Origin of the sequence: Flammeovirga agarivorans (genome assembly GCF_012641475.1) — a bacterium.
In the GTDB taxonomy this organism is placed as follows: domain Bacteria; phylum Bacteroidota; class Bacteroidia; order Cytophagales; family Flammeovirgaceae; genus Flammeovirga; species Flammeovirga agarivorans.
In genome coordinates this window covers 634,385-749,727 of the sequence record NZ_JABAIL010000004.1, presented here as the reverse complement: position 1 = coordinate 749,727, position 115,343 = coordinate 634,385, and the positions used below count along the sequence as shown (strand labels likewise).

The 115,343-nt window shown below is 33.4% G+C and carries 101 protein-coding genes (2 of these 101 running past the window's edge); 53 read left to right on the top strand and 48 right to left on the bottom strand.

Translation table 11 applies throughout. The annotated features are described in order from the left end of the window. From HGP29_RS15985 to HGP29_RS15970, 4 genes are all read left to right on the top strand, one after another. A protein-coding gene (locus HGP29_RS15985) for a glycogen/starch synthase (RefSeq protein ID WP_168883425.1) crosses the window boundary here: on the top strand, window positions 1-141 show its 3' portion. It extends 675 nt beyond the left edge of the window; 141 of the gene's 816 nt are visible here — the last part of the coding sequence; the start codon falls outside the window, past its left edge; its stop codon occupies window positions 139-141. Window positions 142-335: 194 nt separating this feature from the next. Further along, complete coding sequence (locus HGP29_RS15980) at window positions 336-1,772, top strand: DUF4270 domain-containing protein (protein ID WP_168883424.1); 1,437 nt, start codon at window positions 336-338, stop codon at window positions 1,770-1,772. A gap of 33 nt (window positions 1,773-1,805) precedes the next feature. Beyond that, window positions 1,806-3,644, top strand: a complete 1,839-nt coding sequence (glmS, locus tag HGP29_RS15975; protein ID WP_168883423.1) for a glutamine--fructose-6-phosphate transaminase (isomerizing) — start codon at window positions 1,806-1,808, stop codon at window positions 3,642-3,644. 63 nt (window positions 3,645-3,707) lie between these two features. Then, the gene (locus tag HGP29_RS15970; protein ID WP_168883422.1) at window positions 3,708-4,364 is read left to right on the top strand and encodes a DUF4290 domain-containing protein; all 657 of its coding nucleotides are present in this window, start codon (window positions 3,708-3,710) and stop codon (window positions 4,362-4,364) included. On the opposite strand, the gene HGP29_RS15965 is transcribed toward HGP29_RS15970, so the two are convergent. From HGP29_RS15965 to HGP29_RS15930, 8 genes are all read right to left on the bottom strand, one after another. Further along, complete coding sequence (locus HGP29_RS15965; protein WP_168883421.1) at window positions 4,365-5,342, bottom strand: sodium:calcium antiporter; 978 nt, start codon at window positions 5,340-5,342, stop codon at window positions 4,365-4,367. A 7-nt stretch (window positions 5,343-5,349) separates the two neighbouring features. After that, window positions 5,350-6,141, bottom strand: a complete 792-nt coding sequence (locus HGP29_RS15960; RefSeq protein WP_168883420.1) for an amidohydrolase — start codon at window positions 6,139-6,141, stop codon at window positions 5,350-5,352. Window positions 6,142-6,153: 12 nt separating this feature from the next. Further along, window positions 6,154-6,639: a hypothetical protein gene (locus HGP29_RS15955; protein ID WP_168883419.1), complete on the bottom strand. Its 486-nt coding sequence runs from the start codon at window positions 6,637-6,639 to the stop codon at window positions 6,154-6,156. Between the two features lie 94 nt (window positions 6,640-6,733). Then, complete coding sequence (gene def, locus HGP29_RS15950) at window positions 6,734-7,294, bottom strand: peptide deformylase (RefSeq protein WP_168883418.1); 561 nt, start codon at window positions 7,292-7,294, stop codon at window positions 6,734-6,736. Window positions 7,295-7,315: 21 nt separating this feature from the next. Continuing rightward, complete coding sequence (ruvX, locus tag HGP29_RS15945; protein WP_168883417.1) at window positions 7,316-7,732, bottom strand: Holliday junction resolvase RuvX; 417 nt, start codon at window positions 7,730-7,732, stop codon at window positions 7,316-7,318. A gap of 6 nt (window positions 7,733-7,738) precedes the next feature. Beyond that, the gene (locus HGP29_RS15940) at window positions 7,739-8,089 is read right to left on the bottom strand and encodes an arsenate reductase family protein (protein WP_168883416.1); all 351 of its coding nucleotides are present in this window, start codon (window positions 8,087-8,089) and stop codon (window positions 7,739-7,741) included. Then, entirely contained in the window at window positions 8,090-8,953 is an 864-nt protein-coding gene (locus HGP29_RS15935; RefSeq protein WP_168883415.1) for a bestrophin family protein, read from the bottom strand. 64 nt (window positions 8,954-9,017) lie between these two features. Continuing rightward, a complete protein-coding gene (locus HGP29_RS15930) occupies window positions 9,018-9,422 on the bottom strand; it encodes a MaoC family dehydratase (RefSeq protein WP_168883414.1) in 405 nt (134 codons plus the stop codon). A 388-nt stretch (window positions 9,423-9,810) separates the two neighbouring features. Here HGP29_RS15930 and sufC point away from each other — a divergent pair, with 388 nt between their 5' ends. Next, window positions 9,811-10,569 carry a Fe-S cluster assembly ATPase SufC gene (gene sufC, locus HGP29_RS15925; RefSeq protein WP_168883413.1) on the top strand — a complete coding sequence of 253 codons (759 nt, stop codon included), beginning with the start codon at window positions 9,811-9,813 and terminating at the stop codon, window positions 10,567-10,569. A 24-nt stretch (window positions 10,570-10,593) separates the two neighbouring features. Then, window positions 10,594-11,892 carry a Fe-S cluster assembly protein SufD gene (gene sufD / locus HGP29_RS15920; protein ID WP_168883412.1) on the top strand — a complete coding sequence of 433 codons (1,299 nt, stop codon included), beginning with the start codon at window positions 10,594-10,596 and terminating at the stop codon, window positions 11,890-11,892. A gap of 62 nt (window positions 11,893-11,954) precedes the next feature. Here sufD and HGP29_RS15915 read toward each other — a convergent pair whose 3' ends face one another. The 3 genes from HGP29_RS15915 to HGP29_RS15905 all read right to left on the bottom strand — a co-directional run bounded on the left by HGP29_RS15915 (window position 11,955) and on the right by HGP29_RS15905 (window position 16,384). Further along, complete coding sequence (locus tag HGP29_RS15915) at window positions 11,955-12,677, bottom strand: response regulator transcription factor (RefSeq protein WP_168883411.1); 723 nt, start codon at window positions 12,675-12,677, stop codon at window positions 11,955-11,957. A 69-nt stretch (window positions 12,678-12,746) separates the two neighbouring features. Next, the gene (locus tag HGP29_RS15910; protein WP_168883410.1) at window positions 12,747-15,431 is read right to left on the bottom strand and encodes a CHAT domain-containing protein; all 2,685 of its coding nucleotides are present in this window, start codon (window positions 15,429-15,431) and stop codon (window positions 12,747-12,749) included. Window positions 15,432-15,442: 11 nt separating this feature from the next. Further along, a complete protein-coding gene (locus HGP29_RS15905; protein ID WP_168883409.1) occupies window positions 15,443-16,384 on the bottom strand; it encodes a hypothetical protein in 942 nt (313 codons plus the stop codon). 91 nt (window positions 16,385-16,475) lie between these two features. Between HGP29_RS15905 and HGP29_RS15900 the strand changes: the two genes are divergently transcribed. The 7 genes from HGP29_RS15900 (at window position 16,476) to HGP29_RS15870 (ending at window position 25,397) form a co-directional block, all read left to right on the top strand. Further along, window positions 16,476-18,239, top strand: coding sequence for a glycoside hydrolase family 3 protein (locus HGP29_RS15900; protein ID WP_168883408.1), 1,764 nt, complete (start codon window positions 16,476-16,478; stop codon window positions 18,237-18,239). Window positions 18,240-18,241: 2 nt separating this feature from the next. Further along, entirely contained in the window at window positions 18,242-19,435 is a 1,194-nt protein-coding gene (locus tag HGP29_RS15895; protein ID WP_168883407.1) for an exo-beta-N-acetylmuramidase NamZ family protein, read from the top strand. Between the two features lie 102 nt (window positions 19,436-19,537). After that, window positions 19,538-20,758 (top strand): oxygenase MpaB family protein, encoded by a 1,221-nt coding sequence (locus tag HGP29_RS15890; RefSeq protein ID WP_168883406.1) that lies wholly within the window; start codon window positions 19,538-19,540, stop codon window positions 20,756-20,758. Between the two features lie 2 nt (window positions 20,759-20,760). Next, window positions 20,761-21,477, top strand: a complete 717-nt coding sequence (locus HGP29_RS15885; protein WP_168883405.1) for a transmembrane-type terpene cyclase — start codon at window positions 20,761-20,763, stop codon at window positions 21,475-21,477. Window positions 21,478-21,531: 54 nt separating this feature from the next. Beyond that, window positions 21,532-23,547 carry a 7TM diverse intracellular signaling domain-containing protein gene (locus HGP29_RS15880; RefSeq protein ID WP_168883404.1) on the top strand — a complete coding sequence of 672 codons (2,016 nt, stop codon included), beginning with the start codon at window positions 21,532-21,534 and terminating at the stop codon, window positions 23,545-23,547. A gap of 99 nt (window positions 23,548-23,646) precedes the next feature. Next, window positions 23,647-24,345 carry an iron-sulfur cluster assembly scaffold protein gene (locus HGP29_RS15875; RefSeq protein WP_168883403.1) on the top strand — a complete coding sequence of 233 codons (699 nt, stop codon included), beginning with the start codon at window positions 23,647-23,649 and terminating at the stop codon, window positions 24,343-24,345. A gap of 41 nt (window positions 24,346-24,386) precedes the next feature. After that, entirely contained in the window at window positions 24,387-25,397 is a 1,011-nt protein-coding gene (locus tag HGP29_RS15870) for a GGGtGRT protein (protein WP_168883402.1), read from the top strand. Between the two features lie 60 nt (window positions 25,398-25,457). On the opposite strand, the gene HGP29_RS15865 is transcribed toward HGP29_RS15870, so the two are convergent. Continuing rightward, on the bottom strand, window positions 25,458-26,159 hold the full coding sequence (locus HGP29_RS15865) for a glucose-1-phosphate adenylyltransferase (protein ID WP_168883401.1): 702 nt from the start codon (window positions 26,157-26,159) through the stop codon (window positions 25,458-25,460). 126 nt (window positions 26,160-26,285) lie between these two features. On the opposite strand from HGP29_RS15865, the gene HGP29_RS15860 reads away from it, so the two are divergent. Together HGP29_RS15860 and HGP29_RS15855 are read left to right on the top strand one after the other, a co-directional pair. After that, complete coding sequence (locus HGP29_RS15860) at window positions 26,286-27,725, top strand: sodium:solute symporter (protein ID WP_168883400.1); 1,440 nt, start codon at window positions 26,286-26,288, stop codon at window positions 27,723-27,725. A gap of 150 nt (window positions 27,726-27,875) precedes the next feature. Beyond that, window positions 27,876-28,979, top strand: a complete 1,104-nt coding sequence (locus HGP29_RS15855) for an acyltransferase family protein (protein ID WP_168883399.1) — start codon at window positions 27,876-27,878, stop codon at window positions 28,977-28,979. Between the two features lie 68 nt (window positions 28,980-29,047). Here HGP29_RS15855 and HGP29_RS15850 read toward each other — a convergent pair whose 3' ends face one another. Then, on the bottom strand, window positions 29,048-30,244 hold the full coding sequence (locus HGP29_RS15850; RefSeq protein WP_168883398.1) for an acetate/propionate family kinase: 1,197 nt from the start codon (window positions 30,242-30,244) through the stop codon (window positions 29,048-29,050). A 153-nt stretch (window positions 30,245-30,397) separates the two neighbouring features. Continuing rightward, complete coding sequence (locus tag HGP29_RS15845) at window positions 30,398-32,665, bottom strand: 7TM-DISM domain-containing protein (protein WP_168883397.1); 2,268 nt, start codon at window positions 32,663-32,665, stop codon at window positions 30,398-30,400. A gap of 217 nt (window positions 32,666-32,882) precedes the next feature. Between HGP29_RS15845 and HGP29_RS15840 the strand changes: the two genes are divergently transcribed. Both HGP29_RS15840 and HGP29_RS15835 read left to right on the top strand, forming a co-directional pair. Then, window positions 32,883-34,076: a hypothetical protein gene (locus tag HGP29_RS15840; protein WP_168883396.1), complete on the top strand. Its 1,194-nt coding sequence runs from the start codon at window positions 32,883-32,885 to the stop codon at window positions 34,074-34,076. Then, window positions 34,077-34,379, top strand: a complete 303-nt coding sequence (locus tag HGP29_RS15835; RefSeq protein ID WP_168883395.1) for a hypothetical protein — start codon at window positions 34,077-34,079, stop codon at window positions 34,377-34,379. On the opposite strand, the gene HGP29_RS15830 is transcribed toward HGP29_RS15835, so the two are convergent. The 5 genes from HGP29_RS15830 to infC all read right to left on the bottom strand — a co-directional run bounded on the left by HGP29_RS15830 (window position 34,376) and on the right by infC (window position 38,691). Further along, entirely contained in the window at window positions 34,376-35,302 is a 927-nt protein-coding gene (locus tag HGP29_RS15830; protein WP_168883394.1) for an alpha/beta fold hydrolase, read from the bottom strand. The genes HGP29_RS15835 and HGP29_RS15830 overlap by 4 nt on opposite strands. A 7-nt stretch (window positions 35,303-35,309) precedes the next feature. Next, on the bottom strand, window positions 35,310-37,259 hold the full coding sequence (gene abc-f / locus HGP29_RS15825) for a ribosomal protection-like ABC-F family protein (RefSeq protein WP_168883393.1): 1,950 nt from the start codon (window positions 37,257-37,259) through the stop codon (window positions 35,310-35,312). Window positions 37,260-37,359: 100 nt separating this feature from the next. Continuing rightward, window positions 37,360-37,707 carry a 50S ribosomal protein L20 gene (rplT, locus tag HGP29_RS15820; protein ID WP_168883392.1) on the bottom strand — a complete coding sequence of 116 codons (348 nt, stop codon included), beginning with the start codon at window positions 37,705-37,707 and terminating at the stop codon, window positions 37,360-37,362. A gap of 66 nt (window positions 37,708-37,773) precedes the next feature. Then, a complete protein-coding gene (gene rpmI / locus HGP29_RS15815) occupies window positions 37,774-37,968 on the bottom strand; it encodes a 50S ribosomal protein L35 (protein WP_044200946.1) in 195 nt (64 codons plus the stop codon). Window positions 37,969-38,172: 204 nt separating this feature from the next. Continuing rightward, window positions 38,173-38,691 (bottom strand): translation initiation factor IF-3, encoded by a 519-nt coding sequence (gene infC / locus HGP29_RS15810; protein WP_168883391.1) that lies wholly within the window; start codon window positions 38,689-38,691, stop codon window positions 38,173-38,175. A gap of 212 nt (window positions 38,692-38,903) precedes the next feature. Here infC and HGP29_RS15805 point away from each other — a divergent pair, with 212 nt between their 5' ends. After that, entirely contained in the window at window positions 38,904-40,271 is a 1,368-nt protein-coding gene (locus HGP29_RS15805) for a S41 family peptidase (RefSeq protein ID WP_168883390.1), read from the top strand. Window positions 40,272-40,311: 40 nt separating this feature from the next. On the opposite strand, the gene HGP29_RS15800 is transcribed toward HGP29_RS15805, so the two are convergent. Together HGP29_RS15800 and HGP29_RS15795 are read right to left on the bottom strand one after the other, a co-directional pair. Next, window positions 40,312-40,653 (bottom strand): MGMT family protein, encoded by a 342-nt coding sequence (locus HGP29_RS15800; protein ID WP_168883389.1) that lies wholly within the window; start codon window positions 40,651-40,653, stop codon window positions 40,312-40,314. 1 nt (window position 40,654) lies between these two features. Next, window positions 40,655-41,245, bottom strand: coding sequence for a hypothetical protein (locus HGP29_RS15795; protein WP_168883388.1), 591 nt, complete (start codon window positions 41,243-41,245; stop codon window positions 40,655-40,657). A 431-nt stretch (window positions 41,246-41,676) separates the two neighbouring features. Here HGP29_RS15795 and HGP29_RS15785 point away from each other — a divergent pair, with 431 nt between their 5' ends. Next, window positions 41,677-42,396, top strand: coding sequence for an outer membrane beta-barrel protein (locus HGP29_RS15785; protein WP_168883386.1), 720 nt, complete (start codon window positions 41,677-41,679; stop codon window positions 42,394-42,396). Here the strand turns inward: HGP29_RS15785 and HGP29_RS15780 are convergent, their stop codons facing one another. Beyond that, entirely contained in the window at window positions 42,397-42,792 is a 396-nt protein-coding gene (locus HGP29_RS15780) for a phosphoribosyl-AMP cyclohydrolase (protein ID WP_168883385.1), read from the bottom strand. Window positions 42,793-42,794: 2 nt separating this feature from the next. Next, the gene (locus HGP29_RS15775) at window positions 42,795-43,568 is read right to left on the bottom strand and encodes an O-methyltransferase (RefSeq protein ID WP_168883384.1); all 774 of its coding nucleotides are present in this window, start codon (window positions 43,566-43,568) and stop codon (window positions 42,795-42,797) included. A 120-nt stretch (window positions 43,569-43,688) separates the two neighbouring features. On the opposite strand from HGP29_RS15775, the gene ychF reads away from it, so the two are divergent. The 4 genes from ychF to hemH all read left to right on the top strand — a co-directional run bounded on the left by ychF (window position 43,689) and on the right by hemH (window position 48,091). Then, entirely contained in the window at window positions 43,689-44,789 is a 1,101-nt protein-coding gene (gene ychF / locus HGP29_RS15770; RefSeq protein ID WP_168883383.1) for a redox-regulated ATPase YchF, read from the top strand. Between the two features lie 64 nt (window positions 44,790-44,853). After that, the gene (locus HGP29_RS15765; RefSeq protein WP_168883382.1) at window positions 44,854-45,615 is read left to right on the top strand and encodes a glycoside hydrolase family 25 protein; all 762 of its coding nucleotides are present in this window, start codon (window positions 44,854-44,856) and stop codon (window positions 45,613-45,615) included. Between the two features lie 87 nt (window positions 45,616-45,702). After that, complete coding sequence (locus tag HGP29_RS15760; protein WP_168883381.1) at window positions 45,703-46,911, top strand: hybrid sensor histidine kinase/response regulator; 1,209 nt, start codon at window positions 45,703-45,705, stop codon at window positions 46,909-46,911. Window positions 46,912-47,041: 130 nt separating this feature from the next. After that, window positions 47,042-48,091, top strand: coding sequence for a ferrochelatase (gene hemH, locus HGP29_RS15755; RefSeq protein ID WP_168883380.1), 1,050 nt, complete (start codon window positions 47,042-47,044; stop codon window positions 48,089-48,091). Here the strand turns inward: hemH and HGP29_RS15750 are convergent. Then, window positions 48,077-48,292 carry a hypothetical protein gene (locus HGP29_RS15750; RefSeq protein ID WP_168883379.1) on the bottom strand — a complete coding sequence of 72 codons (216 nt, stop codon included), beginning with the start codon at window positions 48,290-48,292 and terminating at the stop codon, window positions 48,077-48,079. The genes hemH and HGP29_RS15750 overlap by 15 nt on opposite strands. Window positions 48,293-48,425: 133 nt before the next feature. Here HGP29_RS15750 and HGP29_RS15745 point away from each other — a divergent pair, with 133 nt between their 5' ends. Then, window positions 48,426-50,234 carry a TrkH family potassium uptake protein gene (locus tag HGP29_RS15745; protein WP_168883378.1) on the top strand — a complete coding sequence of 603 codons (1,809 nt, stop codon included), beginning with the start codon at window positions 48,426-48,428 and terminating at the stop codon, window positions 50,232-50,234. Window position 50,235: 1 nt separating this feature from the next. Continuing rightward, on the top strand, window positions 50,236-50,961 hold the full coding sequence (locus HGP29_RS15740; RefSeq protein ID WP_168883377.1) for a potassium channel family protein: 726 nt from the start codon (window positions 50,236-50,238) through the stop codon (window positions 50,959-50,961). On the opposite strand, the gene HGP29_RS15735 is transcribed toward HGP29_RS15740, so the two are convergent. Both HGP29_RS15735 and HGP29_RS15730 read right to left on the bottom strand, forming a co-directional pair. After that, entirely contained in the window at window positions 50,958-52,220 is a 1,263-nt protein-coding gene (locus tag HGP29_RS15735; RefSeq protein ID WP_168883376.1) for a glycosyltransferase family 4 protein, read from the bottom strand. The two genes, HGP29_RS15740 and HGP29_RS15735, sit on opposite strands and share 4 nt — an antisense overlap. Before the next feature lie 28 nt (window positions 52,221-52,248). Further along, window positions 52,249-53,469, bottom strand: coding sequence for an NADH-quinone oxidoreductase subunit D (locus HGP29_RS15730; RefSeq protein WP_168883375.1), 1,221 nt, complete (start codon window positions 53,467-53,469; stop codon window positions 52,249-52,251). 268 nt (window positions 53,470-53,737) lie between these two features. On the opposite strand from HGP29_RS15730, the gene HGP29_RS15725 reads away from it, so the two are divergent. Then, window positions 53,738-55,594 (top strand): DUF349 domain-containing protein, encoded by a 1,857-nt coding sequence (locus HGP29_RS15725; protein ID WP_168883374.1) that lies wholly within the window; start codon window positions 53,738-53,740, stop codon window positions 55,592-55,594. Window positions 55,595-55,627: 33 nt separating this feature from the next. On the opposite strand, the gene HGP29_RS15720 is transcribed toward HGP29_RS15725, so the two are convergent. The 5 genes from HGP29_RS15720 to HGP29_RS15700 form a co-directional block, all read right to left on the bottom strand. Next, window positions 55,628-56,020 carry a (deoxy)nucleoside triphosphate pyrophosphohydrolase gene (locus HGP29_RS15720; RefSeq protein WP_168883373.1) on the bottom strand — a complete coding sequence of 131 codons (393 nt, stop codon included), beginning with the start codon at window positions 56,018-56,020 and terminating at the stop codon, window positions 55,628-55,630. A 161-nt stretch (window positions 56,021-56,181) separates the two neighbouring features. Beyond that, window positions 56,182-57,375 (bottom strand): thioredoxin family protein, encoded by a 1,194-nt coding sequence (locus HGP29_RS15715; protein ID WP_168883372.1) that lies wholly within the window; start codon window positions 57,373-57,375, stop codon window positions 56,182-56,184. An 81-nt stretch (window positions 57,376-57,456) separates the two neighbouring features. Beyond that, complete coding sequence (locus HGP29_RS15710) at window positions 57,457-58,494, bottom strand: type I restriction enzyme HsdR N-terminal domain-containing protein (RefSeq protein ID WP_168883371.1); 1,038 nt, start codon at window positions 58,492-58,494, stop codon at window positions 57,457-57,459. 215 nt (window positions 58,495-58,709) lie between these two features. Further along, the gene (gene hemE / locus HGP29_RS15705) at window positions 58,710-59,738 is read right to left on the bottom strand and encodes a uroporphyrinogen decarboxylase (RefSeq protein WP_168883370.1); all 1,029 of its coding nucleotides are present in this window, start codon (window positions 59,736-59,738) and stop codon (window positions 58,710-58,712) included. 15 nt (window positions 59,739-59,753) lie between these two features. After that, window positions 59,754-61,181: a CCA tRNA nucleotidyltransferase gene (locus tag HGP29_RS15700; RefSeq protein ID WP_168883369.1), complete on the bottom strand. Its 1,428-nt coding sequence runs from the start codon at window positions 61,179-61,181 to the stop codon at window positions 59,754-59,756. Window positions 61,182-61,366: 185 nt separating this feature from the next. Between HGP29_RS15700 and HGP29_RS15695 the strand changes: the two genes are divergently transcribed. After that, the gene (locus HGP29_RS15695) at window positions 61,367-63,904 is read left to right on the top strand and encodes an FG-GAP repeat protein (protein WP_168883368.1); all 2,538 of its coding nucleotides are present in this window, start codon (window positions 61,367-61,369) and stop codon (window positions 63,902-63,904) included. A gap of 174 nt (window positions 63,905-64,078) precedes the next feature. Next, window positions 64,079-65,746, top strand: coding sequence for a gliding motility-associated ABC transporter substrate-binding protein GldG (gene gldG, locus HGP29_RS15690; protein ID WP_168883367.1), 1,668 nt, complete (start codon window positions 64,079-64,081; stop codon window positions 65,744-65,746). Here gldG and HGP29_RS15685 read toward each other — a convergent pair. Genes HGP29_RS15685 through HGP29_RS15670 form a run of 4 tightly spaced genes read right to left on the bottom strand, consistent with a single transcriptional unit; the run spans window position 65,743 to window position 69,305 of the window. Continuing rightward, a complete protein-coding gene (locus HGP29_RS15685) occupies window positions 65,743-66,774 on the bottom strand; it encodes an iron-containing alcohol dehydrogenase (RefSeq protein ID WP_168883366.1) in 1,032 nt (343 codons plus the stop codon). The genes gldG and HGP29_RS15685 overlap by 4 nt on opposite strands. Then, the gene (locus HGP29_RS15680) at window positions 66,774-67,196 is read right to left on the bottom strand and encodes an adenylyltransferase/cytidyltransferase family protein (RefSeq protein WP_168883365.1); all 423 of its coding nucleotides are present in this window, start codon (window positions 67,194-67,196) and stop codon (window positions 66,774-66,776) included. The genes HGP29_RS15685 and HGP29_RS15680 overlap by 1 nt, the downstream gene beginning before the upstream one ends. Window positions 67,197-67,208: 12 nt before the next feature. Next, window positions 67,209-68,015 carry a LicD family protein gene (locus HGP29_RS15675; protein WP_168883364.1) on the bottom strand — a complete coding sequence of 269 codons (807 nt, stop codon included), beginning with the start codon at window positions 68,013-68,015 and terminating at the stop codon, window positions 67,209-67,211. A gap of 3 nt (window positions 68,016-68,018) precedes the next feature. Continuing rightward, entirely contained in the window at window positions 68,019-69,305 is a 1,287-nt protein-coding gene (locus HGP29_RS15670) for an oligosaccharide flippase family protein (protein WP_168883363.1), read from the bottom strand. 172 nt (window positions 69,306-69,477) lie between these two features. On the opposite strand from HGP29_RS15670, the gene HGP29_RS15665 reads away from it, so the two are divergent. The 4 genes from HGP29_RS15665 to HGP29_RS15650 all read left to right on the top strand — a co-directional run bounded on the left by HGP29_RS15665 (window position 69,478) and on the right by HGP29_RS15650 (window position 77,262). Further along, a complete protein-coding gene (locus tag HGP29_RS15665) occupies window positions 69,478-70,662 on the top strand; it encodes a glycosyltransferase (RefSeq protein ID WP_168883362.1) in 1,185 nt (394 codons plus the stop codon). Between the two features lie 13 nt (window positions 70,663-70,675). Next, the gene (locus tag HGP29_RS15660; protein WP_168883361.1) at window positions 70,676-73,207 is read left to right on the top strand and encodes a YfhO family protein; all 2,532 of its coding nucleotides are present in this window, start codon (window positions 70,676-70,678) and stop codon (window positions 73,205-73,207) included. A gap of 72 nt (window positions 73,208-73,279) precedes the next feature. Further along, window positions 73,280-74,488: a BaiN/RdsA family NAD(P)/FAD-dependent oxidoreductase gene (locus tag HGP29_RS15655; RefSeq protein ID WP_168883360.1), complete on the top strand. Its 1,209-nt coding sequence runs from the start codon at window positions 73,280-73,282 to the stop codon at window positions 74,486-74,488. A gap of 248 nt (window positions 74,489-74,736) precedes the next feature. Then, window positions 74,737-77,262 (top strand): TonB-dependent receptor, encoded by a 2,526-nt coding sequence (locus HGP29_RS15650; RefSeq protein WP_168883359.1) that lies wholly within the window; start codon window positions 74,737-74,739, stop codon window positions 77,260-77,262. Window positions 77,263-77,321: 59 nt separating this feature from the next. On the opposite strand, the gene HGP29_RS15645 is transcribed toward HGP29_RS15650, so the two are convergent. After that, window positions 77,322-78,209, bottom strand: a complete 888-nt coding sequence (locus HGP29_RS15645; RefSeq protein WP_168883358.1) for a hypothetical protein — start codon at window positions 78,207-78,209, stop codon at window positions 77,322-77,324. 138 nt (window positions 78,210-78,347) lie between these two features. Between HGP29_RS15645 and HGP29_RS15640 the strand changes: the two genes are divergently transcribed. Both HGP29_RS15640 and HGP29_RS15635 read left to right on the top strand, forming a co-directional pair. Then, entirely contained in the window at window positions 78,348-78,938 is a 591-nt protein-coding gene (locus HGP29_RS15640) for a hypothetical protein (protein ID WP_168883357.1), read from the top strand. 402 nt (window positions 78,939-79,340) lie between these two features. Continuing rightward, on the top strand, window positions 79,341-80,429 hold the full coding sequence (locus HGP29_RS15635) for a helix-turn-helix transcriptional regulator (RefSeq protein ID WP_168883356.1): 1,089 nt from the start codon (window positions 79,341-79,343) through the stop codon (window positions 80,427-80,429). Window positions 80,430-80,481: 52 nt separating this feature from the next. Here the strand turns inward: HGP29_RS15635 and HGP29_RS15630 are convergent, their stop codons facing one another. Then, window positions 80,482-81,408, bottom strand: coding sequence for a DMT family transporter (locus tag HGP29_RS15630; protein ID WP_168883355.1), 927 nt, complete (start codon window positions 81,406-81,408; stop codon window positions 80,482-80,484). Between the two features lie 102 nt (window positions 81,409-81,510). On the opposite strand from HGP29_RS15630, the gene HGP29_RS15625 reads away from it, so the two are divergent. Further along, window positions 81,511-83,016, top strand: a complete 1,506-nt coding sequence (locus tag HGP29_RS15625) for a caspase family protein (protein WP_168883354.1) — start codon at window positions 81,511-81,513, stop codon at window positions 83,014-83,016. Window positions 83,017-83,100: 84 nt separating this feature from the next. After that, a complete protein-coding gene (locus HGP29_RS15620) occupies window positions 83,101-84,576 on the top strand; it encodes a LysM peptidoglycan-binding domain-containing protein (RefSeq protein WP_168883353.1) in 1,476 nt (491 codons plus the stop codon). Between the two features lie 79 nt (window positions 84,577-84,655). Here the strand turns inward: HGP29_RS15620 and dapA are convergent, their stop codons facing one another. Beyond that, on the bottom strand, window positions 84,656-85,579 hold the full coding sequence (dapA, locus tag HGP29_RS15615; protein ID WP_168883352.1) for a 4-hydroxy-tetrahydrodipicolinate synthase: 924 nt from the start codon (window positions 85,577-85,579) through the stop codon (window positions 84,656-84,658). A 161-nt stretch (window positions 85,580-85,740) separates the two neighbouring features. On the opposite strand from dapA, the gene HGP29_RS15610 reads away from it, so the two are divergent. Together HGP29_RS15610 and HGP29_RS15605 are read left to right on the top strand one after the other, a co-directional pair. Beyond that, window positions 85,741-86,403 (top strand): aspartate kinase, encoded by a 663-nt coding sequence (locus HGP29_RS15610; protein ID WP_168883351.1) that lies wholly within the window; start codon window positions 85,741-85,743, stop codon window positions 86,401-86,403. Between the two features lie 11 nt (window positions 86,404-86,414). Further along, on the top strand, window positions 86,415-87,257 hold the full coding sequence (locus HGP29_RS15605) for a bifunctional methionine sulfoxide reductase B/A protein (RefSeq protein WP_168883350.1): 843 nt from the start codon (window positions 86,415-86,417) through the stop codon (window positions 87,255-87,257). Between the two features lie 50 nt (window positions 87,258-87,307). On the opposite strand, the gene HGP29_RS15600 is transcribed toward HGP29_RS15605, so the two are convergent. Beyond that, window positions 87,308-88,723 (bottom strand): voltage-gated chloride channel family protein, encoded by a 1,416-nt coding sequence (locus tag HGP29_RS15600; protein ID WP_168883349.1) that lies wholly within the window; start codon window positions 88,721-88,723, stop codon window positions 87,308-87,310. A 111-nt stretch (window positions 88,724-88,834) separates the two neighbouring features. On the opposite strand from HGP29_RS15600, the gene HGP29_RS15595 reads away from it, so the two are divergent. Next, entirely contained in the window at window positions 88,835-91,357 is a 2,523-nt protein-coding gene (locus HGP29_RS15595) for an ABC transporter permease (protein WP_168883348.1), read from the top strand. On the opposite strand, the gene HGP29_RS15590 is transcribed toward HGP29_RS15595, so the two are convergent. Both HGP29_RS15590 and HGP29_RS15585 read right to left on the bottom strand, forming a co-directional pair. After that, window positions 91,354-91,506, bottom strand: a complete 153-nt coding sequence (locus HGP29_RS15590; RefSeq protein ID WP_168883347.1) for a hypothetical protein — start codon at window positions 91,504-91,506, stop codon at window positions 91,354-91,356. The two genes, HGP29_RS15595 and HGP29_RS15590, sit on opposite strands and share 4 nt — an antisense overlap. A gap of 169 nt (window positions 91,507-91,675) precedes the next feature. Continuing rightward, window positions 91,676-92,857, bottom strand: coding sequence for a proline dehydrogenase family protein (locus HGP29_RS15585; protein ID WP_168883346.1), 1,182 nt, complete (start codon window positions 92,855-92,857; stop codon window positions 91,676-91,678). Window positions 92,858-93,035: 178 nt separating this feature from the next. On the opposite strand from HGP29_RS15585, the gene HGP29_RS15580 reads away from it, so the two are divergent. Together HGP29_RS15580 and trxA are read left to right on the top strand one after the other, a co-directional pair. Then, the gene (locus tag HGP29_RS15580; RefSeq protein ID WP_168883345.1) at window positions 93,036-93,614 is read left to right on the top strand and encodes a nitroreductase family protein; all 579 of its coding nucleotides are present in this window, start codon (window positions 93,036-93,038) and stop codon (window positions 93,612-93,614) included. Between the two features lie 101 nt (window positions 93,615-93,715). Beyond that, window positions 93,716-94,036: a thioredoxin gene (gene trxA, locus HGP29_RS15575; RefSeq protein WP_168883344.1), complete on the top strand. Its 321-nt coding sequence runs from the start codon at window positions 93,716-93,718 to the stop codon at window positions 94,034-94,036. A 134-nt stretch (window positions 94,037-94,170) separates the two neighbouring features. Here trxA and HGP29_RS15570 read toward each other — a convergent pair whose 3' ends face one another. The 3 genes from HGP29_RS15570 to HGP29_RS15560 form a co-directional block, all read right to left on the bottom strand. Then, window positions 94,171-94,896: a YebC/PmpR family DNA-binding transcriptional regulator gene (locus HGP29_RS15570; RefSeq protein WP_168883343.1), complete on the bottom strand. Its 726-nt coding sequence runs from the start codon at window positions 94,894-94,896 to the stop codon at window positions 94,171-94,173. Between the two features lie 78 nt (window positions 94,897-94,974). Continuing rightward, window positions 94,975-95,532: a phosphoribosylglycinamide formyltransferase gene (gene purN, locus HGP29_RS15565; protein ID WP_168883342.1), complete on the bottom strand. Its 558-nt coding sequence runs from the start codon at window positions 95,530-95,532 to the stop codon at window positions 94,975-94,977. A gap of 116 nt (window positions 95,533-95,648) precedes the next feature. Beyond that, window positions 95,649-96,563: an ROK family protein gene (locus HGP29_RS15560; protein ID WP_168883341.1), complete on the bottom strand. Its 915-nt coding sequence runs from the start codon at window positions 96,561-96,563 to the stop codon at window positions 95,649-95,651. Window positions 96,564-96,693: 130 nt separating this feature from the next. Here HGP29_RS15560 and HGP29_RS15555 point away from each other — a divergent pair, with 130 nt between their 5' ends. After that, window positions 96,694-98,874, top strand: coding sequence for a SpoIIE family protein phosphatase (locus tag HGP29_RS15555; protein WP_211093309.1), 2,181 nt, complete (start codon window positions 96,694-96,696; stop codon window positions 98,872-98,874). A gap of 35 nt (window positions 98,875-98,909) precedes the next feature. Here the strand turns inward: HGP29_RS15555 and arsC are convergent, their stop codons facing one another. The 3 genes from arsC to HGP29_RS15540 all read right to left on the bottom strand — a co-directional run bounded on the left by arsC (window position 98,910) and on the right by HGP29_RS15540 (window position 101,084). After that, window positions 98,910-99,248, bottom strand: a complete 339-nt coding sequence (gene arsC, locus HGP29_RS15550) for an arsenate reductase (glutaredoxin) (RefSeq protein WP_168883339.1) — start codon at window positions 99,246-99,248, stop codon at window positions 98,910-98,912. Between the two features lie 94 nt (window positions 99,249-99,342). Beyond that, entirely contained in the window at window positions 99,343-99,759 is a 417-nt protein-coding gene (locus HGP29_RS15545) for an acyl-CoA thioesterase (RefSeq protein WP_168883338.1), read from the bottom strand. A gap of 155 nt (window positions 99,760-99,914) precedes the next feature. Further along, the gene (locus tag HGP29_RS15540; protein WP_168883337.1) at window positions 99,915-101,084 is read right to left on the bottom strand and encodes a LamG domain-containing protein; all 1,170 of its coding nucleotides are present in this window, start codon (window positions 101,082-101,084) and stop codon (window positions 99,915-99,917) included. A 216-nt stretch (window positions 101,085-101,300) separates the two neighbouring features. Between HGP29_RS15540 and HGP29_RS15535 the strand changes: the two genes are divergently transcribed. The 3 genes from HGP29_RS15535 (at window position 101,301) to HGP29_RS15525 (ending at window position 104,853) form a co-directional block, all read left to right on the top strand. Continuing rightward, window positions 101,301-101,882, top strand: a complete 582-nt coding sequence (locus HGP29_RS15535; RefSeq protein ID WP_168883336.1) for a hypothetical protein — start codon at window positions 101,301-101,303, stop codon at window positions 101,880-101,882. 120 nt (window positions 101,883-102,002) lie between these two features. Then, window positions 102,003-104,195, top strand: a complete 2,193-nt coding sequence (locus tag HGP29_RS15530) for a PAS domain-containing protein (RefSeq protein ID WP_168883335.1) — start codon at window positions 102,003-102,005, stop codon at window positions 104,193-104,195. Window positions 104,196-104,199: 4 nt separating this feature from the next. Beyond that, a complete protein-coding gene (locus HGP29_RS15525) occupies window positions 104,200-104,853 on the top strand; it encodes a response regulator transcription factor (RefSeq protein ID WP_168883334.1) in 654 nt (217 codons plus the stop codon). A gap of 340 nt (window positions 104,854-105,193) precedes the next feature. On the opposite strand, the gene meaB is transcribed toward HGP29_RS15525, so the two are convergent. Then, window positions 105,194-106,213, bottom strand: coding sequence for a methylmalonyl Co-A mutase-associated GTPase MeaB (gene meaB / locus HGP29_RS15520; protein WP_168883333.1), 1,020 nt, complete (start codon window positions 106,211-106,213; stop codon window positions 105,194-105,196). A gap of 384 nt (window positions 106,214-106,597) precedes the next feature. Here meaB and mce point away from each other — a divergent pair, with 384 nt between their 5' ends. From mce to scpA, 8 genes are all read left to right on the top strand, one after another. Next, entirely contained in the window at window positions 106,598-107,002 is a 405-nt protein-coding gene (gene mce, locus HGP29_RS15515) for a methylmalonyl-CoA epimerase (protein ID WP_168883332.1), read from the top strand. 335 nt (window positions 107,003-107,337) lie between these two features. Continuing rightward, window positions 107,338-108,900: an acyl-CoA carboxylase subunit beta gene (locus tag HGP29_RS15510; protein WP_168883331.1), complete on the top strand. Its 1,563-nt coding sequence runs from the start codon at window positions 107,338-107,340 to the stop codon at window positions 108,898-108,900. Between the two features lie 13 nt (window positions 108,901-108,913). Further along, window positions 108,914-109,282: an OadG family protein gene (locus HGP29_RS15505; protein ID WP_168883330.1), complete on the top strand. Its 369-nt coding sequence runs from the start codon at window positions 108,914-108,916 to the stop codon at window positions 109,280-109,282. Window positions 109,283-109,296: 14 nt separating this feature from the next. Next, the gene (locus HGP29_RS15500; RefSeq protein ID WP_168883329.1) at window positions 109,297-109,716 is read left to right on the top strand and encodes a biotin/lipoyl-containing protein; all 420 of its coding nucleotides are present in this window, start codon (window positions 109,297-109,299) and stop codon (window positions 109,714-109,716) included. A 35-nt stretch (window positions 109,717-109,751) separates the two neighbouring features. Then, the gene (locus tag HGP29_RS15495) at window positions 109,752-111,047 is read left to right on the top strand and encodes a sodium ion-translocating decarboxylase subunit beta (protein ID WP_168883328.1); all 1,296 of its coding nucleotides are present in this window, start codon (window positions 109,752-109,754) and stop codon (window positions 111,045-111,047) included. A 146-nt stretch (window positions 111,048-111,193) separates the two neighbouring features. Further along, complete coding sequence (locus tag HGP29_RS15490; protein ID WP_168883327.1) at window positions 111,194-112,507, top strand: acetyl-CoA hydrolase/transferase family protein; 1,314 nt, start codon at window positions 111,194-111,196, stop codon at window positions 112,505-112,507. Between the two features lie 160 nt (window positions 112,508-112,667). Continuing rightward, window positions 112,668-114,506, top strand: coding sequence for a methylmalonyl-CoA mutase family protein (locus tag HGP29_RS15485; protein ID WP_168883326.1), 1,839 nt, complete (start codon window positions 112,668-112,670; stop codon window positions 114,504-114,506). Window positions 114,507-114,538: 32 nt separating this feature from the next. After that, window positions 114,539-115,343: the 5' end (the start) of a methylmalonyl-CoA mutase gene (scpA, locus tag HGP29_RS15480; RefSeq protein WP_168883325.1), read on the top strand. Its footprint extends 1,343 nt past the window's final position; only the first 805 of its 2,148 coding nucleotides appear in the window; the start codon lies at window positions 114,539-114,541; its stop codon lies off the right edge, out of view.

The following is a 115,343-nucleotide window of genomic DNA, read 5'->3' as shown; positions in this document are numbered from 1 at the left end:
GTAACTAAAGGTTCTCCTTCAATTAAAGAGGATGTAGTAGAAGTACTTTCAACTTATGGTGAGAAAGTAACGGAAACAGAGCCTGAAGGTGATGAATACGCGGACTCATACTATGATATTTATACTGGATTGGCTCAATAGAACGAGCATTTTGGTATTTTTACAAAAAAAAGGTTATTGAAGTACTTCAATAGCCTTTTTTTATTTGTGTACGTCTAGATAATTTACAATTTTTGTCTCACCGTATTTATACTTTACTTTCAACCATTTTTACAATTCCATTGTCATTCAAGTAAGGAGGGTAGGGTGCCTTTTTTATTTTTGAAAAATTACAAATGAATAATAAATTTTTAATCAGAGCATTAGCTTCATTTTCAGCAATTCTTTCATTCGCTTGTACAAAGACGGATCTACAAACCATTGTTATCGGAGGCGACCTGATCGATGATCAAACAAAAATGTGTTATATCGATACTTTAGAGATCGATATAGAAACACACTACAAAGACTCTTTGTATACAAAGAATAGTGCTTATTTTATGGCAGGTTATGTAGATGAAGGTACTCAAATTGGGCAAACTGAAACATCATCATATACACAATTAAGTATAGGTTCTGAAGAAGCTTTAGATTTTAATGATAGGGTCTTGGATTCTATTTCTTTATCATTAGGTCTTGATTTAACCTCTTTGTACGGAGATACTACAAAGTCGCTAACATTGGAGATTTATGAATTAACAGACGACATCATAGGCGATTCAACAGAGTATTATTCTACTGATACAGTTTCGTATGCCACAGAGCTTTTAGGATCAAGAACTTTTAAACCTCAAGATCTATCAACTGATACAGTAAAAATCAAATTAGATAATGCTTTCGGTAAGAAGATTATTGACAATGCAGAGTATGCAGATCAGGATGATTTTGCTAATAAAATCAAAGGTCTTGCAATAAAAGTGAAGAAAGGACAAGAAAGTGCATGGGCAGGAAAGTTCTCTTTAGAGAACTATGGAACAGTTGTAGAAATGAATATGCACTACTTTGGTGAGTCTAGTGAAGATACTGTAAGAACTACTTACTATTTTGGCTTTAATCAACGTTTTAATAACATTACATATACACCAGGTACTTTAACATCTGGTATTCAAATTGGAGATGTAGTAAAAACTGAAGACTCTAATAATTTAGGATTTGTATTTGAAGGCACTGGAATGGTCTCACGTATCAAATTTCCTAACTTAATGGATCTTTTTGTAAAAGAACCAGGTACTTATACAGGGGATGATAGCTTACGAGAAGTACATTTAAATAGAGCAGATTTAGTAGTCTCTGCTGTAGGTGTAGATGATCCTGAGTACAAGATTTTCCCATCATCTAATATGCCACCTCCTTCAGGGCTGTTTTTTGGTTTTATGAATGAAGATGGTTCAATCCAGACAATATCAGAAACATCACAGCAATATAGATTTTTACAAGCACAATATCCGTCATCTGGTGATCAAACAGTGACATACGGATCAAATACCCAAACATATAGTTACGGTAAACTGGCAACCTATTTACAGGATCGTGCGTATAGAGAATTCTATAACCTTCCACTCGATGATGATGGATTGGTGTTATTACCAAACCAACAATCATCAAATATTAGAAAGCTGGTTTTCGCTGACGACGAAAGTCCAATATTACACCCGCTTAATGGTCAGACAATGAGATTGCGTCTGATTGTATATTATGCGGTATTTAACGACCCAAGACACGAGTGTAAGTAATTTTTTATTCATCTAAATTTAAATTTTTTAATTATGTGCGGAATTGTCGGTTATGTGGGTGAAAGAAATGCCCTTGACATTCTAATTAAAGGCCTTGAAAGATTAGAATATCGTGGCTATGATAGTGCTGGAGTATCCCTTATAGAAAAATCTGATGTTAAAGTTTTTAAGTGTAAAGGCAAAGTTGCTGATCTTAAAAAACAATTAGAAGGAAAAGATACAAAAGGATCAACAGGTATTGGTCATACACGTTGGGCAACGCACGGTGCACCTAATGATGTTAATGCTCATCCTCATTATTCTTCAGATCAAAAATTAGCAATGGTTCACAATGGAATAATTGAAAACTATGAAGTATTAAAAAGTCAGTTAATTGAAAAAGGACATGTTTTTCAAAGTGAGACTGATACTGAGGTTTTTATTCATTTTATTGAGCAAGTACAAAAAGATAACAATTGTGATTTAGATGAAGCTGTCCGTATTGCTTTAAATGAAGTAGTAGGTGCATATGCTATTGTAATTACAAGTAAAGATAATCCAGGTCAATTAGTTGCGGCAAGAAAAGGTAGTCCATTAGTGATTGGTGTAGGAGAAGGTGAATTCTTCTTAGCTTCTGATGCGACACCAATTGTTGAGTATACTAAAGACGTTGTATATATAAAAGATGAGGAAGTAGTTCTACTGAAGGATGGTGAAATGACTATCACTGATGTGAAAAACCAAGAACAAACTCCTTATATCCAAACATTAGAGCTTGAATTAGAAGCAATTGAAAAGAGTGGATATGATCATTTCATGATGAAAGAAATTATGGAACAACCTCGCTCTGTTGCTGATTGTTTAAGAGGAAGGGTGATTGCAAAAGAAAACCACGTAAAATTAGGTGGTATCTTCAATCATTTTGAAGATTTAGTTAATGCTAACCGTATTATTATTGTAGCTTGTGGTACATCATGGCATGCAGGTTTGGTAGCAGAATACATCTTTGAAGAATTAGCAAGAATCCCAGTAGAAGTTGAATATGCTTCTGAATTCAGATATAGAAACCCAATCATTGGTAAAGGTGATGTTATGATTGCAATTTCTCAATCGGGAGAAACAGCAGATACATTAGCAGCAATGAGTTTGGCAGAATCTAAGGGTGCAACAGTATTAGGCGTTTGTAATGTAGTAGGTTCATCTATTGCTAGAAACTCTCATGAAGGTGCATATACTCACGCAGGGCCAGAAATTGGTGTAGCAAGTACAAAAGCATTTACAGCTCAATTGACTGTACTTACCACGATGGCTTTAATGTTAGCGAAAGAAAAAGGCTCGTTAACTGAGAACCAGTTACATTCATTGTTGAAGGAGTTTGAAAATATCCCTTCAAAAATAGAGGAGGTTCTTAAGACAGATGATTCTATTAAAGAAATGTCTCATTTGTACAAAGATGCTTCTAATTTCTTGTACTTAGGTCGTGGATATAATTTCCCAGTGGCATTAGAAGGTGCATTAAAATTGAAAGAAATTTCTTATATTCATGCAGAGGGTTATCCTGCTGCAGAAATGAAGCACGGTCCAATTGCCCTTATTGATGAAGACATGCCAGTTGTAGTCATTGCAACTAGAGATAGCTCTTACGATAAAGTAGTATCTAACCTTCAAGAAGTAAAAGCAAGAGGCGGTAAAGTAATCGCAGTTGTTACTGAAGGAGATGCATTGATTCCAGGTATGGTTGATCACGTTATTGAAGTTCCGGATACTCATGAGGTATTAATGCCGATGATTTCTTGTATTCCTCTTCAATTACTATCTTATCACATTGCAGTGTTAAGAGGTTGTGACGTCGATCAGCCAAGAAATTTGGCGAAATCAGTTACCGTAGAGTAATAAAATATTTAAAGCTGTCGGTAATTAAACTTATCGACAGCTTTTTTGAAATTAATGAATTATATGAGCGAAGAATTTAGCTACAATACCGGAAGATCAGATATCATTCTTAAAGAATATGGTAGAAATATTGAGAAATTAGTAAAGTATATTTCTTCATTAGAAGATAAATCACTTAGAACTCAATACTCATACACTTTGATTGCTTTAATGAAGCAATTACATCCTATCCAAAAACAATTAAGTGATAGTCAACAAAGAATATGGGATCATATTCAGGTAATGTCTGAATTTAATCTGGATATCGACGCTCCTTATCCTCTTCCTACAGAGAACATGATGCATAAGAAGCCTCGTCAGGTTCCTTATAATCAATCTCATATTAGATTTAAGCACTTTGGTAAAAACCTAGAAATAATGGTTGAAAGTGCTTTAAAGCAAGAAACTGTAGAGGGAAAAGAAAAAGCTTTTGTCAAAATCATTAAATTGATGAAGTCTTTTTATTCAATGCAGGTTAATGATCAGATTGAAGACGAAGTAGTGATAAATACATTAAACTCTTTAACCAAAGGAAGATTTAATGTGCGACCACTTAAAGAGAAGTTTCCAGATGCTTTTAAAAATGTGAAACTACCTTCAGCTTCTGTGTCAACGCAATCTAATAATAACTCAAAATCATCTTCAAACTCAAAGAAGAGAAGAAGAAAAAAGAGAAAATAGTTATCCTCTTAAGTACGTAGTGAAGTAATAAAGCACTCCAAGTGTAAGTAAAAGAATTGAAGCTACTTTATTTAAACGTAAATATCTACTGGATAAACTTAAGAAAGCACATAACATACATATTAAGACCGAGAAAGAAAGGTCATAGTTAAGGGTGTAATCGTAAGCGATTGGACCCTTAATTGTTAATATAGAAGGAGCAACTAAAAAGTTTATAATGTAAGAGCCCATAATATTGCCAAAAGCAATATCCTGTCGTTTTCTTCTCATGACAGCTATAGTAGTTGTAATCTCTGGCAATGACGTACATATAGCCATGATACTGACTCCAATAAATCTTGGACTTAAAACGGTATACTCACTTAATAATAATGCTTCTATAACAGATATATAGGCTCCTGCAGCAATAATTAGAAGCCCAACGATGATGTCTCTACTTATGTAGTGATGTCTTATTAATCCTTTTGGGATTTTTTTTATTAAGTAGATCTCCTTTTTATTCTTAGAACTCGCAAAAATAATTAGATAGTAAGTAATAAGATACCCAATTAAAATAATCGTATCATAAGGTGTCAGATAGTTGGTCTCCGAATGAAAAAATAACTTCTTATTTAGAAGTAAAAAGAGAAGACAGCCACTTCCTAAAGCAAATACGGTATCCCGCCAAATATTCTTAGATAATACTCTAATATTGATGATCAGTGAAGAAATACCGAGTCCAAAAACGATATTAAAGGTATTACTCCCTATGATTGTACCAAAAGCAAGCTCTTCAGACTCTTTATAAACTGAAATAAATGACACGCAAACTTCAGGTATAGAAGTGCCTAAGGCTACAACTGTTAATCCAATATGTATTCCTGAAAAGTTGGAAGAAGCTGATAATGCTGTAGCACCTTTAGTAAGCATCAAAGCTCCATATCTCATTAATAAAATACCAATGAGACCAATAAAAATATGTATGAAAATACTATCCAATAACTAATTATAATTGAAGAGTGAAGTGATCAGCATCTAGGTGAGTAGGGAAAGACTCTCTGATTTGTTGAACTTCCTTATATGATAAAGTGATAATTTGGATTTCATCTTCTTCAGAAAGCTCATTAACGAGTTGTCCCTTTGGGTTATAAACGGCAGATTGTCCATTATATTCAACTCCATGTGGATCGTTACCAACACGATTAACGCCTACTGTATAGGATAAGTTCTCAATGGCTCTAGCTTTAAGCAAAGCATCCCAAGCTTCAATTCGAGGCTTAGGCCAATTGGCTAAGCATAAAAGAATATCATAATCGTTGTTAGTGTTTCTACACCATAGTGGGAACCTTAGGTCATAACAAATGATTGGGTTAATTCTCCAACCTTTCCATTCTTCTACCACTTGAAATTTCCCATGAGTGAAAGCCATATGTTCAGACGCCATTCTGAATAAATGCCTTTTGTCATAATGGGATATATGACCATTTGGCCTTGCAAATAATGAGCGGTTATATATTAAACGGTCTTGACGTATAGGAAAACTTCCAATAATTGCTGCATTCATTCTTTTAGATTGTTGCATTAACCATTTTGAAGTAGTCAGACCTATTGGTTCAGCTTTTTCTGCAGCCGTAGTATGAAATCCTGTCGTAAATAGTTCTGGTAAAACCACTAAATCGACCTGTTCATCAATTGTCCAAAGTTTTTCTTCGAGGAGAGCTAAGTTTGCCGTAGGATTCATCCATTGAGGATCAAATTGTACTAAAGCAATTTTGAAATTTTCTTGATGTTGTGACATGGAATACGTTAATTAATTATCTAATCGGCCGACGAAAGTTACATAAAAATAATCACCTGTATTGGAATTTTGAAATACGGCACCGCCAAAAGTATTAGAATTGCGATTATCAAGCGTGTTTGAACATGCTTGAGCCATAATTTTCACAACATCTGGAGTAGGATTAAGATTGGAAAAAGAAGCAAAGCCCGTACACCCTCTTATGTCACTTGCGTCGGTAATTACTTGTATTCTTTGTTTATAGTAGCCGTTCTCTTCTTCTTCTTTTGAGAGTTGTTCCCTCATTCCTGGATTATCCGCCAACTTAGCAGCAAATCTCTTTGACTCTTCAAAGAAAGTGACATTAAAAGTAAGAGGTTGTAACTGTTGATCTTCTCTATGCTTGTTGATTTCATCCATAAAGTATTGGTCAAGGCTGGTAGGAGTGCTCCAATTGATTTCATCATTTCCACATCCGAATAATAGAAAAGAAACCAAAAACAGAGTAAGTAATCTCATCGTAATATTTAAAAAGTAATCGTATAAAGTGAGTACAAGTACTCGCCAAAATATTTAAAAAAAAGCTACTCAATTTTGAGTAGCTTAAAATTAATTATTTTTTCGGAAATCTCATTCTGTAAGCATGAGGAGCTTTTCCTTTTGTGATGTTATTTAATTTACTTTTAATTAACCTCTTTTTAATTGGAGATAAATAATCAGTAAATAAAACACCTTCAATGTGATCATATTCATGTTGGATAACTCTTGCAGTTACACCAGTGAATTTCTCTTCTCTTTCTTTTAAGCTTTCATCAAGGTATTTGATAATTACACCTTCAGGTCTCACCACTTCACCGTTGATGCCAGGAATACTTAAACAACCTTCGTCAAAACCAACATCTTCACCAAACTCTTCAATAATTTCAGCGTTGATAAAAGCACCTTTGTAACCTGTTTCTTCAGATCCCTCTTCTAACATTAAGTTAGAATCAATAACAAAGATACGTTTAGCTTTTCCAATCTGTGGACCTGCAAGTCCAACTCCCTGAGCACCTGACATAGTTTCGAACATGTCGTCTATTAAAGTGCTAACTTCGTTTAATTCATCTTTTGTAAAGTCAATGGCAACTTTTCTTAATACGGGGTCGCCATAAGCTACTACAGGATATATCATTTGACTGTTATTTGTTTGAGATTAAAAACTTTGCTGATCCATGTAGGATTGAAGAATAATAGTGGCACTGATTTTATCTACATTACCTTTTACTCTTCTGTCTTTCTTTTTCATGCCACTTGCCAACATTGATTGTTCAGCCATTTTAGATGTAAATCGCTCATCAATATAGGCTAGTGGAATATTAGGGAAATTTTGTTGCAATTTCTTTGCAAAAGATTTAGTTGGTTTAGTATTGTCGGTTTCTAATCCATCTAGTCCGACAGGTAAGCCAATGACAAACTGATCTACTTCCTCTTTTACTAGGTAGTCTTTAATAAACTGCATTGCCACATTGGTTTGAACTGTTTCTAATGATGATGCGATAATCTTCATCGGATCAGTAACGGCAAAGCCAGTTCTTTTAGTACCGTAATCTATTGCTAATATTCTTCCCATAATTTTTTAAGAAAGGGCAGCTTTCGCTTTTTCCACTTCTTTTTTACTATTTCCTACAAATATCTGATTATTTGCAATAATAACAGGTCTTTTTAAAAAAGAATATTCTTGAAGTATTAACGATTTATAATCTTCCTCAGATAAGTCCTTTTCATGTAGTCCCATTGGTCTAAATTGTCTAGATCTTCTACTGAATAAAGAATCATATGATCCTGAAAGAGCCTTCATCTCTTCAATTTGTTCCGAAGTGATTTTTTCAGTTTTGATATCCTGAAATACATCAAACTTATCTTTTCCTATTTCCTCAATGATTCTCTTGCATGTTGAACAAGTAGAGAGGTAATAAATTTTGGACATTTATTTGGTAATAATTTCTTGAACGTTGTTGTAAATATTTTGAGCGATCCTATCAACTGGTAAATCGTTTGGATCTTTACCAAATGGATCTTCAATTTCCTCTGAAATAGTAACAATACTCATTGCTATGTAATAGATCATCATAACTGCAGGAATAGTCCACCAGCTAAGATTATCAATTAAACCGAAAGGCATAATGATAGCATATACATAGATGTATGTTTTCAGAAGATAAGAGTGTGATGATGGCATAGGAGTATTGTGAATTCTTTCACATTTACCCATAATGTCAATTAATTCATCTGAGTTTTCAATCAACTTTAAAAACTGAAAATCTGTGATTTCTTTATTATCGTAAGCAATCCTTAACCTTCTTTGAATTAATTGATTGACAGCATTCGGTACATGCTTCCACTCTTTTAATTCTTTGATTAGTTTTTCACCTAAAAAATCAAGTTCTGCATAGACCACTCCATCTCTTAAGTGTTCCTTTAAAACGAATGGAAAAGCTCCAATCAATTTAATGATCTCATTTTTATGTTCACTTTCTGGTAGAAGATTCTCTACTTGTAAAGCATAGTTTCTTGAGGTGTTCACTAATCCACCAAGAACTTTTCTAGCTTCCCACCAACGATCATAGGCGGTATTATTTCTAAATACCAATAGTAAACCTAGAATTGCACCAAGGAGCCCCGGTACTGTAAAGTTCATTTTGATATCAACATGATTAAACTCATGAACAGCGCATAGAATAGTAGTGGGGATAACAATCCAAATTAAATCTATGGATAATCGTCTAACTAAATATCCTTTGTACGAAAAGATCATGTACAAAGAAGATTGAGTGAAGTTTCTTTTAGGCATAGAACAAAAAAAGTAATAGTAAAAAATTATCTCACAAATTAACGTAAAAAGTTAATATTAAGTTTTATTCAATAAGTGTTTTGTGCATTATTTTCGCTTCTCCTTTAACAGTTACTTTTTTTTGAGAAGAGGTGATAACTGTTTTTATTATAGCTGTTTTTCTTCTAGAATCAATTTCTGTCACTTCGAAAGTGGCTACATATTCTTCATCAACAAACATTGGTCTTAAGAAATCCATGGATTGAGACAAATAAACAGATCCATTTCCTGGGAATTCAGTTCCTAAAACTCTTGAAAAAATACTTGCAGATAAAAAACCATGCATAATAGGTTTCTTAAAAGGAGTACCTGCAGCAAACTCAGGATCAATATGAATTGGGTTAGTGTCACCCGTTAGTTTAGCAAATGCATCTACTTGATCTTGAGTAAATGAAAAAGTTGTCTCGTAAGTATTTCCTATTAAAATCATTGTTTTTAAAAATAATGCTTATATAAAAATATAAAATTTTCATAAAAAGGTGATGAAAGTCTCCAAATTAAATCAATTCTGCTTAACTTTGAGGAGGCAAAGCTCAAAGCTTGTATAAAAAAAACAATTATTCAAGCCGAGCTAGCAATTTAATTTAGAGTTATCTTTTTTCATTTTCATATTTACTGGACTAAAGGTATTGTCATTGGCAGTGCCTTTTTTCATGAATAATTGAAATAAAAGATGGGATTATTTATAAAATAGTTCCTATTTAAAAAAAATCTAAATAAATTTGCGAGCCGATTGGAATGTGTGTTTACAACTTTTTTATAAGATGTGATATCCAATCTTTAAAGACGAATTTCTAACAACAAAATCATAGATAAAAATGCTGAAGATCAACGATCTAAAAGCTTCGATAGAAGACAAAGAGATTCTTAAAGGAATCAACTTGGAGATTAAAGAGGGTGAAGTGCACGCGATTATGGGACCAAACGGTTCTGGTAAAAGTACTTTAGCTTCAGTTCTTGCTGGTAGAGAAGATTATGAAGTAGAAGGTGGCGATGTTGACTTCGATGGTGAGGATTTGTTAGAGATGTCACCAGAGGAAAGAGCACAAAAAGGTTTATTCCTTGCTTTCCAATATCCAGTTGAAATCCCAGGTGTTAGTAACACTAACTTCTTAAGAACAGCTGTTAATGAGGTACGTAAAGCAAGAGGTGAGGAGCCTTATAATGCTGCGAACTTTATGAAAGAGATGAAAGAAAAGATGAAAATCGTTTCTATTGATAAATCTCTAATGAACCGTTCTTTAAACGAAGGATTCTCAGGTGGTGAAAAGAAAAGAAATGAGATCTTCCATATGGCTATGTTAGATCCAAAATTAGCGATTCTTGATGAGACAGATTCAGGTCTTGATATCGATGCATTAAGAATTGTAGCTAATGGTGTTAATACTTTAAGAGACGGTAAGCGTTCTTTTGTTGTAGTAACTCACTACCAAAGATTATTAGATTATATCGTTCCTGACTTTGTTCACGTACTTTACAAAGGTAAGATCGTAAAATCTGGTACTAAAGAATTGGCACTTGAATTAGAAGAAAAAGGATACGATTGGATTATCCAAGAAGTAGAAGGTCAAAACTAAACCTAACCCTAATTTTTTCTAATTATGAGTAAAGTAATTGAAAATGCTGCATTAAAAAATAATGCATTAGCATATATAGAAGATACAATTGATGCTGTTCCTGCTTTAACTTCTCTAAAAACTGAAGCAGCGGAACAATTTGCATCAACAGATTTTCCTTCAATCAGAGATGAAGAGTGGAAATATACTAATGTGAAGAAATTAGTTTCTTCAGAGTTTAATTTCACAACTTCATCAAAAGCAGTTACTAAAGAAGATATTGCTGATCATTTGATCGAAGGTGTTGAAGTAATGGTATTTGTTGATGGTCAGTTCAATGCTGAATTATCAAACTATACTTCAACAGACAAGGTGACTTTCTCACCACTTTCAGAAGCTATTCAAAAAGACGAAGCATTAGTTTTATCTCATTTAGGTAAATATGCTGATGCAGGGTTACCTTTCGTAGGTATTAACACAGCTTCTATCCAAGAAGGTGTATTTGTTTACGCTAAAAGAAATGCTTTAAAAGAAGAAGCAGTTCTTATTCTAAATGTTGTTACTGCTAATCATTTAGTTGTTCAACCTAGAGTTTTAGCGATTGCTGAAGAAGGTGCTCAGTTTACTTTTGCTGAAAGAAATGTAGTATTGGGAGACAATGAAGTGCTTATCAATGCAGTTTCTGAAACAGTAGTAGCAGAAAGAGCTGTTGTAAATCATATTAAATTACAAGATGAGAACGAAAATACTCATTTAGTAACGTTATCTGAGGCACAACAAGCAGATAACTCTGTATACCATAATGTGACTATCACTACTGGTGGTAAATTGGTTAGAAATAACTTAAATATCTCACTTGGTGAGCATTGTGAAGGTCTAATGACAGGTTTATACTTATTAGATGATAAATCTTTCGTAGATAACCATACAATGGTAGATCACAAAATGCCTAACTCATATTCTAATGAGTTATACAAAGGTATTTTAAGTGGTAAATCTAAAGCAGTTTTCAATGGTAAAATCTTTGTTCGTCAGGATGCACAAAAAACAAATGCATTCCAGTCAAACAAAAACATCTTACTTTCTCCAGATGCAGTTGTGAATACAAAACCACAATTAGAGATTTGGGCAGATGATGTAAGTTGTTCACATGGTTGTACAATTGGTGCTTTAGATGAAGATCCAATGTTCTATCTAAGAGCAAGAGGTATCACTGAAGATAAAGCAAGAGCTTTATTGACATATGCTTTTGCAGGTGATGTAATCGAAAAGATCTCTAATGAGCCAATTCGTTCACTTGTAGAAAGAACTGTAGCTGAAAAAATGGGTTATCCTTTGGATTAATCTTAAGAGTATATTTTAAAAAAGGATTACTTTCTCACTTAGAAAGTAATCCTTTTTTATTTCTAGGCTGTTTTTACATTTCTATGGGTAGAAATAGCAAATGTTATTTCTCTTGTGATTTTATCTAAATCTTCTGCACTACTTTTTAAGTGGTTGACAATTTCTTTAGAAAGCATTTCATCAGAAGAATTAAAAAGCTCAATTAACCCCATTATTCTACATAGGGGACCTCTTACCTTGTGAGAATTGAGATAACAATATTTCTCAATAGCTTTATTCTGAGATTGGAGTAAAGCCTTAAGAGTATCTAATTCTCTTTTTGTCTCAGGTATTTCATTATAGTCAATGTTACTATTGCTAAGGTTGTGATGAATACTTTTCATAAACATCATAATCTCGGTTTTGAGGACTTCTATTCTATCAATTCTAGCCCTAATACTCTGGAGTAACTCCTGTTGAGTAAACGGTTTTGTGATATAATCATCCGCCATCAAATTCATTCCTTTTCGTATATCATGACGATCACTTTTCGCCGATAGAAAGATAAAAGGTACTCCAACTGCTAAAGGATTTTTTCTAAGTTCTTTAAGAAAAAGGTATCCATTCATTGCAGGCATCATAACATCACATAAAATGATGTCGGGTATTTGTTGCTTTATGATCTCTAGTGCGTCTGGCCCGCTTTCGGCCGAGAGAACTTTAAAATCATTAATTTCGAGTAAGTCAACTATGCTTTCTAGTAGGTTTTTTTCGTCGTCAATAACCAGCACTACCGTCTCGTTCATGAGAGTCAAATTTTTGGGTAAATGTTTTTCAACACTCTATTAACAGTAGTTAACCTTCGAAAAGTTTCCCTAATGCCCAATATGTGAGAAAGCAGCCCAATAATATGGGGAGGAGTAAAGACTTCCTTTGATAAGTTTAATTTTTGCCTTCTTTAAAGCTTTGGAAATATTTTCACCTTTTACTATTTCTTCGTAGAAATATTGCATTAATAGGGCAGTTGAGATGTCATCTACAGTCCAAAGTGATACGATGGAATTTTCTACTCCAGCATATTTTAAAGATCGGGAAAGTCCAATTAGTCCTTCTCCTTTACTTATTTTTCCTAAACCTGTTTCACAGGCAGATAAAGTGACTAGTTTACTGTTCAATTCAAGGTTGTAAATTTCAGAAGCATGAAGAAGATTTGGTTCTTCCTCTTCGCCATTTAAAAATATAAAAGATTGATTTGGGCTTTCTTCATCGACAAAACCATGAGTAGCAAAATGCAAATATTTATATCCTTGTTTAGAAGCACTTAATAAATTAGATTTTGTCGCCTTCTTATACATATATGTGGAGGTTGACCATCCTTGTGTATTGGCAATACTTTCAATTTCTCTTACTTCAGATAATGTACCTGGAAGAGAGGAGTAAATTTCTGAGCCTGTAGAGTCAGTAAAGTTTACTGGGGCGAAAAAAGCAATATTATTTCCTGATTCAGATTGTTCATTTCCTGAATCTTCAGAATAGGCTAAAGTTGCCGAAAAATTATATGCGATAGAATATTTAGTTACCATGAAAGGTAATTGATGTGCATTCATCTGGTCAATTTCGCCTACTGATTCATAGAAAAGGACCTCCATTGGAATACTATTAATCTTTCCATCGAGTAGAAAAGTCACTTTTTCAATAGCATCATTTAAGTAAAATGGAAGTAGTCTCGACGATAGATATTTGGAAGACATAAGAATGATTTCATCAAAATTGAACTTCAATCCCGATTCTAGACTTATAATTTCATCCTTAAAATCATCATCAAAATTTTCTGTATAAATATTTAAACCTTTGTCTGTTACTAAAAATATATACAATAACTCTTCAACATCAGAAATAAAGTAACTAATCAACGCCTCATTCTTAGAGATTTTATTTGAAATGTCTTTCAATGAAATTACTGAAGCGTTGTATTTTAAATTATAATATTTAGGGTAGTCCTGCTCTAAATCACTTATTAATTCTTCAAGTGATTGTTCAGTATTAAAGAGTATGTTTTCTAAAGAATCTCTTTCTGTAATAGATGAACTTTTAATTATGCCTTGTTCAATAGCACTAATCTCGTCATGTAAGCTATTTTCTTTTTCGATAAGCTCTTTAGGAATTCCCGCAAAGGTTTTTGCATTTGTGTCTTGAATAGCTTCCAAAAGAGTAGCAGATTTACTCCATTCCATAAATTGAAATGCTTTTTCATTCCATTTATTAGCATTTACCGAAGCTATTCCTAATTCTATACTAAGTCGAATACCATCTGAATATACTGCGTTGGTAATTTCACTTAGCTTGATTTTATCTTCTTCATTTCTTAAAGTTCCTCTTACTTTATTAATTACATGGTGTGCAGCTTCTAAAGATTCAATACCAGAAGATAAGTCGTTTCTTTTTAGTGTTTTTGTAAAATGAATCTTTTCAAAAGCCTCTGCTTTTTTCTGCAAAGCTACAATATTGATAAATGGATTTAAGTAATCACTTGCCTCAGGGTTGGCTTTGGGATCCTCATTCTTGAATTGAAAACTATTTGAACAAATGGCCTTCTGATAATAATTCAGAGCAGTTTTGTATTCTTCCTGATCGTAACTAATATCACCTAAGTGAATGTAGATATTAGCTATTTCAGGGTGTTTATCACCAAAAGTAACTTGATATAACTGTAAAGAAAGATCATAAAATTCAAGTGCCAGATCAACTTGATTGCTTTTTAAGTATGCTTCGGCAATATATGTATAAGCAAAGGCAACATTAGGATGGTCATTAGAATATAATTTTGACCAAATACTTGCTGCTTTTTCAAAGGCTTCAATAGCTTTTGGTAGAAAATAGTTTTGTTGAAAGATTACTCCTAAGTTAATATAGATAGAGGCTACACTAGGATGGTCCTCATTTGGAAAGGCTTTTTGATACTCCTTCAATGCCTTTTCGTAATAGACCTGAGCCTTAAATGGTTCGTCACTAGAATTCACTAAGCCTAAGTTGATATTGCAATTAGCCTCTAAAATGCTATCATTTAATTTTTTTGATAAAACTAAGGCTTGTTTTAAATATTCATTGGCTTCTTTTTGAGCTCCTGTCTGCCAATAAGCTATCCCTAACAAAGAATAACTTTCAATAAATAGTTTTGTGTACTCATTGTTGTTCTTGTATTTATCAAATTTTCGAATTCCTTGTAAAATGACTTGAATGGCATCATAAGAAAAACCTTGATGTTCCAATAAATATCCTTTCGCATTAATAATCGCTAAATATGAAGGTTTTGACGAGACTAATAATGAATCATCACATAGACTTAATGCTTTTGTGTAGTAACTTTTTTGTCCATAGATCTTAGCTTTTAAAGCGTCAACATAATTTACATTCTGTTTATTTACGTTGACCTTATTTAGTATGTTGATTGCAGAGTCCAATTCTCCATATTCATAGAAATTCTGAGCACTTTGTAGTGAAGATTGTGCTAGAGTGATCAATGGGAATAAGTAGATATATATTAAAAAATGATATTTCATCTTAGGTATTACTAGAATTGTTGTTTAATAAAAAAGTTAACGACATAATCTCGTTGTAATCCATCAGGGTTTAAAGGTCTTTGCTGTATGGCATACGCACCTACTGCAGATAGTGTGAGTGAAGTATTTATATTGTATGAAGCTTCTAAAAGACCATTAATAGTTAAACCTTCTGAGCCAATGACTTCATAATTTCCATCTTCAATTGATTCAACATACCCAGGTTGTGGTTTATAAATACCTAGTACACTTGGAGCAATAGACCATTTTGAAGTTTTGATAGCATATTTTAAGCGCATACTAATGTCAGTTTTTCGATCAAGATGTCTTGATGAAGGAAACCAATTTAGTAAGTGTTGGTAGTATTCAGTGTTTCTCCAATAATAAGGATCATATTCATGTTCAGTTAATGTGGTCAATGGTTGTTGGATACCTAGTGAGATATGCCAAGCTTTTGATGTTAAAGCGAGACCAAATAATGCATCATAAGTACCCAAGGAAGTATTGTAGATCATGGGGAGAGGTAACCCTTCATATGTCATATTTGCTTTTCCTGTAGGAACCTTACCACCAATAACTCCTGTAAGATTCCATTTTCCGCCAGAAATTATTTGGTAAGAATAGGATAGAGTGACATCACTCATTCCTTGAGTGTCTGTAATTGGACCTGATTTGAATGAATAAGCTGTTTTAGCTTGAACACTACTTTTAGAGGAGATTTTATAATCTACTGTTAAACCTGCTCCTTGATCATAAAATTGACTTTTATACATCTGCCAATATCCATTATAGGTGATAGCAAACTTATGGTCAATAATATTACTTTTGTCTTTATCATTAGATGGATTAAGTGCTCCAGTTGAGCAAATGCCTGCATCACTACATCCTTGAGCATGTATTTGATAAAGAGATATGATTGATAAAAGAGTGACTAGAATAAAAATTCTTTTCATAGCTAAAAAGATAACTGAATTAGGGTGTATTTGAAGAGGTAGTTAGTATTTTAGTAGTTAACCTAACAAAAATTGAACGAAAATCAGTAATATGTCCAATTATTTATTTCGATTTTTTATTATAAATCTGTTATTCAGTAGTTTAACTGTTTTTTCTCAAGAACATAAATCACCTAAGTTTTTTGATGCTTCTATTGAAGATTTACAGTGGGTAGATTCAGTATGGCAGTCATTATCTAATGAAGAAAAAATTGCACAATTATTTATTGTTCCTCATTATACAAGTAGAAGTTATAAGGAAGTAGAGTTTCTAGTTCGTGAATATAATGTTGGCGGAGTTATCTTTTTTAAGGGGAAAGCGATAGATCAGGTCAATGCTGTCAATAGGTTGAATAATGTAGCAAAAACACCATTGGTATATACTTTAGATGCTGAATGGGGATTAGGGATGAGACTACCTTATGATGGTATTTCTTATCCTTATGCGATGACATTGGGTGCGTTACAAGATGATCAATTGATTTATGAGATGTCTTCACAAATTGCAAATCAATTGAAAAGAGTAGGTGTGACAGTAAGTTATGGACCTGTTGCAGATTTAAATAATAATCCATTAAACCCTGTGATAAGTTACCGTTCGTTTGGAGAGAATAGGGAAAAAGTTACTTCAAAAGCATTAGCATACATGAAGGGTTTGGAGGATCATCAAGTTTTGGCAGTCGCTAAACATTTTCCAGGTCATGGTGATACGAATGTTGATTCTCATAAATCATTACCAGTGATTCCACATTCTAGAAAAAGACTAGATTCTTTAGAATTATACCCATTCGAGCAATTGATAAAGGAAGGAATTGGAGGTGTAATGACTGCTCATTTAGAAGTTCCTGCTTTAGATGATCAAGCCTCTTCATTGTCAACTAAAGTAATTACTGATTTATTAAGAGATTCTCTAAAGTTTGATGGAGTGATATTTACAGACGGGATCTTGATGGATGCTATCACAAAGCAGTTTCATGATTATGGAAAAGCAGATGCTCAGGCTTTGGTAGCGGGTAATGATGTAGTAGAATTTACAAATCATATTGATAAAGCCATTAAAGAAGTGTTGTTGGCGATCAATCAGAAGAAAATATCTTGGGAACAGATCAATGAAAAGGGATGGAGAGTATTATTGATGAAAAGATGGTTGGAGGTAGATAAACAAAAGAGGTTGTCTACAGCTTCATTAAAAGCAGATCTACAACCCCAGGAAGCGAAGAAGTTGATTCAAGAAATATCTGATAAAGCGATAACCGTATTAAAGAATAGCAACCAATGTATCTCTCTTGATATAACAAAAAAAGTGGCTATTGTAAATATCGGGAAGTCATCAACTTTACTTAAAAAGAGATTTTCAGAGAAACAGTTTGACGTAGAATCATTTTACTTATCTAAAAACGCTAGTTCAGAGCAATTAAAACAATTGATAAGTAAATTATCTAGATTTGATGTGGTGGTTACACAAGTCGGGGCATTATATATGAGTCCAGGTGTTAAGGATATTGCTGTAGAATTAGCAAAAGAAGATGAACCTATTAAAAAATCGAAATATCCTTATGGAGTAACCTATACAATGTTGAACTATTTTCATTTGATGAAAGATAAAGACCCTAAACATATTGGTGTATTTTTTGGCAATGCGTATGCAATACGATCTTTTGTGGGTATTGAAAATATAGATGGATTAATAATTGGTTATCAAGATTTACCTGAATTGAGAAAGTCAGTAGGAAAGTTACTTTTAGGAGAGATAAATAGCCAAGGAAAATTACCAGTAACCATTGATCAAAGGTTTAAAGAAGGATTAGGATTATAGATATGAAAAAATCGATCTACTTAATATTTATGATGATTTCACTTTTTTCTTGTGAGGTATCTTCATCAGATAAGAAAGAAATAAAGGAGAAGCCACTAGAAATTATTACAGGGGCTCAGCAGTTGTCAGAATATATCGATCTGTTAAAAGGAAAAAAAGTTGGGCTGCTAGTCAATCAGACCTCTCAAATTGATGGGATTCATTTAGTGGACTCTTTACAAAATTTAGGTGTCCATTTAGAAATGATCTTTGCTCCTGAACATGGTTTTAGAGGTAATGCTGATGCTGGAGCACATGTTAAAGATGGTATTGACCAGAAATCAGGTGTGAAGATATTTTCTATTTATGGAAAGAATAAACGTCCAGCTCCTGAATTATTACAACAAGTTGATATTGTGCTATTTGATATTCAAGATGTAGGGTGCCGTTTCTATACCTACATTAGCTCAATGCATTATATGATGGAGGCTTGTGCTGAAGCAAATGTTCCATTTCTTGTTTTAGACAGGCCAAATCCAAATGGAATGTATATAGATGGACCTGTATTAAATGAGAAATTTAAATCATTTGTGGGCATGCATAAAATTCCAATCTTACATGGTTTAACTGTAGGTGAATTAGCTAAAATGATCAATGGAGAAAAGTGGTTAAGAGGTGAAAGAACATGTGATCTAACAGTTATCAAAGTGAAAAATTATGATCACTCAATGGCTTATAGTTTGCCAGTCAAACCTTCACCAAATTTGCCAAATGATCAATCGATATTATTGTACCCGTCGTTATGTTTCTTCGAAGCTACTCCTGTAAGTATTGGCAGAGGGACAGATTTTCCTTTTCAGGTCATTGGTTATACAAATGAAAAATTGGGGGAATTCACTTTTACCCCAAGATCTATAAAAGGAGCGGCTACGAATCCTGTATTAAAAGGGGAGGAATGTTTTGGACAAGATCTTAGAACGATCAAGAAAGGAGGATTAGATCTATCTTATATTGTTGATTGGAATAAGAAGTTCTTATCGATGGAGCAAAAGTCAGTGATCTCGAAAGAAAAATGGATGGATTTACTTTGTGGAACAGATCAAGTAAGGGTCATGATTAATGAAGGGAAGTCTATTGAAGAAATAAAGTTGTCATGGATTGAAGAGTTGGATATATATAAAACGTTAAGAGAAAAGTATATTTTATATCATGATTAATACTTCCTTTGTATGACAAAATTTGATATTTGACCGATTTCATTTAACTTACTTCTTAATCAGCTTTTTCAGTTTATAAAATTACTAACTCTTTGCTTCACTATGAGCAACACTCTTGTAAACTTAAGAGGGATGACAGACCCTCTTGCAGACAATCTGATCCAAACATACATCCAAAACAATGGCATCAATAAGATTAACGAACTTTTTGAAACCATAACCACTAATAATGAAATTAGTGAAATTAAAGATGATGCTTTAAGAGACTTTTTTGAGAAAAGTTCAGTTGAAATCCTATCTGATAATGTCGATCATGATTTAATTGATCAAGGGCAAAAGTTTTTCGAAAAACATGGGCCTATTCTTTCTTTAATGCTGCTTTGTAAATCGCTACCTGCAACTTATTCATGTGGAAATGGTGCTGAAGTCGTTTACCGTACTGGTCGCTTTATGGAGAGTAAAAGAAAGGGACTAGAACCATTTATCAACCGATTAATGGAAACTGCTCAGTTTGTTATCAATGTAATGTCTCAGGATGGAATGGACCCAGAGGGTAGTGGATTGGTAACTGCTAAAAAAGTAAGATTAATGCATGCTTCAATACGTTATTATTTGAAGCACAGTAATCATGTTACCTGGGATACTGAAGCGTTAGGTGAACCCATTAATCAAGAAGATATGTTGGGGACTCTTTTATCATTTTCAGTATTTCCTGTTCAAGGATTAGAGCAATTGGGAATTACTGTATCTGATGAAGAGAAGAAAGCTTACTATTATACATGGAAATTAGTAGGTCTTGTAATGGGTGTAGAACCTTCAATTATTCCTGAAACTTTTGATGAAGGAGCTGTAACAGGACAAAAAATCTTAGAAGAACAGCGAAAGCCAACAGAAGGAGGTAAAATACTTACAAAATCATGTGTTGATTTCTTGAAGGCTGCAACACCGGGTACTCATTATGATGATTTCCCAGAAGCATTTATGCACTTTTTATTAGGTGATGAAATTTGTGAAACAGTAGGAATTGAAACACACACTTCATTTACCTCAAAGGTGTTTATTAGAACGCTTTCAAAAGTGTTACAAATCTTCGATCAAGGAAAAGATGAGTCAGCATTACTTTGCGAAATTGCTGAAACATTTAATGTTTTTCTACTTCAGCACATGTTGGATTTCTACTATAAAGAAAAGGAAGTAGAATTCAATATTCCACCTTCATTAAAGAAAAACTGGATTGCACCAAAAGCTAAAAAAGAATACGAAAATATTTTTTCGACAAAAACTATATTTAACTACAGAATAACCTTACAAAAACTAATTTAAAAATGGAACAAACAACTGAATGGATTAATCTTACAGATTATACTGTAACACAGCAAGTCTTATTTTTTCTTGACGCAATTTTTTGGGCTGTTACATATATTCTAGTCATTTATAATGCTAAAAAATATAAATTCTTTGGTATACCTGCAGAAGCAGCTGTAGCGAATATTGCTTGGGAATTTATGTTTAGTTTTGTCTATACTACAGAACTAGGTCAATTATTTGTTTGGGGTATTCGTTTGTGGTGGATCACAGATGTAATCATGATTATTTATTTCCATAAGTATGGAGCCAAACAAGTAAGAGTACCTTTAATAAAGAAATATTTTAATACGACTTCCGTTATTGGATTTGTATTCTGGTGTCTGATCATTTATGGTTGGGTTGAACAATATGGTGACCCAATTGGTGCAGGTACAGGATATGTCCTTAATATTATTATGTCCACACTGTTTATATTTTTAATCTTAGCTCATCCAGAAGAAAAGGCATTGAATCTATCTATTGCTTTATGGAAAGGCTTTGGGACAGTATTCGTCGGTGTTGGAATTTTTTTAGGAGATACAGCATCTCCATTTGTTGTGATTATTGCCGCTATTACTTTCGCTTTAGACATGTTCTATGCTTGGCTTACTGTAAATAAAGACAAGATTAAAGCATGGAAAAAGAAAGAGTTTTCTACTGAAAAAGATATATGGGAAGAAGAAGCCTTGGTGTAAATTTCATTTTTTCACCTAATTATTAGCATTTCTCTATCGGCAAAAGATAGAGAAATGCTGCAAATTATACATTCAAATGTTTTGATGACGGCCTCAGATGAAACTGAGCCTTTTGCATTAGAAAATGATTTAGATAGTTTTCAACCTTATGACTACGGTGATGTGACTTCTGAAGTAGAAAACTATTGGATTAAATTTGATGTCCAGAATTTAAAAGATAGTGTTTATTCAGGACAGCTTTCATACAGCTATTTTGATCATCTGATTTTATACAAACAGGTGGATCAGCATACTTTTACCAAAGTGGCTGAAGGTGGAATTCTATATCCTAACATCAAAAAGAACTTTCTTTACCGAGGATATACTTTTCTTCCAATCGATTTGAAACCAAAAGAAAAGGCGACATATTATTTAAGATGCTCACAGTTTGATAGACCATTTTTTGAGTTTCAAGCCCTTCCTCAAGACCTTACTATAATAGAGACAAGTGAAGTGAAAAAGCAGATAGACTATCTGAATAGTTTTATCTACTTATTCCTAGGTGCAATGATTTTAATGATCTTGTACAACATGGGACTCTATTTTATGGTAAAAGATAAAGGTTACATATATTACTCTATGCATGTTTTAAGTGTTGCTCTATTCAATTTTACCATATCTGGAAAAGTTATTAATTATCTAGAGACTGCAGAACACTACCAACAATTAAACCATTGGCTAGGTTTTTCTTCAGCGGCTTTGTTTATCCTCTTCTCGCAGACATTACTTAATATAAAAGAGAATTATCCGAGATTATTTCTGGTGTCTAACCTAACTCTGGTTGGGTTGATGATACTTAATATTCTTGTGATTTTCGAATTGTATTTCATTATTACTCCATTGGGGACTGTAATGATCAATTTGACTTATCTCCCGATGATTTATATCGCCAATAAGGAAAGGAAAAGAAGCATTACTGCCCGATATTTCTTTTATGGTGTTTTGATCAATTTTATTTTCATCACATTACATACATTAGAAGTATTTGAATTGATTCCTCCGTTATTTGGTATTAGATCTGTTCCTACACTATTAATAGGGGCTTGTATAGAACAGGTGATTTTCTCTCTAAGTTTAGGTGCTAAGATTAATGATACTCAATTAAAACTTCATCAATTAATCATAGAACAAAATCAGATGCTTGAGAGAGAAGTATCTATTAGAACAAAAGATTTAGAAGAGACAAAAGAAGAATTAGAAATCCAGAATGAAACATTATCTGGAATGAATAAGCAGTTAGCTTCACAGAATGATCAAATTTTGTCATCAATCAATTATGCCAAAAGGATACAAGAAGCGTCATTACCAAATATAGATAAGCTTGAAGAAGAAATTGGCGATACTTGTCTATTGTATATGCCAAGGGATACCGTTTCTGGAGACTTTTATTGGTATAAGAAAGTAGGAGAGCGCATCATTATCATTATTGCAGATTGTACCGGGCATGGTGTTCCTGGAGCATTAATGAGTATTTTAGGTATACAAAAAATTGAATTTATAGTTAATGAATTGTCAGAGACAGATCCGCATAAAATATTAGAAAGACTAGATATTGAGGTGAAATATGCTTTAAATCAGCAATCAACTAATTTAACTGATGGGATGGATGCGGCAGTTTGTGTTATTGATAAAAAAGAAGAAAAGATCTTATTCTCTGGTGCGAAAAACCCTATGATCTATTTTAAAAATGATCAATTAAAACGAATTAAAGGGTCAAGAAACTCTATTGGAGGCGAAATGAATTTTATTCATGATCCATTTAGTACATCAGAGGTTTGTTATAAGGATAGTGATGTTCAGATTTATATGTTTTCAGATGGTTACCAAGACCAATTTGGTGTCAATGGGAAAAAGTATATGTCTAAGCATTTTAGAACACTTTTATCAACAATTTTTAACTTACCTCTTAAAAGACAAGAGGAAAGGCTTAAAGAAGAATTTAACACTTGGACAGGTAGAGGTACTGTTAACCAAGTAGATGATGTTCTTGTTTTTGGTGCTCTATTGAAAACAAACGCTAATATGAATTAAAATTATCCTTTGTTAACTTAAAACCATGTCCTGCTAACACCGTGTTGCGTTCATTAAAAGGTAGTTAAAAAAATAAAAAATTATCAACTATCATTTACTATGAATTATACAGCAGAAATACAAGGAATGTGTCCTTTGGCACAGATGGGAGGAAATGCTCATATGAATGCCCCAATACCCGTAGAAGGACGAATGGTTCATGCAAAAGATGTTACTGATATTTCTGGATTATCACATGGTGTTGGTACATGTGCTCCTCAACAAGGAGCATCTAAGCTTACAATTAACGTTAAAGATGGAATTATTGAAGAATGTCTTATTGAGACAGTAGGTTGTTCTGGAATGACTCATTCAGCAGCAATGGCTTCAGAAATATTACCCGGAAAAACAATACTAGAAGCATTAAATACCGATTTAGTTTGTGATGCCATTAATGTGGCGATGAGAGAAATATTTATGCAATTTGTGTATGGTAGAACACAATCTGCATTTTCAGAAGGTGGATTGCCAGTAGGAGCAGGCTTAGAAGATTTAGGAAAAGGTTTAAGATCTCAAGTAGGAACAACTTACGGAACAAAAGCTAAAGGTGTTAGATATTTAGAAGTTGCCGAAGGTTATGTGACAAAGTTAGCAGTAGACGAGAACGACGAAGTAATCGGATATTCTTTTGTCCACTTAGGTAAGATGATGGAAATGATCAAGAAAGGTTTGGATGCCAATGAAGCTATGGAAAAAGCAAAAGGTACCTATGGCCGTTTCGATGAGGCAGAAAAATATATTGACCCTCGCGAAAACTAAATTTCATTTCAAATTATTTCTAACATTAAAAAAATACGATCATGGCTTTATTCGAAGGATACGAAAGAAGAATCAATAATATAAATGAAGTAGTTGCACAATACGAGTTGGGATCATTGGAAGATGCTAAAAAATTAGTAGAAGAAAATGGTGTCGATGTTTATAACATTGTAACAGAAACACAACCCATAGCTTTCGAAAATGCAAAGTGGGCATATATTTTAGGTGCAGCTATCGCAATTAAAAAAGGACAAACTAAGGCGAAAGATATTGCAGAAAGTTTAGGAGAAGGTATCCAAGCTTTTTGTATTCCAGGTTCTGTAGCAGATCAAAGAAAAGTAGGGATAGGACATGGTAATTTAGCAGCAAGATTGTTAAATGAAGAAACAGAATGTTTTGCATTCTTGGCCGGTCATGAGTCTTTTGCTGCCGCTGAAGGTGCTATTAAAATTGCACTATCTGCTAATAAAGTAAGAAAACATCCTTTAAGAGTGATGCTTAATGGACTTGGGAAGGATGCCGCTTATCTTATCTCAAGAATCAATGGTTTCACTTATGTGAAAACTCAAATGGATTATACGACTGGACAATTAAATATTTTAGAAGAAAGACGTTTTTCTAAAGGTCCTAGAGGTGAGGTGAAATGTTATGGTGCTGATGATGTACGAGAAGGTGTATCTATTATGCACTTAGAAAATGTTGATGTATCTATTACTGGTAATTCAACTAACCCTACGCGTTTCCAACACCCTGTGGCAGGAACCTATAAAAAAGAACGTTATGAATTAGGTAAGAAATATTTCTCTGTAGCTTCTGGTGGAGGTACAGGTAGAACACTTCACCCAGATAATGTTGGTGCAGGTCCTGCTTCATATGGTTTAACTGATACTATGGGTCGTATGCATTCTGACGCACAGTTTGCAGGTTCATCTTCTGTACCTGCCCATGTAGAAATGATGGGGTTAATTGGTATGGGTAACAATCCTATGGTAGGTGCTTCTGTAGCAGTTGCCGTTGCTTTACAAGAAGCTTTTACTGCAGCAGCAGTGTAGTTGATCTTGTAGATTAAAAAAAAGGGCCGTAGATAATTCTAAATATCTGCGGCCCTTTTTTTACTTTATTGTAGAGTAATGAGCAAAAATTTCTTCTAAGTCTTTTTTGTCTTTAACTTTCAATTTATTTGATTTAGCAAACTTCTGCATTTCTGCTTTCTTATCACCAAATACGGAATAAAAGTTTTTTCCTTTTGTTGAAATTTCAGTTAAAGAATTTCCGTTATCATAGTACAGCTTTGTGCTAGTCCATTTATACTCATCTTTTATATCTTCACTATAGGAGTTGGAATTCTGTTCATCTTTCTTGTGAAATTTCTTCACTCTATAACGGTAAACGTTAAATGTTTCTCCTTTGAATATTGTTTCAAGATATGTAGGTTTATTATTCAGCAGTTTCTTCTCAAAGGATATAATTTCATTATCGTTATCCGTCCAACCAAAACGATTGATCTGTTTTTTGTCGACAATAATTACATTGTCTTCACTTTTTCTGACCAAGACTTCATCTTTATAAGCATCGTATTTGATAAGAATATCATCATAATGCTCGCCCCCTAAAATAGTGACAAATCCTGTAGACCATTCATCGGTGTAAAAAGGAGATCCTTTAAAATTTGCAGCACTGTTCTGATAGAGAAGGTCTGTGTTGAGGTGGTCAGGGTCTACAAGGTCATACAAGTTAGTGTTTGAAGTTACTTGAGCTTGTACTAGTGTTGAAAAAAGAGTGACCAAAAAGGTGATGGATAGTGTTAGTTTCATTTGATTAATAATTAAGTTAAACCTTAAATTGTTTTAGTTTAATTTATTAAGGTTATTGTAAAATATTTTTCGAATATAATATACATTATTCATTTACAAAGAAACAAACTATCATATTCAGTCCAAATGACATCTACACAGGTATTTTTTGTAATATTTTTTTACTTTTTATTACTCTTACTCATCTCTTATTTAACAGCAGAAAAAGGAGAGAATCAATCAAAAAGCTTTTTTACAGCCAATAGAAGTTCAAAATGGTATTTAGTTGCTTATGGTATGGTAGGTGCTACATTATCTGGGGTGACATTTATATCTGTGCCTGGAACCGTCGGTAAATCAGGTTGGAGTTATCTCCAATTTATGATGGGTAATATGTTCGGCTACGCTATAATTGCTTACGTCCTTATACCTTTGTTTTATAGTAAAAAACTAATTAGTATTTATGAGTATCTGAAAGAACGTTTTGGGATGACTAGTTATAAGACAGGTTCTTTTTTCTTTTTGGTATCTCAAACGATTGGAGCTGCATTTCGCCTCTATTTGGCGGTGATGGTTTTACAGTTGGCCTTTTTCGATGATTATAACATGCCTTTTTGGGTATCGGTTTTAAGTACTATTTTATTGATATGGCTATATACTTTTAAAGGAGGTATTAAAACTATTGTTTGGACAGATACTTTACAGACTAGTTTTCTTCTTTTAGCAGCAATTTGGACAATTTATACTATTACAAATGAACTTGGAATGACACCAAGCTCTATGGTTAAGACTATCTCAATGAGTCAAATGTCTGATATTTTTATGTGGGATTGGAAAGCAGGTAACTTCTTTTGGAAACAGTTTTTCGCAGGTATTTTTATCACAATTTCTATGAATGGATTAGATCAAAATATTATGCAGAAAAACCTTACTTGTACTAATGTAAAAGAAGCTCAGAAAAATGTGCTTTGGTTTGCTTTAGCCTTTTTTGTTGCTACTGTAATTTTTCTATCAGTAGGAGTATTATTGTATGAGTATGCTTTTGCAAATAATATTCGAATCCCAGAAAGAACGGATGAACTTTACCCTACATTAGCGTTAAACTACTTTGGTATGTTTACAGCTGTAGTTTTCTTATTAGGTATCATTGCGGCGGCTTTTTCTAGTGCGGATTCGGCATTAACAGCATTAACAACATCATTTTGTGTAGATTTCTTAAACATGGGAGACTCACGAAATTCTAATAAGAAAAGGAAGATAGTGCATATCATGTTTAGCTTTATCTTATTTTTAGTGATCGTTGTCTTTAGAGCCATTAATGATGATAGTGTCGTCACGGATGTATTTAAAGCGGCAGGGTATACATATGGCCCTCTACTTGGGCTGTTTGCATTTGGCCTTTTTACAAAGCGAAAAGTAAGAGATTCCAAAGTGATCTTTATTTGTTTATTGTCACCTGTCTTATCCTATATTTTAAATATCTATTCTATAGATCTATTAGCTGGGTATAAATTTGGTTTCGAGATCTTACTCGTTAATGCAAGTTTTACTGTGTTAGGGCTGATGCTTATTTCAGATAAGAAATAGTGCATTTCATATGAATACGTTTGCTGTTTGTCGAAAATAAGTGTTTAAAATACCTGATTACTTATTTTTGTAATCAATACACTTTTTGTATTTCGTTAAGCGATTCATGCGTTTTTCGAATAGAGATAAATGAAATGATATTCCACTAACATGAAAACTTCCGAACGTATTCTTTCTTTGGATATTTATAGAGGGTTAACAGTAATACTAATGATCCTAGTAAATAATCCTGGTACTTGGTCTGCGATCTATCCACCATTTCAACATGCTCATTGGCATGGGTGTACTCCAACTGATCTTGTATTTCCCTTTTTCCTATTTATTGTCGGTGTGTCCATTAGCTTTTCTATGACGAAAGTGAAACAGGATCCTGTGAAGAAAAATTTGGCAATGCGTAAAGGGATTTGGAGAGGGGTGAAGTTGATAGGAATTGGTTTATTCCTCGGTTTATTTCCATTCTTCAATTTTGCAGAAATGAGAATTCCGGGAGTATTACAAAGGATAGGGTTAGTTTTTATATTTGCTAGTGCGATGTTCCTGTACTTGAGCGAAAGAAACATTTTCATACTATTCCTTGTGATCATGTTGGGTTACTGGGGTATGATTACATTAATTCCTGTACCCAGTTATGGAGCACCAAATTTGGATGATCCTAACGGAGTGATTTCAGCCTATATTGATAACATCATATTAAATGGTCATATGTGGTCTGGTACAAAGACATGGGACCCAGAAGGGTTAGTGACGACACTTCCAGCAATAGGAACAGCAATTCTAGGATTGTTTGCAGGAGGATTAATTAAGAATAAACCAAAATCCGAAGTTGTCAAATTATTAGTGGGCTATGGTGTAGTTTTAACTGCCATAGGTTATTTGTGGGGGATAGTTTTTCCAATAAATAAAAGTCTTTGGACATCTACCTACGTTTTCTTCACAGGAGGACTTGGTTTTATATCACTTGGGGTTTCTTATTGGATATTTGATGTATTAAAGAAAGGGAGAAATTTAGTGTTAATCCCTCAAGCATTTGGTTTAAACCCAATGGCTGCTTATGTATTATCTGAATTAACAGCAAGATTAATAGGAGTTATTCCTGTAGGTGAGACCACAGTTAAAGGTTTTTTATTTAGTTTGATAGCAGGAACAGGAATTCCATTAGAAATGGCCTCACTGATCTTCTCAATTTTATATATCTGTTTAATGACTATTCCAATTCTATATTTATATAGAAAGAAGATTGTGATAAAAGTATAATTAAAAAAGGGTTGTTTTCAGAATAAGAAAACAACCCTTTTTTATATATTCTTGGTAATAGAATTACCTTATTGATTTACAATATTGAATGTGTCTCTTGCAATCATTACTTCTTCATTAGTAGGAATAACAGCAACTCTTACTTTTGCATCATCATGAGATATATCTGCTTCAACACCCATTGTTGCATCGTTTTTATCATGATTGATTTTAATACCTAAACCATCAAGTCCTTTAAGTATTTCTCTTCTTGCTAGAGCTGAATTTTCACCAATACCACCTGTGAAGATGATTGTATCAATTCCTCCTAAAGCAGCGATATATGTACCAATGTATTTCTTAACATCATAATGGAACATTTTTAATGCTAACTCAGCATCTTCGTTTCCTTTTTCGGCAGCCAAAGAAACATCTCTATAATCAGAAGAAATACCTGAGATACCTAATAAACCTGACTTTTTATTGATTAGTGTAGATACGCCATACATATCTAAATCTTCATGGTCAGCAATAAATGGAATAGCACCTGGATCAATAGAACCACAACGAGTACCCATCATTAAACCATCAGTAGGAGAGAATCCCATAGAAGTTTCGATAGATTCACCATTTTTAATGGCAGCCAAAGAACCTCCATTTCCAAGGTGACAGGTAATTACATTTTCAGTTCTATCATCACCATAAATTTCTTTTGCTCTTAAAGAAACGTATTGATGACTTGTACCGTGGAAACCATATTTTCTTAAACCGTATTTTTTATAGAATTCGATTGGTAGTGCATAAATAGCTCTATGCTCAGGAATACTATGATGGAAAGCGGTGTCAAAAACAGCTACTTGAGGAATGCCTGGGATGGCTAATTCCATTGCTTCTACACCTTTAATGTTTGCTGGATTGTGTAATGGAGCTAATTCCACACAAGCTTCAATACCATGCATAACATCATCATTGATCATAACACTTTTTGAGAAAGCTTGGCCACCATGAACAATTCTATGTCCAACAGCCGAGATTTCGTCTAAACTTGAAATAATGTTTAGTTTTTCGTCGGTAATGATGCTTAGTAAAAATTCTATTCCCTTGGCGTGGTTAGGGATATTTAGTTTAATGACTTCTTTTTTGTCTGCAGCGTTCTTTACAGTAATTGATGCATCTTTCAGTCCTATCTTTTCAATTAAACCTTTACCAATTACATTTTCAGAAGGCATGTCAATTAGTTGGAATTTAATAGAAGAACTTCCAGAGTTAAGTATGAGAATTTTCACAATCGAATTTTTAAAATGATATAATTTTTCGTTGTGAACAATATCCTAAGATATCGGTTATTTTTTGGCAATAAAAGTCACCATTTTAGATATATTATTTTTTCTTATAACTCTAAAACGGTGACTTTTTTCATCTATAAATGCTATACTATGTTATGCTTTTATTTTAACGCCCATAAGTAATACATCATCAATCTGCTTCTCATTGTTTTTGTCTTTCCAACTTTCGAAGAACTTGATAAATGCATCATGTTGGACTTTCATAGGTTTTTGTGACAGCATCAATATCAACTCTTTTAATCTTTTAATAGAGATCTTCTTGTTATGATCGCCACCAAATTGATCTTGGAACCCATCAGAGAAAAGGTAGAAGCTACTTTCCTCAGTTAATGGAATACTATGTTCTTTAATTTGAATCTTTTTATGATTGCTTCCTAAGTTAAATCGATCTCCTTTAATTGAGAATAACTTATTGTTCTGTACAAAAACTAATGGAGTATGTGTACCTGCAAAAGTGACCTTCTTTTCTTTTCTGTCCCAAACAAGAACACCCATGTCCATTCCGTCATTCATTAAAGCATCTTCTTGTGAGGTAAGAGATTGAATGTTTTGATGCATCTCAATAAGAATTCTAGCAGGAGAGGTGATTTTCTTAAGGTTGATGATTTTATCCAAGTAACCTCCACCCAAAACAGACATTAAGGCTCCAGGAACTCCATGTCCTGTACAGTCTGCAGCGATTAAGACTACTTTATCTTCTTTTGTGTTTTCTGTTACCCAATAAAAATCACCTGAAATAGTATGTTTTGGACGATACATGATGAAGTGATCTTCAAACAATGTATCAAAGTCTTTATTCTGAGGAAGAATTGTTTTCTGAATCCTCTGAGCATAGTTAATACTATCTTGAAGACTCTTAGTTACCACTTCTAATTTCTTATTTTTAATTTCCATCATATCCCTTTGAGCAGCAATTTCTTCATTGATTTGCTCAAGTTCTGTGTTGGTTTCAAGCATCTGATCATTCATACTTTGAAGCTCTTCTGCTTGGGAAGTGACTTCCTCATTTTTTATTTCTAATTGATTAGCCTGAGTTTCTAATTCTTCGGTTTTTTCTTCTAATTCTGTTGTCGCTTCTTGTAGCTCTAATGTTCTTTCAACAACCTTTGCCTCTAATGTTTCTTTAGCTTTCGCTTCCATATCAAGCATTTGCTTAATGGCTTCATTTTTTTGCTCTCTATAAACAGCGTATTTTTTACTTAAAGCAGTAAATAGAAGTGGAGCCATAAATAAATCACCAAATTCTAACGCATGTTGAGTAAAGAATGTATCAGGAAGGTGCCCTGTAGCAAATCCAACAAAAATCATTAAACCGAAAATATACACCGACCAAGCAGAGATATAGTATCTAGCAATTCGTTGTCCTTTATTATAAGCAATGATACCTAGAGTTAAGGCTGAAATACTAAAAGGAATAGCCGTTACAGTCACTAGTTTAATAGCAGCATAATACGATAAAAATACAGATGTAATGATGGTTGCTATTGATAATGTAAATCCAAAGATATTTAGATAAAAGGCTGCTTTAGATAGCTTTCTTGTTTTTAGGAAATATAAATTAAACATCGATTCACCTAGCATCCATAATGCAATGGATAACGGAGTGATCATATTGGCCATTACAGGTGAGGTTGGAAATAAATATTGGAAAGTGTGTCCCGTTAGTGAAAACGTAAACATTATTTTCGCCACTAAAGGAAGTGGGAAAATTAAATAAGACCAATCTCTAGTTGGAAGGAAAGTAACAACACTTAAAATACAAAGCATGGCCAAGATACCAAGTAGAATGCCATAAGTTACTTCATACTTAGAGTTTACTTCTGCATATTTCCAAGGTTGGTATAGGTTAACAGGTAACTTTACAATACCATTTGTTTTTACTCTAAAATAAATGGTAGCCGATTCCAAGTTTTCTAGTGCAACTGGAAAAAGATAATTGTGGTGGTCAATGGGTCTTTCCGAATAGTTTACATGGTCTCCTGTTAAGTGGTGATCCACAAGCTTTTCGTTCTTTACCAGATAAAACTCTAATTCATCCAAAGGGGCATAAGCAACCTCAACGAGCCATTCTCTGTATTGGTCGTCTTTATTTTGGATGTCTACTTTTGCCCAATATGAACCCGTACCATATTCAAATGATAGGTTGTCAGTACTGTTCCAAGGTGTGAATTTATTGAAAGCAGGGCTTGATATTTGATCAAATTGCAATGAATTGTCTTGATCAATATAAAAGAAAATGTTTTTTGCAGCATTAACGGACGACTTTTTCTCGCTTAATGTTAGAATATCCTCTGCGTAGTCTCCGAATGTGGTGTACGGTATTATGATACCGAGAAAGATGAATGAAATTAAAATTCTCATGAGCTAGTGAATGATCTTGAAATGAAGTTTAAATCAAGTAGATATGGATTATATTCGTCTTTTATTTAGAAAAATAAGTAAATGTTATTGGTGATAGAGGTATTGAATAAGTAGTTTATCATTAAAAATTAAAACAAAAATCGATTTACAGGAACCAATAAAATTTACAATTAAATCTAGTTTAAATAATATTTTACCATTTTATAACACAATAATAATGCCTAGAATCTTATTATTCAACCCTTACTGTGAATTAGCTATAGTAAAAAGGTCAAGATTTTACACTCCACCTAAATTATACAAGAAATTATCAGTAGAATTGGCAATTTTAATGTCATGGTTGTGTAATGAAGATGATATGCTTCTTTTTGATAATGAATTCGATAAGTCTTTTTTAGGTCATCTTAATCAGCTTAGAGGAAGACCTGTTCAATTCATCTCAAGAAAGCAATTACAAACTCAAAAAGTACCCATTGACCTAATTTTACCATGGGGCGAATCTATTGAGTATTTAGAGGAGTTTAAATCAAACAGGTATAACCTCAAACATAAACAATCTTGGGACCCTGACTTCAGAACTCTTTACTCAAGAAAAACAGGGTATGGTATGTTATCAAAGTTATTAGAGCTTAACTATCAATCGTTTATTGAAACAAATATGATCGGGCGTTTTATTTCAGAAAAAGAACAAGTGATTAGCGAATTAAAAGACTTATTGAGATCTAATTCTAATGGAGTAGTTTTAAAATTACCTTACAGTGCATCTGGCAGGGGACTAATGAAATTACAGAAGCCTGAAATGAACTCTTCGATAGAATCATGGATTGCTAGTGGATTACAGACACAAGAATCTATTTTGATAGAACCTTGGTTAGATAAGATCATGGACTTTTCATTATTATTTGAAATTACTTCTAATAATGTAGAATGGTTAGGTGGTACTGCATTTTCAACACATGGAACTGGTCAATACGATGGTGCTCATTTGGGTGATTTCATTAATAAAATCCCTTCCAGACTTCATGAGAGTGTTGATTTCTTAATCCAGGAATACAAAAAATTACTCTACAAGAGTGAGTATGCAAGACTTCACACTGGGAAGATAGGAGTAGATTGTATGGTAGTTAAAGATCAAAAAGGTCATCTAAAGATACATCCATGTGTCGAGATTAATCCTAGACATACAATGGGGCATGTGACTTTAGCATTGAAAGATCATGTAGTAGATAGTGAAAATTCTGAATGGAAGATTGTTACCAAACATAAAATCAAAGACTTCCATTTATTTGAAGAAGAAATGAAAGAAAAATACCCTATGAAGATCAAGGAAAACAAATTGGATAAAGGTTTTTTTCCTTTGGTTGATGTAAATTTGTCAACTCAATATTATGCATACCTTATCGCTTATTAGATGAAAAAATACCGATTAAAGTTAACGGAGATAAACTTCAGATTCTTACAAAGTATATTATTAAAGCTAGCAGAGGCATATAAAGCAGAACTTCCAAAAGAAATCGCACATCAATTATTGATAGAGTTGTATGATAATAAATTTAACATATCTGTGTTAGATATTGATAAAGAAAAGGTCATCCAGTTAAATAGGTCCCAAGTGATGGCACTACATGAGTTTTTAGCGGAAATTCCTTTACAAGGAGATGTTGATGTGCTAAGAAACCATATGTTTAATGAATTAGATCAGTTTTTAGGCTAGGAAGTAGATGTCAATAATTCATTGCCAAAGTTGATAATACTTTCTTTGAAATCAGGATGTTGCAAGGAATGCCCGCAATTGTCGATAATATTTAGTTGACTATTAATGCATAATTCATGAAGCTGTAGAGCTGAGATAGCAGGAGTAACTAGGTCATTTCTACCATGAGTGATATATACGGGGCAGGAAATAGGGTGTTCGGATAGAAATTCCTCTAGACTTTTATTATGGATAACTCTTGGTGATTGTAAGAAGTAATGATTTTCTATTTTTATACAAGCTAATGCTTCTTTGGAGGCTCTCCATTGATACAATTCATCATAATTTGGGTGAGGGTGTTCCGAGGCAAATGACTCCCATAGTAACCAATTTATACTTTTCTGATTTCCTTCGTTAATCATATTCTTATAGGCTACCAAAAATTGTTGAAGGGTTTTGTTGGGTATGTTTTTATGTAAAATGCTAAATACATCAGCATACATTGTTGGTGCTGCTGTCTGAAAAAACCATTCTAATTCGTTCTGATTACAAAAGAAAATACCCCATAAATTGAGCCCCATTACTCGTTTTGGGTGAATGGCAGTATAGGCTAAGGCTAATGTCGAACCCCAGCTACCACCATAAATGTAAAATGAGTCAATATGTAATAGTTGACGAATACCTTCAATATCGTCTATTAGATGGTTGATGGTATTGTTTTCCAAACTACCCAATGGCTTGCTTTTACCCGAACCTCTTTGGTCGATACCAATTATTCTTACTAGTTTTTGATTATCAAATAGTGATTCATAATGATCATCCAATCCTGCACCGGGACCACCATGAAGATACAAAACAGGCACTCCTAATGGGTGCCCGCATTGTTCATAATATATTTTGTGACCATCAGATGTAGAGTAAAACCCTTTGTCATAAGCAGCCATATATTTCTTAATTTGGTTTCTGTTCTTCTAATTCTTCAAACTCCATCGTCCAATTTTCCCATTCTTCAGTTGCAGTTTCAAGATCACTCTTAACCTGTTCATATAGACGATTTGTTTCTGCTAATTTATCAGGATTTCCGAATATATCAGGGTTAGCCAGTGAACCTTCAATTTCTTCTTTCTTTTCTTCAAGTTCCATGACTAATTCCTCAAATTTTTCCATTTCATTTTTGGCTTTTTTGAATTTCTTCTGCCATTCTTTGAGGTCGTAGTTTGTGTATTTTTTCTTTTCTTTTTTAGTGCTTGATGAAGTCTGCTTGTCTTCTTCCTCCAGTTTCTCTAGAAGCTCCTTTTCAGCTTCTTGTCTTGATTTCCATTCGACCCATTCTTGATAAGTACCTGGATACTCTTTCAATTGAGCATCTTCGATATACCAAATCTTATTGGCGACATGTGAAATAAAGTGACGGTCATGGGAAACAATTAAATAGGTGCCTAAATATTGTTGAAGTGCTTGTATCAAGATATTCACCGAAGGAATGTCAAGGTGGTTAGTAGGTTCGTCAAGCATTAAGAAGTTGGCTTCAGAAATAAGGGTCTTGGCTAAGGCAACACGCGATTTTTCTCCTCCAGATAGTACTTTGATTTTTTTGAAAATCTCGTCTCCACCAAACAGAAAACAACCAAGAATACCTCTTAATTCTTGTTCAGTTTTGTCAGAACCTGCTTGTTTTAATTCATCAAGAATCTCATTTTCAACATTCAGATCTTCTAACTGATGTTGAGCATAAAAAGCTGTGATTACATTGTGGCCGCCGCTTCTATCTCCAATATCAAAGTTCTCTTTACCTGAGATAAGGCGTAAAAGAGTCGATTTACCTTTACCGTTCGCACCAATCAAAGCAACTTTGTCACCTCGCATTAATTGTAAATTCGCATTCTTGAAGATGATTTTCTCATCGTATGCCTTGTCAAAGTCATTTAGTTCTGAAATCACCTTGCCAGGTTGTTGAGAGAATTTGAAATCCATATTGATTTCTGGGTTGTCATTTCTGACATCCTCAATCATCTCCATTTTATCAAGCATTTTAATTCTTGACTGTACCTGTTTTGCTTTTGTAGCTTTAGATCTAAAACGCTCAATAAAGCGTTCTGTCTCTTTTATTTTCTGTTGCTGATTTTCATAAGCATTTTTCTGAAGCTCAGCTCTTAATTTTCTGTCTTCTAAGTAGAAAGAATAATTGCCTGAATAAGAAGTTAATCGACCATGTGATACTTCCACAGTTTGATTTATGGCTCTATCCAAGAATTCTCTATCATGAGAAACGATCAATACAGCCCCTTCATAAGAAGAGAGGTAATTTTCAATCCATTGGATCGAGGGTAAATCAAGGTGGTTGGTAGGTTCGTCAAGCATTAAAACATCAGGCTTCATTAAAAGTAATTTACCTAACATTACACGCATTCTCCATCCACCAGAAAAACTTTGTAGCGGTCTTTCTAATTCATGGTTTTTGAAACCAAGACCAGCGAGAATAGCTTCTGCTTTAGATTTAATAGAATACCCCTCCATTGCATCAAACCTTTCTTGAAGAGTCGCTAATTTTTCAACTAGTTCTTCTTTATAGTTCGTTTCCATCTCATGAAGAATGGTGTCAATTTGTTCCTGAATTTTTAGCACAGGTCCAAAGGCTTCCATGGCTACATTCAGTATTGATTCATCCGTTTGATAGGAGAGTAGGTCTTGGTTTAAGAACCCTATTGTACAACCTTTAGGCATAGTGATCGAACCTTCATCGGGTGTGAGATCACCATTTATTAGTTTAAGTAAAGTGGTTTTACCTGCTCCATTATGGCCGACAATTCCAATTCTATTTTTGGGGTAAACAGTAAGGGAAGCATTTTGATACATGATTCTACTACCAAAATGAAACGACACGTTACTTATAGCTAACATACTTAAAAGTTTGAATTCTTAAAAAATGATGGAAACGCAATTTAGAAAAAAAGACCTATAACACGAATGCTATAGGTCTTTTGCTATGTGAGGAGGTTAATTACTTAACTTTCTCGATAACTGCTTTGAATGCTTCAGGGTGGTTCATAGCAAGGTCAGCAAGAACTTTTCTGTTCAATTCTACACCTGCTTTGTGTAAGTTACCCATGAATACAGAGTAAGACATATCACCGTACATACGAGTTGCAGCGTTGATACGTTGGATCCATAAGCTACGGAAGCTTCTCTTCTTATGTTTACGACCGATGTAAGCATATTGCCAGCCTTTTTCAACTGTATTTTTTGCTACTGTCCAAACATTTTTACGAGCACCGTAATAACCTTTTGAGAACTTAAGGATTTTTTTTCTTCTAGCGCGAGACGCGACGTGGTTGACCGATCTAGGCATTTTTTTCTAATTTTAATAAGTTTTGTAATACAATTTGGTTGATTTGATAAATGTGAAAGCTTGGTATTATAACCAAAGCATTTTCTTCACGTTTACTGTATCAGCCTTGTCTACCTCACCCATCAAAGTTAGGTTACGCTTTTGCTTAGTAGTCTTTTTCGTTAAGATGTGAGACTTGTAAGCGTGCTTTCTTCTGATCTTGCCAGTACCTGACAACTTGAAACGTTTTTTCGCTCCAGATTTAGTTTTAACCTTTGGCATTTTACCTTTCAGTTATTAAGAGCCTAAACTCTTAAGGTGAAACATTTATTTAATTAACGTGATTACCTACGGCAGCCAATAGCCTCGGTATGTCACTGTACATCATTTATGAAACATAAAAAATGCACACCTGTGTTAAACAAGCGTGCAAATTTAATCATAAATATTGGTAAGTCAATATTCTAGTTCGAATATTTACTTTTATTATTTCTTTGGAACATTTGGAGAGATAAACATGATCATTCTACGTCCTTCAACACGCATCTGACCTTCAACTTTACCATGTTCTTGAATTTTCTCAGCAAAACGCTTTAAAAGTTCTTTACCTCTATCCTTATAGATAATAGTACGGCCATGGAAGTGAACATAAGCTTTCACTTTGTTACCGTCGTTTAAGAACTTAACAGCGTGTTTTGTTTTGAAATCTAAATCGTGTTGATCAGTGTTTGGACCAAAACGGATTTCTTTAACAACAGTTTTAGATGCTTTAGCCTTTAACTCTTTTTCTCTTTTCTTTTGTTCATACTTGAACTTTGAGTAGTCAATGACCTTACAAACTGGAGGTTTCGCATTTGGAGAAATCTCTACAAGGTCAAGACCTTGATCGTCTGCAAGACGCATTGCTTCGTCTCTTGAAACAATACCATTTTCTACGTTTTCACCAACTAATCGAACTTCTTTGACTCTGATCTGGTGGTTTATTCTATGAGAGTCTTTTGCCATCTAAGATTTAATTACGTTAAAAATTTTTTATAAAATTTGATAAATAGTGTACTGAATCCTTTATTTTTGTAAATATAAAATCAGCAACACATACCTTGCTGCTAAGGTACTAACTTTATTTATTTCATTAAATAATTTTTTACTTAAAAGTTAGAAATACTGATTTTTTATAAATAAACATACAATCATTAACAGTAAATTATTCCAATTCAATGTTTAAAAACCTTATTCAATCTCTATTTGTACTACTAATAATCAGCTCGTGTACAAAGGATGAACCTGACTTTTCTCCTGCATCTACGGTAGATAACCGAGATTACCTTAAAGAATTGATGGAAAGTTGGTATTTATGGAACGATGAACTTCCTGCTAACATTACACCTTCCAACTATAGCAACCAAGATGAAATGTTGCTTTCACTACGTAATGAACAAGACAGATGGAGTAATATCGAAGACAAAGCGGCTTATGAAGCGTATTACGAATCTGGCCAAGTAACGGATGAAAACACAGGTGCACATGGTATTTACTTACAATACGATGAGCAAAATGATCTTTATGTTCGTTTCTCTTATCCAGGTTCAACTGCAAATACAGCGGGATTAAAAAGAGGGACGAAAATTCAAAAAGTAAATGGATTAGATGTAGCTTCCTCAACTTGGGAAGAAATCAGCGAATCTATGGGAGAAAACAACTTGGGGGTGACAAATACCTTTGAGATTGAAATTCCTGAAATCATGAACTTTGTTGATGGACAATCGATTAGTGTCCCTTCAGAGATAAAAGAAATTACTATTTCGAAAGAAGCAGTAATTATTTCTCCTGTATTACACTCAAGTGTTATTACTGTAGATCAAAATGGACAAGATGTGAAAGTGGGACATGTTGTCTTTAAATCTTTTATCGAAACAGCTAGTGATGCTTTAAACGAGGTTTTCGCAGATTTTAAAGCACAGGGTGTTACAGAGGTAGTTTTAGATATGAGATATAATGGTGGTGGTAGAGTAGATATTGCTGCCGAACTTTGTGGATATTTGGCACCTTCTTCAGCGGCAGGTAAAGATATCTTCAGATATCGTCATAACGAACAACAAACTGAAAATAATGAAGATTACTCTTTAGAGTTACAGTCAGAAAACTTAAACTTAGAAAGAGTATTTATGCTAACTACAGTTAACACTGCATCAGCTAGTGAGTTGATGATAAATGCATTGAGACCATTTATGGATGTTCAAGTGGTTGGACAAAACACACATGGAAAGCCTGTAGGTAGTTATGGTTTCGAAAATAACGACTTTATCTATTCTGTAATATCACTTAGAATCTTAAATGCAGATGATGAAGGTGATTACTTTGAAGGTCTACCTGTGAATCAATCAGCGATTGATGATCCTTCATACTATTGGTCAGATGTAAGAGAGCCAATGTTGTATCAAGCATTACATCAGATTCAGTATGGACAGTATGATCAATCGTCTTCTACTGCTAGAAAGATGAAGTTTGAAAACATCAATAACAGAAACTTGAAAATTAAAGAAGGGAGAGAAGCCTCATTCGAGACGATTCTTAAACTTAAATAAAAAATTAAGGCCTGTATCTAAAAAATACAGGCCTTAATTTTTATAACTCTAATTCTATATTTGGATCCCAGTATACCTCTTTCATATTCTGGATCTGATTTTCTTTTACGATAATTCCTTCATCTTCTAAACGGCTTTGCATTTCATTAAATTCGCCGAAATGATGTTTACCTGTTAGCAGTCCTTTTCGATTAACAACTCTATGTGCTGGAACATCATCTGATTTGTGTGAAGCATTCATTGCCCAACCCACCATTCTGGCACTTCCTTTTGAACCTAAATATTCAGCAATTGCTCCATAAGATGTTACTCTTCCTTTTGGAATGAGTTTGGTAACTTCCCATACATCTTCGAAAAATGAACCGTCTTTATATTTACTCATATTAGTTTCCTTTCTCAACTATAGACGAATACGTTTTTTTGTAAATCTGTTGTCCATAGTTTTTTAACCAAGCTATAATTTCTTCACTGTTTTCAGAATTATATTTTTGATAGGCGATGCCTAATTCTGAAGTTTTGCTTTGTATCATATCCTCAATTATAGGAAGATTAGCTTTCAAGTTTTGCGAAAGCTCTTTTAATTCTGCGATACTAGCATCAGCGGCTTCTTTTGCTTGTTTTTGTAATTCTCTCTCTTGAGCTAATATATCATTTTGCAATAACTTTTCTGCTGTCATCTCAATAGAGTCTGCTTCTGCATCAAAATTATCTGTAAAGCTTTCTTGTTTTTCTTTTTCTATTTGAGTCAGTTGTTCTTTTAATTTTGAGGATAATCTTTCCGATAGTGTTTCACATTGTTCCTTTTCAAAAATGGTCATGGTATTCCATGTTTTTCCCATGTAACTTTCCCATAAGATAGTATCTCCTGGATTTACCATTAATTGAGCAAAGACATCATCTTTAGATTTTAATGATTGACTAAATGTGGTTAAAGAAGTAAGAAATAAAGTAATTATTATATATGTTTTTCTCATAATGGATGGTACTCATTAAATATATAGTACTAGTTCAATTGTTTTCTTCATAAGTAATTGATTACTTTTATAAACAAAAATTTGACCATTAATATTCATTATTATTGAAAAGGTATTCTCAATTGATTCATATTCATGAGTAGATCACAAAAAGAAGGTATTTGTGAATTGTGTGAAAAGGAATCTTACATTACTTTTCATCACTTAATTCCTAAAAGCACTCATAAAAATAAGTGGTTCCGAAAGAACTTTGATATCGAAGATATGAGACATAGGGGCATTAATGTGTGTAGGAAGTGCCATAGCTATATTCATAAACTGTATTCTGAAAAAGAACTTGGGAGAAGATTAAATACCTTGGAATCAATTAAAAATGATGAGCAAATAATGCGATATGTAGAATGGGCCAAAAATCATTAAGACTCAATAAAATGCAATATAAATATATACTCTTCTTATGTCTGTTTTTCTTCGTTCAAACTATCACTAAAGCACAAGAAGAAATACCAAAACCAACAAAATATCTTGAAATAGGTCCAGCTATTGGGAGTTATAGAGGTGATTTATCTCCCAATTATTCTAAAGTGAATGGGGGGGTAAATGTAGGGTATATTTTTAATAAAGAAAGAAGATGGAATTTTAGATTGGACTTTTCGTACCTATATGTACAAGGTCAGATTTTAAGAGCACCCGATTATATACCACCATTAACTGAACCTTACCCCAACGATTATTTTCAATCGCATACATTTAATACCTCTTTATCGGTAATGTTCAATATTATCAATAAGGATAATTTTAAAGTCTATATAGCTCAAGGTATCGGATTATTCTATTATAACCCAATGGATGAGAATGGAGAAGAGTTGATTGAAAATATCTCAGATCCAAGACAAGGTTATTATAAGACAAGAAATGATGGTGAAGATTATACAAATTTTGCACTTTCACTACCCACTAGATTTGGAGTGAATTACTTCTTTCCAACAAATTTTGGGGTAGGATTAAGTGCAACCTTTGCGAATATATTTACTGATTATTTAGATAATGTCTCAGAACTTGGTAATGTAAAAGGAAATGACAATCTGATGTCTGTCAATTTCTCATTCTTTATACCACTACAGTATCAAAAACTAAATAGAGTGAAATAATTATTCCTCTAATTTTGCGAGTGAATTCTTGTCAGTAATTTTTCTGTAGAAGCATGATTTTCTTGCTACACCATTTTTATTTTTAGTATGACAAGCTCCATTTCCTACAAGCTTTACTTTATATAAAAGGCTATCTTGATCACAATCGGTAAGAATATCTACAATTTCAAGGTAGTCACCAGATGTCTCACCTTTAGTCCATAATTCATTTCTAGATGTGCTCCAGAAGGTAGCCTTACCTTTTTCAATCGTGGTTTTTAAGGCAAGTTCATTACCCCAACCTTGCATTATTATTTCCATGGAATCAATGTCCTGAACAATAATAGGTACAAACCCATCTCTTTTTTCAAACTGAATGTTGATTTCAGTTCCTTCTTCTAATAATTTCTTATCCATGTCTAATATATTAATGTGAAATGTTGTTTCGGTTGTTTCTTTCTAAAGTATACTAAGCCTAAGTGATATAAATCTATTGATATCCCAATTTCTTTATCTTGAGAGATTTCATTCCAAGCTTTTTTCATACCCTTCGACCAATAAATATCATCAAAGATAAAAAGGGTATTCTCATGAGCATAATTCTTACATAAGTTGTAATAATTCATCGTAGCATCGTACGTATGATTCGCGTCAAAATACACCAAATCAATTTGTTTTTTTTCTTTAAGTACTTCAGGTAATAAGTTGTTGATATTGCCAACCTTGGAATCAATATTTAGGTGCTTGTGCTTATTAAAAATATCTTGAGCTATGTTGGCAATGTTAGGGCATCCTTCTATCGTTGTAAGTTTTACTTTTTTTGAGGCAGCAGCTAAATACATTGACGATATACCTAATGAGGTGCCTAATTCTAGAATATTTTCATATTTATATCGGTGAACTAATTCAAACAGAAAAGATCCAGTCCTTTTATTTGATAATGAACTTTCTGCAATTGAATTCACTTTCCTATTAATAGTATTGTGTTTTCTTGATCCTGCTCCCAAATCAGTGACCTTTATTTCTTGATCATTTGCTAATAATTGTTGTCTTTCTTTTTCGATCTGATCGAAAAAATAATAATACTTTTGTGGTTCAATTACTTGAGTATAAAGCTCATAAACAAAAGGTGAATGTAACCCATGGGCATTCCCTGCATTGTATTTATACTTTAGGAAGTCGAAAACTTGCATATAGTAAGCATTAATTTGTTCATTATTTCGCGTTAGTCCTTATCTTTGCGAGGTTTATTGCGAAATTATTCGCAAATATGTCAAAAGAAATAATCTTCTGAAACAAGAATTGTTATATAAATGGGATTAAAATGTGGTATCGTTGGATTACCAAACGTAGGTAAGTCAACACTCTTTAATGCTTTAACAAGTGCAGAAAATGCTGAATCAGCAAACTTTCCATTCTGTACTATCGATCCAAATGTAGGTGTGGTTACTGTTCCAGATCCTCGTATGAAGGAATTGGAAAAATTAGTTAACCCACAAAAGTCTATTCCAACAGTAATTGAATTTGTAGATATTGCTGGATTGGTAAAAGGAGCAAGTAAAGGCGAAGGTTTAGGAAACCAATTTTTGGCAAACATTCGTGAGGTTGACGCAATCATCCACGTTGTTAGATGTTTTGATGACCAAAATATTGTTCACGTTTCGGGTAAAGTAGATCCAGAAGAAGATAAAGCAGTGATTGATATGGAGCTTCAGTTGAAAGACTTAGAATCTATCGACAAGAAACTTCAGAAAACAGTGAAAATGGCGAAAACAGGTAATGCTGAAGCCAAGAAAACTGTAGCTGCTTTAGAAAGATTTAAAGCACATTTAGAATCAGGTGAAAATGCTCGTTCTTTTGATGGAACTGAAGATGAGTGGGAAGAGGTAAAAGATTTAATGCTTTTAACTGCTAAGCCTGTGATTTATTTAGCAAACGTAGATGAAGAAGGTATCAATGAAGATAACGAGTTCGTTGATCGTATGCGAAAAATTGCTGAAAATGAGAATGCTCAGTTAATTAAAGTTTGTGCTGCCATTGAAGAACAAATTTCTGCTTTAGATGATGAAGAAGAAAAAGAAATGTTCTTAGGTGAGTATGGCTTAACAGAATCAGGTTTAGACCGTTTAATCCGTGCTTCATATTCACTACTTGATCTTATCACTTACTTTACTGCTGGTGAAAAAGAAGTTAGAGCATGGACAATCTGTAAAGGTTGGAAAGCCCCTCAAGCAGCAGGAGTTATTCATACAGATTTTGAAAAAGGATTTATCCGCGCAGAAGTAATCCATTATGCAGATTATGTTCACTACAAATCTGAATTAGCTTGTAAAGAAGCAGGTAAACTTTCTGTAGAAGGAAAAGAATATGTCGTTGAGGATGGTGATGTAATGCACTTCAGATTCAACGTATAATTAGAAATTAATTATAAAAACTCCCACTATACATTTTAGTATGTATAGTGGGTTTTATGTGTCTATGCTCAAGAAAATTAGTTACATTTTCTTCTTCTTTCTGATCTTTATTATTGGCATCTTATTTACTGTGACGTGGAGGAAAAAGCCAGGTTATACCGTTCATGGTATAGATGTTTCCTATTATCAGAAACAGGTTAATTTCTCTAAAGTCGTAGATGATGGGTTTTCATTTGTCATTATTAAAGCTACCGAAGGAGATTATCTAAAGGATAGAAACTTTGCTGTCAATTGGAATGCTGCCAGACATGATCAATTAATAAGAGGAACGTATCATTTTTTTCGAGCTGATATTGATCCAATAAAGCAAGCCAATTGGTTTGTGAAACATGTTAAGTTATTACCGGGAGATTTACCTCCTGTACTTGATGTGGAGACTACAGAAAATGTATCAATACCTTTGCTAAGAGAAAGAATGACGATTTGGTTGAATTTAGTTGAGAAAAAATTCGGAATAAAACCAATCATCTACACCAATCTTTCCTTTTATAATGACTACTTGTCAACTAGCAAAGCTTTAACTAAATATCCAATTTGGATAGCAGCATATTCAAAGTTCTTTTCACCCCGTTTGGAAGGGAAGAATAAGTGGATGATATGGCAATATGATGATAATGGATCTGCTAAGGGAATTGAGGGCCCAGTTGACTTGAATGTATTTCAAGGGACAATTGGTGATTTAAGAAGATACTGTATTCCTGGGAGGTTTGAAGAAACCCCTTTAGAAATACACATTCCGAAAGAATTACCTTCAATTAGCAGATAATGAAAATAATTGAAAATATATTCGATTTACGTCTATTTACTTTGTAATTTAGTAATTCGAAATAGATACAAATTTATTTTTTTATAAATGGATAGTGTTCAAGTAAAGAAAGTTAAGCCCACAGTGCTTTATGTAGATGATGAACAACAAAACCTAGTGTCATTCAGAGCAGGTTTTCGTAAAGTTTATAAAGTACTCATAGCAAACAGTGGAGACGAGGCTTTAGAAATACTTAAAGAAGAACATAATAATATAAGTGTTGTGATCTCCGATCAACGTATGCCTAAAATGACAGGTGTAGAGCTTTTCGAAAAAGTTAGAGAGCTGTACCCTGATATTATGCGTATTGTGTTGACAGGTTACAGCGATGTACAGGATATTATTAATGCAATCTCTAAAGGTGAGGTATATCGTTATATCACAAAACCTTGGAATAGGGATGAGTTAATGGTAACTATCGACAATGCAATTGAAGCTTATAATCTTAAAGTCGAAAATAGGACTTTATTTACTTCTCTTCAGGAAGCCAATGAGCACTTAGAAGAGAAAGTAAAAAGTAGAACAAAAGCATTGCAACGTCAGAATGAGGAGCTGATCGAATTAGATGGTGAGAAAAACCACTTAATTGGTATTGTTGCTCATGATTTGAAATCGCCTTTATCCCAAATTGGTGGCTTGATTGAATTAATGAAGTTCGATATGGAGACTTTTACTTCAGAGCAAAAGGAGTATATCGATATGATTCAAGAATCCATTAATAAGCAAGAGGAGTTGATTACACAGATTTTGGATCTTAATGCATTGGAATCTAAGGCCTCTAACTTAACAATTAAGCCTTATGATCTTTCTAAATTAGTCAAAGAATCTGCTGAGCGTTTTGAACTGACAGCTCAGAAGAAAAATATAACTTTAGAGGTAGGAGTGATTGAAGATAGCTTTGCTGAAGTAGATGAGACTTACTTCGGACAAGTTCTACAAAATCTTATTTCTAATGCTGTAAAATTTTCACCTGTAGATAAAAAGATTTTCATTTTTGTGAAAGAAAATGGAGAAGACTTGGAAATTCATGTAAAAGATGAAGGACCTGGTTTAAATGAGAATGACAAGAAGAAATTATTCGGTCGTTTTCAAAAATTATCTGCAAGACCAACAGGAGGTGAGCATAGTACTGGGTTAGGACTTTCTATCGTAAAGAAAATGGTAGAAGATATGTCCGGAAAAGTATGGTGTGATTCTGTTGAAGGTGAGGGTGCAGACTTTGTAGTTTCTTTTGCAAAAGCATCAAAAGAAGCATAAAATAATAGAACAATATCAAAAAGAATCTTTATCAGTTAGAGTAGTTTAGTTGGTAAAGATTCTTTTTTATGATAGATACTACAACAATCTACATTTCAATGAGTTTATCATTGAAACATTTATAAAGAATATGAAAAAAGGGGTATTAATTGTCAATTTAGGGACACCTGATAGCCAAAAAACTCCAGATGTTAGAAAATATCTGAGAGAATTTTTAATGGACGAGAGAGTTATCGATATACCATTCTATAAGAGATGGCCTCTGGTAAATCTTATTATTGCTCCTTTTAGAGCACCAAAATCTGCTAAAGAGTATGAAAAGGTTTGGACTGAAAATGGTTCTCCTTTGTTATACTATGGTCTTGAAAGTAAAAAACTTTTACAAGAAGCTTTAGGTGATGAATATGTGGTAGCCTTAGGAATGAGGTATCAAAACCCATCTATTCAATCTGCATTACTAGAGTTGAAAAGCAAAGGAGTAAATGAGATTGTCGTAGTCCCATTATTTCCGCAATATGCTTCTGCAACAACTGGTTCAGTAACCCAAAAGGTAATGGAATTGGTAAAAGACTGGCAAGTTGTGCCTGATGTTACCTTCATCCAGCATTATCACAGACACCCATTGTTTATCAAAACATTTGCTGAACTGGGACAGAAATATCTAAGAGAAACAAATTACGACCATGTGATTTTCAGTTTCCATGGGTTACCTGAAAGACAAATCATAAAAGCTGATATCGATACTTGTTGTAAATTGAGAGGAGAGAGCGGCTGTGTTAAGAAGGCATATCCTAAAAATACGTTCTGTTATCGTTCCGCTTGTTTTGAAACGGCAGATCTAATTGCACAGGAATTAAAACTATCTAAAGACCAATATAGTGTCTGTTTCCAATCAAGATTAGGAAAAGACCCATGGATTCAACCATATACAGAAGATGTTATCATTAACTTGGCGAAGGGTGGAAAGAAAAGTGTTCTAGCTTATTCACCTGCCTTTGTAGCTGATTGTTTGGAAACTACTGTTGAGGTTGGGGAAGAATATAAAGAAGTTTTTGAAGAAAACGGTGGAGAACATTGGCAGTTAGTTGAAAGTCTCAATGATCATCCACAGTGGATTGAGTGTTTGACTGATTTAGTAAAAGGAAATCAAAGTAAAGTTTTAGAATTACAGACTAACTGATTTCCAAGCAATAGAAATATTTACGTCCTTTTGTTCCTTTTTGATTTTTTCAAGGTGCTGAAGGACGTTTTCTTTTTCTTCTTTCTCATTTTGATTAACTTCTAGTTCGTCAATGCTCTCAACAAAAGATAAATCTTTAAGTAAATTTTTTACTAATGAGGCATTTTGTTCGTTCTCGATGGAGATTACTAATTTTGTCATGATAATAGGTTATTTAAAGTGTAAGTACATCATATTAAATACGTATTAAGTAGTGTACCGTTTTGTTATGACAATTAATAAATGTAATCAGACAAGAAATTGTAGTTTAAGTTATTAATAATTAATAAGTTGAATGTCAGATAAGACAAAGTTTAAGATCTTGAAATTTCTCTTGAAAATACATCAAGCAGTAATTTTAGATCATAAAGAATGGAGGTATCAATTACAGAAACTGATAGAAAAACGATTGCCAATCTTTGAGTTATTCTTAGGTGTATTGGCAATAATCAGCCTAATATATACCCAAGGATTTCAATTATCAGAAGAAGACCTAGTAAAATCAATACGTTATGATAGATACCTGGCAACTATTTATTCCATTTTAATATTAGTCAAATTGTACTACATGAAATGGAGCGAAATGGATTGGCGTGAATATGTTGTTGATCTATTCTTTCTTGCCATAATATTTTTTATTCTAGCCTATAGGGTATTTTTCCTTCATGAATATGATTTCGATGCGGACAACAAAGGTTGGACAGCCTACATAGTTATTGTTCAAGTGTCAATGATTATAGCGTCTTTAGTTTCTTTGTCCAATAATAGGTCCTATTGGATGTTTTTCACTGCTAATAGTACGGTGATGATTTTAGGATCGTTGGTTTCTATTATTTTCATTGGGACTATTTTATTGAAATTGCCAGAGGCTTCTACACAGCCAATAACGTGGTTAGATGCCTTTTTTACGACAACGTCAGCAGTCTGTGTAACAGGCTTAGCACCGTTTAATATATCCGAGGTACTTACCTTTAAGGGACAAGTGATATTGATGATATTATTTCAGATCGGTGGTTTAGGGATTGTCACATTAACGACATTTATTGCTCTAACAATTCAGAAAGGAGTAAAAACAAAAGAGGAAGTGATTATCCAAGATATTATGGAAGCGGATAATATTAGTACCTCTTCAAGAATATTAAGGGGGATTATTATTATCACTTTTACAGTAGAAGCAATAGGAGCCTTTTTCCTCTATTTAGCATGGGGCGATTTAGGGCTCTCCACTTTTGAAAGGGTATTTGTTTCTGTATTCCATTCGGTTTCTGCATTCTGTAATGCTGGGTTTTCAAATTTTCCAGAAGGTTTACAAGGGGCTGATTTTGCGAAAGATTGGTTTTCAGGTGGTGTGGTGATGCTACTGATAATTATTGGAGGGTTAGGATTTAGAACTTATAGAGAAATTGTAAGTAGAAAGAAACAATACAGACGCCACCTTTCATTACAGTCACGAATTTCTTTACAAGCAACAATAGTTTTGATTATTGTAGGCACAGCAGGAATTTTTGTTACTGATATTGATTATTGGATGTCTAAAGATTCGTGGTCAGAAACTTTATTTCAGACGCTTTTTACTAGTGTGACATGTAGAACGGCAGGGTTCTCTGTTGTAGAGATTGGAGATTTGTCTTCAGCGTCTGTAATGATGATGATCTTGCTAATGTATATTGGTGGAGCACCCAATTCTACTGCCGGCGGCATTAAAGTAACTACAGTGACCTTATTGTTTTCCTATTTTTGGGCACAAATAAAAGGTAGAGATCATGTACATATAGGATGGAATACAATTCAAGATGCAAGCTTAAGAAGAGCTGTGATTGTGTTTATGATGTCAATCCTCATGTCATTTGTCTCTATATTTATATTAACAATAACAGAAACACATCTTAAGCCTGAAGATGTAACATTTGAGTTTTTCTCCGCGTTAGGTACAGCAGGGCTTTCCCGTGGCATAACAGCAGATATTTCTGCAGTTGGAAAAATTGTCTTAGCGATAGTGATGTTTAGTGGTAAGATTGGCTTATTTACGTTGATATCATTACTTGGGGAAGACGAGAAAAGCTTTGAATATAGATATCCAGAATCATCAATATTAGTTGGTTAGAATGAAAAAGATAAATAAAAGATATGTATTAATTGGTATGGGGGCTTTTGGTATAGAAATCGCCAAAACGCTACGCAATAACAATGAAGATATATTAATCATCCTTCATAATGATTTTGATTCTACATCGAAACTGAAGGATAGCTTAATCACTTTAAAGCGCCTAAGAGAAATGGGGTTTGAGTATTTGTATGAAACAGATACTACAAATCCAATGGCCCTTAAAAAGCATATTAAGCAGACTGACATAGTAATTTTATCTCATGGTAAAAACTTTGAGACTAAATTACTGACAATCGAAGCACTGAAAGAAATCAATGTTCAGGAAATATATGCAAGGGCTACTCGGGATATGCATGCGAAAGTACTGACGAAAATGGGAATAACTCGAGTGATTTTCCCAGAAAAGCAAGAAGGAAAACGCTTTGCTTTAGAATTAATGAACCGTCATGTTATTGCTATGGATGAAGTAGCTCCTGGGGTATATATTATTGAGGTATCTATACCTAAAAAGTTCCTAGGTAGTAGCGTTAGGAAATTACGTTTTAGGGATACGATGCATGTATCTGTAATCTGCTTAAAAGAGAATTCTTCTAACTGTAATAAGGAAGGGGAAGAGAAGGTATATATTCAAGACTTCAGAGATATCACATTAACTGAGAATCATACTTTAGTAATTGCAGGAGGTAAAGAAAGAGTGAAAAATATCGCTGATATGGTTTCTTAAGACTTGGTAGTGAAATTCTGATAGACAGTTTTCATTAAATTGGTAAACTGTTGATCACGGTCAAAATGTTGGGTACATAATGTACGGGCGTTTTGACCTTTTTTTATCAGAACATTCCTGTTACTTTGTGTGATTTCTTTTAAGTTAATGACTAATTCTTCTGGAGCATTAGGATTTGATACCCAACCACAGTCATTTTCTTTAACAATTTTAGCACCTTCGCCATCACCATGAAAAATGATAGGTAAACCCATACTCAAACTCTCAAATAATTTTGCAGGAAGAGTGCCTCTCACATAATTAATTTGAGAGATAAATGCAAAATCATATTCCTGTAAGACTTGAGGTACTTTTTGATAAAGAATTGGCTCAAAAACTTGGATTGAATTAAGCCCTTTTTCTTTAATAATATGTTTGATTTTTGGAAGGTCAATACCATTACCATAAATATGGAAATCAATTCCTAATCTATCAAAAGGAATTTGATTGATGAGTTGAGACAGTCCATGTGCTACCCCAAGAACACCCATATATACCATTTTATACCTTTTTTCATTTAGATCTTTATCTGATGGTTTAAAGGTGTCGATATCAGCTCCAATACGATAAATTTGAGGTTTTTGAAAGCCTAGTTGTTGAATATATTCCTGGGATTCAATAGACTGTGTTACAATATGATCCGCTTTTTTGTAGAAATACTTTTCTACCTTATGAAGTAGTTTATAAGTGAATGAAGACTTTTTTAAATGATTAATATCGACCATGGCTTGAGGCCACAAATCAGAGACATTTAAGATAATAGGTATATTGTATCTTTTTTTTGCAAGAATAGCTAAAAAAGGTAATGATATTGGTGGTGTTTGACAGATGATTAGATCTATTTTGTTCCTCTTCAAATAAGGCAAAGAGAAGAGCATACTCATTAGCATTGTCATCATACTGATCAATCTCAATAAAGAGTTGTTTTTCTGAGATGGCAATAACCAATGTCTTCTTACAGTAATTCCATTTTCATTCGTTTCTGAAATGAATTTGTATCGATCTTCTTTTTTTAATTTTCCACTAGGATAGTAGGGATGAGAAGTGATTACAGAAACATAGTGACCTTCTTTTTGAAAAGACTTGGCCATATGTTCATATTGATGAGGTGCTGCACCAAAATCAGGAGGGTAGCAGTGAGTGATGATGCAAATATTTAGTTTTTGATCATTCTTCGCTTTATCTGTACTCTTTAAAATAGTATCTGAATACAAAGTCATTGATTACCTTTTCCTTCCCTACAAAATATTAACGGTCAACTTCACCCATAATGATATCAATAGATCCCATAATTGCAATCAGATCAGAAAGCAATACCCCTTTTGAAATTTCAGGTAATACGGATAAGTTACAGAAACAACAAGATCTAGCTTTTAATCTTTCTGGAATATCAGATTTTCCATTTGTTCTCATGAAGAAGCCTAATTCTCCTTTTGGACCTTCAGCTCTAGCATAAAAATCCATTGCTTTAGGTCTAATTTTCTTTGGAACTAATGCTTGAGGATCAAATGTTCTATCTCTTTTATGTTCTTTAAGTAAAATATTGGCAGACTGCTCAATTATTTTTAAGGACTCCCAACACTCTTCAACTCTTACATAAGTTCTGTCCCAGCAATCGCCCACGCTACCCATCAGACCTTTACCTACAGGAATATCAAAATCTAGTTCTGGATAGACTGAATAAGCATCAACTCTTCTTAAATCATGTGCTACTCCTGAACCTCTAAGTACTGGTCCGGAACAAGCATAATCAATCGCTGTACTTAACGGTAGAACACCAACATTAGCAGTTCTTTCAACAAAGATTTTATTGTCGATAATCATTTCTCTAAACTCTTGTAGTTTAGGCTTTAGATAATTGACAAACTCAAGACATCTTTCTTCAAAACCAACAGGAACATCATAGTATAATCCTCCCACCCAAATATAATTATAGAGCATTCGAGCACCAGAAGCCCATTCTAACATTCTTAAAATGTGTTCTCTGTCTCTCATTACCCATAAAAATGGAGTAGTGGCACCAATATCAAGAACATAAGTACCTACAGCTATAAAATGCGAAGCGATACGATTAAGTTCAGCAACAAGAACTCTAATGTATTCTACTCTTTTTGGAATTTTGTGATCAATTCCCATCATTTTTTCAACACCCATTGCAAAAGCATGCTCTGAATTCATAGAGGCTACGTAATCCATACGGTCTACGTAAGGGATAATTTGTTGAAAGTTTAGGTTTTCTGCATGTTTCTCGAAACAGCGGTGCAGATACCCCAAATGAGGAGTGACATCAACGACATATTCACCATCAGTGAGCACCTCCACTCTAAGTACACCATGTGTAGCAGGGTGATGAGGACCCAAATTAAGTACCATTTCTTCCGTTCTAAGTTTAGACGGATCGTAAAAATTTTTAGATGAGTTTTTTAAATGTTGCTCATCAAACTGATATTGAACTTGTCTTTTTTCCATTGAAAGCTGTTTGTCTTTACTGCAAAGTTGACCTATTGTTGTCAATAAATCAATAAAGTGACACTCATGTTACAAAGATTAAAAAAATTAATGCAAAAACGGAGTAAAATTGTGTTTTGGTTAGAATAGATAAGAAATTAAGAGTATTTTTGCTTCCGTATTTTGACGGTATATTGGTCTGTAGAAACAAACCTATACCAAAGGTCCATTTCATTTTTTTCGAAATGGTCGGTTGTAATTATTGACGCACTTAAAATCGTTTTAAAAGATGAGTACATCACAGGACGAAACTCAAAACAATGAGTTAAACGAACAAAATGTAACTGAAAACACTGTAGCACAATTTGATGATGTTGCAGATATGGATGATGTTGCAGATTTTGGAGATGATGAAGTATCAGTAGAAGAGGAGCTTCAAGAAGATCAAGATTTTAGTAATCATTCTAAATCAGAATTACTTGCTGAAATCAGTAAGCTTGTTAACAATAGTGATGTTGTTAAAGCTGAAAGAATCTCTAAAAAGATTAAAGAATACTTTGATCCGATTAGACAAGAAGAAGAGGCTGCTGCTAAAGCTGAATTCTTAGAGAAGAACGGTGATGTAGAAGGTTTTGAATATCAAGATGCTGATGTCAAAACATTTAATGATGCTTTCTACGCAGTTAAAAATGCACGTCGTCAACATTTTGAGCAAATGCAAAAAATGCGTGAGGACAACTTAAAGAAGAAGCGTAGCATTATTAACCAAGTAAAAGAATTGATCGAGACAACTGATGATAAAGGTGTCATGAACAAGATCAAGGAATTACAAAAAGAATGGAAAGCAACAGGTGCTGTACCACAACAGTTTGCTGATGAAATCTACAAAACTTACGGTGCTTTACTTGATCGTTTCTATGATCAAATGAGTATCGAGTTCGAATTAAAAGAACTTGATAGACAGCATAACTTAAAAGCGAAAAAAGCTTTAATTGAAAGAGCTGAAAAACTTCTTGAAGTAGAAAATATTAGTGAGGCTGTAGTTTCATTAAATAGCCTTCATGAGGAATTCAGAAATATTGGTCCTGTACCAAAAGAAGAAAAAGACACTATCTGGAATTCTTTCAAAGAGATTTCTGATAAGATATATGATAAAAAACGTAAGCACGCTGAAGAATTCAAGAAAGTTCTTGATGAGAACATGAAATTAAAGCAAGCTTTATGTTTAAAAGTAGAGCCGTTCTCAACATTCAATACAGATCGTATTAAAGAGTGGAATGAAGAAACTAAGCGTTTATTAGCGGTTCAAAAGGAATGGGAAGAAATTGGTCCAGTACCAAGAGAAGTAGCTAACGGAATTAACAAACAATTCTGGGCAAACTTCAAACAGTTCTTCGCAAACAAAAATAAATTCTTCGAAGTACTTGAAGCTCAAAGAGCAGAGAACTTAGAGAAGAAGAAGGTTTTAGTTGCAAAAGCAGAAGAAATTAAAGATTCTTCAGATTGGAATGCAACAGCTGATGCTTTAATCGCTTTACAAAAAGAGTGGAAAAGTATTGGTCCTGTTCCTGAAAAATTCAGAGATTCAGTATATGCTGAATTTAAGGCAGCTTGTGATACTTTCTTTGAAAGAAAGAGAAATAAGAGAAATGAAGAGAACAAGGAGTATGCTGAGAACCTAAATAAAAAGGAAGAAATTATCTTAGAGTTAACGAAATTAACCGAAGATAAAACAGCCTTCGATCAAGCATTATTAAGTGAGAAAGCAGAAGCGTTCTTTGCGATTGGTTTTGTACCAAGAAAAGAAAAAGATGCTATTGTAGACAAATTTGTTGCAAGTGTAGAAGCATATGTGGAGTCTGCAGCTGATCTTGATGAGAAAGGTAAACTTCAAGTATTGGCGGGTGTATTTAATCAAATCCCTGCTGGAGGTAAGCGTTTTAGAAACCAAGAGCAAAATATCCGTACTAAGATTAAAACTCATGAGGACGATATTGCTTTATGGCAAAATAACCTTGCTTTCTTCTCAAATTCGAAAACTGCTGATAAATTACTAGCAGAATACAATGAGAAGATTGAAGCTTCTAAAGTAGAATTGAAAAAATTAAAAGAACAATTAAAAATTATCCAATCAATGGATAACTAGTATTGATCTTTTGAAATATAAATAAAGGCTGCCTTATTTATTTAAGGTAGCCTTTTTTAATGCCTCAATAATCGGAATATCTGCAGGAGCAAGTAAGATATTTTCAAGTTCTTCGATGTTTACCCACTGAACTTCATCATGGTCGAGTAGTTGAAATTCCCCTTTTATTTTCTTGCAAATAAAACTGTGTAGGTGTATTGAGATTTGAGGATAGTGATGGATATTATCATGCAATTTTTCGAGAACCTCAATTTCTACATTAAATTCTTCCTCAAATTCTCGGATAAGAGAAGCTTCAAGTGTTTCTCCAATTTCATGTTTTCCTCCAGGGAACTCCCAATATCCTTCTAAAACATTTCCTTTCTTTCTTTTGGCTATGAAAACGGTTTTATTTTCAATTATAATACCTGCAACAACTTGTATCATTGATTTTTATTTGGAATATAAAATGTTAGACATGAAACAAAAATATTTAAATGGGGTATACTTATATAGAAGTTAGATGAATGCGCTTAGTAGATAAGTGAAAAAAAATTGAGAGAGTAAACAAAAGACCTCATTGATTATGTCAGTGAGGTCTTTATTTTTTATTTCATCCCATCAAGCTCATCTAGTACTAAGTGAGCAAGAGTAGGATGTACTTTCTCTTTTTTTGCAAGTTCTATTGCCTTTTCAGCATTAATTCTTGCTTCTTTATATTGTTTAAGTTTAAATAGAAGTCCAGCTTTTGTTTCGTAGTTAATGGAATAAGGATGTGATTTTATGGAGATATTAATCCATTCAAGGCCCATATTCAACTTATCCTTATCATCATAATAATGATATATATTCCAGGCCCAATTTCTATATAAATAGGCTCTAACTTCAGGGTCTCGGTCGGAGAGTAGTTGAACCCCTTGTTCCATTTTGCTAAATGCCGTCGAATACTCCTTTATATTGATGTAGAATGTTGGATTGTAGGCACAATTCAATGTTTTTCCTTGTTTCCCTAATGACTTATCTAAATATGCCATTAAGTCTTCCCAACCTTGAATATCACGCATTTCGACAAAAGGTTGCATGGATACATTTGCAGCAGCATTGATGGTCTGAATAATATCTTTGATACCATAATCCTTTTCAATTGAAGCAGTATGTTGTACTAATTTTTGTAAAGCATCTGAATGTAATCCAGAATACATTGTTGCTTCTTTTAGGGCCATCCATACCCACTTATTTTTTAGTGAATTTTCATCAACTTTTACCAGGAACTCTTTTAATGTTTTGTCATCTGCATAACCTGCTTTGTAAGAGACATAAATGTACCTAGAAAGAACATTTAAATCTTGTGACTTATTTGTATGTATTTCCTTTTGAAGATTAAAAAGTTGTGTGCTAGTGTTTTCAGCTTCCTTTGTGTCTTTTACAAACTCATCTTTATTCATTACACCTGTAAGTAAGTGAATTGGATTGCCATCGCTATCTAAATACAAGAAACTTGGGTAAACATGTAATTTATATTTCTTGATTAAGGCAATACCTTGGGTGCTCTCAGCATCAATGTCAATACAGATATAATTTTGATTATAATGATTGCCGATTTTTTTATTTTGAAAAACTTCTTCTTGCATCCAATCGCAATTGGGACACCATTCGGTATGTATATCAATGAATACTTTTTTATTATTGGTTTTAGCTTCATTGATAGCTTTTTCTAGTGAAATTTTCTGAAACTTTATTCCTTGACTAAAAGAATATTGAGCGGATAAAACTAGTAAAAGACAGAAAGTTCTAAATAACATGCTTGGGGAGTATTTATACACAGTTAATAATTAGATATAATTTAATAAAAAACTCCATAGAAATAGTTCCCCAAGCCTTATTTATTTTGCTAATCTTTTATAGTGCCTTGTGTTTTTCTTTGGTTTTGAGAGAGAAAGAATTCCAGCAAATAATAGTATTTGTATTGGTGATATTGCAAGTTGAGGTCCTAGGAATAACCACGGTTGATATTTCATAGTTGTGAAATGTTGCCAATTCCACCATGATTTAGTAAACTCACTTCCAGCAAACCAAACAGGAATCACTAAAAATAGAGATAAGAATATAGCTTGTTTGAGCTTTATTCTACCTTTTTTATTGGTGTTTAATAATCCTACAATAGAACTGACTATTATAGTAATAAAGACAGAGGTAAAAGAAATGAAATAATACATCCATGAAAAATCCATATGATGATTTACCCATAAATTTTTGATAAAAGGTATCGCTAAAATCTGATGAATATTCTCCATAATCACCTTACTGAAGATAAACATTAAGCCAAGTATTATAGCATTGTAAATCATAGCATTTTTAATGCATGGCCTTTTGAAAAAGTGACTAAGAACTTTAAAAGGGGCTTTAGCTAATCGATAGATATTCTTTTTGGTTGAATATAAAAAACTATCACTTTTTTTAAATGGAGGAGGAGAAGGTAGTATGTTTTTAGTCCGTTCACCAATCTTAGTGGGTATAACTTCATGGTAAGTATCTTGTTTTCCATCAGTAGTCCAAACAAACTTTGCAAGAATAGCACTGGCATAGGAAAACCCTTGGTCAATAGCTCCTTCAAAAACTGAGGAAGATACCCCTTTTTTCTTACACTCCACGATCATGAAAGGTTCTAAACCTTCCATGTCATTGTAGGTAATAATATCGGCTTCTTTTGTTGAAGATCCCATTTTCACAGGGACACAAACCCTTACATATTCTGCAGGGTAATTGTAATCATAAATTAATTTTAAATAAGTTTCTAATTGTACTTTCTCTTCAGGATTATTTAATGATCTTGTTTTGGTATGAGGTAGATAGGTGACTTCATTCGTTTTTTTATTTATGCTGATAACTCTATCTCTCTTACCTTTAGAGAGGTATTTCATATTTGGTATAATTGTTCTGTACTGAAAAAAATCGTTTGTTAAATATAGTGGAAATTTAAATAATAATGATCAAAAAAAACGCAAAATGATGTTTTTGTGTATTTTTAAGCTTAATGTATATGTTTTATAATTAAACAAAAAAATCCTTATGTATTGATTGTTACTCAACTACATAAGGATTTATAATATGAATTACTGAATAAATATTGAGGTTTCTATCCTCTCATTTTTTCAGAATATTCTTTTACAGTATTGATAAACACTTTAACCTTTTCAGGGTTGATGTCAGGGTAAACTCCATGACCTAAATTAGCGATATGTTTATCAGGGCCAAACTGATCTAACATGGCTTTTGTGGCAGCCTCAATATCTTTATCTGAACCGTATAAAGCACAAGGGTCTAAATTACCTTGTAGTACTTTACCGTTAGCAAGAGCTCTTGATTCGGCTACATCCATGTTCCAATCAAGACCCATTGTATTACAATTTGACTTACCAATTGCTTCACGAGCAAAGTACGCACCTTTAGCAAATACTGTTTTTGGTACTTCAGTGATTGCATCACAGATTTGGTTGATATATGGCATTGCAAATACTTCATATTGTGCAGGAGAAAGAATACCCGCCCAAGAATCGAAGATTTGAATCATATCTGCACCAGCTGCAATTTGAGCCTTTAAATATGCAATAGTAGAATCTGTAATCATCTGTAACAACTTATGAGAGAACTCAGGTTGTGTATAGAACATTTTCTTTGCTTTCGAGAAAGTCTTAGAACCTTGACCTTCGATCATATAACAGAAGATAGTAAATGGAGCACCCGCAAAACCGATTAATGGAACGCGGTCATTTAATTCTTTCTTTGTTAATTTGATCGCATCTAATACATATCCTAAGTCAGATTCCACATCAGCCACTCTAATTTTATTTAAGTCACTTTCTGTTTGGATTGTAGTAGGGAAGAATGGACCTCTTTTTTCCACCATTTCATATGGAAGTCCCATTGCTTCTGGAATCACTAAGATATCTGAAAAAATAATAGCAGCGTCAACACCTAATAAATCAACAGGTTGAATTGTTACTTCACATGCTAATTCAGGAGTTTGACATAACTCAACAAATCCAGATACGCTGGCTCTTACAGCTCTATATTCTGGTAAAATTCTACCCGCTTGGCGCATTAACCATACAGGAGTTCTTTCTGTTTTTTCACCTCTTGCGGCGCGAAGAATTAAATCGTTCATATATATAGACTTAGTTTATTCTTTGTTGTCTTTAATGGGAGTAAGCCCTAGTTCAATTCCTGATTGAATCATAAATGGAAGTGCTTCTTCCATAGTATTTTTGATTTTGCCATCAAGGATAGCTTCTCTTACAATTGCTTTTATCTGTCCAACTTCTTTGGAAGGCTTGATCTCGAATGTATTCATGATTAACTCTCCAGTAATAACAGGTTGGAAGTTTCTCACTTTATCACTTTCCTCTACTGCTTCCAATCTTGTTTCAACATAATCAAAATTAGATAAATAGCGTTTTACTTTGTTACCATCTTTAGAGGTAATATCCGCTCGGCAAAGTAACATTAAAGCATCAATATCATCGCCAGCTTCAAAAAGTAATCTTCTTACCGCTGAATCTGTTACTTCTTTCTTTACTAATGCAATAGGTCTTAGGTGAAGCTTCACAAGTTTTTGTACAAACTTCATCTTATCATTCAATGGAAGTTTCATTCTTTTGAATATACCAGGAACCATTCTCGCTCCTTTGTCTTCATGTCCATGAAACGTCCAACCTACTTTGCTATTAAATCTTTTGGTAGGAGGTTTTGCAATGTCATGTAATATTGCAGCCCAACGGAGCCACAAATCATCTGATTTTTCAGCTACATTGTCAAGTACCTTTAAAGTATGGTAGAAATTATCCTTATGGCCTTTACCATCTCTACGCTCAACGCCATAAAGGTTCTGCATTTCAGGGAAAATTAGTTTTAATAACCCTGAAGTAAATAGCAATTTAAAGCCATAAGAAGGAAGTGGAGAAAGGATGATTTTATTAAGTTCATCCATGATACGCTCTTTAGAGACAATTTCGATGCGTTCTTTATTTTCAGTAATCGCATCAAAAGTGTCTGGATCGATATCAAAGGTAAGTTGAGAAGCAAATCTAATGGCTCTCATCATTCTTAATGGATCATCAGAGAATGTGATATTCGGCTCAAGTGGTGTAATTATGTTCTTCTTTTTCAGATCATCTATGCCACCGAAAGGATCTACAAGATCACCGTAATTATCCTCATTTAATGAAATAGCAAGTGCATTGATTGTAAAGTCTCTTCTATTCTGATCGTCTTCAAGTGTACCATCTTCTACGATAGGCTTACGAGATTCTCTTCTATAAGATTCTTTTCTTGCTCCTACAAATTCGACTTCATACTCGTCAAATTTTACCATTGCAGTACCGAAGCTCTTAAAAGTATTACAAGGAAGGTTACCACCTCTTTTTGCAACATCCTCAGCTAAGACTATACCACTGCCTACACAAACTATATCAATATCTTTGGAAGGACGTTCTAAAAGTAAGTCACGCACAAAGCCTCCGACCAAATAAGTATCGAAGCCTACCGCTTTTGCACTTTTAGCAACAATTCCAAAAATTGGATTTTTATCTAAAGTATCTTTAAAATTCACTATTGTAAATTTTTCTGTATTCTATTTGAATTTGCAAAAGTACATTATTTCATAAACAATTGACGTGAATAGAGCTTAATTTATCAAATTCGATGTATAATTATATACTTGGAGAAAGGATTGTATATGAAAAACTATTTAGATAGTTTTGGAGAAACTATTGTAATAAAGAACTAAAATTAAAAATGACTTCACTAAAGCTTACCTGCTCTTGCTTATCCGCAATATTAATTTCTTGTATACTATGTATTCCAGTCTTTGCTCTTGATGTCGGTGAAAAATTAACTGACTATGATGAAGTTAGATACATGGAGTCTTCTGGTGATATTGTAATTGTTGGTGCATATGCATCAAGTCAATTAAAAGGAGCCGTATTTGTTCATCGTTTAGAAAATGGAGAACTAGTTCAACTGGCAAAACTTACTACAGAAAGTGATGAAACCGCAAATAATACCCATTTTGGTTTTGCCGTAGATATTTCAGATGATGTAATAGTTGTTGGAGCACCTAAATCGGATGCTGTTTATGTATTCGAAAAACCTGATGGGGGTTGGGTTAATATGACCGAAACACACAAAATAGATACTCCTTTTTTATCAAATGGTTGGTTTGGTTTTTCATTATCACTCAAAGACAATTTACTTTCAGTTGGAGCATATAGGTTAGATAGCTATGAAGGAGCAGTAACAGTATATAAAAAATCATTCGGAGAGAAATGGAGTGATAATAACTACTTCTATAAAAATATTTCAGCTCCAGTTGAAGGTGGTAATCAATATTTTGGACATGAGGTAAGACTACATGGCGAAACACTTGTTGTGGGAAATATAGGTAATAATAATTGGACAGGAGCAGTACGAGTTTATGATGGGTTATTTTCTAAAATAGAAAAAGATGAAAAGATACTTCCCACAGCTACTTTGACAACTTCAAATAGCTCTTATCAATTAGGTATGCATGTAGCTATTAATGGTAATACTATTGTTGCTACTGATTATGGACGTAATAATGCAGGAAGAGTAGTTGTATTTAATAAGCCAAATCAAGGATGGGAAGATGCTACTGAGAGCTATTTTATTACTAATGAAGAAATAGTTAATGGTTCTCATTTCGGTTCTGATTTAGATATTACTTCAGATAAATTATTAATTGGAGGATCACAACATTTAGGAAAAGGAAAAGTCTATTTATACGGATTTGATAATGAGAAGAATACTGGCGTCACTTTAATGAACTCTTATCAACTCGAAGAAGGAGCATCAAATGATTTCTTTGGCTCAGCGGTAAAAATTTTAGGTGAATATGTTGCTATTAATTCGATGTACAACCCTAGACAAAAAGTCTACCTGTTTAAAGAAAAGGAGTCTAATATTTCGCTATATACCAAATCTCGCCATTTAGACGTAGATGGGGACGTAATGGTTTTAGGAACTTATGAAGGAGAGAATAATATCCCAGGTAGTGCCTTTGTATATGAATTCCAAAATGGTGAATGGGAAGAAGTCGCACAGTTAAGTTCATCAGATGGTGTAGATGATGATATGTTTGGTTTTGCTGTAGCGATTTCCGGTGATGAAATAATAGTAGGTTCTCCAGAAACAGATAAGGTTTATATATATGAAAAGCCAGCAGAAGGTTGGTCAGATATGACGGAATCTTATCAAATAACTAATCCACTTGGGGATGGTTACTTTGGATTCTCAGTAGATATATTAAATGGAAGAGCAGTAGTAGGAGCTTATAGACAGAATCATTATGAAGGAAGAGGGTTTTATATTGAAAGGCTTAAAGAGTCTTGGTCGGAAGGCGTGAATATAACAACTCTAAAATCTCCTAACCCTAAGACAAATGAGTATTTTTCACATCAAATAAGAATTTCTAAAGATGCAATATTAGTAGGGGCTTTAGGTAAAGATAATTGGAAAGGAACGGCTTATGTTTATAACCTTCCTTCAAATGGTTTTATTGATGAAGTTGAAACTCCAAGTGTAGAATTACAGCATCCTAATAATCGAGGTCATCAGTTTGGTATTCATTTGGATTTAAATGATGACATGATTGCTGTAACTGATTATAAAACAGATAATATAGATGGTGAAGTTGTTATTTATCATCGACCAGATAAAGAATTATGGAGCTCAGATTTAAAAGGCTACGTTGTATCAAACCCTACAGGAAATAATGGTGAAAGTTTTGGGTCAGATGTTCAAGTAAAAGGTGATACATTACTTGTTGGTGCATTTCGAGCTGATGTTCATGGTTCAACCCACTTATTTTTATTAGATAATGATTCCATGAGTGCTGAATGGAAAGAAACTTTTATTCCAGAAGAGATTGAGAGTGAAATTAGATTTGGTACTGCCGTGCGTTTTCATGAAAGTCACTTCGTAGTTTTAGCAGAAGATAATCCTGATCAGTTTTACTTCCTCTATGGTTACCCGAATTTAATGGTTTTATCAAATGCCATTACGAATTTGAACAAAATTGAGATATTAAATACAGACCCGATATTACGTAATGAAAATACAGTAATGGTTAAAGGACTGTCAGAAGGTGTATTTCAATACCACATCTATAACGGAAAAGGAAGTAAACTTCATAGTGGAGAAATTACTCCTTCAAATAATGACATATCATTAGAAGGTCTTGAAAAGGGGCTTTTATATATCGTTCTTTCGAGTGATGTGTTAGAGGCTGTCCATACTTTCAAAGTATTGAACTAAAACTTGTAGAAGACTTAAAAGCAAGGGTATTTGTTGTTATTATAATTGCCCTTGCTTTTCTATTTAGAGGTATAGTAAAATGTTCTAGATTTAAATGTAAACTTTATTGATTTTTTATCGAAAACACCGCATTTTGCAAGTTCAATTTAAATTCGACAAACATTCCAACAATATATGCGTAAGTGGGAAGATCTCTTGACTTTTTCAGCGATACTTTTTTTGTTTATTTTCTTAAACATACATTCTGATAAAGTCTTTTTTAGATGGGATTTAACAGAAGAAAAACGATTCACAATTAATCCTGCAACAGAACGTTTATTAGAAAATCTTCCTGATCAGGTAAGTATTGATGTGTATTTAGATGGCCCATTGAACGCTGAGTTTGAACATCTGAAATTAGCTATTCTAGAAACTCTAGAGGAATTTAAAGTACAATCAAATGGGCAATTAGATTTCAGGTTCATTGATCCAAATGATTTTGCAGATACTAGACAAAAGCAGCAATTTCAAAATTCATTAATAAAAAAAGGTATTCCTCAGACTACTTTATTTGATGTTGGACCGAATGGCGAGCAGACACAAAGATTAATTTACCCCGGTGCTTTAATATCCTATAAGGGTAAACAAAAAGGGATTTTACTATTAAAAGGTAATAAAGCAAAATCAGCTCAAGAGCAGATCAATCAATCGATAGAAGGTGTTGAATATGAATTAGCTTCTGTTATTCAAGAATTAGTAGAAGCAAAATCAAAAAGGGTGGGTATTGTTCAAGGTCATCAGGAATTATTTCCAAGTGAGATGAAAGAGTTCACAGAGGCTCTTGAGAATAAATATATTGTCAATTGGGTAACTGATCTTTCAACCATCAAAAACTTTGATGCATTAGTGGTTGCTCAACCAAAAACAAAGTTCTCTAATAAAGAAAAGTATTTTATTGATCAATATTTAGTTGATGGAGGAAATGCTCTTTTCTTATTGGATAAAGTACAAATGAATAAGGATTCTATTCCATTGGGTGGAACTTATGCTTTTGGATATGATCTAAATATTGAAGACTTATTGTTCAGATTAGGAGTAAGGCCTAATATTGATTTAATACAAGATCAACAAGTCGGTCTTATAGAAATTGTGGCAGGGAATTTTGGTGATAAAGCGAATATTAAGAAACTACCTTGGCCTTATAATATATATCTGAATACATTTTCAGAACATCCAATCGTAAGGAATATGGATGTTGTTTATGGTCGCTTTATTACTTCTTTAGACACAGTTAAATCCATTGGAATCAAGAAAGAGCCTTTGATATTTACTTCAAACTATTCTAGGAAGAGGGCAATGCCTAATATCGTATCATTGGATGAGATAAAAGAAGTAAACAAAAAAGAATTATTTAATCAACCGAATATTCCAATCGCCTATTTATTGGAAGGGACATTTAAATCTCTTTATGCGAATAGATTCCCACCAAAGGGTATTGATAAAAAATCATTGATTAAATCATCCACAAAACCAACAAAAGTAATTATAGTAGGTGATGGTGATATCGCAAAAAATGAAATCAATCCAATTAATAAGCAACTAGAATCAATAGAATTTGATAGACATAGAGGGCAATCACTTTCTAATTTAGAATTCTTGATGAATAGTATGAATTACCTAACAGATCAAGATGGATTGATAATGGCAAGAAATAAAAAAGTGACCTTAAGACCTTTAGATAATTTCAAAATTAGAGAGGAGAAGGCCATGTGGCAATGGATAAACGTTGGAATTCCAGTATTGTTAACAGTATTATTTGGAGGTATTTTTATTTATTTGAGGAAACGTAAATATGAAATCTAAAGTTTAAATGATTTCAAGCTTATATTACTAATAGATATATTGTCCAGTACAGTATATCTATTTTTTCTTATTTGACTTGATAGTAGTAGGATATTCTCTAGTTGCTCATCAGAAAAATTGATGTTGGCTTGAAGTATTTTTGTTAAACCAATGTTTTTATAGAACTCTTGTACTTTGGAAGTTGAAGAACCTAAAAATACCTGCTCAATAAGAATTTGCCCAAAAGCTACTTGTAATCCATGTAATGTTGAATCCTCAGGGTATAGTTCATCTATAGCATGACTTATTAAATGTTCTGCACCACTTGCAGGTCTTGAATTACCAGAAATAACCATAGCGAGGCCTGAAATAACTAACCCATTGGCCAATGTAATCAGAAATTCATCATTTTTCAGGTCTTCTTCTGCGTATTCGAGGATTGAATTGGCACTTAATAAAGATAATGAAACAGCAAAATTGTCAATTTTCTCATTTGTTACCTGATTAGATAACTCCCAATCTTTTAATGCATTTAGATTGGATACTAAGTCACCAACCCCTGATAAGATATTAACTTTAGGGCTTTTTTTAATGATATTGATGTCTGCTATTATACCTAATGGAGGTGTCACGCCATAACTTTCTTTTTTACCAGACTTATTAATTAGCCTAGAAATAGGTGAGTATAATCCATCATTTGATAAGGTAGAAGGAACACTCAAATAGGCATTATTAGTTTTATGAGAAATTAATTTGACAACGTCAATAACTGATCCTCCTCCAAAACCAATGAACAGTTCATCAGCGCTGAAATCATTTTCAAGAATTATTCTTTCAACTTCTAAAATTGATGCTTCATTAACATGAATAGTTTTTAAAGCACCAATTTTCTCTAAAACATCAGCATACCTATTTCCTAGAAAAGAGGATGTAAAAACAACAATCTTTGGGAAGTAGAAGGACTTGTCTTTTAATATTTGTGGAATTTTTTCAACAAGTTGATTCCCAATTTCTAAAATAACTGGAATAGGTATGTGTTTGTAAAACATTATGAGTTCTTAATGGTCTTAATTAATTCAGAAGTGCTGATTCCTTGTGTATAAGGTAAGAACGCTAATTCTATTTTATTCTTATCCAAAAATTCTTGATCAACTCTAATTTGCTCCATATAACCTTCAACATCCCAATCATCTCCATGAACAACAACATCAATATCATATTCAATTAAAACATCTTTATTGTCGAACTGATTAATAATAAATGCTTGGTCTACACACTCTAAAGATTCAATAATTGCAAGGCGGTCTTCTTCACTGACAAAAGGTTTTCTTTTATATTGAGCTGTCATGTCATCACCATTTAAAGCGACGATCAGATGAGTACCTAATGCTTTAGATTTCTTCAATAATTCTAGGTGTCCACGGTGAAATAAGTCGAAAACACCTACAACGTATATATTTTTCTTTGTCATCTATTTGTTTGATTAGTCGTTAAATTTTACATCGATAGCATGAGTCATTCTTTTGTCTTCCGGAGGTAATTGCATATAGTCTCCAAAAACATGACTCAATACATAATCATAATCTGCAGGACCTTCAAATTGAGTGTCTTCAAACTCATATTTTTTTATAGGATAATATTTCTCTTTTGGAAATAGCTCCTTTTTGTAATAATAAGGACTGCTGAAGTTGATAAAATAGTTGTAACCTTTGTTGTTATTGAAGGTCATTATTTTCTTCTGGAGCTTTACTAATCCTTTGATGTTATAGAAGCTAAATACGAAATCAAAGATTTTTTGAAACTTACTTTTGGAAGGGTATACTTTAGTTCCTCGTTTCTTACTGAGAGTATAAGTTAGTTGGTTAACAAGCTTGGCTTGTTGTCGACAAACAAAACTATCAGGATCTTTAACATCATCAAAAGGGAAAATATCCAAGAAAATACCTTTATGGGTATCTACATTTTTAGTGTCTTCATCTATATATTCAGTACCATCCTTTTTTAATTTCACAAATGGAAGGTAATACTGAGCGTCATTCTCTGTTGTATGTAAGAATAAACCGTCTATTGGATTTTGAAGGTAGAGCTTGATGAATTTGTCATAGTGTTCTCTAGTCATCCCTACATCAATATCATCATCCCAAGGGATAAAACCTTTATGCCTAACAGCACCTAATAATGTACCTCCAATAATAAAATACTCAAGCTGATGTTGCTTACAGAAAGCATCAAAAGCTAAAGTAATTTCAACTTGTATATTTTGTAATTTTCTTAATTTACCTTGTTCCATTCGTTAGTTATTACTTTTAACGAGTTTCCAAATCTGAAAAGATTGTAATACCCACTTATTCAAAATACGGGTATCTTCATAGAAGAAATTTAATACATAATATGTTGCGAATTGCGTAACACCTGTCGCAATTGCAGCTCCATAAATTCCAATATTCTTAATAAGAATGAAGTTAAGGATAATATTAATGATCATTCCGATTACATTCTTATAAAGAAGATACTTTGTCTTTTCATATATCGTAAGATATGAAGTCTGTAAATTACAAACCGCCTGAATGAAGATAATGATTAGGAGTAAATTATATACTTCAAGACAGTCATTATACTCACTAACAAAGAATAAATGGAATGTATACTTTAATACAAGGACACTGCTAGGAATTAATATTAAGTAAACCGCAACAGTTTGCCTACTGAATTTTAAATAAGCTCTTTTAAAGTTTTCCTTATCCTCCTTATAATTTAATAGCATTGGAAAAGCTGTATTCCTGATAGGGGTCAGCAACATTTGAGTAACTGTAGAAAGTAGTAACGCTATCGAATATACACCAACACTTGCATCATCAATTAGAGATCCAAGCATCACTTTGTCCATCTGACTGAAGATAACAAAGGCAGTAGTACTGATCCATAGGAATTTACTTTCATGAATAATATCTCTTAAAAGAGGGAATTTAAGATTGAATTGAATAGGAAACTCTTTTACATAAATCACAAGAATAATGAGGAAGGAAAGAATACTACCAACAGCATGCATAAATGGAATGTATACTATAGGAACATCCAATGTGATTAGATAATTAATGACACCATATGCTAATGCTTTTGTGATATTCACTGGAACCACAATTTTTCTAGCCTTCAGACGATTTTCATAGAAACTTTGTATACCAAAGAATAGGTTGATAAAAGTATTATTGATAATCAACCAAAAGAAAATCCATATGGTTTCAGTTTCTGACTTTAAGATCCAACAGTATATAAATGCAGCAATTAAGGCGATACTTGATAAAATAAATCTACCAATGGTAACGCTATTAATAATTGTCTGATGTGATTCGGAATTACTTGAAAAGAATTTTTGGACTATTCTTTCATTGATGATCTCATAAAGTAAGGGAGAAAAGCCAACAATCGAAGCAATATATTGATAATGCCCAAAAGTATCAGCACCATAATGGTTGGCTATTTTTACACCTACTAAAAACTTTAATAAAAGAATGAATGCTTTATCAAAAAATATCCAGAAGATATTACTTAAGACATTCTTCCTTGTGTATTGACTCATTAACTATTGAAAACTCTATTAAATTTATTGTGATCACAAAGGAACAATTAAAGTATTGAATATAAAAAGGAATAAATCGATAAGGTTGAATATTTATATTAATATCATTTTTTGAAGACATCTATTGGTGAATTTTTGGCTAAAACTATCATCTTTGTAGAAATTTTTTGAAATGAAAGTTCTTCATATAAACACATATCCTCATGGAGGAGCTGCGTATGCAGCCATAAGAATGAGCAAAGCCCTTCAAGATCTTGGTGTAGACTCTAAAGTCTTAGTACGAGATGAGTTTAAGCAAGATGGAATAGTAAGCTCAGGCGAGAGTGTGTTTTTTCGAAAAATCACAAAGTTATGGCAAAAGTGGAAGGCATTTCCTTACATAAAAGAAGAGAAGGATATTGAAACGTTCTCTAGTCCATTTTCATTATACCCAATCCACCATCACCCTGAAGTTGCAAAAGCAGATATCATTGTCTTGCATTGGGTGAGTCTGTTTTTAGATATACCATCCTTTTTTAAAGAAGTAAATAAACCTATTGTTATTTATATGCATGATATGAATTACTTTAAAGGAGGATATCATTATGCAGAAGATGAAGAATATTTTCCACACCTTCATCCTTTAGATATGCGGTATAAAGCCGCTAAGAAAAAAGCATATGACGATTCAAAAAGTTTGATAACAGTCACTGCTCCATCTCAGTGGTTAGTGGATCTATCCAAGAAGAGTGATTTATTGGGGCAGTTTGAACATCATCATATACGAAATGTTATCGATAGTGATACTTTTGATATTATTTCAAGAGAAGAAGCAAGACGAGAGTTGGGGATTCCAAATGATAAAAAAGTCTTACTTTTTGTTAGTGAAAGTATTAAAAATAGAAGGAAAGGAGGACAGATACTCTTGGATGCTATTAAAAATATCAAAAATATTGATGATGTTAATGTAGTTATTGTAGGTGAGGTGGATAATGATTTATTCAAGTCAGAAAACTTTTATAAATTGGGACGCATTTATGATCCTCAAAAAATGTGTTTAGCCTATAATAGTGCAGACCTTTATATTATGCCTAGTAGAGAAGATAATTTACCAAATGTTATTCTTGAAAGTCATTCTTGTGGTACTCCGGTTATGGCTTTCTCTATAGGAGGAATTACAGAAATGGTTAATAATGAAAATGGATACTTATTAGGAAGTCCATCAAGTGATACATTACAAAAAGGTATTGAAGATTGGATGAAAGTTCCAATAGAATTTGATAGGATGAAAATTAGATCCAATGTATTGAAAGAATTCAATACTAAAGAAACCGCAAAAAGATTTTTTACATTACTAGAACATAAACTACAGCAGTAGAACTTTATATAATATGCAAAACAGCAATTTCAAAAAATACAGTTGGTTATTAGTTATACCAATTTTCTATCTAGTATCTATCCTTTATTTTTCTCCAGAATTTTTTGATGGAAAACACTTAAACCAAGGTGATTTAATGCACTTCTCAGGAATGTCACATGCATCAGGAGAAGAGTATAAAAGAACTGGTGAGAGACCATTATGGAATACTGCCATGTTCTCAGGTATGCCTGAATTACTTTTTTCAGCATTAGATGGAGACCCTACAGAAGTATTATATTCCATGTCTTTAGGATTCATGCCTCACTCACATGAAAACCCAATGACATTATTTCTATTGATGTCTAGTTTATGGGTAGCATTATTATGCTTTAGAGTGAATCCATGGGTAAGTGCTATAATAGCAATTACTTTCTCATTTAATACATTTTATATCACCTCTTTAGAGGCAGGGCATATGACAAAGCTATGGGCTATCGGTTATGCAGCAACTGTTTTAGGAGGTATGAAATTATTGTTTGATAAAAGATGGTTATTGGGTGTGGCTGTTTTATCGACTTCTGTCGCAATAGAATTAAGAGCAGCCCATTATCAGATTACCTATTATTTAATTTTCGTTTGTTTAATTTATGGGTTGTCTGAGTTATATAATTCATATAAAAATGGAGAACTAAACATCTTCCTTACGAGAGTGATTCCATTAGGTATTCTTGCTGCTGGTTTAGGAGCTTCTACTCAATTGTGGAAAGTTTGGACAACAAAAGAATATTCAGAATTTTCTATTCGTGGTAAGAAAGAATTACAAGCGTTACCTGGTCAAGAAAATAATCATACTCAAGAAGGTTTAGATAAAGATTACGCCTTTAGTTGGAGTGAAGGTAAAATGGAATCATTGACATTAATTGCTCCTAATTTCTATGGAGGAAGTAGTCAAGAAAATGTTTCCAAAGATGGGCCTTTAGCGAAACAATTAGAGAAAGTAGCGGGTAAACAACAAGCACAAAATATTGTTAGTAATCCCAACTTTAAATTGCCATTGTACTTTGGTGAACAACCATTTACAGGAGGACCAATTTATCAGGGTGCTGTACTTACATTCTTGTTCATCTTTGCATTATTTATTCTCGATAAAAGAGAACGTAATTGGTTGATTGGTGGTGTACTTATTACTGCCATGTTCTCTTGGGGTAAACATTTGCAATGGTTTAATTACACTTTATTCGATATCCTTCCAGGGATGAACAAATTTAGAACTCCTGCGATGTCATTAGGCGTTACCTGTGTCATTATGGCAATGGGAGCAGCACTAGGTTTGGACAAATTGATTAAAGTTGGATGGGATGAAAAAACACAGAAAACTTTTTATCAGGCAAGTGGAGCTACATTAGGTTTATTGCTACTTATGTATGTAGGAGCTGGAATGATGGATGTTAGTGGAGCTAGAGATGCTCAGATTTTCCAACAAATGTTTGGCTTAAATGATGCAAACATGGTGAGACAGTTCACAAATGCATTGGATGATGAAAGAGTGGCTTTAATGAGAAAAGATATTGTTAGATCTATATTCTTTGTTATTGGAGTTTTAGCTATATTATTTGCAAATGTAAAGAAGAAAGTAGGGATGATTCCAACGATATTAGTAGTTGGTTTATTAACTATTGGAGATGTTTGGGGTGTTGCAAAGAGATATATTAATGATGCATCTTTTAAATCAACTAGTAATAAGGAAACAAATATTGCTACAGGAGCTGATAAGTTTATCTTAAAAGATAAAGATCCAAACTACAGAGTGTTGAATCTAACAGCTAACGTATTTAATGAGGCAAATACATCCTATTTCCATAAATCGATAGGTGGTTATTTTGCCGCTAAGCTTAGACGTTATCAAGATCTTATTGAAAGGGAATTGCCAAAGGAAATGCAAGTTTTAGCAGGAGCAATTCAAAAAGGTGATACTCTTACTGTAAAAGCTACTCCAGCACTAAACATGCTGAATATGAAGTATGCCATTTTAGGTAATACGTCTAATGATGTTTACCAAAACCCTAATGCTTTAGGTAATGCATGGTTTGTAGATAGAGTAGAAAAAGTAAATTCTCCTGATGATGAAATCGAGGCAGTGGGTCAGATAGATCCAAGTTTCCAAGCAGTAGTTGATATAAATAAGTTTCCTAATGCTGATCTTGCTACTTCAAAGTCAGCCGGTGACTTTGTGAAACTAGATAAGTTTAACCAAAGAAGATTATCATACAAATCACATTCAAAAGATGGAGGATTTGCAGTATTTTCAGAAGTTTATTATCCAGCAGGATGGATTGCAAAAATAGACGGAGAGGAAGTTGATATTGTATGTGCGAATTATGTATTAAGAGGTTTGCAAATTCCCGCAGGTGATCATACAATTACATTTGACTTCGATCCAGATTCTTATGTAATGGGCGGAAACATTTCTAAATTAACAGGCTATATTACTTTATTATTATTAGTATTGGCTATAGGAATGACAATCAAGGAAGAAATGGTAACTACTAAAAAAGAAGATTAGTAGCCATAGAAAATATTTCAAACAAACGAGACTTTTAAGTGATTAGAAGTCTCGTTTTTATTATTGACAAAAATGAAAATTGCAGTTATTGGAGGAGGTGCAGCAGGCTTTTTTGCAAGTATTTCTGCAGCTGAACAAGGAAATGAAGTACATCTTTTTGAGAAGACTTCTAAAGTTTTAGGTAAAGTGAAAATATCTGGAGGAGGACGTTGTAACGTTACAAATGAGACATTTAATCCAGTGCAATTATCTAAGAACTATCCTAGAGGGGAACGTTTCTTGAAAAAAGCATTTGGTAAATTTAATGCCACTCATACATTGGACTGGTTTAAAGAAAGAGGAGTTGAAATAAAAGCAGAGGCTGATGGGAGAATGTTTCCAGTAACTAACGAGTCACAAACAATTATTGATTGCCTGATGGAACAGGCCAACATTAATAAGGTGAAAGTACATTACAACTCAGAGGTGAGTAAAGTTATTCCTCAAGAAAACAGTATCGAATTAATTATAAATAACGAAGTAATTGTCTTTGATAAAGTAATTGTGACTATAGGAGGTCAACCTAAAAAAGAGAGTTTTTCGTGGTTAGAAAAGTTAGGGCATAAAATTGAATCACCTGTACCGTCCTTATTTACCTTTAAGATCAATCATAAACCATTATCAAAATTAATGGGTTTATCTGTAGACAATGCTAAAGTAAGGGTAGTAGGAGAAAAGAAACTTCAAGAAGAAGGTCCGTTATTAATTACTCATTGGGGACTTAGTGGTCCTGCAATATTGAGAACCTCTGCTTGGGGGGCAAGATTGTTGTCAGATCGAAATTATCAATTTGATATTTTGGTTTCTTGGTATAACAAAATGTCAGATCAAGAATTAAGAGAATTTGTACAGGAAAAGAAAATAGAGCTCAAAAAGAAACAGATTAAGAATAAAAATCCATTTGAGCTTCCTCAAAGACTTTGGGATTATCTTTTAGAACGTATTGAGATACCTGAAACTAAACTTTGGCTTGATCTAAGTAAAAAAGAGCTGAATAAGCTTGTTGAAGTATTATTGTCTGATAACTATTCAGTCCATGGCACAACAAAATTTAAAGAAGAATTTGTTACATGTGGAGGAGTTAGTCTAAGTGATATTGATGTAAAAACAATGGAAAGTAAAAAATGTAGTCACTTGCACTTTGCAGGAGAAGTAATGGATATTGATGGTATTACTGGCGGTTTTAACTTCCAGGCTGCATGGACGACTGGATTTATATCTGGAAATTCAATGAAATCTTAGAATAATACAATTATAACTATATTTTAACGTTATATGTAAATAAAAGAGGAGTGTTCATAATTTAACATCAATATTTAAGTGTTAAATTATGAACACTATTTTTTTAATTAATACTCCTGTATTCCATGTTTTTGTGAATGATATTTAATCTTTGTAACTCTTTTTGAAAAGACTTGGAACCCTAAGAACTATTACTACACCTTTAAACTAACAAACTAAGCTACATATTAATAGTACAATTTTTATTGATGAAACATCTTATAACTTTATTAACCATTTTATTCATTCAATCCTCCTTATATGCTCAGAATATTACTGTAAATGGTAATGTATCTGACCAATCTGGAGAACCATTGCCAGGTGTTGTGATTTATGAAAAAGGAAATCAAGCACATGGTACGACAACAAATTTCGATGGTAACTTTGAATTTGAAGTAGAAAGTACTTCAACTTTAGTGATTCGATTTGTTGGTTATAAAACACAAGAAATATCTGCTACTACAAGTCTAATTAAGATAAACTTAGAAGAAGATGCTACAGAATTAGAAGCAGTAGAAATTGTTGGTTCAAGATCACAAAATAGAACTGTTACAGAAACTCCAGTTGCCATTGATGTTATTAACCTTGAAGAGGTAACAGCAGCTACCGGGCAATTAGATATGAATCAACTACTGCAATACGTTGCTCCTTCTTTTAATGCAAATAGACAATCAGGTGCAGATGGTGCAGACCATGTCGATCCAGCAACATTAAGAGGTTTGGGTCCAGATCAAACATTGGTTTTAATTAATGGAAAGAGAAGACATCAGTCTTCACTCATTAACCTTTATGGTACTAGAGGAAGAGGAAATACGGGAACAGATTTAAACGCAATCCCTATGTCATCTATCGAAAGAATCGAGATTCTTAGAGATGGAGCCTCTGCACAATATGGTTCTGATGCCATTGCTGGTGTAATTAATATCGTATTGAAGAAAAATACAGACGGTGTAAATGTCAACGTTGGTACGGGTGTAACTTCTGAAGGAGACGGAGCGACCGGAAATGTTGATGTCAATTATGGTACAAAATTAGGAGATAACGGAGGTTTCGTAAATGTGACAGGCCAATATCAATATAGAGGAAGAACGAATAGAGTACCAGAAGGTCAAGAGACTTTTAGAAATTATATTGGAGATGCATTAGCTGAAGGTTATGGAGCATTTGTAAATGCGGCCCTTCCTGTTTCTGAAAACACTGAAGTTTATGCTTTTGGTGGATATAATTACAGACATGGAGAATCATATGCTTGGACTAGAGAAGCAGATGACGATAGAAATGTTCCAGAAATTTATCCAAATGGATTTGATCCAAATATCATCTCTGATATCACTGACTTTTCGATTAGTACAGGTGTGAAAACAAAATGGAACGATTGGAAAATTGATCTAAACAATACATTCGGGCATAATGAATTTAAGTATAATGTAAATAATACTTTGAATGCTTCGATGGGCATTAATTCACCAACAAGTTTTTACGCAGGTAAGCATTATCTATCTCAAAATGTAACCGGAGTAGATGTATCTAAATTTTACGATGGTTTCTTAAATGGATTAAACGTTGCTTTCGGTTCAGAATTTAGAATCGATACTTATGGAATTGGTGCTGGTGAAGAAGCGTCTTATACTAATTATTCAGAAGATGGTTCAATTCCTGGTGGTTCACAAGGTTTTCCGGGTTTTAGACCTGAAAATGTGGTTAATGCACATAGAACAAATGTGGCTCTGTACTTAGATCTTGAGACTGATATTACTGAAAAGTGGATGGTAGCAGTAGCAGGCCGTTATGAAAACTACTCTGATTTTGGAAGCACTTTTAATGGTAAAATTGCGACAAGATATGAAGTGTCTAAAGCTTTAGCTTTTAGGGGATCGTTTAGTACAGGATTTAGAGCTCCATCATTAGCTCAAAAATATTACAGTTCAACATTTACAGACGTAGAAGGTGGGGTAACTATTGATAAGGTAATTGCTCCCAACGATAGTGAATTGGCACAAGCATTAGGAATTCCTGAATTGAAACAAGAAAAAGCGTTGAATGCAAGTTTTGGTTTTACTGCAAATCCATTAGATGGTTTGTCAATTACGGTGGATGGATACTATGTGAAAATTGACGATAGGATTGTACTTACTGGTGCATTCACTTCTGATGATCCTGATATTGGCGATGAATTGGAAGCAATGAATGTAGGTGCAGCTCAGTTCTTTACAAATGCACTAAACACACAAACTTATGGTGTAGATGTAGTAGTGGCGTATACTCATAACTGGGATTTACATACCATTACAACATCATTAGCAGGTAACTTTAACCATATGGAGTTAGGGGAAATTAATACCAATGAAAAGTTGGAGGGTAAAGAAGATATCTACTTTGGTGAAAGAGAGCAAATGTTCCTTTTAGCTTCAGCTCCTAAAAGTAAATTCAACTTTTCGGTAAATCATAATTACAAAAAATTCTCATCAATGATCAGACTGAATAGATATTCAGAAGTTGAATTAATGGATTGGGATGGAAATATAGATCATTATGCTCCAAGAGTTACAACAGATGTGGCTGTAACATATGCTTTGTCACAAAAGTTAAACTGGACTTTAGGAGGGAATAACATATTTAATGTTTATCCATCAAAACAAGACCCATTGTCTACTGAGTCTGGAGGATATTACGATGCCGTTCAAATGGGATTTAACGGTGCATACTTTTACACTAAGCTAGGAATCAAATTTTAAATTAACCTACATCAAATAGTTGAAAACCCATGGATATTCTATGGGTTTTCTTTTTGAAGCTATTGTTCAATTGAGAAGTAAATAATTTGATCTTGGAAGGTTGTATTTGCCGTCTTTGATTCAGTTATCCACTCTTGGAATTTCTCTGGGGAAATTGTTTTGATCCCATTCTGGGTAGTCAATACTGGTTTTTGTATTGGTGTCTTACTGTAAATGATATATAAACGATTAAATAATCGATCTTTTCCCATGGTGGATAACCTTAGTTCATCAACATCTCTGCTTGTCAAGCCATTAAATTCAGAAGCTTTTTTACTGTCAAAGAAAAGGTACTTCTTGTCCGATTGTATTTTAGTGATCAATTCTTCATTATTTGAAGTAGAAGAGTAGGGAAATAATCGATAAACCTGATCTTCCTCCCTCATATATATATTTATATAACCTTCTTGTGCAGAATTTACAGTAGTATATAAGCTTTGGTTTTCTTTAAATTGTTTTGTTTCGCAATTACTTTGCTGATTACAAGATAAAAGTTCAACCTCAATTGGTACTTTCTGAGTAGTAATTGCCCTTCCTTTGCCTTCTACTTCACAACTCAAATAAGGTGTTTGTTCTTGTAGGAACCAAGTGTAATTTACTTGTACTGTTTTAACCCATTCACCTTTTACAAGGGAAGAGTTTAAAGTAATCATATCTGTTCCGCTATTATCAATTTTAAGATCGGACCCACTTGCTATATTGGTACCGAATTCATCAGCTAAAGCTTGTATTTGAGCCTTCAATAGCAAATTCTGTTTGAATTCAGCCACTGTGATATTATCGGTTAAAGGTTCAGTTATTTTAGCTTTTACTTTTTTAATTTTCTGACCAAAAATGGGGTTGGAGAATAGTATTATCAATAATGATAAACTTAATATAGCTTTGATGTTGAATGGTGATAATTTCACTGTATTGAAATGTTTATTTATTTAATTGTTTTACTAATTTAGTGTATATATCAAGAAAATAACTTTTACATGAACAACAAAACAAGATTATTTTTTTTGTTCTGCTTTTTATTGACTGTTTCACTACAGTTGTCAACTTTGGCCCAAACTAAAAAGGAAAAGAAAGCAACTTTAAAAGAATTAAAAGGAAAGGCAATTAAAGAAGCAAAAAGACAGGCTAAGCTATTAAGAAAAGAGGGGTACTCAGAAATCCCTGGAGATTTACCAATGGATTTACAACTAGAGAACTCTTACTTCGCTAAACTAGCTACTGATGATATGGGTAATCCTAAATTTTTTGTTTCTCTTCAAGAATCTAAAGCAGAGTCTTTTGCTGCAGCTAAACAAACAGCTTATCAATTGTGCTTAAATGAAATCGCTACTCAAGTAGGATCAGAGGTGATAGGACGAGTTCAAACAAAATTATCAAATGCTGAAGGTATTGAAGATGCCACCTCAGCAACAGAGGTAATTGGTACTTACCAAAATAACGTATCTTCTAGATTAGGGAGAACAACACCTGTTGTTTTAATCAAAAGAAAAGAAGGAAACCTAACATATATCACAATGTCTTTAAAATACCCTGTATCGGAAGCAGAGCGCATTGTTAAAGATGATTTAAGAAAAGAACTACTAAAATCGGGTAGTGTGGAGGAAGGAGAAATCGATGCATTACTAGATATTAGATAATTGGCTCAAAATTCAATTACAATACATTACTAGTCATATTTTGTAATACCATGTTTCTTTTTGATAACATAAGAATTAATGACCTTTGGATTAAGAAGAATATTTTACATGATTAAAAAGTTATTCTTTGTATTGTGAATTATCACTATAGAAAGAATAGAAGAATTTTTTAACTATTAGGGATAATAGTTGATCGAGATTATAATATACGAGTAGTAATGAAAAAAAATGGCTGTCCTTATAGGGTAGCCATTTTTTTGTGGCTAGTATTTCTACTAAAATGACGAAAAAACACAATAATGTAATGATTTGAAACATAGTTGTAAGTAGAAAAGTGCGTTTTCAGCCACCTTTGTAAGGTCGTCGAACAATTCTTACAATTAATACACTCATTCTATTACTATGTTACAATCATTGAAATTAACTGATTCTACTTCTAATATTCTTCAAAAAGACTACTCTTCTAAAGAGAACCTAAGTAGACATAACCATCAAATTTTACAGATGTTGGTAGGGCTAAGTTTCGTGTTTTTTTATTTTACTAAGGTCGATTACTTAATGGCTTTGCCGGTTTTTTTAATGCTATCTATGCATGTAAACTTGTACTTTATAAAGAAAAGAAAATTTGAGTACTCTAATTTTTTAAACGTATCTGTATTGCTAGTAATCACTTCTGTGATAAGTGTTTTTTTGCCGTCTTCTAACATTGAAAGCTTGTTGATATTGACAACAATTGTTCACCTTATTGTACAAAGGAAAGAAGATATCTCAAAATGGTTTTATCCAGTAATTACTATCGCAAGTATAGGTTTAGTAATCGTTCGTTTATATTATCCATCTCAACAAGTTGTACTTCAATCATGGGAGGTGTTATTTATTCAATTATCGATTTTTATCATTATCGCATTTAGCATTTTCTCTTCAATAAGACAATTTGAAAAAAGAATTAAAGTGAAATCTAACGTATCTTTTAATACACAAGGACACCAGAGAAATGATAGTGACAATTTCTCAAATGATGATTTAGTTGTAGAAAATGAAATGTTGAAATCTAAACTAAGTCAGCTTCATAAAGATTTTGAACAGGTGAATGCCAATGTTCTACTTCAAATGAAGAACAAGAGAAAAATCTTACAATCTCTTCAGGAAATCAAACAAAATTCTGATCAGAAAAAAGAATTAAACAAAGTCATAATAGATATAAAAGCACAGTTAGATACAGATAATAAACTGACACTTTTACAAGAAAATATCTCAGATGTAAGTGCGTCTTTCTACAGTGGACTTTTAAAGAAGTTTCCAAGTCTTACTAATAATGAAAGAGAACTATGTGCTTACATGAAACTAGGTCTTACTTCTAAAGAAATAGGAGAGATCAGAAATACGACTGAAAATGCTATTAATGTAGCGAAGTCGAGATTAAGAAAGAAAATGAATTTAGAAAATAATAGACAAATCAATAATGTCTTATTTCAGATTGAGCAGGTATAATTAAGTAGAAGTGGGCATCAAGTTGAGGATGTGATGCCCTATATAATTATTGTCAAAAAGTACTCACAGATTGTGCAGTACTTTTTTTTCGTTTTATCTTAATACTATTAATTAATAATCCTGTGATAACAAAAAATCCGCCAAATATCTGAGCACCAACTATTTCTTCTCCTAAAATAAATGAAGCACTAGTTCCAAAAACAGGGACTAAATTCATAAATAAAGTACTGGTCTCTGCACCCATTTCTTTGATAGAAATAATCCAAAATGCTCCTGCTATTGCTGTAGATAATACTCCCATAAAAAGAATACTCCACAAATACTCTTGAGTAGTAGGGAATGATATAGTCTCGAAAGAAAGTGTATATATCATGAAGCAAATACAGGCAACAATTGTGACTAAATTCGTTAACCACAATGGAGAGATGTTATTTAAGTATTTCTTGATATAAACATTAGCAAATGAGAAACTTATATTGGCAGCAAGGATGTATAAATCTCCTTTTGAGAATGAGAAAGATCTTATAGTATTGATATCACCTTTTGATATAACCAGAAGGATACCTATAAAACCAAATAGTATACTAATCATTTCCTTTCTCTTTAACCTCGTTCCCAACATTGGGATTGATATCAAAGCGGTGTTTAAAGGAGTGAGTCCTATAATCAACACGCCATTAAATGCAGAAGTAGATTTAATTCCTTCAAGAAAAAGAACATTGTATAGAAATGCCCCAATTACACCCAAAAATATAATCGATTTCCAGTTGCTGATTGCTCTTGATACATCCTCTTTTGATGGCTTTTTGATAAAAGCGAAACCAATCAAACAGATAGCACCTAAGAAGTATCTATAAGTACCTGTGACCATAGGAGAGGTGTATTTTAAGGCCACCTGACTAATATGGAAGTTAATTCCCCATACAAACGTAGTGAAGATGAGAAAGAAGTAATATTTGCCTTTATTAGTTGAGTTCATATTATTTGTTAATGGAAGTAACGAAATGGATAATTGTAATTTATTGCACGGTTTTCGCAAACATACTTACTATTTACTATTATTTCATAAAAAGACTATTCCATGAGAACAATTATTATTAATGTTCTTTTGTTTTTGCTAGTATCTAATAATATTCTTGCTCAACAATCACAATACCGAGGTATGGTGATAAATAACAAAACAGAAGGTAGAGAAGCGAAAGTAGAATCAAATACTTATGCTCTCGTTATCGGAACAGATATCTATAATGATTACCCGAATCTATACAACCCAATAAAAGATGCAAAAGGTGTTGGAGAAGTTCTAGATAAAGGATATGGATTTAAAGTAACATACTTAGAAAATCCGTCTTCCAATCAGGTATTAAGTACATTAAGGACTTATCATAATAAACTAAAAAAAGATGATCGTTTCTTGCTATATGTTGCAGGACATGGCGATTATGATTCTGTGTATTTTAATCAAGCTTATTTGATTTTAAGACATAGCAAAAAAACAGATATGAACAGACTTACGCATTTACCGTTTCATACGGTAAGTAAGATGTCTGAAAAGTTACCCGCTCAGCAGGTACTTATTATTGCAGATGTTTGTTATGGTGGTGCATTTAATAATCAGTTATTAAGAAAGGTGAGTAGTGGTTATAGCACCCATCATGTTTCTGCATCAAAATTCTTAGAAGACCAACTAAAACATAAAAATAGATGTGTTTTAAGTTCTGGAAGATTAACCCCTGTAGCAGATGGTAGACCAGGAGAGCATTCACCATTTGCAAAGATGTTGATTCACACATTAGAGAATCACCAAGAGGACAGTATTGTTACAGCATCAGATATTAAAAATGAACTTGCAACGCTATCTTCAAAACCAACTTTAGGTTACTTCGGAGATAATTTATCTGTTTCAGAGTTCGTCTTTAAATCAGAGTCAAAAAAAGCTTCTTCAGAAGAACTATTGGCATTAGCTAAAGATGAATATCAAAGTGTTTTGATGAACCTAACAGAGAACCAGTGGAGTACAGGTATAGCTCCAAAGAAGAAGCTACAACATATTTTATCTTTACTACAAGAATCCAGTCAGTTAGGACATCCTGAAGCTTCTTTTTGGATTGCGTTGATAGAGAAAAAATATCAAGTGAATCATTTGAGTGATAATCAGATTGAATTATATGCAAAACAAGCCGTAGACCTATTTAAAACTGAAATTCAAAATGGGGATAATATTCATGAAGGAATGTTGGCAATACTTCAATCCGAAAATATCTATAGACATTCCTCAGATGAAGACGTAAAGAAATGGTTCAAGTCATCTATGGCCTCTGAAGATCCTTTGAGTTTTTATTATGCAGGTAAGTATTGTTTAAAACACAGGCAACTAAAAAGAGCATATCAATTCTATAAAGAAGGGGCTGGTAATGATGATGCTCTTTGTCAATTCGAATTAGCAAAATTAAAATATACTAGAAAAAATGACCTTTTTGCTTTAGGCTTGGAAACTGACGATTATATCGATTGGTTGAAAAAAGCATCAAATAATGGGTTGAGAATTGCAAATGAGGTTTTAATATCTATTGGACAAATAGAATAGAGCATATTATTATTTTATAATTCTTGATTAATTTCTAACTTAGAATAGTTAATTACTCTTACTAAAATAGATCGATTTCTTAAGATGACGATACAAGAACTTCAAGAAAAATATCAATTTAACAAAGAAACTCCTATTGTGATTGGTGATCGTTGTAAAGTGTATTTTGGAAAACTGAACAACGAAGATGAAGTAATCATTATTTCTGATCTTTCTCCAAGAATTATAAAAGAAGAACCCGTAGATAGTTATGAGGTTGGGGCTACCTTATCTTTTGATGAAGATAAAGTACCTGATAATCCTGATACTTTCGTCTTCGGTTCTGTACAATATACAATTCGAATGTTGGAGAATTACACTAGTAATGTCATCGATGTCGTTCATAAAATTATTGAAGAAATTGACGAGAATAATCTAAGAGCTTTAGAAATTCAACTGCTTCATGAACTTAGGTTACCCGAGTTGGATCGTACACAAAAACTCTTAGACATTAAGAACCTTTACAAGCAAGGTTTATATGATGAGACCTTTAAAGCAATCGCCTACGACTATGCTGATGATATTCTGTTAGATGGCGATATGTTGTATTTACTCGGCGATATGTGTGAAAAAGGCATGGGTACATTCCAAAATAAGGAACAGGCCCTACAATTTTTTACTCGAGCAGCTGAAGTTGGAGTCACAAATGCAGGGAAGAGAGCTGAAATGATTCAACAAGAATTGGATGATTTAAAAGTAACTGCAGCAAAAGAAGAATCACAACCTGAAGAATCTGCATCAGAAAAGATTAATCCAACTGATACATCAAGATTAAAGAGAAAATCGGGTGGACCGGTTAATAGAAAGAGAGGATTATCAAAAAAGAACAAAATTAGATATTCCATTATCGGAAGCTTTTCATTTATTCTTGGGGCAATTTTTAGCTCTTTTGTGATACTAGCTATCGGAGGTGATAATTCAAGTCAGGAGCCAATAGCGACTGAAAATGTAACCAACGAAAATAAGGATGAGGTCACTGTAAATCCAAGTGATGCTATCTTTGAAAGTATTGAGTCTGATGTACTTAAGAATATGAGAGATCTTCAGAATTTTGGAGTGGCTCAGAAAAAATTAAATGATGCCATTAAGCTCATTGATCAAGGACAGGAAGTAAATACTTTTACACCTGGGCAAACCAAAAGACTAGATCAATTGAAAGGGTATATAATGGGACAAATTTCTGATATGAAGGATAATGAAAAAGGAAACTTCACTATTAAATATATTCCTAAATCAACAGAATCAGTTGTAGCTATAGCCAACAGATATAAGATTCCAGAAAAAAATGTAATTGATCAAAAAGGGAAGTCAATTCCAATAGATTATACTTTTAAAGATGGTGAGGAAGTGAAGTTAAGAATACCTTCTTATTTCTTTAATCATAAAATTCTACCTGGAGAAAGTATAGGTACAATTGCTAATAAATACGATATCCAAACAGAAGATATTAAGAAGTTAAGTGAATTGTCTTCTGATGTCTTACAACCTGGACAAACACTAAGAGTTTATATTAGACAATAGAATATGTCTAAAACCAAAAAATCCCATTCACAATAAAGTGGATGGGATTTTTTATATCGTAACTAAATTATTTTCTTATTTAGATAGCATGTCTTGCGTCAAAGTTAGAGACAAACATAGATTTTCTACTTGAAATCTTAATTTGCTCATACATAACAGACATTTTTGATTGAAGAAGTTCTGAACCTTCTACTAATGGTAGACGAACATGTTTTTTACAGATTCCTGCTATTTCAAGACCTGTCTTAACACCTACAGGATTACCTTCTTCGAATAATGCATCTGTATAATCAAGTAATTCAGACATCTGAATTGTTGCTTGTTTTGTATTACCAGATAATGCATTATGAACTGTACTTCCAAATTCTTGAGGAAGAACATTTCCTAAAACTGTAATAACACCCGAACCACCTACAGAAATAATAGGAACTGTTAAAGCGTCATCACCAGAGATATATAAGAAATCATCTGGAGTAGCAGAAATTACGCGCATAGCTTGAGTTAGATCTCCGCCAGCATCTTTTACTCCAAAAATATTTTTATGCTTAGACAACTCAACAATTGTATCAACAGTCATGTTTACACCAGTTCTACCAGGAACATTATATAATAAGATTGGTAGAGGAGATGCATCTGCAATTGCAGTATAATGTGCAATGATCCCTTGTTGTGAAGGTTTTACATAATAAGGACAGACAGATAATATTGCAGAAACACCACTTAAATCTAATGTTTCTAATTTCTCGATCACATCTGCTGTATTGTTACTACCAATACCAAACATAATTGGCTTGTTAGTAGGATTATTCGCTTTCACAAAGTCAAGAATCTCTCTTTTTTCATCTTTGGTTAACGTCGCACTTTCAGCAGTTGTACCACTGACCACCCAATAATCCACATCCTTCGTATGTTCCAATAACCTTTTTAAAGCTGGAAAATCAACCTTGCCATTTTCTGTGAATGGTGTTACTAAAGCGATGCCTTGTCCAATAAATGATTCCATGACTAAAAGTGATATATGTTTTCTTTGTGTATGTGTCTTAATTAATACGATAGTAAAAATAACTAGTTGCTGTTAATAGCACAAAAATACAATAAAAAGAAAACCTTTTCGTAACAAGTTGTTATATTTATAACTTGAAACAAAATTAACATCCAATTTTTATGATTACAATCGCTGAAGCAGTAGAGGAAATAGTTCGTAAATCACCTTTTTTAGAAGAGGCAATAGTTGACGGAATCGTTAACTACACTGGTCTTGCACGCCAAATTATGCCTGAAGTGGAAGAAAAGCTTATGAAGGATGTGCAAATTGGCGGAGTTGTGATGGCTATCCAAAGACTCCGTCCGAAACTATCAAAATTAGATATTGAGCATGAAGTGTTGGATTATCTAAAGAAGATGGGGGAGATAATCGTAAGATCTGACCTAATTGATTATACTTTTAAAAATTCTCCTACCTTATTAGGAAAACAACAAGAACTTTTAAAAGTTATACAAGGAGAGAAAGATGTTTTTCAGGCATCCTCAAAAGGTGTCTATGAAACCAACCTTGTAACAAGTAAGAAGATGTTAGATCAGCTTAATCAAATTTTTACGGGTGAAGAAATTATCAGTAAAAAAGAAAATTTGGCATCTCTTACAATGAGGTTACCACAAGACAATACTTCAGTTCCTGGTATTTACTATTACTTATTAAAGAAAATTGCTTGGGAAGGAATAAATATTGTTGAGGTAATTTCAACAACCAACGAATTCACGCTAATTTTAGATAAGAATGATGTGAATCGTACATTTGGACTACTCCATAACCTAGTTAACGACTAATAATTTCTACTATGAAAGAATTAACTCCTTTTGAGAGATGGGTGATTGAAAATAAAGGAACAGAACGCCCTTATACCGGTAAGTATTATTACCATACTGAAAAAGGAACATATACTTGCAAAAGATGTAATTCGCCACTATATAAATCAGATGATAAGTTTGATGCTAACTGTGGGTGGCCTGCATTTGATGATGAGATTGAAGGAGCTATCAAAAAAGTGAAAGATCAAGATGGCGTAAGAACAGAAATTCTTTGTTCAAATTGTGATGCACATCTAGGTCATATTTTTGAAGGGGAAAACTTTACTCCGAAAAACATCAGACATTGTGTGAATTCTATATCTCTTGATTTTGAATTAGAATCTGTCAAAAATAAAAAGATTGCCATTTTTGCTTCGGGATGTTTTTGGGGAACAGAGTACTATTTTTTAAGAACAAAAGGAGTCATTTCTTGTGAAGTAGGATATATTGGAGGACATGTAGAAGACCCAACATACGAAGAGGTGTGTACAGGTAAAACAGGTCATGCAGAGGCAGTTAGAATTGAATATGATGCGGATAGAATCAGTTATGATTATCTGGCAAAATTATTCTTCGAAACTCATGATCCTTCACAGTTGAATAAACAAGGTCCTGATATTGGAACTCAATACCGCTCAGAGATCTTCTATCTTGATGATGAGCAAAAGAAAGCAGCACAAATCTTAATTGCACAATTGAAAGCAACAGGTCTTAAAGTTGTAACTAAGCTAACAGAGGCAACTATCTTCTACAAAGCAGAAGATTACCACCAAGATTATTATGAAAAGACGGCAGGGAAGCCCTACTGTCATATATATACGAAAAGGTTTTAATGAAAAAGGCTACGAAATTTAATTCGTAGCCTTTTTCATATTCTTAATGATTATTCATCATTGTCTTTTTTGTCTTTGTCGTGTTGTTCAATATGTTTTTTCTCTGCAGCTCTAATTACATCAATTTCTGATAAAGTAGATCCTTTCTCGTTGTCTTGTCCAACATGTTTAGGACTACCAACAATTTGTGAATTGTAGATACTTGTATGACCAGAGAACATATATGCAGTAATACATGCCACTGCAATAAATACAGCAGATGGTGCGCCAAATAATTCAATTCCCATCATGGTACAGGCCATCGGAGTATTCGTAGCACCACTAAAAACACCTACAAATCCCATACCTGCTAACAAGGCAACTGGTAAAGAAATATGGGTGGATAAGAAACTACCTAATGTAGAACCTATATAAAATAATGGTGTTACTTCACCACCTTTAAAACCAGCTCCCAAAGTAAAAGATGTGGTTAGTGTTTTCATTAAGAAATCATACCAATCCATTTGTGTTGTAAATGAATCTACGATCACAGGAACACCTAAACCAAAGTATTTTAAATCATAATTAGCATAATCAAAACCATGATTAAAGTTAAGAATAACAATGAAAATGGCTAATACCAACCCACCAATGACAGGTCTTAAAGGAGGGTATGAAATCTTAGATTTAAATAGATTACCCCAAAAATGATTGGCTTTTGAAAATAACATACCTGTAAGTCCAAAAGCGACACCAGCAAGTACGCATAATAATAGATTTTCTAAAGTCATTTCAGGGATCACCTCTGTTGGAATCAAGTATTCAGTATGTGAAATGCCAAAATAATGACCTACATGATGTGTTGCATAATTGGCTACAATTGCAGTAAAAAAACTAGGGAAAATAGCTTCATAACGCATACGACCAATAATATATACTTCTAAACCAAAGATTGCTCCTGCTAGAGGTGTTCCAAAAACAGATGAAAAACCTGCTGCAATACCTGTAATAATAAGTATTTTTCTATCGTACTTATCGAGTTTGAAGATTTTTGTGAACTGATCTGCTATAGCCCCACCCATTTGAACTGCCGTACCTTCTCGACCCGCTGATCCACCGAAAAGGTGAGTGGCAATAGTGGCAACAGTTACCAAAGGAGCCATTTTTAAAGGTATAATTCGGTTGGGTTTTGTAATTTCATCTAACAATTGGTTATTACCTTTAACCACTGATTGTCCAAGGTAATGATAACATGCCCCGATAAGAAAACCACCAGCAGGTAGTGCAAAAATAATCCATTGATGACCACCTCTCCATTCAGTAGCCCAATGTAATCCCCATAAAAATAATGCTGATCCAATACCGGTCAATCCACCCACAAGAGTACCAATGAGTACCCATTTCAATATATAGAGAACAACAGGGAATTGTTCTACTTTTTTCACCCATTTAGGTAATTGCTCATGAGTATACCCCAAAAAAGCCATAAATGTTAATTAATTTTAGATCATGTGATAATACAATATTATATTAAGTTACTCTTTTATGCGTAATTTTTTTATAAAATAGACTAGTATATATCTTCAATAAAGAAAAAAATGAGATTAACGTTTGTAATCAATAATTCTCTTAGAGATTTAAGGCAAAGTATACATAAAATAGGTCCTTTTATTTTCTCTATTGTGGCAGGCATAGGAAGTTTAGTCGCCATGATGACTTTTTCTGAGAATGTAAATAAAGACCTAGAAAGTCAGACCAAGGAATTATTGGGGGCAGACCTTGAGCTTAGAGCCAATCATATTTTAGAGGATTCACTATTGTCTCCATTTGCTTCTAAATCCGAGCAAGTGGTTAAACAATACAATTTTGCTTCTATTGCTTTCAATCCTGAAACCAAATTAAATAGAATGGTTGATCTAAGGGCTCTTGAATTGGGTTTTCCATTTTATGGTAAGTTGGAAGTCTCACCTGAGAAAGCATGGACTGATTGGGAAAAAAGAGAGAAAATTGTTTTAGTAGATAGTATGGTTTTGCTTCAATTGCAAACAAAGGTTGGAGACTCATTACAATTTGGAAAAACTAAATTTAAAGTAGCGGGAATTATTAAAAAAGGAGTAGGGCAAAGTGCAATAATGGCAGCAACAGTACCTATTGTTTATTTCCCATTTCAATATCTTTCACAAACTGGATTGGTTCAAAAAGGGAGTAGGGTAAATTATAGATATTATTTTAAATATGGCGATGATATAGATTTCAATGCTATTGTAGAAACAGAAGATAAATTAATTGAAGAAAATGCAATTCGAATTGCCACAGCAGAAAATAATACCGCAAGGGTTGGCCGGTTCTTTAATGACATTGATAGCTTTTTGAAACTAGTCACTTTTGTCTCATTATTATTGGGTTGTATTGGAGTCTCTAGTGGTATTTATATTTACATCAAAGGGAAACTTCAGTCTGTTGCTATTTTGAGGTGCTTAGGAGCAACCTCAAGAGAAGCTTTTATGATTTATTCCATCCAAATCAGATTACTAGGTTTAATAGGTGGAATTTTAGGGGCGATCATTGGTTCTCTTGCACAATTATATTTTCCTGTTCTTTTTTCAGACTTATTAATGGTCAATGTATCCAATGATTTTTCTTTAGAAGCCTGTTTTTATGGTATTATACTTAGTGTAATTATTTCAATCCTTTTTGGTTGGTATCCTTTACTTCAAGTATTAAATGTTTCTCCAATATACGTTCTCAGAAATGTTGAATTGTCTATTCAAAAGAATTCAAGGTGGAAACAAGTATTGCTTGTAGTATCTATTGGACTTTTTGTTTACGGTTTTGCCTATTGGCAAATGCAGGATTACATAAAGGCATTAGTCTTTTTAATGTCAATATTGGTAGTCTTATTTATTTTATTCTTGATAAATACTGTTCTGATCAGATTATTAAAATCGTATGATCTTAGTAATTTCTCTTTCAGTTTAAAATATGGGATTTCTCAATTATTTCGTCCTAATAATCAAACATATATATTAGGCATCACCATAGGTTTAGGTGTTTTCTTGATTATTTGTATGGTATCTGTCAGAGCTATTCTAATTGATAAGGTGGAAAATGTCGGAAAAGAAGGGGATGCCAATTTAGTATTTTATGATGTTCAAAAAACACAGGTAGAGCCATTATATGAACTAATTGAAAAAGAGAACATAAAGGTAGATCAAGATGCTCCAGTAGTCACTATGTCTCTAACGACTTTAAATAATGAGGATAAGAAAACAGCGTTAGCAGATTCCACAAAGAAAATAAAGAGGTGGGTATTCGATAGAGAATATAGAGTAACTTATAGGTCAGAATTAAAAGATAATGAACAGACTGTCGAAGGTACTTGGGTTGGTTCCTCATCTTTTAACACAGTAGTACCGATATCAATTTCAGAAAATTTTCTAGAATCTTCAGGTATTAACTTTGGAGATACATTAGTATTTGATGTTCAAGGGTTTCCTATTACTACAACTGTTAGCCATGTTCGAGCAGTAGATTTTGCCAAAATGGAAGCCAACTTTGTGGTCTTATTTCCTTCTGGAGTATTGGAAAATGCACCAGCTTTTCATGTTTTGGCAATAGGCGTCAAGGATAAAAAGAAAATTGCTAAGATTCAATCTGACGTTCTTGAAAAATTCCCTAATGTATCAACAATTGATTTAGGCCTTGTCTTTTCTTCTCTCAATGATATATTGGATAGAGTAGCCTTTGTATTTCAATGGTTAGGAGGTATCTGTATACTTACTGGATTTTTGGTATTATGGAGTAGTATGTCTATTGGAAAATATCAAAGAAAAAATGAGGCTGGAATTTTAAGAACCTTTGGAGCAAAAAGAAAACATCTAGTTAGGATTTCCTTTGTAGAGTATTTTGCTATAGGTACAGTCTCGACGTTTACTGGATTACTTCTAGGCTGGATTGGAAGTTGGTTATTAGCATATTTTGTTTTTGATATGCCATTTTTTATAGCCTTGAGCGACAGTATGATAGTTTCCGTTTTGATTATCTCAATGACAGTTGCAATTGGAGTAATCTATATGCGATCTATTTCTAAAGTATCAGCATTACAAGTATTAAAAAATTAATCAATTGTATTGCTTACTTCAGATAATGACTTCGATGTTAGTTTAGCTTCTTGTACTTTTTTAGTGGAGTGATTGGTGCCTGTAATATAATGATGAGCACCCACTAAGAAGAATAAACCAACAATTAAAAAAAGAAGTTTAGCTTTCATTTTAAACGATAATATTATAAAAAATTGTTATTCACCCGATTCGATTCACAATATATTAAAAATCTTAAAAAAGATGTAAATATTTCGCGATTAGGTGTAAAAAAAACTCTTAAATCTATCCGAATAATAGATCTAAGAGTTTTTCTTTATTCCTAAAGTAGAGTTTATACTACTTTTGACTTCTTCTCTTTAACTCGTTTTGAACTAATGTAAGTTCTCTACTTGCTTGTCCTGCTACTGAAGTATTTTCTTCCGCTCTTCTGAAAAGGTAAGGGAGTGCTTCTTTTACAGGCCCATATGGAAGATACTTTGCTACATTGTATCCTGCATGAGATAAATTAAAAGAGATATGATCACTCATACCGAACAATTGAGCGAAAAAGAAATTCGGGTGGTCAGTAGTAATACCATATCTATTTAATAATTCTACTAATAGTAGATTTGATTTCTCATTATGTGATCCAGCGCATAAAGCAAAGCCTTTATGGTTCTCCATAATATATTCAAGAGCAGCATCGTAATCTTTATCAGTAGCCTCTTTAGAAGGTTGTACAGGATTGCGGTAATTCATTTTTTGTGCTCTTGCTGCTTCTTTCTCCATGTATGCTCCACGTACTAATTTCACACCTAGGATAAAACCTTCTGTTTCTGCTCTTTCAAAATCTTCTTTTAACTGAGCCAATTTGCTATGTAAATACATTTGGTATGTATTATATACAATAGCTTTTTCTTTGTTGAATCTACGCATCATTTCTAATGCTAATTCATCAACAGGACCTTGCATCCAAGTTTCTTCAGCATCAATAAAGATTCTTACATCTTTTTGATAAGCGGTTTCACAAAGTAGCTCAACTCTTTTGACTACTTTTTCCCATTGTTCTTGTTCATCAGTAGTTAGAGTTTCTTTTGCGTGAACTTTCTCTAGTAAGCTGATTTTTGCAATACCTGTTAGTTTAAAAACAGAAAAGGGGATGTTTTTGTCCTTAGAAGATTCTTCGATGGTTTTTAAGATTTCTTCAACGGTTTGATCGAAGCTTTTATCAGTTTCAGCTCCTTCAACGGAATAATCTAGTATAGAACCAATGTTGTACTTACCTAGTACGCCAATAGTATTTGCACTATCTTCAATATTTTCACCTCCACAGAACTGTCTGAACAAAGTTTTCTTTACGATACCTTTGATGGGTAATCTCAAAGCGAATGCAAAGTTTAGTGCAGAGGTACCCAATTTAACCAATGCTGGAGAACCCATCATGGCAAAAAGCGCGTAAGTCTTTCTTAATTCGGCATCATTTCTCCACTCAAACGCTGTTTTAGTGTCCTGAAAATTAACTGTTGATGTGTCAACCATAGTTACGAATATTTATATGTTTTGTATGAGTTAGTTGTGTCTAGATAATAAAATGATGAAAGCGTGTTTTTTCGTATGATAACACAAAAGTAATGTAACATGTTATAATTTCTAGTACTTTTTGAGTTGAAATCGCATAAATCTGTGTTAATTTTGACAAATAAACATCAATAATACTATGCAGAACAAAATTTCAGAGCTGATAAGAAATAGGAGATCCTTCTTTCCACATGAATTTATTGAGGGTGAGATACCTAAAGAAGATATATTGGAGATACTTGAGAATGCAAACTGGGCTCCAAACCATGGATTAACAGAACCTTGGAGATTCACAGTTTTTTCAGGAGAAGGTTTAAAGACACTTTCTCAAATTCAAGGTGAAGTGTATAAAGACAATACTCCTGAGGAAGAATTTCAACAGGCGAGGTATGAAAAATTGGTAAAATTACCCCTTCAGTCTTCTCATGTGATTGCTATAAAAATGAAGAGAGGTAATAATGCTAAAATTCCAAAAGTAGAAGAAATTGAAGCAGTAGCATGTGCTGTACAAAATATGGCCTTAACTGTAACGGCTATGGGTTATGGTGGATATTGGAGTACAGGTGGAATGGTCAAGTTTAAAGCATCAAGAGAATTCTTTGGTCTCAACACAGATGATGAGTTTTTAGGACTGTTTTACATTGGTAAAGTGGCAACTACAAAAAAAGAAGGGAAGAGAGGTGATTTATCTGAGAAAGTTACTTGGGTAAATGAATAATCTTTTACTACATTTGTGCAACCAAATAAAATCTGTTACGTTATTATAAACGGTTGAACAGATGATAATTTGTTCATATGTAACTTAATCTTATTTAAAAAATGGGAAAAGCAGTAGAAATCACAGATGCTAACTTCGACGAAGTAGTATTAAATTCAGATAAACCAGTATTAGTAGACTTTTGGGCAACTTGGTGTGGACCTTGTTTAATGATGTCTCCAATTATCGAAGAATTGGCTACAGAAATGACTGACGCTGTAATCGGTAAGTTAGATGTTGATGCTAACCCTCAAGCTGCAGCTAAGTTTGGTATCCGTTCTATCCCAACAATGTTGGTATTCAAAAACGGTGAAGCTGTAGATAAGCACGTTGGTGCTGCTAGCAAAGCTGAAATCGCTGGTAAAATTTCTGCTCAGTTATAATTCAATTATAACTCAGAAATGAAAAGAGGCTGTCTCAAAACTTATTAAAAAGTTGAGACAGCCTCTTTTATTTATAAATAAGGGCTACTCTTTTAGAAAGAGTAGCCCTTATTTTATACTTAGGATAAACTAATTTATGCCATTGTGTGATATACATTTTGTACATCATCATCTTCTTCAAGCTTTTCTAAAAGTTTATCTACTTCTGCTTGTTGCTCTTCGTTTAATTCCTTTGTAACAGTAGGAATTCTCTCAAGACCTGACTTGATGATTTCATAACCACCTTCTTCTAAAGCCTTTTGTAATGAACCGAAGTTTGAGAATTCACCATAGATCACAACTTGCTCTTCTTCTCCTTCACCTTCAACGAAAACTTCTTCAGCACCGAAGTCGATAAGTTCAAGCTCAAGTTCTTCAACATCAAGATCTTCTGTTTTCTTTACATTGAAGTGACATTTATGATCGAACATAAATTCAACTGAGCCTGAAGTACCTAAACTACCATTCACCTTATTAAAATAGCTACGTACATTGGCTACAGTTCTGTTATTATTATCTGTTGCCGTCTCAACTAATACTGCAATACCATGTGGAGCGTATCCTTCGAATAAACGCTCATCATAATTTGAAGTATCTTTATCCGTTGCTCTCTTTATTGCACGATCAATGTTGTCTTTAGGCATGTTCTCTGCTTTACAGTTTTGTAAAACTGCACGAAGTCTAGAGTTTGTATCTGGATCTGAAGAACCACCTTCTTTAATTGCAATGACAATATCTTTACCCAAACGAGTAAACGTTTTTGCCATATGTGCCCATCTTTTTAATTTTCTTCCTTTTCTAAATTCAAAAGCTCTTCCCATTTCTCTTTTATATTGAATGTGATTTGACAAAAATAATAGATGAAAACTATTACTCTTAAAATTGATCTTTAATTTTCTTTAACCAAGTAATTGTTCAATAACCCTTGGGAAATAAAAGTGTTCTAACTTAAGAACTTTGGATGCAACTTCTTCTGGTGTGTCGTTTTCATCGATGGCTGTAGTCGCTTGCAAAATATATTGCCCTTCATCATATTTAGCATTACAATAGTGGATGGTAATACCAGATACTTTTTCTTTGTTTGCAACAACAGCTTGGTGAACATTTAAACCATACATTCCTTTTCCTCCATAATTTGGTAATAAGGCTGGGTGTATGTTGATCACCTTGTTTTCAAATTGGTTTAAAATATTTTCATGAACTAGGAGTAAGAAACCAGCAAGAATTACATATTCTACTTTTTCATCCTTTAGGAAAGTTAGAACAGTATCATCACTAAAAGCAGATTTAGGGAAATAATGCCCTTCTACATCTAATTGCTTTGCTTTATCTAAGACTCCAGCATTTTTGCGGTTTGAAAGCACTACAAAGTTTACATTTGAATTGCCTTTGAAATGCTCTATAATTTTTAAGGCATTAGACCCCGTACCCGAAGCGAAAATTGCGATTTTTGTCATGATATAATTTAGTTTCATGCAAAGATAATCGCTGTGGTTAATCTAGCAAGTGGGATTGAGGCATTAAAAAAGAGAATCACTAATTTTTAATGATTCTCTTCTTTAGAAAGGCTGAATTACTTCAACTCAATACCTGAAATCCCTAAAGACGCAGCTCCAAGAATACCAGCATTGTTACCTAATGTAGCTAATTGAATATTTAAATCTTTGGTATAATATTCAGGTAAAAACTCATTGATAACACTATACATGTTTAATTTTAAATAATCGAAAGTTTCTGATACGCCACCACCAATTAGAATAGTTTTTATGTCTAGAACTCTTACTAATGTTACAATCAGTTCTCCGACGTATTTACCCATATCATGGTAAACCTGTAAAGCTAGTTTGTCACCTTCATGAGCTGCGTTCGCAACTGCTTTAGCATCAAATTCACCAGAAAGAGTAGTTGGAATCTGTCCTTCAGCGATATATTTTTTTGCCATTGCAATAATGCCCGCTTTACCAATGTTTTGTTCGATAGTTTTTCCTGTAGACGACATGACATGGCCGACTTCAAATCCGTTGCCATCTCCGCCTTTAAATATTTTACCGTTAATGACACAGCCTCCACCAACTCCAGTTCCTAGAGTGATAAAAATGTATGTCTTTGGTAAGGCTTCCAATCCAAATTCTAATTCTCCTAATGCTGCAGCATTTGCATCATTGTCCATTACGATAGGCAAAGTAGGGAAGTCTTTTTCAAGTACTTTTACTAATGCTTGATTGGCCAGAGCTGGAACATTGGGTAAGTCTAATGTAGATTTTCCATCGGCTGAAATAGTACCTGGAATACCTATACCTACAGAAGCAATGTCAGGAAATTTTTTTAGTCTTTTTGCAAGAAGTTTTGAGAAGTTGCCACAGAAGTCTCCACCTTCTGAAACTTCAATAGTGGGATATTTTTTCTTTTTGACAATGTTTCCATCGGCATCTACTACGCCAAATTTCACATTTGTTCCTCCAATATCTACACCTAAGAATTGCTTCATATTTTATGTTATTTCAGGGTTAAATTACTGTTGAACTATAATTTTAATAAATCATTTTGTTTTTTTCATTATGTACATGAAGTTTATTTCAGTTGATTTTATTAATTTACGATGATTTATCAGCTATGAAATGTTAATCAGAAGAATTGATCTGAAATATTTGTCTATTATTCTTTGTATTTTTTTATTTAGTAAATCTGTGCTTGCTGATTCAGAGCTTGATTCAGCCCAATATAAATATCTTGATACTTCGACAAAGAATACCGTTGACTTTTACCTAGAAGCAGGAGAGTTGGATAGTATGAAAATACTAATGGATTCACTGTACCAAAAAATTGGTGAGGAGAAATTCAATACAGATGCGTATTGGCTATTTTCTCGTTATTGCTTTTACTTTGAATATGCAGGAGAATTAGATTCAGCAGAATACTATTGTAAAAAGTCTCTAGAAATAGCTGAAAAGGAATTCGACCTGAAACAGATTTCAATCTCTAATGTAAATCTTGCTACTTTATACATTAATCAGGGGAGGACGGAAACGGCAATGAACCTCTTAAAGTTAGCCTATGAAATAGATTATCAATTGGATGATAAGGTCGATCTTGCTTTTACAATGAATAACATTGGGTATGTTTATTTACAGCATAAAGAATATGTTCAAGCTTTTGAGGTGTTTGAGCAAATTTTAGATATCGAACTAGATTCTACTAATGAAGACCTTGATCATATAAAAAATACAGCCCTACTAAATATTGCAGACGTTCATGTGGCTTTTGAAGAATACACAGATTTAAGAAAGGTACTTCAACAATTAGATAAGAATGGAAATTTCCGGAAAGAAAATAATTTCGAGGGCTTTATTCTACTTTCTTTATTAAAAGGTAAGTTGGCTATGGGTATGAAGGATTACCCTTTAGCAAAAAAGATCTTCTTAATCTCGGTCAGAGAATCTAATAAAAAGCAATTACCAATTCCAAAGTTAAATTCTTACCTAGAATTAGGTAATTATCATTACGAGCTAAAGGAATATAGTAGAGCATACGATGCTTTTGAAAAAGCATACATCATTACAAAACAAAATAGAATGTTGGATAGAGAGTATGAAGTGTCTCTCAAGTTAGCCCAAACTTTGCGTTTTGTGAATAAGGACCAAGCCATTTATTTCTACGAAAAAAGTACCGTATTATCTGATAGCCTATTTAATAAACAAAAATTGGCGGCAGTGGCAGATATGCAAGCTTTTCATGAAGTAGAACAACAGAAAACAGAAAATGATGTTTTAAGAGAGATTGAATATATCAATCAGATAAAACTTCAAGAGAATAAGAACTTTTTAAGGCTTACAGTAATTATTGTAATGCTTCTTCTAGTATTTATTTATTATATCTTCTTAAGTCAGAGAAAAACAAAGAAATTAAATACTAAGCTTTCATCTATTAACAGTGAATTGGGCATAGCCAAACTGGAGATGGAAACAATGAATGAAGAGTTAATCGCTAAGAATGATATTTTAAAGGATACCTTAGAACACTCTAAAGAGCAGGGGACTCAATTAAATTATCAGAACAACAAGATTAATAGCAGTATTAAGAGTGCTTTACTTATCCAATCGTCAATCTTAATCTCCAAAGATGTGATTGACAATGCATTTGAAAAGAACTTTATATTCAATCAACCAAAAGATATTGTTAGTGGTGATTTCTATTGGTTCTTTGAAAAAGATGGTTGGAAAATTTATGCCTGTGTCGATTGTACTGGTCATGGAGTTCCAGGTGCTTTAATGTCTATGATGGGCTCAAGTTTATTATATGAAATTGTTAGAGGTAATAAAATATATTCTCCATCAGAGATTTTAAAAGAGCTTAATAATTTAGTGGTGAGAAATCTCCAACAAGAATATAACGACAATAATGACGGCATGGATATGAGTATCATTGCTGTAAAAGATGATCATTTATATTTCTCTGGAGCTAAAAACCCTTTATATATTGTAAGAAATGGAGAACTAACAAAATTGCCAGGTACCCGTAAATCTATTGGTGGAGAAATGAATCATGTTTATGATGAACATACATGGGAGATCCAGAAAGATGATATGGTGTATATGGCTACTGATGGTTATCAAGATCAGTTTGGTGGAGTTAGAGCGAGAAAGTTTATGGTCGGTAAACTGAGAAGACTCCTAGAAAAAATTGCAAAAGAATCTCCTTCAAAACAACATGATATTCTTCAGTCTACAATTAATAGTTGGATGGCAGAAGCCAACTGGGAACAGATTGATGATATGATGATACTTGGAGTCAAATTATAAAAAAACACCCTTCATGAACAATGAAGGGTGTTTTTTTAAAGGTCAAGTACTAATGATGGAGGTCTTCCAATCACGGCTTTATTATCTTTGATAACGATAGGTCTTTCTATTAATTTAGGAAAATCTACCATTGCCTGAATATATTCATCATCTGATAAGTCTTTACCTTTAAAATTCTCTTTAAAGATTGCTTCTCCTTTTCTTATCAATTCTAAAGGCTTAATACCTAATAGATTAATGATTTCTGTGACTTCTTCTTTAGATGGAGTGTCTTTTAAATATTCTCTAATTTCAATGTCATTGCTCCCTTCTTTAAGAAGGTTAAGCGATTCTCTACTTTTAGAACATCTTGGATTATGCCAAATTTTGATCATGGTTTTTATGTCTTTAATTTAAATACGAAGCTAACCATTCTCAGCTAATTTTCATTGACATTATTTGATAAAAAAGGAGAGGACTGGGTTGACATTATATCACTTCCAATTCTAGATCCTTTTCAAATCGGCTATAATCAATTCGCATTGGTTTATTTTTATCATTCAAAGCAACAAAAATAAATACGCTTTCCATCACCTTTTCTCTACTGTCTGAATACATATCTTCAGCGTACATTTCAATAATAACACGAAGTTTGATGGGGTCAGCCTTTTCAACTTTTCCAATTACCTCAACAATACTATTGGGAGAAATGGACTTTAAAAACTTGATATCTTCTGTTTTTAAAGTAAACATTTTTTGTCTAGTGAAACGAGTTGCTGTTATATAGGCTACTTCATCCATCCATTTCATTGCTTCTCCACCAAATAAGGTGTTGTTAGCATTTAATGTATTAGGAAAAATAGCTTTACATTGTCTAGTGACTGTTTTTCTGATTCTTTCTTCCATACCACATATCAAAATATTGGCATGTAAGTTAAATACATTTTGTTTGATGTTAAATTTATTAGTGAGTATTTATTCACATAATTACGATTTCAAAAAAAGCCACTAAAACTAATTTCTTAGAGTTAGTGGCAGATATATTCTTTTTTGTCAAGTAATTACTTTGAGATAAGCTGGTAAATTTCTTGTTGTGACAAGCTTCTACTGTAGATTCTATATTCATCAATAGCTCCTTCAAAATAGGCTACATTTACTCTATTAGGGTTTTGTGGATAGGCATATGTTTTTCCGATCAGTAGTTTGTAGTCATTTCCTAACATTTTACCTTCCTCAACAAAGTGTTCAGAAACTAAGGTGGTATTGATATAGTTTTTAAAAACCTTTCCATCAAAAGTGGATGTGATTAGAATCCAATCCCCAGGTTCATGTTTATATAGATATCTAGCATCTAACCAGGTATTATCCTGGAAAAATAGTGTCCACCCAAAACCACCATTCCGAGGGTGATATTGCGATCTTGTAGTATACAACACTAGGTAATCATTTATTGCAGGGAAGGTGCCTGGAGATTGTCCAAAAATCCCTGTATACTGAACATCAAAAGTGGATGGTTTAATCCAAGCAGATAATGTAAATTCCTTATAATCTCGTATAAGGGCATCTCCACTTAAAAAGGCATCAGAGCCGTTTAAGTAAATGGCAGAGGCTTCTTTTCCCTTACGGTCCTGAACATAGTCAATAGAACCATTTTCAGTCAATTCAATACCATTTTCAGAATAATCAGAAGTGGATCCATCAAAAGGAAGATACAACTGTAACCCTTTCGATAGATAATCTACAATTTCGAAACTGAAGCTAGAATATCCAAAGTCATTAAGCTCACCTAATGTAGCTTCGATTACTTCCAGTGTAATTGTGAGAGAATCATTAGTAGATACATTGAATTTTAAAGGGAGAGGTTTTGAGACTAAATGAGAAAAATCAGAACCTTGTTTTGGAGTTAAATAGATAGCTTCATCATTTTCATTCATGACTACAAAGTCTGTAATCGAATATTCTCCAACTTCTAAGGTTAGTTCTTCTGATAAATATGAACCACCAACATTAATAATATCCAGTGATTCTAGATGATAAACACTTTCTTCACCTTGGGAAATTGAGATGACAAAAGAGGCTGCTTCTCCTTCAAGAGATCTGGCTGAGGAGGAGCTTTCTGAAAATGAAAATTTCACTTTTTGTACTGGTGAGCTTTTCTCTGATTCTGTTGTACATGAAAAAAAAGTTGCAATAGATATTATTGCAAAAAATAGCTTGCTTAGTTTTAACATTGGTGATAGAATTGTGTCATTGAATAGTTTACTTGAAACTAAAATTACTGATTTAGTTTAGTATTTCAAAAATACCTTTTTATTACACCGTTGATATTAAATCTGCTAAGTTTATTCAATTCTTTCATGAAAACTCGTGGTGATTTGTTATACTTGTTCTCATTTAAATTATTAAGCTCTCATCGACTTTTAAATCTATATTCCATAAACTGAACCGTGAAAAATCAACTAGAACAAACTCAAAGTATTCTCTATTTAGGTTACATCTTCCTTGTTATTTTAGGTATTGTAAATGAAACGCTATTCTATGGCCAGTTTGATATTAATATCTTAGAATATGCCGACATATTAGATGTTCTATTAAGTCCAATATCAAGATTGACATCAAATAAAGTCTTAATGATTATTTCTCTCTTAACTGTTCTAGGTGTAATATTTATCCCTCGACAATTAGGTAAACTGAAGAACAAACCGTGGTTTATAAAACTATTTAATATTAAAAATCCAGAAGAAAACTTAGAGACTAAACTTCTATCAGTGTTAACAGTATCTTCTGTTATTTTCTTTTTAGGCTTTTTTGTAGGAACAGGATTGGGGAAAGGTGAGCGTTTGCAAAAAAGAATGAACGAAAAGACAATCGAGTATAATGATAAAGTTTTATTTCTTGATGGACAGACTCTAAATGTTGAGATAGTTGGGAAAAATAGTTCGTACATTTTCTATGTATTGGAAGGAGAGGATAATATACAAATCTCACCTATCAATGGAACAGTAAAAACATTGACAATTCAGCCTTAGTACATAATAAAGAGCAAAAAATTGTATTAGAAAGGACTAGATGTAGTTAAAGTTATTCAAACACTTTTTTACTATTAATGATAAGACTATTTTCAATTATTGCTCAGTAAAAAAATGATAATGAATAACCTTACAGACGATAAAAAACGACCATTTTTTTGGCTTTTTCTACTCAATATTATACTTACATTAGGTATCCTTATTTCATTAGTATTTCTATATTTTAATCAAGAAAAATTATTTGAAAGTCAGGTTAATCGTTACACTTCATATCGTTTGGGCGATGCTTTAAGACAAAGTGATGATTTTTTGACAGAATATTGTAAAAACTTTATTGTTACAAAAGATACTATTTGGGAGAAGAAGTATTGGGAACTGGTCGCTGTTCGAGAAGGAAGGTTGATTCCAGAAGATAGTGGTTGGGAACGTTCTATTTTAGATAGCATGTACCATATGGGTTTTTCACAAGAAGAGTTCGAACTACTTAAAGATGCACTGGGCAAATCAAACCAATTGATAAAAAAGGAAGAGCAGGCCTTTAATGCTGCAAAAGGAATTTATTTGGATAGCCTAAATAACTATTCTATCAAAGGGAAACCAGACTTAGAAGCAGCTTTCAATATCTTATATGGTCAAGATTATCTTATGACAAAGACTGAGGTAATGGAACCCATTATTAAGTTTGAAAGTCTGATTGAATCCAGAACTAAAAACACAGTCGATAAATTTAGAGAGAAAGGCGAGTTTTTGTTGTGGACTATTTTTATTTCGATTGCACTTTTAATTTCAGTATTTATTATTAGCTATTATATGATTATCAATAGACTAATTCAGAAAGAGCAATTATCCAATCAATTACAATCAAGGAGTAAAGAGCAGGCTTGTCTTTATAAGATTTCTCAGCTTACAGAAAGCACACAAAAAGATATAGATCATATTTTAGAAACAACAGCTTCAATTATTCCTTATGGATGGCAGTTTACTGAGCAAACTTGTTGTAGAATAACATTTCAAGGGAAAACATTTACATCAGTTCAGTTTTCTGAATCAGAATGGAAACAAGAAGCAAAAATTATTGAGTCGAATAAAGAAATAGGGAAGATAGAGGTGTATTATAATGATCTTACTGGAAGATTAACAACAACCCCTTTATTAGAAGAGGAACAAGAATTAATAGAAGCTATCGCACTGATCTTAGGTAATTTTAATGAGAGGAAATCGTATCTAGAACATCTAAAAAGATCGAATCAGAATTTAAAAGATGAAATTGACCTAAAGGTTAAAACTGAAGTGGCATTAATTGAGAAAGAACAGCAATTACAATATGCATTAGATGCTTCTAATGAAGGAATTTGGGAGATATATCGAGATGATGATCAAATTAATTTCAGTGAGCGCTGTTACACTATTTTAGGGTATACTTCCGATGAAAGCGTATTAGACCAAATTGATTTTTGGAAAGGAATTGTGGTTTCGGATCATCAAGAGAAAGCATTAATTAATAATGTAGATGAAATAAAGAAAAATGGCACTCATGATAGTTTGTATAGGATGAAGACCAAAGATGGAGCTTACAAGTGGATTCACACAAAAGGTAAAGCTGTTGAGTTTACGGCTAAGAATGCTCCAAAACGAATCGTTGGAACCATGTCTGATATCACTGATAGGATGAAACAAGAAGAAAATATTCTAGATGCTATTTTGGAAACAGAAGATAAAGAAAGAAGTAGGATTGCAAGTGAAATTCATGATGGTTTACAACAAACTATGTCTACCTCTTTGATGAGTTTAGAAAAAGTCAGAATGTCAGTTGATTTTAATGAACCTAAGGTTGAAGAGCGTTTTCAAATGGGATATCAATACCTAAAAAAAGCAATAGAAGAAAGTAGAACACTAGCACATAATCTTATGCCTAAAGTGATTAGCGAAAATGGTATAACAGCTGCAATTGAATCTTTAATTTCTGCTATTCAAAATTCGTCTTCTACTTCTTTCAATTTTGATCAAAATATTGATAAAAACAGATTGAAACTATCTGTGGAAATGACACTGTATCGTATCACACAAGAAGCGATTAATAATGTTATTAAGTATGCCAATGCGACAAAATGCAACATTCAAATACTTAAACATTCAGATGTTTTGTTACTTACTATAGATGATAATGGTGATGGGTTTATTGTAGAAGAAAACTTAAAAACTTTTGGTATCAATAGTATGAGAACGAGGGCTGAGTCTATTGGGGCTTATTTTGAGATTAATAGTAGACCACAAAAAGGAACACAAATTTTAGTAGAACTTCCATCAGAATAATAATATGAGTGAAATCAAAGTAATGTTAGTAGACGATCATAGTATGATCAGGTTTGGTTTGAAGTCTTTTTTGGAAGATGAAAAAATTTTGGTTGTGGCAGAAGCAAAAAATGGAAAAGAGGCACTCGAGCAATTAGAAGGGATTGAAGTCGATGTGGTTGTTTCTGATATTATGATGCCTGAATTGGATGGAATAAAGCTGACACAAGAAATCTCCAATATTCATCCATCGATCAAAGTCTTAGCCTTAACGATGATGAATGAATCTCAAAACATAAAACAAATGTTGGGTGCTGGAGCAAAAGGTTATCTACTAAAAGATTGTACGCAGGAAGAGTTAATACAAGCGATTAAAACAGTTGCAAAAGGTGAAGTGTATTATTCCCAAAATGTTACACAGACTATTATGCAGGGGTTTACTTCAAAGCCAAAGCCTAAAAAAAGAACGGTAAAAGACATTGCATTAACTGAAAGAGAAATAGAAATTCTACATCTTATCTGCAAAGAGAAATCGAACCCAGAAATTGCTGAAGAATTATTTATTACTTCTAGAACAGTAGAAGCACACAAACGCAATTTATTAGAAAAAACAGGTTGTAAAAATGTAGCCGGATTAGTTTTATATGCAGTAGAAAGAGACTTATTTGATGACCTCTAAAATAAGACAAATAGGTGTTTCACGTAGTTGTTAAGTAAATCACTAAAATTTTTAACTTTAGCGAAACAACTAAATATTTCAATCCCCGTATGATGACCTTTGTAAAACCAGAAAAAGTTATTTTTCAACTAAATTACAAAGGTTATGTACACATTTATTTTTGCTTTTGGAGCAGTAGCATTAGTCTGTTTTTTCTTCTATTTGGGATTTAAGAATTAGTCGAAATTATAATTAATAAGTTAAAAGTATTTTAAGGTATATCGATTATATACCAAGATTTAGAGTGGAAACAAAAACCTCAGTTGGTCAATGGAAAATTGATAAACTGAGGTTTTATAGTTTAATCTTCGAAATGGAAGTTCCTTTTTTTATTAAATAATTCAATCAATTTCCTTGCTCCAGCAATAGCAGGGACTTTATTTTGAATGACTCCATTTTCTAGACTAGGTAATTCTTTTGTGATATCTTCATCAGAATAAAAAGCCCTCTTGAGGTAACTTTCTATTGTTTCATGCATCCAATGTAGATTTTGTTCTTGTCTTTTTGATTGGAAATATCCTTTATCTTTCATTTTCTTTTCAAACTCCAAGATATTTTCTAGGATTTGGTCCAACCCACTATTTTCTAAAGACGAACAGGTCATAACTTTAGGCGACCACCCTGTTTCTGAAGGAGGGAAGAGGTGTAATGCATTCTGATATTCAGCCCTAGCAAGTTGGCCTTTTCGGATATTATCACCATCACATTTGGTGATTGCAATAGCATCGGCCATTTCCATTATTCCTCTCTTTATGCCTTGTAATTCATCGCCTGCACCTGCTAACATGAGTAATAAGAAGAAGTCAACCATCCCTTTTACAGTGGTTTCTGATTGACCAACACCTACAGTTTCTATTAAAATAACATCAAAACCTGCGGCTTCACATAGCAACATGGTTTCTCTAGTTTTATGGTTTACACCACCAAGAGCAGAACCTGCAGCAGATGGACGAACATACGCTAAAGGGTCATTAGAAAGTTCTTCCATTCTCGTTTTGTCTCCTAGAATACTTCCTCCTGAAATTTGTGAACTAGGGTCAATGGTTAGAACTGCTAATTTTAATTCTCTAGATGTAATATATTTTCCGAAAGATTCTATGAAAGTACTTTTACCAACACCAGGTACACCTGTGATACCTACGCGTAAACTATTACCAGTATAAGGGAGTATCTTCTCTAATATCTGTTCAGCTAGTAATATGTCTTCATTTAATTTACTTTCTATGATTGTAATGGCTCTGCTGAGTATTATTCTATCACCTTCAATTATGCCGTTAGCATATTCTTCTGCGGATAGCCTTTTTCTTCTTTTATACCCCATGATTTATATGATTTTTATGAATTGTAGCTTGGTTATTTATCGCGGGCTATCTTCTGTAAAAGTAGACAAATTTCATGATTTCCCATTTAAATCAATTCTTTTTTTCAAATTGAAGTGTAAAAAGGGATTTTTTTAGATATAAATTTATTTACAAAAAAACGAAAAAAATGACTTTTGTCTTATATTTAAAAGTAAGTATATCAGTTAGTTATAAATTTATGTGTTGATAAATAAAAGCAAATAAATAGAAATGAGTGATAATAAATTATCAATTTGATGACAAAAGTTATCTTGCATCAAGCATTCATGTGTCAATTTTACAATACAAGATTAAAGCAGGGTATATCGCGGACTATATTGTTCACTAACTAAAAAAATAAAGAAATGAATATTACACACATCGAGCATATCGGCGTTGCAGTAGAAAATTTAGAAGAGTCAATTAAATACTACGAAGAGGTATTAGGACTAAAATGTTATGCTATTGAAGAAGTAGCAGAACAAAAAGTAAAAACAGCCTTCTTCCAAGTTGGAGATACAAAAATCGAGTTATTAGAATCAACTGCTGAAGATGGTCCTATTGGGAAATTTGTTGCCAAAAAAGGTCCTGGTATGCACCACTTAGCATTTGCAGTAAAAGACATCGAAGGTAATCTTAAAGATGCTGAAGAAAAAGGTGTTCGTCTATTAGATAAGACACCAAGAAAAGGAGCAGAAGGATTAGACATCGCTTTCTTGCATCCTAAATCGACTCACGGAGTTTTGACAGAGCTATGTGAGAAAAAGTAATCTCAGATTACTAAGCAGCCTTAACCTGACTAATAATTACAACTTCCAGCAGCTATCAAAATTATCTATTGAGGTTGTTGTTACGACAACTACCAGCAACCTCAATTTCTTCAAATAACACACTGTAATTAAATAACGACACACTTACATAGAATAACTAAAAGAATAATATGAACTCATTTCTTGAGTCATGTTTTTGAATATCATATAGGAAATAACCCTATCAATATTTGAAAGTTATTTGAAGAGCCAACTGAATTGAATTTTGACATTTAATAATTAATGTTGAGTGGAGAGCCACTTAGTGTTGACAAATGCCCTCAGGGTAAATATTTATGGGTACTAACAAAGACAAGATCAAAGAACTTGTAGAGAAACGCACACAAGCCAGATTAGGTGGTGGTGAAAAGCGTATTGAGAAACAACATGATCAAGGTAAATTAACCGCAAGAGAAAGGATAGATTTATTACTTGATGAAGGTAGTTTTGAGGAGTATGATATGTTCGTTACACACCGTACAAAAAGCTTCGGTTTGGATAAACAACAATACTTATCAGATGGTGTAGTTACTGGTCATGGTACAATCGATGGCCGTGTTGTTTATGTATTTGCTCAAGATTTTACTGTATTTGGAGGTTCACTTTCTGAAACATTTGCTCAGAAGATCTGTAAAGTTATGGATCAGGCAATGAAAGTAGGTGCTCCTGTAATTGGTTTAAATGACTCGGGTGGTGCTCGTATTCAAGAAGGTGTAAGATCATTGGCAGGTTATGCTGAGATTTTCCAACGTAACATTATGGCTTCGGGTGTTGTTCCTCAAATTTCTGCAATCTTAGGTCCTTGTGCTGGTGGTGCCGTTTATTCTCCTGCTTTGACAGACTTTATTTTAATGACAGATCAAACATCATATATGTTTGTTACTGGTCCTAAGGTGGTTAAGTCTGTAACAGGTGAGGTGATTACTACAGAAGATCTTGGTGGTGCAAATATGCATGCCTCTAAGTCTGGTGTAGCTCATATGATGACTGAAAACGATGAAGAGACTTTAATGTTAATTCGCAAGTTAATCAGTTACCTACCATCAAATAACCTTGAAGATCCTCCAATTATTCCTTGTAAAGATCCTCATGATAGAATTGAAGATGCTCTAAATGAGATCATTCCTGACGATCCAAATAAACCATACGATATGCATGACGTTATCCACCATATTGCGGATAACAATGAGTTCTTAGAAACTCACAGAGCATATGCTAAAAATATAATCACAGGTTTTGCTAGATTCAATGGTCGCCCAGTAGGTATTGTAGCCAATAACCCAAGTTTCTTGGCAGGTGTACTTGATATTGAGGCTTCTAAAAAATCAGCAAGATTTGTTCGCTTCTGTGATGCATTTAATATTCCTATCGTAACATTAGTAGATGTTCCTGGATTCTTACCTGGTTCAGGTCAAGAGTATGGTGGTATCATCTTACATGGTGCGAAACTATTATTTGCATATGGCGAAGCTACTGTTCCAAAAATCACTATTACATTAAGAAAGTCATACGGTGGTGCTCATGATGTTATGAGTAGCAAGCAATTAAGAGGTGATCTTAACTATGCTTGGCCAACTGCTGAAATTGCAGTAATGGGTGCAAAAGGTGCTGTAGAGGTACTTGAAGGTCGTAAAATTAGAAAGATCGACGACGAGTCTGAAAGAGAGAAGTTTATCCATGAAAAAGAGGATGAATATATCGAGAAATTCGCAAATCCATATCAAGCAGCTAAATACGGTTTTATTGATGATGTAATTGAACCACGTAATACTCGTTTCAGAATCTGTAGAGGTTTAGAAGTATTAGCGACGAAGAAAGAGGTGAATCCAGCGAAGAAACACTCTAATATTCCACTATAATAAAGGTAAAACTATGGAATACACACCATTAGAAATCGAATTGTCAGAAGGGTTAGTTGTTTCTTTAGTCGGAGTCGCATTAGTGTTCTTAACATTAGCCGCCCTTTTTATCGTCTTTAGTTACGTATTACCTTTTATTCTGAGGTTAATTGAAGCGAAGCCTAAAGTAAAAGATCCCGAAGAGAAAAGACTCCAAAAGGAGAGGGAAAAAATTGCTACAGGTGAGGTAAATGCTGCTATTGCAGCGGCACTTTATAAGTACCTAGGAGAAGAAGATCATGATGAAGAAAATACGATACTTACTATCCAAAAAGTAAAGAAAGCGTATTCTCCTTGGAGTTCGAAAATTTATGCCGTTCATGGCAGTCAGCTTAATCGATAATTAGTATTACGAAAATGAAAAAATATAAATTTAAAGTGAACGGTAATAACTATGCCGTTCATATTACTAACGTTGAAGGTCAAGCCATTGAATTAGAAGTAAATGGTACACCGTATACTGTTCAAATGGAGAAAGAAGTGAAGTCATCTAAGACTCCTCAATTGGTGAGATCTTCTGCTCCAAGAACAGCTGCACCAAAAGCAATTACCAGATCAGCAAAGAAGTCGAATATCGTTGCCCCATTACCAGGAACTGTTGTGTCTTTGAATGTCAAAGAGGGAGATACTGTAAAACAAGGAGATTTATTGATGACAATGGAAGCCATGAAAATGGAAAACAATGTATTGTCAGAAACAGATGGAACTATCGGTGTAATCAAAGTACAAGAAGGTCAGTCAGTATTGCAGGGTGAAGTTCTTGTAGAAATGGCCTAACGTTTCTAATGATTTAAAATTTAAAAAAAGACATTATGAAACGAGTATTTATAGTATTTGGATCAATTGCAGCAATTCTAGTAGCTTGGGCTACAGCAACAGCTGGAGTTGTATCTACTGAATCGATAGGAGAAATTACCAAAGAAGTGGTATTAAATTCTTCGAATGGGTTTGGTCATATGGCCTTAGAAGGCTTGTCAAACTTTATGTCTATGACAGGTTTTGCTAATGTGACAATCCCTAACCTAATCATGATTTCTGTCGGGTTATTCTTTATTTTCCTGGCAATTAAATTTGATTATGAACCGTTACTGCTTATCCCAATTGGTGTTGGTGTCATCATTGGTAACATTCCATTTGTTGCAGGAAACCAGATTGGTATCTATGAGGAAGGCTCAGTATTAAACTACCTGTATTTTGGTGTTCAAAAAGGTATTTATCCTCCTTTAATTTTCTTAGGAATAGGAGCAATGACTGATTTTACATCACTAATTGCCAATCCTAAATTAATGTTGTTAGGTGCTGCTGCTCAAGTAGGTGTGTTCCTTACTTTCATTGGAGCGATCACTTTAGGTTTTGATTTAAACGAAGCAGCTTCTATCGGTATTATTGGTGGTGCTGATGGTCCAACAGCGATCTTCTTATCTTCTAAAGAAGCTCCACATCTATTAGGAGCAATCGCTATTGCAGCATATTCTTACATGGCTTTGGTTCCAGTAATTCAACCTCCATTAATGAGATTGATGACAACTTCTGCGGAACGTAAAATCCGTATGAAACCTCCAAGAACAGTGACAAAAACGGAGAAGATTTTATTCCCGATTATTGGATTGATCTTGACGACATTCATTTCACCAAGTGCATTACCACTTTTAGGAATGTTATTCTTCGGTAACCTACTAAAGGAATCTGGACATACAGAACGCTTGGCGAATACTGCAAGAACATCTATGGTAGATATTGTAACGATCTTATTAGGTGTAACCGTTGGAGCATCGACACAAGCCAGTGAATTTATCACTGTGAATAGTATGAAAATCTTCGTTTTAGGTGCTGTATCTTTTGCAATTGCTACAGTATCAGGTTTGGCCTTTGCCAAAATCATGAACGTTTTCTTGAAAGGAGATAATAAAATCAACCCACTAATTGGTGCGGCAGGTGTATCTGCAGTGCCAGATTCAGCAAGAGTTGTACAACAAGAAGGTTTAAAAGCAGATCCATCAAATCACTTACTCATGCATGCTATGGCACCAAACGTATCTGGTGTTATTGGTTCAGCAGTTGCAGCAGGTATCTTGATGAGCTTCCTTTCTTACTTCTCCAACATGTAATCTGAATTTGTCAATGGTGGATTGTATAGCAAACACAATTCACCATTTCTAACTGAATTATTACGAAATACATTTTTTAAAATATAGAGATGAATGGTGTTGTTATTATTTAAACTTCATCATTCTACCTTAACCACTTATTTACCATGACAAAACAATTTGTATCAGCAGCGGAAGCAGTAAAACTAATTAAATCAGGTGATAGAGTATGCGTTCAAGGTGGAGCTGGGACTCCTCAAGCATTAGTAATGGCCATGACAGCGAGAGCATCCGAACTTCGTGATGTTGAAGTTTGTCATATCCATACTGAAGGTTACGCTGATTATGCTAAAGAAGAATATGCAGAAAGTTTTAAATCGAATAACTTCTTTATTGGAGGTAATGTTCGTAAAGAAATTTGGTCTGGAAATGCTTCTTACGTACCAGTTTTCCTTTCAGATATCCCTAATTTATTTAGAAGAGACATTTTACCATTAGATGTAGTTCTAGTAAATGTTTCTACACCAGATAAACATGGTTATGTTTCTTTAGGTGTATCTGTAGATATTATGGTAGCAGCTGTTGAAAAGGGCAAAACTATTATTGCTCAAGTCAACAAACAAATGCCTCGTTGTATGGGCGATGGTATTCTACATATCGATAGCTTCGATGCTATTGTAGAAGTAGATGAGCCAATTTATGAAATGAAATTTGGTGAGCCAACTGAAATCGAAAGACAGATTGGTGCACATGTAGCTTCACTTGTTGAAGATGGTGCTACACTACAAATGGGTATAGGTGGTATTCCAAATGCAGTACTAACCTACTTACATAATCACAAAAACCTTGGAGTACATACAGAGATGTTCTCTGAAGGATTAATTGACTTATGTGAAAAAGGTATTGTAAATGGATCAAACAAAAAGATCTTACCTCACAAAATTGTATCAGGTTTTGCAATGGGTACTAAAAAGTTATATGACTTTATGGATGATAACCCAGAGGTTGAAATGATGGATATCGCATTTGTAAATGATACAGCTGTGATACGTCAAAATCCTAAAGTAACAGCAATTAACTCTGCAATTGAGGTAGATCTAACAGGACAAATCTGTGCGGATTCAATTGGTACTAGAATGTATTCAGGAGTTGGTGGTCAGATGGACTTTATGAGAGGTGCAGCCTTATCTGAAGGAGGTAAGCCAATTACTGCTTTACCTTCTGTGACAGCAAAAGGACACTCTAAAATTTCAGCAATCTTACAGCCGGGGGCTGGTGTAGTGACAACAAGAGCTCATGCTCGCTTTGTAGTTACTGAACATGGTATTGCTGATCTATTTGGTAAAAACTTAGCACAAAGAGCAAAAGCATTAATCGCAATTGCTCATCCAGATCATAGAGAAGACCTGGATCGTCAAGCTAGAGAACGTTTTGGTAGAAGTTACCAATCTTTTTCAGCTGTAGTACCGGAATTGGTTTAGTGGTTTAAACCTAATTAAATATCAATTTGTTATATAACCAAGAGAGTATAAGTGTAAAAATTACATGATTTTTCTTTCTCTTGGTTATAATCAACTCAATTTGTTCCGGTTTTTGTTTTATTATTGTATCACACACAAAACCACACAAACAACATAAATTATGGCTGATAAGTTATTTTCAGACTTCGAGCCAATCAGTAAAGAAGCTTGGAAAGAAAAAGTAGTTACTGATTTAAAAGGGGCCGACTTCGATAGAAAACTCGTTTGGAACACAGAAAACGGGATGAAAATACAGCCTTACTTCGATCATGAAGACAGGGCTGAAAAATTAGATGTATTAGATCAATTAAAAGATATATTACCTTCTTCAGAGAAAGAGGGACTTGATTGGAAGAGTTTCCAGAAAGTAGTAGGAGACACCAATGAAGAAATCAATAAAAATGCGTTGTTCTTACTAGAAAGAGGAGTTGAAGGACTAATCTTTAATGTAGATCATGTAAAAGATTTTGATATTGAATTAGCTTTAAAAGGTATCAGTATCGAAATGGTAGGAATTGGTTTCGAAAATGTAGCTCACCCAAGAACACTTGTAAGAGATTATGTTGGGTATTTACATATCCATGGTGTTTCTCTTGATAAGGTAAGAGGTTTTGTCAATTTTGATCCAATCTCAACTTATTCTACTACTGGTATTTTGGATGAAGACGGTATCGAAAGAATTTCTCGCTTGATTTCTTATACTAGTGAAATGCCTGACTTTAGAGTTTTAAGTATTAACTCTACCGCTTTTGTTAATTCTGGTGCAAACCATACACAAGAGCTGGCGTTCACATTGAATACAATGGTAGAGTATATTGATCAACTTCAGAAGTTTGATATCTCACCAGAAGAAGTATTACAGAATATCATCTTCCAAGCTGCAGTGGCTGGAGATTATTTCCATGAGATTGCAAAATTCAGAGCCTTTAGATTATTAGTTGTTGAAGTAGCTAAATTATATAATCCTGATTTTGATGAAAAGTCAATTGAAATACTAGCGAACTCATCACTTTGGTCTAAATCACTTTATGATCCAAACGTAAACATGCTTCGTAATACAACAGAAGCAATGTCTGCTGTACTTGGTGGTGTGAATGCAATTAATATTGAAGCACACAATGCTTCATATGAAAAGCCAACAACACAATCTCAAAGAGTTGCACTTAACATCTCTCACATCATGAGAGAAGAAGCTTATTTGGGTAAAGTGGCAGATCCTGCATCGGGGTCTTATTATTTAGATTCTCTTACAGAAAAGTTATTGGATGCAGCATTAATGTTATTCCAAACTATTGAGTCTGAAAATGGATTCTTAGCTTGTTTTGAAAATGGAACAATCCAAGGATTAATAAGAGAGACTCGCGATAAGAAAGAGAAATTAATTGCTCAAAGAAGAAGTGTTTATGTTGGTACTAACCGTTATCCAAATCAAGAGGAAATGGTGAATCCAGAAGATGTAAAACTTCAACACGATCATGAGGCAAAAGTAGAATTACTACATGGTCAGAGAGCAACACTTCAATTTGAAAGTCTGCGTTTGAAAACAGAACGTTACGTCAAAGATGGTGGGGAACGTCCTAAAGTATTCAATGCACTATTTGGTAATCTTGCTATGAGAAAAGCAAGATCAACATTCGCAATGGATTTCTTTGGTACTGCAGGTTTTGTTTCATCAGAACAATTCTATGCTTCAGCTGAAGAAGCTGTAAAAGGAGCAATTGAGAATGATGCAGACATTATAGTGATGTGTTCTTCAGATCCTGAATATGCAGAGCATGTTGAAGGTTTCGCTAAAGCTTTTAAAGCATCAGAAGCAAAAGGGAAAAAACTAATTCTTGCTGGTCACCCAGGTGACAAAGAAGCAGAATTCCTTGCTGCTGGCGTTGATGGTTTTGTTCATGTAAAAACAAATGCCATTCAAAGCTTAGCACAGTTCCAAGCTGATTTAGAGATTAACTAATCAGCAACCACTACCACTTAAATTGACGAAAAATGAAACCAGATTTTTCAAAACTCGATATTAAAAATATTAAACTCACTTCACCTGAAAACTTGGTAAAAGAGAGTGATGCTTGGAAAACCGCAGAAGGTATTCCGGTAAAAAAAGGATTTGAGGAAGCAGATTATAGTTCGGCAGAACATTTAAATTTCGCAGCAGGTCTTCCTCCATTTTTAAGAGGACCATATTCAGCAATGTATGCTTTGCGTCCTTGGACGATCCGTCAGTACGCAGGTTTCTCAACAGCAGAAGAATCAAACGCATTTTATAAGAGAAATTTAGCTGCGGGTCAAAAAGGTTTATCAGTAGCATTCGACTTAGCGACTCACAGAGGGTATGATTCTGATCACCCTAGAGTAGTTGGTGATGTGGGTAAAGCTGGTGTAGCCATCGATTCAGTAGAGGATATGAAAGTTTTATTTAATGATATTCCATTAGATAAAATGTCAGTATCAATGACAATGAATGGTGCAGTAATTCCAGTATTGGCCTTCTATATTGTTGCTGCTGAAGAGTCAGGAGTATCAAAAGAAAAGCTAAGTGGTACAATCCAGAACGATATCTTGAAGGAATTTATGGTGCGTAATACGTATATCTATCCACCAAAACCTTCAATGAGAATTATCTCAGATATTTTCTCTTATACTTCTAAGAATATGCCGAAGTATAACTCCATTTCTATCTCAGGTTACCACATGCAAGAAGCAGGGGCAACAGCTGATATTGAATTGGCTTATACATTAGCAGATGGTTTAGAGTACATCAGAGCGGGTATTGCAGCAGGTTTAGATATTGATG

What these genes read in the sequence shown, in the direction of transcription:
- HGP29_RS15980 (WP_168883424.1), top strand. Translation starts at nt 336, where the DNA reads ATGAATAATAAATTTTTAATCAGAGCATTAGCTTCATTTTCAGCAATT.
- glmS (WP_168883423.1), top strand. Translation starts at nt 1,806, where the DNA reads ATGTGCGGAATTGTCGGTTATGTGGGTGAAAGAAATGCCCTTGACATT.
- HGP29_RS15970 (WP_168883422.1), top strand. Translation starts at nt 3,708, where the DNA reads ATGAGCGAAGAATTTAGCTACAATACCGGAAGATCAGATATCATTCTT.
- HGP29_RS15960 (WP_168883420.1), bottom strand. Translation starts at nt 6,141, where the DNA reads ATGTCACAACATCAAGAAAATTTCAAAATTGCTTTAGTACAATTTGAT.
- HGP29_RS15955 (WP_168883419.1), bottom strand. Translation starts at nt 6,639, where the DNA reads ATGAGATTACTTACTCTGTTTTTGGTTTCTTTTCTATTATTCGGATGT.
- def (WP_168883418.1), bottom strand. Translation starts at nt 7,294, where the DNA reads ATGATATATCCTGTAGTAGCTTATGGCGACCCCGTATTAAGAAAAGTT.
- ruvX (WP_168883417.1), bottom strand. Translation starts at nt 7,732, where the DNA reads ATGGGAAGAATATTAGCAATAGATTACGGTACTAAAAGAACTGGCTTT.
- HGP29_RS15940 (WP_168883416.1), bottom strand. Translation starts at nt 8,089, where the DNA reads ATGTCCAAAATTTATTACCTCTCTACTTGTTCAACATGCAAGAGAATC.
- HGP29_RS15935 (WP_168883415.1), bottom strand. Translation starts at nt 8,953, where the DNA reads ATGCCTAAAAGAAACTTCACTCAATCTTCTTTGTACATGATCTTTTCG.
- HGP29_RS15930 (WP_168883414.1), bottom strand. Translation starts at nt 9,422, where the DNA reads ATGATTTTAATAGGAAATACTTACGAGACAACTTTTTCATTTACTCAA.
- sufC (WP_168883413.1), top strand. Translation starts at nt 9,811, where the DNA reads ATGCTGAAGATCAACGATCTAAAAGCTTCGATAGAAGACAAAGAGATT.
- sufD (WP_168883412.1), top strand. Translation starts at nt 10,594, where the DNA reads ATGAGTAAAGTAATTGAAAATGCTGCATTAAAAAATAATGCATTAGCA.
- HGP29_RS15915 (WP_168883411.1), bottom strand. Translation starts at nt 12,677, where the DNA reads ATGAACGAGACGGTAGTGCTGGTTATTGACGACGAAAAAAACCTACTA.
- HGP29_RS15910 (WP_168883410.1), bottom strand. Translation starts at nt 15,431, where the DNA reads ATGAAATATCATTTTTTAATATATATCTACTTATTCCCATTGATCACT.
- HGP29_RS15905 (WP_168883409.1), bottom strand. Translation starts at nt 16,384, where the DNA reads ATGAAAAGAATTTTTATTCTAGTCACTCTTTTATCAATCATATCTCTT.
- HGP29_RS15900 (WP_168883408.1), top strand. Translation starts at nt 16,476, where the DNA reads ATGTCCAATTATTTATTTCGATTTTTTATTATAAATCTGTTATTCAGT.
- HGP29_RS15895 (WP_168883407.1), top strand. Translation starts at nt 18,242, where the DNA reads ATGAAAAAATCGATCTACTTAATATTTATGATGATTTCACTTTTTTCT.
- HGP29_RS15890 (WP_168883406.1), top strand. Translation starts at nt 19,538, where the DNA reads ATGAGCAACACTCTTGTAAACTTAAGAGGGATGACAGACCCTCTTGCA.
- HGP29_RS15885 (WP_168883405.1), top strand. Translation starts at nt 20,761, where the DNA reads ATGGAACAAACAACTGAATGGATTAATCTTACAGATTATACTGTAACA.
- HGP29_RS15880 (WP_168883404.1), top strand. Translation starts at nt 21,532, where the DNA reads ATGCTGCAAATTATACATTCAAATGTTTTGATGACGGCCTCAGATGAA.
- HGP29_RS15875 (WP_168883403.1), top strand. Translation starts at nt 23,647, where the DNA reads ATGAATTATACAGCAGAAATACAAGGAATGTGTCCTTTGGCACAGATG.
- HGP29_RS15870 (WP_168883402.1), top strand. Translation starts at nt 24,387, where the DNA reads ATGGCTTTATTCGAAGGATACGAAAGAAGAATCAATAATATAAATGAA.
- HGP29_RS15865 (WP_168883401.1), bottom strand. Translation starts at nt 26,159, where the DNA reads ATGAAACTAACACTATCCATCACCTTTTTGGTCACTCTTTTTTCAACA.
- HGP29_RS15860 (WP_168883400.1), top strand. Translation starts at nt 26,286, where the DNA reads ATGACATCTACACAGGTATTTTTTGTAATATTTTTTTACTTTTTATTA.
- HGP29_RS15855 (WP_168883399.1), top strand. Translation starts at nt 27,876, where the DNA reads ATGAAAACTTCCGAACGTATTCTTTCTTTGGATATTTATAGAGGGTTA.
- HGP29_RS15845 (WP_168883397.1), bottom strand. Translation starts at nt 32,665, where the DNA reads ATGAGAATTTTAATTTCATTCATCTTTCTCGGTATCATAATACCGTAC.
- HGP29_RS15840 (WP_168883396.1), top strand. Translation starts at nt 32,883, where the DNA reads ATGCCTAGAATCTTATTATTCAACCCTTACTGTGAATTAGCTATAGTA.
- HGP29_RS15835 (WP_168883395.1), top strand. Translation starts at nt 34,077, where the DNA reads ATGAAAAAATACCGATTAAAGTTAACGGAGATAAACTTCAGATTCTTA.
- HGP29_RS15830 (WP_168883394.1), bottom strand. Translation starts at nt 35,302, where the DNA reads ATGGCTGCTTATGACAAAGGGTTTTACTCTACATCTGATGGTCACAAA.
- abc-f (WP_168883393.1), bottom strand. Translation starts at nt 37,259, where the DNA reads ATGTTAGCTATAAGTAACGTGTCGTTTCATTTTGGTAGTAGAATCATG.
- rplT (WP_168883392.1), bottom strand. Translation starts at nt 37,707, where the DNA reads ATGCCTAGATCGGTCAACCACGTCGCGTCTCGCGCTAGAAGAAAAAAA.
- rpmI (WP_044200946.1), bottom strand. Translation starts at nt 37,968, where the DNA reads ATGCCAAAGGTTAAAACTAAATCTGGAGCGAAAAAACGTTTCAAGTTG.
- infC (WP_168883391.1), bottom strand. Translation starts at nt 38,691, where the DNA reads ATGGCAAAAGACTCTCATAGAATAAACCACCAGATCAGAGTCAAAGAA.
- HGP29_RS15805 (WP_168883390.1), top strand. Translation starts at nt 38,904, where the DNA reads ATGTTTAAAAACCTTATTCAATCTCTATTTGTACTACTAATAATCAGC.
- HGP29_RS15800 (WP_168883389.1), bottom strand. Translation starts at nt 40,653, where the DNA reads ATGAGTAAATATAAAGACGGTTCATTTTTCGAAGATGTATGGGAAGTT.
- HGP29_RS15795 (WP_168883388.1), bottom strand. Translation starts at nt 41,245, where the DNA reads ATGAGAAAAACATATATAATAATTACTTTATTTCTTACTTCTTTAACC.
- HGP29_RS15785 (WP_168883386.1), top strand. Translation starts at nt 41,677, where the DNA reads ATGCAATATAAATATATACTCTTCTTATGTCTGTTTTTCTTCGTTCAA.
- HGP29_RS15780 (WP_168883385.1), bottom strand. Translation starts at nt 42,792, where the DNA reads ATGGATAAGAAATTATTAGAAGAAGGAACTGAAATCAACATTCAGTTT.
- HGP29_RS15775 (WP_168883384.1), bottom strand. Translation starts at nt 43,568, where the DNA reads ATGCAAGTTTTCGACTTCCTAAAGTATAAATACAATGCAGGGAATGCC.
- ychF (WP_168883383.1), top strand. Translation starts at nt 43,689, where the DNA reads ATGGGATTAAAATGTGGTATCGTTGGATTACCAAACGTAGGTAAGTCA.
- HGP29_RS15765 (WP_168883382.1), top strand. Translation starts at nt 44,854, where the DNA reads ATGCTCAAGAAAATTAGTTACATTTTCTTCTTCTTTCTGATCTTTATT.
- HGP29_RS15760 (WP_168883381.1), top strand. Translation starts at nt 45,703, where the DNA reads ATGGATAGTGTTCAAGTAAAGAAAGTTAAGCCCACAGTGCTTTATGTA.
- hemH (WP_168883380.1), top strand. Translation starts at nt 47,042, where the DNA reads ATGAAAAAAGGGGTATTAATTGTCAATTTAGGGACACCTGATAGCCAA.
- HGP29_RS15750 (WP_168883379.1), bottom strand. Translation starts at nt 48,292, where the DNA reads ATGACAAAATTAGTAATCTCCATCGAGAACGAACAAAATGCCTCATTA.
- HGP29_RS15745 (WP_168883378.1), top strand. Translation starts at nt 48,426, where the DNA reads ATGTCAGATAAGACAAAGTTTAAGATCTTGAAATTTCTCTTGAAAATA.
- HGP29_RS15740 (WP_168883377.1), top strand. Translation starts at nt 50,236, where the DNA reads ATGAAAAAGATAAATAAAAGATATGTATTAATTGGTATGGGGGCTTTT.
- HGP29_RS15735 (WP_168883376.1), bottom strand. Translation starts at nt 52,220, where the DNA reads ATGACTTTGTATTCAGATACTATTTTAAAGAGTACAGATAAAGCGAAG.
- HGP29_RS15730 (WP_168883375.1), bottom strand. Translation starts at nt 53,469, where the DNA reads ATGGAAAAAAGACAAGTTCAATATCAGTTTGATGAGCAACATTTAAAA.
- HGP29_RS15725 (WP_168883374.1), top strand. Translation starts at nt 53,738, where the DNA reads ATGAGTACATCACAGGACGAAACTCAAAACAATGAGTTAAACGAACAA.
- HGP29_RS15720 (WP_168883373.1), bottom strand. Translation starts at nt 56,020, where the DNA reads ATGATACAAGTTGTTGCAGGTATTATAATTGAAAATAAAACCGTTTTC.
- HGP29_RS15715 (WP_168883372.1), bottom strand. Translation starts at nt 57,375, where the DNA reads ATGTTATTTAGAACTTTCTGTCTTTTACTAGTTTTATCCGCTCAATAT.
- HGP29_RS15710 (WP_168883371.1), bottom strand. Translation starts at nt 58,494, where the DNA reads ATGAAATACCTCTCTAAAGGTAAGAGAGATAGAGTTATCAGCATAAAT.
- hemE (WP_168883370.1), bottom strand. Translation starts at nt 59,738, where the DNA reads ATGAACGATTTAATTCTTCGCGCCGCAAGAGGTGAAAAAACAGAAAGA.
- HGP29_RS15695 (WP_168883368.1), top strand. Translation starts at nt 61,367, where the DNA reads ATGACTTCACTAAAGCTTACCTGCTCTTGCTTATCCGCAATATTAATT.
- gldG (WP_168883367.1), top strand. Translation starts at nt 64,079, where the DNA reads ATGCGTAAGTGGGAAGATCTCTTGACTTTTTCAGCGATACTTTTTTTG.
- HGP29_RS15685 (WP_168883366.1), bottom strand. Translation starts at nt 66,774, where the DNA reads ATGTTTTACAAACACATACCTATTCCAGTTATTTTAGAAATTGGGAAT.
- HGP29_RS15680 (WP_168883365.1), bottom strand. Translation starts at nt 67,196, where the DNA reads ATGACAAAGAAAAATATATACGTTGTAGGTGTTTTCGACTTATTTCAC.
- HGP29_RS15675 (WP_168883364.1), bottom strand. Translation starts at nt 68,015, where the DNA reads ATGGAACAAGGTAAATTAAGAAAATTACAAAATATACAAGTTGAAATT.
- HGP29_RS15670 (WP_168883363.1), bottom strand. Translation starts at nt 69,305, where the DNA reads ATGAGTCAATACACAAGGAAGAATGTCTTAAGTAATATCTTCTGGATA.
- HGP29_RS15665 (WP_168883362.1), top strand. Translation starts at nt 69,478, where the DNA reads ATGAAAGTTCTTCATATAAACACATATCCTCATGGAGGAGCTGCGTAT.
- HGP29_RS15660 (WP_168883361.1), top strand. Translation starts at nt 70,676, where the DNA reads ATGCAAAACAGCAATTTCAAAAAATACAGTTGGTTATTAGTTATACCA.
- HGP29_RS15655 (WP_168883360.1), top strand. Translation starts at nt 73,280, where the DNA reads ATGAAAATTGCAGTTATTGGAGGAGGTGCAGCAGGCTTTTTTGCAAGT.
- HGP29_RS15650 (WP_168883359.1), top strand. Translation starts at nt 74,737, where the DNA reads ATGAAACATCTTATAACTTTATTAACCATTTTATTCATTCAATCCTCC.
- HGP29_RS15635 (WP_168883356.1), top strand. Translation starts at nt 79,341, where the DNA reads ATGTTACAATCATTGAAATTAACTGATTCTACTTCTAATATTCTTCAA.
- HGP29_RS15630 (WP_168883355.1), bottom strand. Translation starts at nt 81,408, where the DNA reads ATGAACTCAACTAATAAAGGCAAATATTACTTCTTTCTCATCTTCACT.
- HGP29_RS15625 (WP_168883354.1), top strand. Translation starts at nt 81,511, where the DNA reads ATGAGAACAATTATTATTAATGTTCTTTTGTTTTTGCTAGTATCTAAT.
- HGP29_RS15620 (WP_168883353.1), top strand. Translation starts at nt 83,101, where the DNA reads ATGACGATACAAGAACTTCAAGAAAAATATCAATTTAACAAAGAAACT.
- dapA (WP_168883352.1), bottom strand. Translation starts at nt 85,579, where the DNA reads ATGGAATCATTTATTGGACAAGGCATCGCTTTAGTAACACCATTCACA.
- HGP29_RS15610 (WP_168883351.1), top strand. Translation starts at nt 85,741, where the DNA reads ATGATTACAATCGCTGAAGCAGTAGAGGAAATAGTTCGTAAATCACCT.
- HGP29_RS15605 (WP_168883350.1), top strand. Translation starts at nt 86,415, where the DNA reads ATGAAAGAATTAACTCCTTTTGAGAGATGGGTGATTGAAAATAAAGGA.
- HGP29_RS15600 (WP_168883349.1), bottom strand. Translation starts at nt 88,723, where the DNA reads ATGGCTTTTTTGGGGTATACTCATGAGCAATTACCTAAATGGGTGAAA.
- HGP29_RS15595 (WP_168883348.1), top strand. Translation starts at nt 88,835, where the DNA reads ATGAGATTAACGTTTGTAATCAATAATTCTCTTAGAGATTTAAGGCAA.
- HGP29_RS15590 (WP_168883347.1), bottom strand. Translation starts at nt 91,506, where the DNA reads ATGAAAGCTAAACTTCTTTTTTTAATTGTTGGTTTATTCTTCTTAGTG.
- HGP29_RS15585 (WP_168883346.1), bottom strand. Translation starts at nt 92,857, where the DNA reads ATGGTTGACACATCAACAGTTAATTTTCAGGACACTAAAACAGCGTTT.
- HGP29_RS15580 (WP_168883345.1), top strand. Translation starts at nt 93,036, where the DNA reads ATGCAGAACAAAATTTCAGAGCTGATAAGAAATAGGAGATCCTTCTTT.
- trxA (WP_168883344.1), top strand. Translation starts at nt 93,716, where the DNA reads ATGGGAAAAGCAGTAGAAATCACAGATGCTAACTTCGACGAAGTAGTA.
- HGP29_RS15570 (WP_168883343.1), bottom strand. Translation starts at nt 94,896, where the DNA reads ATGGGAAGAGCTTTTGAATTTAGAAAAGGAAGAAAATTAAAAAGATGG.
- purN (WP_168883342.1), bottom strand. Translation starts at nt 95,532, where the DNA reads ATGACAAAAATCGCAATTTTCGCTTCGGGTACGGGGTCTAATGCCTTA.
- HGP29_RS15560 (WP_168883341.1), bottom strand. Translation starts at nt 96,563, where the DNA reads ATGAAGCAATTCTTAGGTGTAGATATTGGAGGAACAAATGTGAAATTT.
- HGP29_RS15555 (WP_211093309.1), top strand. Translation starts at nt 96,694, where the DNA reads ATGTTAATCAGAAGAATTGATCTGAAATATTTGTCTATTATTCTTTGT.
- arsC (WP_168883339.1), bottom strand. Translation starts at nt 99,248, where the DNA reads ATGATCAAAATTTGGCATAATCCAAGATGTTCTAAAAGTAGAGAATCG.
- HGP29_RS15545 (WP_168883338.1), bottom strand. Translation starts at nt 99,759, where the DNA reads ATGGAAGAAAGAATCAGAAAAACAGTCACTAGACAATGTAAAGCTATT.
- HGP29_RS15540 (WP_168883337.1), bottom strand. Translation starts at nt 101,084, where the DNA reads ATGTTAAAACTAAGCAAGCTATTTTTTGCAATAATATCTATTGCAACT.
- HGP29_RS15530 (WP_168883335.1), top strand. Translation starts at nt 102,003, where the DNA reads ATGAATAACCTTACAGACGATAAAAAACGACCATTTTTTTGGCTTTTT.
- HGP29_RS15525 (WP_168883334.1), top strand. Translation starts at nt 104,200, where the DNA reads ATGAGTGAAATCAAAGTAATGTTAGTAGACGATCATAGTATGATCAGG.
- meaB (WP_168883333.1), bottom strand. Translation starts at nt 106,213, where the DNA reads ATGGGGTATAAAAGAAGAAAAAGGCTATCCGCAGAAGAATATGCTAAC.
- mce (WP_168883332.1), top strand. Translation starts at nt 106,598, where the DNA reads ATGAATATTACACACATCGAGCATATCGGCGTTGCAGTAGAAAATTTA.
- HGP29_RS15510 (WP_168883331.1), top strand. Translation starts at nt 107,338, where the DNA reads ATGGGTACTAACAAAGACAAGATCAAAGAACTTGTAGAGAAACGCACA.
- HGP29_RS15505 (WP_168883330.1), top strand. Translation starts at nt 108,914, where the DNA reads ATGGAATACACACCATTAGAAATCGAATTGTCAGAAGGGTTAGTTGTT.
- HGP29_RS15500 (WP_168883329.1), top strand. Translation starts at nt 109,297, where the DNA reads ATGAAAAAATATAAATTTAAAGTGAACGGTAATAACTATGCCGTTCAT.
- HGP29_RS15495 (WP_168883328.1), top strand. Translation starts at nt 109,752, where the DNA reads ATGAAACGAGTATTTATAGTATTTGGATCAATTGCAGCAATTCTAGTA.
- HGP29_RS15490 (WP_168883327.1), top strand. Translation starts at nt 111,194, where the DNA reads ATGACAAAACAATTTGTATCAGCAGCGGAAGCAGTAAAACTAATTAAA.
- HGP29_RS15485 (WP_168883326.1), top strand. Translation starts at nt 112,668, where the DNA reads ATGGCTGATAAGTTATTTTCAGACTTCGAGCCAATCAGTAAAGAAGCT.